At 61.9% G+C, this 115,343-nt stretch carries 103 protein-coding genes and 2 tRNA genes (1 of these 105 running past the window's edge); 38 read left to right on the plus strand and 67 right to left on the minus strand.

Annotated elements, in window-relative coordinates:
• The 3 genes from G394_RS18405 to G394_RS0107705 form a co-directional block, all read right to left on the minus strand.
• The coding region (locus tag G394_RS18405) for a contractile injection system protein, VgrG/Pvc8 family (protein ID WP_043775126.1) at nt 1-399 on the minus strand (399 nt) is incomplete at its 3' end.
• Between the two features lie 320 nt (nt 400-719).
• Complete coding sequence (locus G394_RS0107700; protein ID WP_028577167.1) at nt 720-2,006, minus strand: citrate synthase; 1,287 nt, start codon at nt 2,004-2,006, stop codon at nt 720-722.
• A 304-nt stretch (nt 2,007-2,310) separates the two neighbouring features.
• Nucleotides 2,311-5,001, minus strand: a complete 2,691-nt coding sequence (locus G394_RS0107705; protein WP_028577168.1) for a bifunctional acetate--CoA ligase family protein/GNAT family N-acetyltransferase — start codon at nt 4,999-5,001, stop codon at nt 2,311-2,313.
• A gap of 170 nt (nt 5,002-5,171) precedes the next feature.
• Between G394_RS0107705 and acs the strand changes: the two genes are divergently transcribed.
• The 5 genes from acs to G394_RS0107730 all read left to right on the plus strand — a co-directional run bounded on the left by acs (nt 5,172) and on the right by G394_RS0107730 (nt 12,204).
• Nucleotides 5,172-7,145 (plus strand): acetate--CoA ligase, encoded by a 1,974-nt coding sequence (gene acs / locus G394_RS0107710; protein WP_028577169.1) that lies wholly within the window; start codon nt 5,172-5,174, stop codon nt 7,143-7,145.
• 116 nt (nt 7,146-7,261) lie between these two features.
• Nucleotides 7,262-7,837 carry a TetR/AcrR family transcriptional regulator gene (locus G394_RS0107715; protein ID WP_084435432.1) on the plus strand — a complete coding sequence of 192 codons (576 nt, stop codon included), beginning with the start codon at nt 7,262-7,264 and terminating at the stop codon, nt 7,835-7,837.
• The gene (locus G394_RS18410) at nt 7,834-10,941 is read left to right on the plus strand and encodes an MFS transporter (protein WP_051307038.1); all 3,108 of its coding nucleotides are present in this window, start codon (nt 7,834-7,836) and stop codon (nt 10,939-10,941) included. The genes G394_RS0107715 and G394_RS18410 overlap by 4 nt, the downstream gene beginning before the upstream one ends.
• Nucleotides 10,942-11,092: 151 nt before the next feature.
• Complete coding sequence (locus G394_RS0107725; RefSeq protein ID WP_028577171.1) at nt 11,093-11,290, plus strand: ubiquitin family protein; 198 nt, start codon at nt 11,093-11,095, stop codon at nt 11,288-11,290.
• Between the two features lie 2 nt (nt 11,291-11,292).
• Complete coding sequence (locus G394_RS0107730; protein WP_028577172.1) at nt 11,293-12,204, plus strand: PP-loop family protein; 912 nt, start codon at nt 11,293-11,295, stop codon at nt 12,202-12,204.
• Nucleotides 12,205-12,265: 61 nt separating this feature from the next.
• Here the strand turns inward: G394_RS0107730 and G394_RS18415 are convergent, their stop codons facing one another.
• Entirely contained in the window at nt 12,266-13,273 is a 1,008-nt protein-coding gene (locus tag G394_RS18415; protein ID WP_051307039.1) for a GGDEF domain-containing response regulator, read from the minus strand.
• A gap of 206 nt (nt 13,274-13,479) precedes the next feature.
• Between G394_RS18415 and G394_RS21610 the strand changes: the two genes are divergently transcribed.
• From G394_RS21610 to G394_RS0107755, 3 genes are all read left to right on the plus strand, one after another.
• Nucleotides 13,480-13,785 (plus strand): IscA/HesB family protein, encoded by a 306-nt coding sequence (locus G394_RS21610; RefSeq protein ID WP_084435434.1) that lies wholly within the window; start codon nt 13,480-13,482, stop codon nt 13,783-13,785.
• A 162-nt stretch (nt 13,786-13,947) separates the two neighbouring features.
• Nucleotides 13,948-14,023 (plus strand) — tRNA-Val (locus tag G394_RS0107750).
• A gap of 12 nt (nt 14,024-14,035) precedes the next feature.
• Nucleotides 14,036-14,112, plus strand: a tRNA-Asp gene (locus tag G394_RS0107755).
• 185 nt (nt 14,113-14,297) lie between these two features.
• Here the strand turns inward: G394_RS0107755 and G394_RS0107760 are convergent.
• From G394_RS0107760 to xrtA, 5 genes are all read right to left on the minus strand, one after another.
• A complete protein-coding gene (locus tag G394_RS0107760; RefSeq protein WP_028577174.1) occupies nt 14,298-15,077 on the minus strand; it encodes a PEP-CTERM sorting domain-containing protein in 780 nt (259 codons plus the stop codon).
• 255 nt (nt 15,078-15,332) lie between these two features.
• Nucleotides 15,333-16,709 carry a PEP-CTERM-box response regulator transcription factor gene (gene prsR / locus G394_RS0107765; RefSeq protein ID WP_028577175.1) on the minus strand — a complete coding sequence of 459 codons (1,377 nt, stop codon included), beginning with the start codon at nt 16,707-16,709 and terminating at the stop codon, nt 15,333-15,335.
• A gap of 129 nt (nt 16,710-16,838) precedes the next feature.
• Entirely contained in the window at nt 16,839-18,890 is a 2,052-nt protein-coding gene (gene prsK, locus G394_RS0107770) for an XrtA/PEP-CTERM system histidine kinase PrsK (RefSeq protein WP_051307040.1), read from the minus strand.
• Between the two features lie 4 nt (nt 18,891-18,894).
• Complete coding sequence (locus tag G394_RS0107775) at nt 18,895-19,527, minus strand: exosortase C-terminal domain/associated protein EpsI (protein WP_028577177.1); 633 nt, start codon at nt 19,525-19,527, stop codon at nt 18,895-18,897.
• Nucleotides 19,524-20,357 carry an exosortase A gene (xrtA, locus tag G394_RS0107780; RefSeq protein ID WP_028577178.1) on the minus strand — a complete coding sequence of 278 codons (834 nt, stop codon included), beginning with the start codon at nt 20,355-20,357 and terminating at the stop codon, nt 19,524-19,526. Before xrtA ends, G394_RS0107775 begins: the two co-directional genes overlap by 4 nt.
• A 203-nt stretch (nt 20,358-20,560) precedes the next feature.
• On the opposite strand from xrtA, the gene G394_RS0107785 reads away from it, so the two are divergent.
• Nucleotides 20,561-21,475, plus strand: coding sequence for a hypothetical protein (locus G394_RS0107785; RefSeq protein WP_028577179.1), 915 nt, complete (start codon nt 20,561-20,563; stop codon nt 21,473-21,475).
• Nucleotides 21,476-21,490: 15 nt separating this feature from the next.
• On the opposite strand, the gene G394_RS18425 is transcribed toward G394_RS0107785, so the two are convergent.
• The 25 genes from G394_RS18425 to prsT form a co-directional block, all read right to left on the minus strand.
• Nucleotides 21,491-22,672: a carboxylate--amine ligase gene (locus tag G394_RS18425; RefSeq protein ID WP_043775130.1), complete on the minus strand. Its 1,182-nt coding sequence runs from the start codon at nt 22,670-22,672 to the stop codon at nt 21,491-21,493.
• Entirely contained in the window at nt 22,669-24,030 is a 1,362-nt protein-coding gene (locus G394_RS0107805) for a hypothetical protein (RefSeq protein WP_028577181.1), read from the minus strand. Before G394_RS0107805 ends, G394_RS18425 begins: the two co-directional genes overlap by 4 nt.
• A gap of 32 nt (nt 24,031-24,062) precedes the next feature.
• The gene (locus tag G394_RS18430) at nt 24,063-24,692 is read right to left on the minus strand and encodes a GNAT family N-acetyltransferase (protein ID WP_043775134.1); all 630 of its coding nucleotides are present in this window, start codon (nt 24,690-24,692) and stop codon (nt 24,063-24,065) included.
• 1 nt (nt 24,693) lies between these two features.
• The gene (locus G394_RS0107815) at nt 24,694-26,742 is read right to left on the minus strand and encodes a hypothetical protein (protein WP_028577182.1); all 2,049 of its coding nucleotides are present in this window, start codon (nt 26,740-26,742) and stop codon (nt 24,694-24,696) included.
• Complete coding sequence (locus tag G394_RS20120) at nt 26,730-27,920, minus strand: glycosyltransferase family 4 protein (RefSeq protein WP_051307041.1); 1,191 nt, start codon at nt 27,918-27,920, stop codon at nt 26,730-26,732. The genes G394_RS0107815 and G394_RS20120 overlap by 13 nt, the downstream gene beginning before the upstream one ends.
• 1 nt (nt 27,921) lies before the next feature.
• Nucleotides 27,922-29,091, minus strand: coding sequence for an alkaline phosphatase family protein (locus G394_RS0107825; protein WP_028577183.1), 1,170 nt, complete (start codon nt 29,089-29,091; stop codon nt 27,922-27,924).
• Between the two features lie 4 nt (nt 29,092-29,095).
• Nucleotides 29,096-30,571 (minus strand): lipopolysaccharide biosynthesis protein, encoded by a 1,476-nt coding sequence (locus G394_RS0107830; protein ID WP_084435440.1) that lies wholly within the window; start codon nt 30,569-30,571, stop codon nt 29,096-29,098.
• Nucleotides 30,572-30,580: 9 nt separating this feature from the next.
• Nucleotides 30,581-31,669, minus strand: a complete 1,089-nt coding sequence (locus G394_RS0107835) for a polysaccharide pyruvyl transferase family protein (protein WP_169725543.1) — start codon at nt 31,667-31,669, stop codon at nt 30,581-30,583.
• Nucleotides 31,670-31,676: 7 nt separating this feature from the next.
• Nucleotides 31,677-32,804, minus strand: coding sequence for a glycosyltransferase (locus G394_RS20725; RefSeq protein WP_084435444.1), 1,128 nt, complete (start codon nt 32,802-32,804; stop codon nt 31,677-31,679).
• Nucleotides 32,801-33,952, minus strand: coding sequence for a non-hydrolyzing UDP-N-acetylglucosamine 2-epimerase (gene wecB, locus G394_RS18445; RefSeq protein WP_028577187.1), 1,152 nt, complete (start codon nt 33,950-33,952; stop codon nt 32,801-32,803). The genes G394_RS20725 and wecB overlap by 4 nt, the downstream gene beginning before the upstream one ends.
• Nucleotides 33,953-33,998: 46 nt before the next feature.
• Nucleotides 33,999-34,949, minus strand: a complete 951-nt coding sequence (locus G394_RS0107850; protein ID WP_342663411.1) for a glycosyltransferase family 2 protein — start codon at nt 34,947-34,949, stop codon at nt 33,999-34,001.
• An 8-nt stretch (nt 34,950-34,957) separates the two neighbouring features.
• Nucleotides 34,958-35,992 (minus strand): FemAB family XrtA/PEP-CTERM system-associated protein, encoded by a 1,035-nt coding sequence (locus tag G394_RS18450; RefSeq protein ID WP_156902519.1) that lies wholly within the window; start codon nt 35,990-35,992, stop codon nt 34,958-34,960.
• A gap of 5 nt (nt 35,993-35,997) precedes the next feature.
• On the minus strand, nt 35,998-37,113 hold the full coding sequence (locus G394_RS0107860) for a glycosyltransferase family 2 protein (RefSeq protein ID WP_028577189.1): 1,116 nt from the start codon (nt 37,111-37,113) through the stop codon (nt 35,998-36,000).
• The gene (locus G394_RS0107865) at nt 37,110-38,345 is read right to left on the minus strand and encodes an O-antigen ligase family protein (RefSeq protein ID WP_028577190.1); all 1,236 of its coding nucleotides are present in this window, start codon (nt 38,343-38,345) and stop codon (nt 37,110-37,112) included. Before G394_RS0107865 ends, G394_RS0107860 begins: the two co-directional genes overlap by 4 nt.
• Before the next feature lie 12 nt (nt 38,346-38,357).
• Entirely contained in the window at nt 38,358-39,464 is a 1,107-nt protein-coding gene (locus tag G394_RS0107870) for a hypothetical protein (protein ID WP_156902521.1), read from the minus strand.
• A 75-nt stretch (nt 39,465-39,539) separates the two neighbouring features.
• Complete coding sequence (locus G394_RS0107875) at nt 39,540-40,334, minus strand: class I SAM-dependent methyltransferase (protein ID WP_028577192.1); 795 nt, start codon at nt 40,332-40,334, stop codon at nt 39,540-39,542.
• Nucleotides 40,335-40,363: 29 nt separating this feature from the next.
• A complete protein-coding gene (udk, locus tag G394_RS18455) occupies nt 40,364-40,978 on the minus strand; it encodes a uridine kinase (RefSeq protein ID WP_051307043.1) in 615 nt (204 codons plus the stop codon).
• Between the two features lie 52 nt (nt 40,979-41,030).
• Nucleotides 41,031-41,894: an XrtA system polysaccharide deacetylase gene (locus G394_RS0107885; RefSeq protein WP_028577193.1), complete on the minus strand. Its 864-nt coding sequence runs from the start codon at nt 41,892-41,894 to the stop codon at nt 41,031-41,033.
• 188 nt (nt 41,895-42,082) lie between these two features.
• The gene (locus G394_RS0107890) at nt 42,083-43,342 is read right to left on the minus strand and encodes a TIGR03016 family PEP-CTERM system-associated outer membrane protein (RefSeq protein ID WP_043775138.1); all 1,260 of its coding nucleotides are present in this window, start codon (nt 43,340-43,342) and stop codon (nt 42,083-42,085) included.
• Between the two features lie 43 nt (nt 43,343-43,385).
• Nucleotides 43,386-44,570 carry an XrtA/PEP-CTERM system-associated ATPase gene (locus G394_RS0107895; protein ID WP_028577195.1) on the minus strand — a complete coding sequence of 395 codons (1,185 nt, stop codon included), beginning with the start codon at nt 44,568-44,570 and terminating at the stop codon, nt 43,386-43,388.
• Between the two features lies 1 nt (nt 44,571).
• Entirely contained in the window at nt 44,572-45,378 is an 807-nt protein-coding gene (locus G394_RS0107900) for an XrtA-associated tyrosine autokinase (RefSeq protein ID WP_028577196.1), read from the minus strand.
• Nucleotides 45,379-45,436: 58 nt separating this feature from the next.
• A complete protein-coding gene (locus G394_RS0107905) occupies nt 45,437-46,903 on the minus strand; it encodes an XrtA system polysaccharide chain length determinant (RefSeq protein ID WP_028577197.1) in 1,467 nt (488 codons plus the stop codon).
• A 21-nt stretch (nt 46,904-46,924) separates the two neighbouring features.
• Entirely contained in the window at nt 46,925-47,719 is a 795-nt protein-coding gene (locus G394_RS0107910; protein WP_245578289.1) for a polysaccharide biosynthesis/export family protein, read from the minus strand.
• A 47-nt stretch (nt 47,720-47,766) separates the two neighbouring features.
• Nucleotides 47,767-49,134, minus strand: coding sequence for a TIGR03013 family XrtA/PEP-CTERM system glycosyltransferase (locus G394_RS0107915; RefSeq protein ID WP_028577199.1), 1,368 nt, complete (start codon nt 49,132-49,134; stop codon nt 47,767-47,769).
• A gap of 171 nt (nt 49,135-49,305) precedes the next feature.
• Nucleotides 49,306-51,963, minus strand: a complete 2,658-nt coding sequence (gene prsT, locus G394_RS0107920) for an XrtA/PEP-CTERM system TPR-repeat protein PrsT (RefSeq protein ID WP_028577200.1) — start codon at nt 51,961-51,963, stop codon at nt 49,306-49,308.
• An 844-nt stretch (nt 51,964-52,807) separates the two neighbouring features.
• Between prsT and G394_RS0107925 the strand changes: the two genes are divergently transcribed.
• The 6 genes from G394_RS0107925 (at nt 52,808) to G394_RS0107950 (ending at nt 62,337) form a co-directional block, all read left to right on the plus strand.
• Nucleotides 52,808-53,602, plus strand: a complete 795-nt coding sequence (locus tag G394_RS0107925) for an outer membrane lipoprotein-sorting protein (RefSeq protein WP_051307044.1) — start codon at nt 52,808-52,810, stop codon at nt 53,600-53,602.
• Between the two features lie 236 nt (nt 53,603-53,838).
• Nucleotides 53,839-55,641, plus strand: a complete 1,803-nt coding sequence (locus G394_RS0107930) for an AMIN domain-containing protein (RefSeq protein ID WP_028577202.1) — start codon at nt 53,839-53,841, stop codon at nt 55,639-55,641.
• A gap of 284 nt (nt 55,642-55,925) precedes the next feature.
• Nucleotides 55,926-56,804, plus strand: a complete 879-nt coding sequence (locus G394_RS0107935; RefSeq protein WP_028577203.1) for an N-acyl amino acid synthase FeeM domain-containing protein — start codon at nt 55,926-55,928, stop codon at nt 56,802-56,804.
• 3 nt (nt 56,805-56,807) lie between these two features.
• Complete coding sequence (locus tag G394_RS0107940) at nt 56,808-59,099, plus strand: efflux RND transporter permease subunit (protein WP_245578290.1); 2,292 nt, start codon at nt 56,808-56,810, stop codon at nt 59,097-59,099.
• 229 nt (nt 59,100-59,328) lie between these two features.
• Nucleotides 59,329-60,189 carry a PEP-CTERM sorting domain-containing protein gene (locus G394_RS0107945; protein ID WP_028577205.1) on the plus strand — a complete coding sequence of 287 codons (861 nt, stop codon included), beginning with the start codon at nt 59,329-59,331 and terminating at the stop codon, nt 60,187-60,189.
• A 108-nt stretch (nt 60,190-60,297) separates the two neighbouring features.
• On the plus strand, nt 60,298-62,337 hold the full coding sequence (locus G394_RS0107950; RefSeq protein WP_028577206.1) for a ThiF family adenylyltransferase: 2,040 nt from the start codon (nt 60,298-60,300) through the stop codon (nt 62,335-62,337).
• Nucleotides 62,338-62,476: 139 nt separating this feature from the next.
• Here the strand turns inward: G394_RS0107950 and G394_RS0107955 are convergent, their stop codons facing one another.
• The gene (locus tag G394_RS0107955) at nt 62,477-63,361 is read right to left on the minus strand and encodes a PEP-CTERM sorting domain-containing protein (RefSeq protein ID WP_028577207.1); all 885 of its coding nucleotides are present in this window, start codon (nt 63,359-63,361) and stop codon (nt 62,477-62,479) included.
• A gap of 229 nt (nt 63,362-63,590) precedes the next feature.
• Here G394_RS0107955 and G394_RS0107960 point away from each other — a divergent pair, with 229 nt between their 5' ends.
• The gene (locus G394_RS0107960) at nt 63,591-64,277 is read left to right on the plus strand and encodes a CAAX prenyl protease-related protein (RefSeq protein WP_028577208.1); all 687 of its coding nucleotides are present in this window, start codon (nt 63,591-63,593) and stop codon (nt 64,275-64,277) included.
• Between the two features lie 40 nt (nt 64,278-64,317).
• On the opposite strand, the gene G394_RS0107965 is transcribed toward G394_RS0107960, so the two are convergent.
• From G394_RS0107965 to G394_RS0108035, 16 genes are all read right to left on the minus strand, one after another.
• Complete coding sequence (locus tag G394_RS0107965) at nt 64,318-64,632, minus strand: hypothetical protein (RefSeq protein WP_245578291.1); 315 nt, start codon at nt 64,630-64,632, stop codon at nt 64,318-64,320.
• Nucleotides 64,633-65,047: 415 nt separating this feature from the next.
• On the minus strand, nt 65,048-65,380 hold the full coding sequence (locus tag G394_RS20730) for a PilZ domain-containing protein (protein WP_084435453.1): 333 nt from the start codon (nt 65,378-65,380) through the stop codon (nt 65,048-65,050).
• 397 nt (nt 65,381-65,777) lie between these two features.
• Nucleotides 65,778-66,491, minus strand: a complete 714-nt coding sequence (locus G394_RS0107970; RefSeq protein WP_028577210.1) for an outer membrane protein assembly factor BamD — start codon at nt 66,489-66,491, stop codon at nt 65,778-65,780.
• A 127-nt stretch (nt 66,492-66,618) separates the two neighbouring features.
• A complete protein-coding gene (gene trxA, locus G394_RS0107975) occupies nt 66,619-66,939 on the minus strand; it encodes a thioredoxin (protein WP_028577211.1) in 321 nt (106 codons plus the stop codon).
• Nucleotides 66,940-66,942: 3 nt separating this feature from the next.
• Nucleotides 66,943-68,037 (minus strand): tRNA (adenosine(37)-N6)-threonylcarbamoyltransferase complex transferase subunit TsaD, encoded by a 1,095-nt coding sequence (gene tsaD, locus G394_RS0107980; RefSeq protein ID WP_028577212.1) that lies wholly within the window; start codon nt 68,035-68,037, stop codon nt 66,943-66,945.
• Nucleotides 68,038-68,243: 206 nt separating this feature from the next.
• The gene (fbp, locus tag G394_RS0107985) at nt 68,244-69,266 is read right to left on the minus strand and encodes a class 1 fructose-bisphosphatase (RefSeq protein WP_028577213.1); all 1,023 of its coding nucleotides are present in this window, start codon (nt 69,264-69,266) and stop codon (nt 68,244-68,246) included.
• Between the two features lie 9 nt (nt 69,267-69,275).
• Nucleotides 69,276-69,962 (minus strand): hypothetical protein, encoded by a 687-nt coding sequence (locus tag G394_RS0107990; protein ID WP_028577214.1) that lies wholly within the window; start codon nt 69,960-69,962, stop codon nt 69,276-69,278.
• 113 nt (nt 69,963-70,075) lie between these two features.
• The gene (locus G394_RS0107995; RefSeq protein ID WP_028577215.1) at nt 70,076-70,828 is read right to left on the minus strand and encodes a tetratricopeptide repeat protein; all 753 of its coding nucleotides are present in this window, start codon (nt 70,826-70,828) and stop codon (nt 70,076-70,078) included.
• Between the two features lie 2 nt (nt 70,829-70,830).
• Entirely contained in the window at nt 70,831-71,112 is a 282-nt protein-coding gene (locus G394_RS18460; RefSeq protein ID WP_051307045.1) for an FtsB family cell division protein, read from the minus strand.
• Nucleotides 71,113-71,115: 3 nt separating this feature from the next.
• Nucleotides 71,116-71,700, minus strand: a complete 585-nt coding sequence (locus G394_RS0108005; protein ID WP_028577216.1) for a zinc-ribbon domain-containing protein — start codon at nt 71,698-71,700, stop codon at nt 71,116-71,118.
• A 12-nt stretch (nt 71,701-71,712) separates the two neighbouring features.
• Nucleotides 71,713-72,888: a type IV pilus twitching motility protein PilT gene (locus tag G394_RS0108010; RefSeq protein WP_028577217.1), complete on the minus strand. Its 1,176-nt coding sequence runs from the start codon at nt 72,886-72,888 to the stop codon at nt 71,713-71,715.
• A gap of 1 nt (nt 72,889) precedes the next feature.
• The gene (locus G394_RS0108015) at nt 72,890-73,972 is read right to left on the minus strand and encodes a type IV pilus twitching motility protein PilT (protein WP_028577218.1); all 1,083 of its coding nucleotides are present in this window, start codon (nt 73,970-73,972) and stop codon (nt 72,890-72,892) included.
• 135 nt (nt 73,973-74,107) lie between these two features.
• Nucleotides 74,108-74,647: a CDP-diacylglycerol--glycerol-3-phosphate 3-phosphatidyltransferase gene (gene pgsA / locus G394_RS0108020; RefSeq protein ID WP_028577219.1), complete on the minus strand. Its 540-nt coding sequence runs from the start codon at nt 74,645-74,647 to the stop codon at nt 74,108-74,110.
• Nucleotides 74,648-74,653: 6 nt separating this feature from the next.
• Nucleotides 74,654-75,253 carry a lytic transglycosylase domain-containing protein gene (locus G394_RS0108025; RefSeq protein ID WP_028577220.1) on the minus strand — a complete coding sequence of 200 codons (600 nt, stop codon included), beginning with the start codon at nt 75,251-75,253 and terminating at the stop codon, nt 74,654-74,656.
• A 21-nt stretch (nt 75,254-75,274) separates the two neighbouring features.
• Nucleotides 75,275-76,180 carry an Mrp/NBP35 family ATP-binding protein gene (locus tag G394_RS0108030; RefSeq protein ID WP_028577221.1) on the minus strand — a complete coding sequence of 302 codons (906 nt, stop codon included), beginning with the start codon at nt 76,178-76,180 and terminating at the stop codon, nt 75,275-75,277.
• Nucleotides 76,181-76,278: 98 nt separating this feature from the next.
• Entirely contained in the window at nt 76,279-76,896 is a 618-nt protein-coding gene (locus G394_RS0108035; RefSeq protein WP_051307046.1) for a protein-L-isoaspartate(D-aspartate) O-methyltransferase, read from the minus strand.
• A gap of 213 nt (nt 76,897-77,109) precedes the next feature.
• On the opposite strand from G394_RS0108035, the gene G394_RS0108040 reads away from it, so the two are divergent.
• Nucleotides 77,110-77,541, plus strand: coding sequence for a CBS domain-containing protein (locus G394_RS0108040; RefSeq protein WP_028577223.1), 432 nt, complete (start codon nt 77,110-77,112; stop codon nt 77,539-77,541).
• 284 nt (nt 77,542-77,825) lie between these two features.
• On the opposite strand, the gene mgtE is transcribed toward G394_RS0108040, so the two are convergent.
• Nucleotides 77,826-79,160: a magnesium transporter gene (gene mgtE / locus G394_RS0108045; protein ID WP_028577224.1), complete on the minus strand. Its 1,335-nt coding sequence runs from the start codon at nt 79,158-79,160 to the stop codon at nt 77,826-77,828.
• Between the two features lie 124 nt (nt 79,161-79,284).
• On the opposite strand from mgtE, the gene bioB reads away from it, so the two are divergent.
• The 16 genes from bioB to G394_RS21740 all read left to right on the plus strand — a co-directional run bounded on the left by bioB (nt 79,285) and on the right by G394_RS21740 (nt 92,538).
• Nucleotides 79,285-80,253, plus strand: a complete 969-nt coding sequence (gene bioB, locus G394_RS0108050) for a biotin synthase BioB (RefSeq protein ID WP_028577225.1) — start codon at nt 79,285-79,287, stop codon at nt 80,251-80,253.
• Nucleotides 80,244-80,546, plus strand: a complete 303-nt coding sequence (locus tag G394_RS18465) for an ApeI family dehydratase (protein WP_043775144.1) — start codon at nt 80,244-80,246, stop codon at nt 80,544-80,546. Before bioB ends, G394_RS18465 begins: the two co-directional genes overlap by 10 nt.
• Nucleotides 80,543-81,265: an SDR family NAD(P)-dependent oxidoreductase gene (locus G394_RS0108060; protein WP_028577226.1), complete on the plus strand. Its 723-nt coding sequence runs from the start codon at nt 80,543-80,545 to the stop codon at nt 81,263-81,265. The genes G394_RS18465 and G394_RS0108060 overlap by 4 nt, the downstream gene beginning before the upstream one ends.
• Nucleotides 81,262-81,651 carry an acyl carrier protein gene (locus tag G394_RS0108065; protein WP_051307047.1) on the plus strand — a complete coding sequence of 130 codons (390 nt, stop codon included), beginning with the start codon at nt 81,262-81,264 and terminating at the stop codon, nt 81,649-81,651. Before G394_RS0108060 ends, G394_RS0108065 begins: the two co-directional genes overlap by 4 nt.
• Entirely contained in the window at nt 81,651-82,829 is a 1,179-nt protein-coding gene (locus G394_RS0108070; protein WP_028577228.1) for a beta-ketoacyl-[acyl-carrier-protein] synthase family protein, read from the plus strand. Before G394_RS0108065 ends, G394_RS0108070 begins: the two co-directional genes overlap by 1 nt.
• On the plus strand, nt 82,826-83,269 hold the full coding sequence (locus G394_RS21380; protein ID WP_043775147.1) for a hypothetical protein: 444 nt from the start codon (nt 82,826-82,828) through the stop codon (nt 83,267-83,269). Before G394_RS0108070 ends, G394_RS21380 begins: the two co-directional genes overlap by 4 nt.
• Nucleotides 83,254-84,396: an aminotransferase class I/II-fold pyridoxal phosphate-dependent enzyme gene (locus G394_RS18475; RefSeq protein ID WP_043775149.1), complete on the plus strand. Its 1,143-nt coding sequence runs from the start codon at nt 83,254-83,256 to the stop codon at nt 84,394-84,396. The genes G394_RS21380 and G394_RS18475 overlap by 16 nt, the downstream gene beginning before the upstream one ends.
• The gene (bioD, locus tag G394_RS18480; protein ID WP_043775151.1) at nt 84,393-85,085 is read left to right on the plus strand and encodes a dethiobiotin synthase; all 693 of its coding nucleotides are present in this window, start codon (nt 84,393-84,395) and stop codon (nt 85,083-85,085) included. The genes G394_RS18475 and bioD overlap by 4 nt, the downstream gene beginning before the upstream one ends.
• A gap of 151 nt (nt 85,086-85,236) precedes the next feature.
• A complete protein-coding gene (uraA, locus tag G394_RS0108085) occupies nt 85,237-86,523 on the plus strand; it encodes a uracil permease (RefSeq protein WP_028577229.1) in 1,287 nt (428 codons plus the stop codon).
• Nucleotides 86,524-86,598: 75 nt separating this feature from the next.
• The gene (locus G394_RS21160) at nt 86,599-86,772 is read left to right on the plus strand and encodes a hypothetical protein (RefSeq protein ID WP_156902527.1); all 174 of its coding nucleotides are present in this window, start codon (nt 86,599-86,601) and stop codon (nt 86,770-86,772) included.
• Between the two features lie 8 nt (nt 86,773-86,780).
• On the plus strand, nt 86,781-87,716 hold the full coding sequence (locus G394_RS18485) for a phosphotransferase (protein ID WP_156902529.1): 936 nt from the start codon (nt 86,781-86,783) through the stop codon (nt 87,714-87,716).
• 244 nt (nt 87,717-87,960) lie between these two features.
• Nucleotides 87,961-90,102 carry a type VI secretion system Vgr family protein gene (locus G394_RS18490; protein ID WP_051307049.1) on the plus strand — a complete coding sequence of 714 codons (2,142 nt, stop codon included), beginning with the start codon at nt 87,961-87,963 and terminating at the stop codon, nt 90,100-90,102.
• Between the two features lie 3 nt (nt 90,103-90,105).
• Nucleotides 90,106-90,498 carry a hypothetical protein gene (locus tag G394_RS21165; protein WP_156902531.1) on the plus strand — a complete coding sequence of 131 codons (393 nt, stop codon included), beginning with the start codon at nt 90,106-90,108 and terminating at the stop codon, nt 90,496-90,498.
• The gene (locus tag G394_RS0108105; protein WP_028577231.1) at nt 90,485-91,432 is read left to right on the plus strand and encodes a DUF6402 family protein; all 948 of its coding nucleotides are present in this window, start codon (nt 90,485-90,487) and stop codon (nt 91,430-91,432) included. Before G394_RS21165 ends, G394_RS0108105 begins: the two co-directional genes overlap by 14 nt.
• Nucleotides 91,433-92,198: 766 nt before the next feature.
• The gene (locus G394_RS21735; RefSeq protein WP_281168266.1) at nt 92,199-92,324 is read left to right on the plus strand and encodes a hypothetical protein; all 126 of its coding nucleotides are present in this window, start codon (nt 92,199-92,201) and stop codon (nt 92,322-92,324) included.
• 85 nt (nt 92,325-92,409) lie between these two features.
• Nucleotides 92,410-92,538, plus strand: coding sequence for a hypothetical protein (locus G394_RS21740; RefSeq protein WP_281168267.1), 129 nt, complete (start codon nt 92,410-92,412; stop codon nt 92,536-92,538).
• Between the two features lie 71 nt (nt 92,539-92,609).
• Here the strand turns inward: G394_RS21740 and G394_RS0108120 are convergent, their stop codons facing one another.
• From G394_RS0108120 to G394_RS0108155, 8 genes are all read right to left on the minus strand, one after another.
• Complete coding sequence (locus G394_RS0108120; RefSeq protein WP_028577232.1) at nt 92,610-94,004, minus strand: DEAD/DEAH box helicase; 1,395 nt, start codon at nt 94,002-94,004, stop codon at nt 92,610-92,612.
• Nucleotides 94,004-94,435 carry an acyl-CoA thioesterase gene (locus G394_RS0108125; RefSeq protein ID WP_028577233.1) on the minus strand — a complete coding sequence of 144 codons (432 nt, stop codon included), beginning with the start codon at nt 94,433-94,435 and terminating at the stop codon, nt 94,004-94,006. Before G394_RS0108125 ends, G394_RS0108120 begins: the two co-directional genes overlap by 1 nt.
• A gap of 68 nt (nt 94,436-94,503) precedes the next feature.
• Nucleotides 94,504-95,157 carry a potassium channel family protein gene (locus tag G394_RS0108130; protein WP_028577234.1) on the minus strand — a complete coding sequence of 218 codons (654 nt, stop codon included), beginning with the start codon at nt 95,155-95,157 and terminating at the stop codon, nt 94,504-94,506.
• A gap of 8 nt (nt 95,158-95,165) precedes the next feature.
• Nucleotides 95,166-96,512 carry a TrkH family potassium uptake protein gene (locus G394_RS0108135; RefSeq protein ID WP_245578292.1) on the minus strand — a complete coding sequence of 449 codons (1,347 nt, stop codon included), beginning with the start codon at nt 96,510-96,512 and terminating at the stop codon, nt 95,166-95,168.
• 4 nt (nt 96,513-96,516) lie between these two features.
• Complete coding sequence (locus G394_RS0108140) at nt 96,517-98,154, minus strand: ABC transporter ATP-binding protein (RefSeq protein WP_084435457.1); 1,638 nt, start codon at nt 98,152-98,154, stop codon at nt 96,517-96,519.
• Nucleotides 98,126-99,142, minus strand: a complete 1,017-nt coding sequence (locus tag G394_RS0108145; protein ID WP_028577237.1) for an ABC transporter permease — start codon at nt 99,140-99,142, stop codon at nt 98,126-98,128. Before G394_RS0108145 ends, G394_RS0108140 begins: the two co-directional genes overlap by 29 nt.
• Nucleotides 99,139-100,242: a microcin C ABC transporter permease YejB gene (locus tag G394_RS0108150; protein WP_028577238.1), complete on the minus strand. Its 1,104-nt coding sequence runs from the start codon at nt 100,240-100,242 to the stop codon at nt 99,139-99,141. Before G394_RS0108150 ends, G394_RS0108145 begins: the two co-directional genes overlap by 4 nt.
• A 276-nt stretch (nt 100,243-100,518) precedes the next feature.
• Nucleotides 100,519-102,330 carry an extracellular solute-binding protein gene (locus tag G394_RS0108155; RefSeq protein ID WP_028577239.1) on the minus strand — a complete coding sequence of 604 codons (1,812 nt, stop codon included), beginning with the start codon at nt 102,328-102,330 and terminating at the stop codon, nt 100,519-100,521.
• Here G394_RS0108155 and G394_RS21170 point away from each other — a divergent pair.
• Nucleotides 102,329-102,469 carry a hypothetical protein gene (locus G394_RS21170; protein ID WP_156902533.1) on the plus strand — a complete coding sequence of 47 codons (141 nt, stop codon included), beginning with the start codon at nt 102,329-102,331 and terminating at the stop codon, nt 102,467-102,469. The two genes, G394_RS0108155 and G394_RS21170, sit on opposite strands and share 2 nt — an antisense overlap.
• Before the next feature lie 80 nt (nt 102,470-102,549).
• Nucleotides 102,550-103,956 carry an aspartate kinase gene (locus G394_RS0108160; RefSeq protein WP_028577240.1) on the plus strand — a complete coding sequence of 469 codons (1,407 nt, stop codon included), beginning with the start codon at nt 102,550-102,552 and terminating at the stop codon, nt 103,954-103,956.
• Nucleotides 103,957-104,195: 239 nt separating this feature from the next.
• Here the strand turns inward: G394_RS0108160 and G394_RS0108165 are convergent, their stop codons facing one another.
• From G394_RS0108165 to G394_RS0108185, 5 genes are all read right to left on the minus strand, one after another.
• The gene (locus G394_RS0108165; protein ID WP_028577241.1) at nt 104,196-105,026 is read right to left on the minus strand and encodes a universal stress protein; all 831 of its coding nucleotides are present in this window, start codon (nt 105,024-105,026) and stop codon (nt 104,196-104,198) included.
• Between the two features lie 242 nt (nt 105,027-105,268).
• Complete coding sequence (locus G394_RS0108170) at nt 105,269-105,853, minus strand: flavin reductase family protein (protein ID WP_028577242.1); 585 nt, start codon at nt 105,851-105,853, stop codon at nt 105,269-105,271.
• 52 nt (nt 105,854-105,905) lie between these two features.
• Entirely contained in the window at nt 105,906-108,221 is a 2,316-nt protein-coding gene (locus G394_RS0108175; protein WP_028577243.1) for a cysteine synthase, read from the minus strand.
• A gap of 106 nt (nt 108,222-108,327) precedes the next feature.
• The gene (locus tag G394_RS0108180) at nt 108,328-109,248 is read right to left on the minus strand and encodes a nucleotidyl transferase AbiEii/AbiGii toxin family protein (protein WP_028577244.1); all 921 of its coding nucleotides are present in this window, start codon (nt 109,246-109,248) and stop codon (nt 108,328-108,330) included.
• Complete coding sequence (locus tag G394_RS0108185; protein WP_028577245.1) at nt 109,245-109,982, minus strand: type IV toxin-antitoxin system AbiEi family antitoxin domain-containing protein; 738 nt, start codon at nt 109,980-109,982, stop codon at nt 109,245-109,247. The genes G394_RS0108180 and G394_RS0108185 overlap by 4 nt, the downstream gene beginning before the upstream one ends.
• 222 nt (nt 109,983-110,204) lie before the next feature.
• On the opposite strand from G394_RS0108185, the gene G394_RS0108190 reads away from it, so the two are divergent.
• The 3 genes from G394_RS0108190 (at nt 110,205) to G394_RS0108200 (ending at nt 112,836) form a co-directional block, all read left to right on the plus strand.
• The gene (locus G394_RS0108190; protein ID WP_028577246.1) at nt 110,205-110,783 is read left to right on the plus strand and encodes a TetR/AcrR family transcriptional regulator; all 579 of its coding nucleotides are present in this window, start codon (nt 110,205-110,207) and stop codon (nt 110,781-110,783) included.
• A gap of 67 nt (nt 110,784-110,850) precedes the next feature.
• The gene (locus G394_RS0108195) at nt 110,851-111,363 is read left to right on the plus strand and encodes a carboxymuconolactone decarboxylase family protein (protein ID WP_028577247.1); all 513 of its coding nucleotides are present in this window, start codon (nt 110,851-110,853) and stop codon (nt 111,361-111,363) included.
• Between the two features lie 246 nt (nt 111,364-111,609).
• Nucleotides 111,610-112,836: an HD-GYP domain-containing protein gene (locus G394_RS0108200; RefSeq protein WP_028577248.1), complete on the plus strand. Its 1,227-nt coding sequence runs from the start codon at nt 111,610-111,612 to the stop codon at nt 112,834-112,836.
• Nucleotides 112,837-112,932: 96 nt separating this feature from the next.
• Here G394_RS0108200 and G394_RS0108205 read toward each other — a convergent pair whose 3' ends face one another.
• Together G394_RS0108205 and G394_RS18495 are read right to left on the minus strand one after the other, a co-directional pair.
• The gene (locus G394_RS0108205; RefSeq protein ID WP_028577249.1) at nt 112,933-114,234 is read right to left on the minus strand and encodes a (Fe-S)-binding protein; all 1,302 of its coding nucleotides are present in this window, start codon (nt 114,232-114,234) and stop codon (nt 112,933-112,935) included.
• A 141-nt stretch (nt 114,235-114,375) separates the two neighbouring features.
• On the minus strand, nt 114,376-115,343 hold the 3' portion of the coding sequence (locus G394_RS18495; protein ID WP_051307050.1) for a putative nucleotidyltransferase substrate binding domain-containing protein. It continues 82 nt past the right edge of the window; only the last 968 of its 1,050 coding nucleotides appear in the window; its start codon lies beyond the right edge, outside the window — the gene reads right to left on this strand; it ends in the stop codon at nt 114,376-114,378.

Below are 115,343 nucleotides of genomic sequence, written 5' to 3' on the forward strand. Positions count from 1 at the left end.
ATCGCCGGTGAAGTTCTGCTCCTTCAGAATCTGCTCGATGATCTGCGGCACGCTCATGTTCTGGAAAATGCGGTGGTCCGTGACCAGGCCAAGGAACCACAGGCGCGGGACGAGCAGGCAGCGGTAATGAGTGCGGAGATTGGAGGTGTGCAGCTGAACGAAGTGCCGGATGACGCCATGGACATGGCGTATGCCGCCGCTTTTGTCGGCGATGGACAGGCAGGCGGACTGGCCGAGAAGCCCGGCGAAATCGACGGCCGCGGAATCGAGGACCAGTTCGATGTCGAATTCATAGGGCCGGTGGACTTCCTCGGCCCCCGTAAAAGCGTAGACGCGGAAATCCTGATTGGACGGGGACTCGAAGGTGAACCACGAACTGTCTGCTGTCGGATGGGGCATGGATCCTCCCGCTGCTGTGCCTCGAAGGTTATCGTGGCAGTCTGCCAGCATCGGACGGAGAATTACATGCGGGAAAATGCTGAATTATGCAGCCATGGCTTTGGGAAGGAACCGTAGCCCTGAAATGAGGACGAATAGGGTTTCGGATCATGAACCGCCGTCCCCCGACCGCGATGTCGGCTCGGTCGGTTACGGGAAGAGAATCTGACAGGACCGCAAAAAAAAAGGGAGCCCAGCAGCTCCCTTCCACTCAATCCGCCAGGCGCCCCCCCTGAACGGGGTGCAGGGGATGTGTCCCCTGCCCGCCGGAGGCATTCTTCCTATCTGTCCTTCATCGGCACATACTCCCGCACATTGGGCCCGACGTAGATCTGGCGCGGCCGGTGGATGCGGGTGTTTTCTTCAAGGTGCTGTTCGTGCCAGTGGGCGATCCAGCCGGGCATGCGTCCCATGGCGAACATGACGGGGAACATGTTCACGGGGATGTTCAGAGCGCGCAGGATGAGGCCGGAGTAGAAGTCCACGTTGGGGTAGAGCTTGCGCGAGACGAAGAAGTCGTCCTTCAGGGCGATCTCCTCGAGCTCTTGGGCGATATCGAGAAGCGGGTCCTTGATGTGCAGGGTGGAGAGCAGATTCGTGGCGCACTCCTTCAGCACCTTGGCCCGGGGGTCGAAGTTCTTGTAGACGCGGTGGCCGAAGCCCATGAGTCGAAATTCCTTGCGTTTGACCCGCTCGATGCACTCCTTGACGGAGATGTCGCCCTCGTGGATCTGTTCGAGCATGTGGACCACGGCAGAGTTGGCGCCGCCGTGCAGGCGTCCCCACAGGGCGCAGATGCCGGCCGAGACCGAGGCGAAGAGGTTGGCCTCGGAGGAGCCGACCATGCGCACGGTGGAGCAGGAGCAGTTCTGCTCGTGGTCGGCGTGGACCAACAGGAAGAGCGAGAGGGCCTTCTGGGCCTCGGGCGTTGGCACATGCTCCTTGTAGGGCACGGAGAACATCATGTGCAGGAAGTTCTCGCAGTAGGAGCGGCTCGGGTCAGGGTACATGATGGGCAGGCCGACGGACTTGCGGTAGGAGAAGGCGGCGATGGTGCGCACCTTGCTGATGAGCTTGGCCGCGACCTTGCGGAACTCGCGCTCGGTCTGGATGTCGAGCAGGTCGGGGTTGTAGGCGCCCAGGGAGTTGATCACGGCCGAAAGGATGGCCATGGGGTGCCCGTTGGGCGGGAACCCTTCGAAATGGTGCATGAGGTCTTCGTGCAGCAGGGCTTGGTCGCCGAGCATGGTGCGGAAGGCGGCGCGCTCCTCGCGGGTGGGCAGCTCGCCGAAGACCAGCAGCATGGCCGTCTCCACGAAGGAACTGTAGCGCGCCAGGTCCGCGATGTCGTAGCCGCGGTAGCGCAGGATGCCCTTCTCGCCGTCCACGAAGGTGATGGCGCTGAAGCACGAACCGGTATTGGCGTAGCCCTGGTCCAGGGTGATGGCCCCGGACGTGCCGCGCAGAAGGCTCACATCCACCGCGACTTCGCCCTCGGTGCCGCGCACCACGGGCAGTTCGTAGGTCTTGCCGTCGATGGTCAGGGTGGCCGTATCGTTCATCGTCATATATCCTCCTGAAATCTTTCCCCTCGCCAGGAAAAAGACCAGTGCTGAAGCGACCCGGATCGGCCCCGGGCGCGAGTGAAGAGAATCGTTTAACGGAAATCGATTGGATTATCCAGATGTCCGTAGGGGCGGAAATTTTGGGGGGACGCGGAGGCGCGGGGATTTGTGGACGAAATCGAAGGAGGCCGTCCAGAATTCATTCTGGCAAGGCGCGAGTCGATGTTCAAAGGTGAAGTGTAGCCGACTACATGAACCTTTGAAAATCGGGGAGCAACGCAGTCCAGAATGGATTATGAGCGGCCTCTTAACGGCCGGGCTCCCATTCCCAGAGGGGCAGGCGCATCTCGACCAGCTCTTCCTCGTAGTTGTGGGTCACGGCCAGGCCGAAGCGCTTGGCCAGGCCGATCATGCCCTTGTTGCGGGGCATGGTCTGGCCTTCGAGGTAACGGGTGCCGCGGCTCTTGCAGTAGCGGATCATCTTTTCGAAGAGCATGGAGCCCAGGCCAGTGCCCTTCATGTCCGAACGCACGATGATGGCGAACTCGGCCGAGGAGTTGTCGGGCTTGGTGGAGGTGCGGACCACCCCGAGGGTCTCGGGCTTGCCGTCGACGAGGCGCGTGGCGATGAAGGCCATCTCGCGGTCGTAGTCGATCTGAGTGAACTTGGGCATGTCGCTCAACACGAAGTTCTGGACCAGGCCGAAGAAGCGCAGGCGCAGGTCCTCCTCGGACAGGCCGTGGATGAAATCGAGATGGGCCTGAGCGTCCTCGGGACGGATGGGCCGCAGGAGGATCTGGTCGCCGTTCTTGAGGCGCACGCACTCCTCCAGTTCGCGCGGGTAGGGGCGGATGGCCAGACGTTCGGGGCCCGTGAGCGTGGCCGGCTGAATCCAGATGCGTGCGCCCAGGGCCAGTACTCCCTGGTCGTCGGCGAAGATGGGGTTCATCTCCAGGGTGGTGATCTGGGGCAGGTCGATGACCATCTGGCTGATCTGGATGAGGGCCAGGCAGATGTCGTCGATGTCGGCCGCGGCCTGCCGGCGGGAGCCCTGTAGCAGCTTGGAGATGCGCGTGCGGTAGATGAGCTCCCGGGCCAGCCCCATGTTCAGGGGCGGCAGGGTCATGGCGTGGTCGTTGATGACCGGGGCCGAGACGCCGCCGTGGCCGAAGCGCAGGATGGGCCCGAAGACCTTGTCCGTGAAGACGGAGATGAACAGCTCGTGGGCGCCGGGGCGGCGGCCCATCTTCTGCACGGTGAAGCCCTCGATGTAGGCGTTGGGCACCTGGGAGTGCACGCGGGCGGACATGTTGGCCGCGGCCTCGAAGACGAGGTCCGGGGTGGTCAGGTCCAAGGCGATGCCGCCGATGTCGAAGGGCTGGGCGATCTGCGGCGAGCGGATCTTGAGGGCCACGGGGAAGCCGATCTCCGAGGCGGCGTCCACGGCCTGCATGGCCGACTTGCAGATGCGGGTCTCGACCACGGGCACGCCGTAGGAGGCCAGGACCTGGCGGGACTCCTCCTCGGAGAGCTGGGTGCGGTCCTCGCTCAAGGCCTTTCTGATGATGTCCAGGGCGTGCTCCGTGTCCGGGAAGAAGTCCGCGGGCAGGGAGTCCGGGGTCTGCATGAGGATCTTCTGGGTGCGCTTGTAGCGCAGCATGTGCAGGTAGGCCATGATGGCCTTGCCCGGCCGGTCGAAGACCGGGATGGCCGCGTCCTCGAAGACGTCCTTGGTGTCGCGCACGGTCTCCTCGCCGAGCCAGTTGGCCAGCACCAGGCAGCGGCTGGTCTTGGCCACCTGGGTCACGGCCTGGGCGATCTCGAGGCTCGACGTGCCCTGGAAGGGAACGTGCAGGATAAGCACGCAGCCCACGTCCTTGGCCCGCACCAGAATGCTCAGGACACGGGCGTAGTCTTCGGGCGAGGCGTTGTACGGCAGGGTGACCGGGTTGTCGGAGCAGCGTTCGGGGCCGAGGATCTCCTCCAGCTTGAGCTGGGTCTCCTCGGTGATGGCGGCCAGTTCCCCTCCCCCCTGGATGAGCGTGTCGGCGGCCAGCAGGCCGATGCTCTGCCCGTTGGTCACGATGGCCAGGCCGTTGCCGCGCAGGGGCTTGTAGTTGGCCAGGGTGCGGGCGCCCTCGAACAGGGAGTCGATGTCGTCCACGCGGACCATGCCGGCACGACGGAAGGCGGCGTCGTAGATCTGGTCCTGGTCCATCTCGGTCAGCTCGCTGGCCGCGTCGCGCAGTTCGCAGGGCAGGCGCCGGGGGCGGATGACGAGGATGGGCTTGTTGCGGGCGCTGGCCCGGGCCGCGGACATGAAGCGCCGGGCGTCCTGGATGTTCTCGATGTAGAGCAGAATGGCCTTGGTGGCCGGGTCGGAGCCGAGGTAGTCGAGGACCGAGCTGAAGTCGATGTCCAGCTGGCGGCCCAGGGAGACGCAGTGGGAAAAGCCGACGTTGTTGGTCCGGGCCCAGTCGAGAACGGACTCGAAGAGGCTGTCGGACTGGGTGACGAAGGCGATGCGGCCCTCCTTGGCGCCCACGCGCGACAGGCTCGCGTTGACGCCCGAAGCGGGCACGATCATGCCCAGGCTCCCGGGGCCCAGGACGCGGATGTCCTTGTCGCGGGAGACCTGGCGGATGCGCTCGTCTATCTGGGCCTTCTGCGGGCCGTCCAGGAGGGCGTAGCCCGGGTCCATGATGACGGCCACGTGGGTGCCGTTATCGGCCAGTTCGGACAAACGGTCCGGGGCGTCGAAGACTGAGGAGCAGATGATGGCCATGTCCGGGGTCAGGGGCAGGGACGTGACGCTGACGTAGGACAGCACTCCGAAGATGGCCTCCTGGGCTCCGGACACGGGCAGCACCGGGCCCAGGAATTTTCCGGACATGAGATTGCGCATGAGGATGGCGCTGACCGAGTTGGGGTCGCGCGAAGCGCCGATGATGGCCAGGGAATTGGGCTTGAACAACAGATCCAGGTGTTTGACGCTCATCGTCCGAAAAGCTCCGTTTACCGATGGGGGAAAGTCGCGGCTTCCGTTAACCGCCAATATCAGCCATTTACCAGAAAAGGCGGGAAAACAAAATTCATTTCTTCTAGACGTAATTCCTGATAGTACCCGGTCACGAAGAATCACCAGCTTTATCAAGGAGGAACCACCACATGAGTCCTGAAAATATCCAGAGCCTGCAGCACGAAGAACGCCTTTTCACCCCTCCCGCGGCACCCCGCGCCCACATCCCGGACATGGTCACCTACGAGGCCCACTACCGCCGCGCCGACCAGGACCCGGAAGGCTACTGGGGCGACCGGGCCAAAGAGCTGGTCAGCTGGTTCAAGCCCTGGGACAAGGTCCTGGACTGCGATTTCACCGAGCCGCGCATCAACTGGTTCGTCAACGGCAAGCTCAACGTCAGCTACAACTGCCTCGACCGGCACGTGGAAAACGGCCTGGGCGACAAGACGGCGATCATCTGGCAGGGCGAGCCCGAGGAGGACGTCCGTCACATCACCTTCCGTGAGCTGCTGGCCGACGTCGTCCGTTTCGCCAACATCCTGAAGAAGCTGGGCGTGTCGCGCGGCGACCGCGTGGCCCTGTACATGCCCATGGTGCCCGAGCTGGCCGTGGCCATGCTGGCCTGCACGCGCATCGGCGCCACCCATTCCATCGTCTTCGCCGGTTTTTCGGCTTCGAGCCTCATGAACCGCATCCAGGACTGCGAGGCCAAGATTCTGGTCACGGCCGACGCGGTGCTGCGCGCCGGCAAGAAGATCCCCTTGAAGGGCAACGTGGACGAGGCCCTGAACGGCTGCCCGAGCGTGACGAGCTGCATCGTGCTGAGGCGCGCCGGCAACGACGTGAACATGGTCGTGGGCCGGGACCTCTGGTGGCACGACGTCATGGCCGACCCGAACCTCCCCGCGACCTGCCCCTGCGAGGAGATGGACGCCGAAGACCTGCTCTTCATCCTCTACACCAGCGGCTCCACGGGCAAGCCCAAGGGCGTGGTGCACACCACCGGCGGCTACCTGACGTACGCGGCCCACACAACCCAGTACGTCTTCAACCTCTTCGAGGACGACATCCATTTCTGCACGGCCGACGTGGGCTGGATCACGGGCCACACCTACATCGTCTACGGGCCGCTGACGCTCGGCGTGACGTCCCTCATGTTCGAGGGCGTGCCTTCCTACCCCGACCCGTCGCGCTTCTGGCACATCGTCGAGAAGTTCAAGGTTACGAGCTTCTACACCGCGCCCACGGTCATCCGGGCGCTCATGCGCGACGGCGTTGAGTGGACGCAGAAGAACGACCTGTCCTCCCTGCGCGTCCTGGGCAGCGTCGGCGAGCCCATCAATCCCGAAGCCTGGATGTGGTACCACGCCAACGTCGGCAAGTCGAAGCTGCCCGTGGTCGACACCTGGTGGCAGACCGAGACGGGCGGCATCCTCATCACGGCCCTGCCCTTCGCCACTCCCTTGAAGCCTGGCTCGGCCTCCCTGCCCATGCCCGGCGTGCACGCCCGCATCGTCGACAACGACGGCAACCCCACGGGCGCCAACGAAGGCGGCAACCTCGTCATCGAACGCCCCTGGCCGGGCATGCTGCGCGGCGTCTTCGGGGACCCGGCCCGCTTCCGCCAGCAGTACTTCGAGCGCTTCCCGGGCCGCTACGAGTCCGGCGACGGCGCGCGCCAGGACGGCGACGGCTACTTCTGGATCATGGGCCGCCTGGACGACGTCATCAACGTCTCGGGTCACCGCCTGGGCACGGCCGAGATCGAGTCGGCCCTGGTCTCCCACCCGGCCGTGGCCGAGGCGGCCGTGGTCGGCATGCCCCACGACATCAAGGGCCAAGCCATCTACGCCTACGTAACCCTGCGCGCCGACGTGGACGAGTCCGACGACCTGATCAAGGCCCTTCGCAACCACGTGCGCAAGGAGATCGGGCCCCTGGCCTCGCCCGAGGTCATCCAGTTCACCCTGGGCCTGCCCAAGACGCGCAGCGGCAAGATCATGCGCCGCGTGCTGCGCAAGATCACGGCCGGCTCCACCGCCATGGAGGACTTCGGCGACACCTCCACCCTCGCCGACCCGACCGTCATCCAGGATCTCATCGCCGGTCGCCATATCTGACCCCACGGATTGCCGGCACATCTCCCTCGGGGCGCGTCCGCACGGACGCGCCCCTTTTTCTTGACGCGGGCGCAAAATGAGTAAATAAATACTTACCTACGTAAGGAGGAAGCACCATGTCACGACCCGTCATGAAACGCGAAATCATAGAGGAATCGGCCATCCGCCTTTTCGCCACCAAGGGGCTGGCGCGCACGACCATCAAGGACATCGCCGTAGCCGCGGGGGTGACGGAAGGTGCCCTGTACCGGTGGTACGACGGCAAGGAGGAGATGGCCTGGAAGCTCTTCAACCGCGAGCTGGACCAGTTCACGCACCTCGTGTCCGAGATGCTCTTCGACGACCGCCTGCCCTTCGCCCTGCGCCTGGGCCAGGCCGTGCAGACCATCTACGACTACTATCATTACAATAGCGACCAGTTCGCCTTCATCCTGCTGACCCAGCACGGGTTCCCGGAAGACAAGCTGCTGTCCCGCGAGACCGAGCCCCACGGGCTGGCCGAGCGCTTCGTGGGTCAGGCCGTGGGCCTGGGCGAAATCCCGCCCTGCGACGCGGACCTCTTCGCCGGTCTGATCATGGGCGCCATCATGCAGCCGCTGGTCCTGCACCGCTACGGCAAGATCGAACTGACGCCCGACACGCCCGAACTGGTCACGGCCGCCTGCCTGCGCCTGCTGGGTGTGAGGGCATGAGCGCCGGCCGCCGGCTCCTCGGCATCCGCGGCTTCCTGCCCTACCTGACGGTGGTGCTGGTCAACGCCATGATCGACCTGGGGCACAAGATCGTCATCCAGAACACGGTCTTCAAGGTCTACGACGGCTCGACGCAGATCGGACTGACAGCGCTGGTCAACGCCTGCATCCTGCTGCCCTTCATCATGTTCTTCACGCCGGCCGGCTTCCTGGCCGACCGCTTCTCCAAACACCAGGTCATGCGCTGGACGGCCTTCTTCGCCGTGCCCCTGACCGCCCTCATCTACGGCAGCTACCTGCTGGGCTGGTTCGAGGCGGCCTTCGCCCTGACGCTCATCCTGGCGGCGCAGTCGGCCTTCTACTCGCCGGCCAAGTACGGATACATCAAGGAGATGGCCGGCAAGGACAACCTCGGCATGGCCAACGGCGTGGTCCAGGCCGTGACCATCGTGGCCATCCTTCTGGGCGGCGTGCTCTTTTCCGTGGTCTTCGAGGCCCTCATCGGCGAGGCCTCCACCAAGTCGGACATCCTGCAGGCCATCGCACCCAGCGGCCTGCTCCTCTTCGCCGGCGCCGTGGCCCAGACCCTCGTGGCCTTGCGCATCCCCAAGCACAAGGACGGCGACGCCACCCTGCGCCTGGATCGCACGGCCTATGTCCGCGGCGAATACTTAAAGAAGAACCTGAAGAACATCTGGGACAACCGGACCATCCGTCTCTCGGTCCTGGGCCTGTCGCTTTTCTGGGCCGTGAACCAGGTGCTCTTCGCGGCCTTCGGGGCCCACCTCAAGGAGTCGGCCGGCGTGACCTCCACCGTCATCGCCCAGGGGCTTCTGGCCATCGGCGGCGTGGGCATCATCGTCGGCTCCGTCACGGCCGGGCGGCTCTCGAAGACCTACATCGAGACGGGTGTCATCCCCCTGGCGGCCGTGGGCATGACGGCCTGCCTGGCCCTCATCCCGGCCATACACGACACCGTGGCCCTGGGGCTCCTGCTGACCGTCTACGGCTTCTTCGGCGGGCTCTTCGTCGTGCCGCTGAACGCGCTCATCCAGTTCAACGCCGAGGACTCGGACCTGGGCACCATCCTGGCCGGCAACAACTTCATCCAGAATGTGGCCATGCTGGCCTTCTTGTGCGGGACGGTCCTCGCCTCCCTGACGGGCCTGGCCAGCGTGCCCATCATCCTGACCCTGGCGGGCGTCATGGCCTTCGGGACCTTCCACACCCTGCACCACCTGCCTCAGTCACTGATGCGCTTCCTGCTGCGCGTGGTCTTCGCCCAGCATTACCGCCTGACGGTCAGCGGCCTGCAGAACATCCCGTCAAGGGGCGGCGTGCTGCTCCTGGGCAACCACACCAGTTGGATCGACTGGGCCGTGCTGCATCTGGCCGTGCCCCGGCCCGTGCGCTTCGTCATGACGCGGCGCTACTACGACCGCTGGTACCTGCGCTGGTTCCTGGACCTCTACCGGGTCATCCCCATCACGTCCTCGGCTGCCAGCAAGTCGGCCCTGCGGACCATCACCGAGACCCTCAAGGCCGGGGAGTGCGTGGTCCTCTTTCCCGAAGGCGCCATCAGCCGCAACGGTCAGCTCGGCCCCTTCCGCCGCGGCTACGCCATCCCGGCCACCCAGGCCGACTGCCCCATCGTGCCCTTCTACCTTCGCGGCCTGTGGGGCAGCCGCTGGTCCGCCGTGAGCCGCCATTTCCGGCGCAACACCGACGGCGCCCTGACCCGCGACGTGAATCTCTGCTTCGGACCGGCCCTGCCGCCGTCGGCCTCGCCCATGGAAGTCAAGGACGCCGTGCACCGCATGTCCATTCTGGCCTGGCAGGAGTTCGCCGACTCCCAGCCCTCCATCCCCGTCAAATGGCTGCAGGCCGTGTGCCGCGCCCCGGGACGCCTGGCCGTGGCCGACTCCGCCGGCGTGCGCCTGACGGCCGAGGAAATGGCCCTGTGCGCCCTGCGCCTGGCCCGCGTCCTGGCCACACGCCCCGAGCGCTCGGTGGGCGTCATACTGCCCCCCGGAGCCAGGGGGGCCGTGGCCAACATGGCCGCGCTCATGGCCGGCAAGACCGTGGTCAACCTGGACCCGGGACTGGGCGAGGAAGAACTGCGCGGCTGCCTGCGGCAGGCCGGAGCCGGGCTGGTGCTGGGGGAAGAGGGCGCGCGGGCCGTGGACATGGTGGACTTCATGGACTGCGTGGACTTTGTGGACGCGCGCAAGGGCATGCGGCAGGAGTGGGCGGCTCGTGCGCTGCTGCGGCTGTTGCCGGGGCGGCTGGTGCGGCTGGCCCTGCCCGGGCGGGCGGCCGGCGCGGACACTGCTGCCGTGGTCTTTGTCGAGCGCGGCGGAGAGCGTGTGGGCGTGCGGCTCAGCCATGCCAACATCATCACCAACGGCCGCCAGGTGTCCTCGCTCTTCACGCCGCGCGGTGACGACGTGCTGCTGACGGCCATGCCCCTGCACGAGGCCCTGGGGCTGACCACGACCATGTTCCTGCCGCTGCTGGAGTCCGTACCCGTGGTCTGCCACCGCGACCCCATGGACGCGCGGGCTGTCGGCCGCCTGTGCGCGGAGTTCGAGGCCACGCTGCTCTGCGCCGCACCCGAGGCCCTGGCGGCCTATGCGGCTGCCGACGCCCTGCACCCGCTCATGTTCAGCTCGCTTCGCTTCGTGCTCTCGGGCGGCGAGACGCTGGACTCGGCCACGGTCCGCGACTTCCGCCAGAAGTTCGGCCTCATGATCCACGACGGCTACGGCACCACCGAAACCACGCCCGTGGCCACGGTCAACGCCCCCGACGTGTTGAACCCCGCCGACCTGAGCATCCAGCAGGGCCGCAAGCCCGGCACCGTGGGCCTGCCCCTGCCCGGTTCGGCCCTGCGCATCGTGGATCCGGGCACCCTGGAGGACCTGCCCCACGGCGAAACGGGCCGCATCCTCATCGGCGGCACCCAGGTCATGCAGGGCTACCTGGGCCGGGATGCGGCCGACGGCGTGATCGAACGCGACGGCATCCGCTGGTTTGCGACCCAGGACCTGGGCCGGCTTGACGAGGACGGCTTCCTTATCCTGGCAGGCCGCGGCACGGACTAATTCCGACACCATCAGTCCGAAAAATCTTGATCTCCGCCCCGTGCCGTCTTAGGGCTCGGGGCGAGGGCCGCGAGGCTTACATCCCGTGCGCTGCGCCGGCGGGTACCGGCATCGCCCCTCCCCAGAAACCACCAACCACAATCCGACACGCATGATCACCGTACGCATCGAACCCGAGAACCGGGAATTCACCATGGACCGTCCAGGCACGGTCGCCCAGCTTCTGCTCAAGGTCGGCCGCAAGCCCGGCCGCGCCCTCGTCATCCGCGACGGAGGCCTGCTCACACACGACCTGAACCTCAAGGACGGCGACCACATCACCGTGCGCGACGTCGGGTCCAGGGGGTAGCCATGAAGTGCAAACGCTGCCACGTCCCGGCCGTCGTCGCCCTGCCCAGCCACCACACGGCCTTCTGCAGGGAGTGCTTCCTGGTCTTCGCCCGCCGTCTGGTGGAGCGGGCCATCAAGGAGCACGACATGTTCACCTTCGAGGACCGCATCCTCATCGCCATCTCCGGCGGCAAGGACTCCCTGGCCCTGTCCTGGATGCTGCAGGATCTGGGCTACAACATCGAAGGGCTGCACATCGACCTGGGCATCCCCGAGTCATCGCCCATCGCCCGCGGCTACACCGAACGCTTCTGCGAAAAGCACGGCATCCGGCTGCACGTCATCGAAACGGCCTCCATGGGCCTGGCCATGTGCGACGTGAAGAAGCGCGTGAAGCGCCCCATCTGCTCGGTCTGCGGCCAGACCAAGCGCTACCTTTTCAACCGCTTCGCCATGGACAACGGCTTCACGGCCCTGGCCACGGGCCACAACCTCGACGACGAGACCTCGCGCCTCTTCGCCAATGTCATGCGCTGGGACGTGGAGTACCTGAGTGACCAGGGCCCGGTCATGCCGGCCGAGGGCGGCTTCGCCAAGAAGGTCAAGCCCCTCTTCCGCATGTCCGAGTTCGAGACGGCCAACCTCTGCTTCCTGGCCGGCATCGACTACGGCTACGCCCCCTGCCCCTACAGCTCCAAGGCCAGCTTCCCCATCTACAAGAAGCTCCTCTCGGACCTGGAGGACATCCAGCCAGGCCGCAAGATCCGCTTCTACGACGGCTTCCTCAAGGATGGCCGCCCCGGCTTCGCCCCCCGCGGCGAAACCTCCGTCGCCATCCAGCCCTGCACGACCTGCGGCTACCCCACCTCAGCCGGGGAATGCGGCTTCTGCAGGCTGAAAGCGATGATGAACGAGGGGAAAGAGGAAGGTTAGAGGCGGCGAGATAGGCGGCACTGTCGGTTGTTTGCGGAGAGTCCCAGGCATCGGGACGCACTCACCGGCAGACTGTCGTGTTCCGACCGCATTTCTTGGCGGCGTACATGTTCTGGTCGGCGCGGTCCACGAAGTCCGAAATGGACTCGCCCGGGACGTAGCTGGTCACGCCCAGGCTGATGGTCACGTGGGCCTCGGTCCCGGGACGGGGGAAGAAGGCGTGCTCGTGGAAGGAGCAGCGGATGCGCTCGGCCACGCGCGCCGCCTCTTCGCGGTTGGTGGCCGGCAGGACGATGATGAACTCCTCGCCGCCGTAGCGGTAGGCGGAGTCCGAATCGCGGATGAGCTTCTGGATGACGCGGCCCAGCTCCGAGAGGACCGAGTCGCCGCAGAGGTGCCCGTAGGAGTCGTTGTATTCCTTGAAATGGTCGATATCGAGCACGCACAGGGACAGCGGGCTGTCGTAGCGCATGGCCCGCTCCACCTCGGCCTGGACCTGGCGGAAGAAGTGCCGGGCGTTGTAGAGGCCCGTCAACTCGTCGGTCAGGCTCAGTTCGCGGTAGCGCATCTCGCTGCGCCGCAGGTCATCCTCGATGCGCTTGCGGGTCAGGATCTCCTGCCTGAGCTCCTGGGTGCGGCGCTGGACCTCCTCTTCGAGGTGTTCGCGGTACAGGCGGTTCTCCTGCCGCAGACGCCGCTTCTCCAGGGCCTTTTCCACGGCGTGCATGACCAGTTCGAGGTTGATGAAGGGCTTGACCAGAAAGTCCCACGCGCCGCGCCGCAGGGCCTCGATGACGTCGTCCAGGGAGCCGACGCCGGAGATGACGATCATGGCCGTCTCCTCGTCCCGGGAGGTGATGTGCCTGAGGATGTCGAGACCGGACACGTCCGGGAGCTTCAGGTCGAGGAGGACCAGGTCGGGCAGTTCCGTGTTGTAGAGATCCAGGGCGCCGGCCCCGTTCTCGGCCGTGACGACATCGTGCCCACGGTCGCGGAGATAGTCCCCGAGAAGTTCGAGGAGGGTGAGTTCGTCATCGACGAGCAGGATGCGTGCGGAATGTGACGTCATGCTCTGGCCAGGGTTGAATTCATGTTTACATTGCCTTCATACCCCCGGAACGCGGCCGGGCACAAGCATCTTTTTGATCCGGGTATGTCTTTTCCGTCCCGCGTGTTACGGACACCGGGGCCATGAATCGGCAAAAACCTGCCCAAACGGACATTGACATCGATTTAATCAATAACTACCAACGATCCCACACAAAGGAGGATTCCATGTTTGAACTGACCAAGGCTGCCAAAGAGCAGCTCGACATGCACTTCGCCGGCAAGGAAGTGTCCCCGATCCGGGTCTACATGGCGGCTGGCTGAGGCGGGCCTCGCCTGGCGCTTGCTCTGGATGAGCAAAAAGACAACGACGTGGTTCACGTAATCGACGGATACACCTTTCTGATTGAAACCAACCTGATGAGCGAAGCTCAGCCCATCTCCGTGGAATTCCACCCGCACATGGGCTTCAACATCAAGTCGAACATGAAGGCGAGCTCCTCCGGGTGCTCTTCCTGCACTTCCTGCGGCTAGACTGCAGCAGCTTGAAACGCACGGGGGCCGTCCGCGAGGATGGCCCTTTTGCGTTGGAAGCTCCGGCCGCAGCGGCGCCGCAACTTTTTTGCGGACAGGTGAAAAAAGCCTTTGACAGCGACGGGCTGCGTCTATAGAGACAGTTTCTCGTTGGACGGGACAGGGCGGTTAGCTCAGCTGGGAGAGCGTCGGCCTTACAAGCCGAATGTCATAGGTTCGATCCCTGTACCGCCCACCAAGAAGACCATGCGGGGTCGTAGTTAAGACGGTTATAACGCCGGCCTGTCACGCCGGAGGCCGTGGGTTCGAGTCCCATCGGCCCCGCCATTAGAAAGTAAGGGATTTCAGCTGAACGCTGAAATCCCTTTTTCTTTTGCGGGCAGTGCTACGAGTTAAGCCACAACCACCTGCCGCCTCTTCGCGCCCGACTCCTTTTCCTGCACGTTTTCAATACGAGCGACGACGCGATCTGCCTCGACTGTCAGATTTTTCGACAGCAATTTAGCCAGAATTTACATTCCGAGCTTCGATGCGCTTCGACGTACCAAGCCGATGCCAGCCAGCCCGATCCCCACGAGAAGCATGGTTGTCGGTTCGGGGACGGCGTTGTTCGTACCCAGATCGCCTTCAAGCCGGAACGCCACATCTCCCCCCCTGAACCCTATAACAGACAAGTCCTGCCACCCGGTTCCGTAGCTGAATCCCCCACCGGGATTGATGAAAAGGGCCGCTTCTTCGTTCGTCGTATCAGAGGGTTGACGTCCATATTGGCCATATGAACCAAAATTCATTTCCGGCCAGAACACGAGCCACCAATGGCCCGCAGCCACATTCACGTCGGTGCTCAGGTTCAAGGTAACATTGGACAAATAGCCGTCCGCGCCGGTTGAAAGGGCAATCTGCGCATCGTCAGGTGCGATGGAGAGATTCCACGTTCCGGCAGCCGGGGGAATGCCGGCGGGAAGGCCGGCGGCGTCTGCGTAAATGGCGAAATTGAGCGATGTGGCGAGTTCCAAGGACGAGAATCCGTTCCATCCGCTTCCGGGAATGAATATCGTACTGATATCCCACGGAACGGTGTTGACGAAATCGTCGGCAATGTAGCTACTGAATGTTGTAAAATCTTGGAATTCCTGATCAACGTAAGCATTCGTGTCCGAGGTGCTTAATGGCTGGTCCCAGAGCACGCTCGCCCGCGCCGGACTGGTTCCCAGCATTGAGAAGATCAACACGGCACTGCATATCACTTTGGTTAGGTGCAGAAAAATCTGTGTGATGAGTCGCGACCGCATGGGATGATCCTCCTTTGATTTTTTGCAATGGTGAAGATCGAAACCGATCCACATTCGCCCATGCAATCTTGGTTCCATCCTCTCAGCCCGGACTCTGGTGTATGGAATCCCGATACGTGAACGACAGCACATCGCGGAGACCGGCCAGGTTGCCTGGCCTAGTCGGTCCCTGCGCATTTGGCGGCCCAACCTGTCGAAAAATTTCGAAAGAATCGCCGACATACAGTCTGACAATTTATCAGACACGGACGGTCCTCAACGTTCTCCCAAACCGTGCTTCCTGATCAGGTCGTACATGGTCGGCCGGCTGATGCCCAGGGCCTCGGAGGCTTTGACGATGTTGCCTTCGTGTTTGGCCAGGGCGGCCACGATCATCTTTTTCTCGACCATGGCGCGGGCTTCCTTCAGGGTCCTGTCGCCGAAGCTGAAGCCGTTATGTTGCCCCCCGCCGTTTTCCTCGAAGCCGAGTTCGGCGGAGGTGACGAGGCTGGAATCCGCCAGCAGCACCGCACGGCGGAGCCTGTTCTCCAGTTCGCGGATGTTGCCGGGCCAGGAATAGGTCTCCAGGCCGACCAGGGCGTCGGGGGAGAAGCCGGACACGTTCTTGCCCAGTTCCGCGGCGATGCGGCCCAGGAAGTAGTCGGCCAGGAGGTGTACGTCCCCTTCCCGCTCGCGCAGGGGGGGCAGGTGGATGTTGACCACTCCGATGCGGTAGTAGAGGTCCTCGCGGAAGGTGCCGGCGGCGATGGCCGCGGCGATGTCGATGTTGGTGGCCGCCACGATGCGCACGTTGACTGGGATGTCCTTGCGCCCTCCCACGCGCTGAATGACCATCTCCTGCAGGAAGCGCAGCAGCTTGACCTGCAGGTTCACGGGCAGTTCGCCGATCTCGTCCAGAAACAGGGTCCCGCCCGAGGCGTACTCGACCTTGCCCTGGACCGTGGACACAGCGCCGGTGAAGGCGCCCTTCTCGTGGCCGAACAACTCGGACTCGATGAGGTTCTCGGGGATGGCGCCGCAGTTGATGCAGACCATGGGGCCCTTGCGGCGCAGGCTGCCGGCGTGGATGGCGCGGGCCACCAACTCCTTGCCCGTGCCGGACTCGCCCGAGACGAGAATGGGCACGTCCGAGGCCGCGACCTTGCCGATGAGGTTCAGAACCCCTCGCATGGCCGGACAGGCGCCGACGATGCCGTAATTGTCCATGGCCGCAGCTTCGGCAGCGCCCTTCTGCTCCGTGTTCTCGCGCTCGATGGCGTGCAGGTGGAAGGCGCGGCGGATGATGACGCGGAGTTCGTCCAGGTCGATGGGCTTGCGGAAAAAGTCGAAGGCCCCGAGCTTGATGGCCTGCAGGGCGTTCTCGCGCTCGTCGTTGCCCGTGACCACGATGACCTTGGCCGCGGGGTTGATCTTGAGCATCTCGGCCAGGCAACGGAAGCCCTCCTCGGACGTGTCGGCGTGGGGAGGCAGGCCCAGGTCCAATGTCACCACTCCCGGCGAGACCTTGCCGAAGACCTCCAGGGCCTGGTCCACACGCGTGGCCAGATGCAGCGTGTACAACTCCGACGCCAACCCCCACTTGAGCTGGGTCAGAACATCCTCGTTGTCATCGACGATCAGCAGATTTTCCACGGCATCCCTCGATTCCTGCTAGGAGAACACTCTCACCCAGGTGCGCACGCCCATCGAACGCCGGCTCCCAGCCTGTCCACACCGTCCATATGGTCCATTTCGTCCATCCAGTCCACTCGATACTCCCCCTCACGCCTCCGCCCCCGGCAGCCAGACCGTGAACTCGGCCCCCTCCCCAACCGTGCTCCTGACCTCGATGCGGCCGCCGTGGGCCGAAACGATCTGCTTGCACTGGTAGAGCCCGATGCCCATGCCCTTGGCCTTGGTGGACTTGAAGGGCTCGAAAAGCGCGGTTCTGATGAACTCCGGGTCGATGCCGCCGCCCTGATCCGAGACGCGCACGAAGGGCTCCGGGCCGTCCCCGGTTGTGACCGTGACCGGCCGGCCGTCGGGGGAGGCCTCCAGGGCGTTGAGGCAGAGGTTCAGGATGACCTTGCCCATCTCCTCGGCGTCGACCATGGCCACGGCGTCCTCGCCCCCGAAGTCCAGCCGCTCCTGGTGCAGCAGCCGCGTCGACTCCCTGGCCAACGTCAGCAGGCCGACTGGCGCGCGCTTCAGAGTCTGGCGGTCGGGCAGCCCTTTGAGCTGGGAAATCAGAATCTTCATCTTGCCCACGGTGCTGCCCAGGGAGTCCACCAAATCCCGCTGGAAATCGGGGTTGCCGATGAACTTGCGCGCGTTCTCTGCCATGAGGGACAGCGTGTAGACGTGGTTCTTCAGGTCGTGCAGCACGAAGGCCGAAACCCGCCCCATGATCTCCATCTCCCGCGAGCGCGCCAACTGCTCCGTGAGACGCATGTTCAGGAGGGCCGAGGAGATGTGCCGGGCCATGGTGTCCATGAGCTCGAAGTCCTCCTCGTCGTATTCCTCGCTCTCATTGATGGCCGGCCCCAGAAGCACGAAACCGTCGAGGCCGTCGTCACGGAAGATGGGGATGGCGAACCGCGCGGCCTTCAACCACGGGGAGGGGTCGTTCACGTCCGCGGTGCGGACCACGCTGCGGCGGGTGCGCAACGCCGCCGCCAAGTGCGAACCCTCGTCGAAACCACCCTCCTGCGGGTCCGTTTCCACGAGGCTGACGGGCACGTAGGTGCGGCTGCCGTGGTCCAGCAGGAACAGGGCCGCCCCGACGATGCCGAAGGTCTCGCAGCAGGCCGACAAGGCCGCTTGATGGAGTTCGGTCTGGCTGCGGGCCGAGATGAGCCTGTCCGTGAACTGCACCCACTGGATGCGGTAGTCATACTTCTCCCCGTAGAAGTGCAGCTGGAGAAAAAGTCGGACCCTTCGCCTGACCGTGTCCGAGAGGAAGAGCATGAGCAGGCCGATGCCGGCGGCGAAGCAGACGCCGAGGAGCACGGCACGTCCCAACTCGTCCCCGAAGACCCGAGCCCCCTCGCCCGCGAAACCCAGGACGACCAGGTACAGTCCCGCCGTGACGAGGGCCACGGACTTGAAGGCCATGCGCCGGGAAAAGCTGATCCTGACTTCCGGCCCGCGCCGCGCGTCCGAAAACCACATCATGCCCACACCCGCAAGCACCGCCAGGGAACGCAACCAGGCGAGGCGCATGTCGAGGGAGCGGTACAGCACGCCCTGACTGTAATAGAGGATAAGGGCCACCAACACGCAGACGCCACCCAGCAGCACGAACTTGATCTTCCAGCGCCGGAAGTGCGTCGCGCCGGCCATGGTCCCTTCGATGTTGAAGAGCGCGGCCATGCAGCACAGGACGAAGGCGATGCAGAAATGGAACGTCCCGGGAAGCAGGAAGAGCAGGCGCTCACTCGCGAAATCAGGGGCGTAGTAGGCCCCCCGGAAAGCGAGGAACGCGCTCCAGGGCAACAAAAGGCCAGAGAGCAGAACCAGCAGGCGCTGCATCCGCGGCAGTCGTTCGCCTTCGTACTCCCTGGCGAAAAACGCCGTGAACAGCACCCACGTCGGCCCCAACGCGCCTTCGATCACGAGGCCGGCCGCACGCCACGCCCGCACCCGCTCCGGGTCGAACATGCAGGCCAGGTCCACCGTTTCGAGGCCAGCGAGCAGGATCAGCGCCACGGCCCAAACCGCAGACGCGCGGGTGCGCGTGCCGTCGAACACGCCTGCGGCCAGGCGGGAGGCAAAGGCCAGGGCCGCAATGATGGCGGCCGCGGGGGCCAGGGCGAAAAGAAGATGGCTGTTCATACGGCTACGATGGCAGATACTCCCGTATCAGCGGATAGAACTCTTTCAGGAACGCCTCGACGACCTGCTCTGCCCGCTCCGTGTCCTCTTGGGCCGTCATGGATATGCGCATGAAGCTCTGATCGCGACGACGGTGAAGGACGGACCCCGTGATCTCGGCAAGCTTCAGGGAATATTCGTCGGATATGGTCCGACCGCGCATAAAGAACCAGTAATAGATGACCTCACGGGTCGCCCCCATGGCGTAGACAGCCTTGACCAGGTTCACAGCCTCGCCGCCGAGGTTCATGGTGGTGCGCTCCGAGGAGATTTCCGTCCACCCCCCCCCGGCCACGCAGTGCTTGGGGGAATGGATGCGGCCCGAGGCGGCGCCACCGTCGAAATAGCTCAGGTACATGTCCACCACGGCGCCGTCCGGACGAGCATAACGCCTGGAGAGATATTCCGTGGGCATGAGGACCTTCATGACCTTTTCGCTCAAGGAAGACTGCCCCACCATTTTCCAGCCGGAGTGCGAAGGGGGAAAGTCCCCGAAGGGCCTGGCCAGGGGCACCACCAGGTCGCTGTGCAGGTGCATGTACAGCCCGGCCCCGGCCAGCAGGGCGATGAGCACGGCGATGCGGATGGACGTGTTCATGGCCACCTCCTGAGAACGGCCCCCAGGGCCATGAACATGACGACGGCCCCGGCGAAGACGAAAAGTCCGGCAAACTCATGGAAAAAGCCCTCCGCAGCGGCGGCCCCGAAATATTGCGCCAGAATGCCCGTGGCGATGACCCGCAGGCAGTTGGAAAAGACCGCGATGGGCAGGGTGGACGCGACGAGGATGACCCGGTCCCTGGTCCTGGAGTGCAGCACCATGGCGTACGCCACGCCCAGGGCCAGGAGGGACATGATGGAGCGCAGGCCGCTGCAGGCGTCGGCCACCTCCAGGGTGACGTTTGGGAACATGAGGATGTTGCCCTCCTGCCAGACGACGACACCCAGGAACTTGAGGGCCAGGACGGACACCTTGGTCACGAAGAGCTTCAGGGGAAAGGCGGCCGCGTCGTACAGGATGTACGGCAGGGGAACCATGAGCAGCAGATAGGCGATCGGGACGAGCAGCGCGCGGAAGACCTCCCACCCCAGGAGGTAGAGCGTGGACCCGGCGATGACGACGACCAGGGAGGCCCGCATGGTGTAGTACTCCGTCGCCAGCCAGCCGAGCAGGAGAATGACGAGGCCGGCGACGACCACGGCCAGGCCCGCGGCGCAGGGGCGGACTTTCGCGGCCAGGAGATCCTCCCGGCGCATGTACGCGAGATAGGCCGAGACGAAAGGCACGAGGAATCCGTGGGAATAGTTCTCATCCTTGGCCCATTGCTTGACCATGGGCACGATGACAGGCCAGTACACGGCTCCGAGGGTTCCCAGCAGCAGAGCCGCCCCAAACAACACAAGCCTTCGATCCTGCAATTTTTCCACGCAATTCACCTCATTATCCAATTTCTCGAGAAAATACACCCGAACGTGGACATTGTAAAAAGAGACGTGGAAAACGAAATCTCCGAAAATGCAGTCAGCCAATTTTTCATGTACGCGGAACGAGAAGAGCCGTATGCTCTTTGCATTCTGTCGGTGTTAAAGATGCTTTTTCCCGATTTATTCCTCCGGTGGAGGACAAGCCCATGCATCTTCACTCCGTTGTCCTGGCGCTGCTCATGCTGGCCTCGCCCATGTTTTTCCTTGATCTCGGCGGGGGGGCGGGGGGTCCCTCGCCCTTCGCCAACCTTGCCCATGCGGCGTTCTTCGCGCCCTTGGCGTGGGGACTCGCCAGAACAACCCCTTTCGCGCGCCTGCCTGCACAAGTGCGCTCCGCATGCGTCCTGGGCCTCGTCCTGGCCCTGGGCGGGCTCATCGAGACGATCCAGCCCCATTTCGGCCGCACAGCCTCGTGGCAGGACATGGCCGTCGATGCGCTGGGGGGGCTGGCCGGCCTTCTCTTCCTCCCCCCCGTGGGATCCGGCCTCCCATCCGTCGCGTGCAAGGCGCTCAAGACCGCGGCTGCCGCGGGGCTGGTCTGGTTCGTAGTCTTCGAACCGTTCTTGACGCACCAGGACGAACTCCGGGCTCGCAGACAGTTTCCGCTGCTGTGCGATTTTGAGAGCCGTCTGGAGGCGGACCGCTGGACCAGAGGCGAGATCGTGCGGTCCGTAGCCAGACACGGCGACGCGTCCCTGCGCGTCCGGCTGGATTCCGGCCCGTACCCGGGGACAGCCCTCGTACGCAGCCTCGGCGACTGGCGGGGCTACGCATGCCTCTCCCTCAGCGTCTTCAACCCCGACGCCGAGCCCCTGGTCCTGACCGTGTCCGTTCGCGACAGGGACCACGCCAGACGCGGAGGGAGATACGAAGACCGGTACAACGGCGAGTTCGAAGTCCGGCAGGGCTGGAACGACCTGAACATCCCCGTGGAAGCGGTCAGGACCGCCCCGAGAGACAGGGTCATGGGGCTGGACAGCCTGGAAAGCGTTGTCGTTTTCGCCTCGCATCTTCCGAAACCTCGCGTCATCTACCTCGACTACATCCGTCTGCGCCCGTGATCGGCATGCCGGACGCTATTCCCAAATACCGTCCAGCGACTCCCGCGACACCTTCCCCCCCGCCAGCCTCCTGACCCGCCGCACGATCTGGCTCACGCCCCAACCCACGAACGGCAGGGGGTCCGTGCCGTAAAAATCGTCCATTCCCTCGACACGGCGCGGCAGGCCATCCTGAGCGGCCCCGCCGGACGCGCTGCGGGACGTCAGACCCACTATCCTGCGCATCAGGTCGCCGCCGAGCCACTTCGTCGCCACCACCGGAGGCGAGGATGGCGCCGCAAAGCCCCCAAGGCCCATGGCGCACCTGTAATAATAGTAGGGAAACTCTATGCCCCGGGCGATGCTTTGCTCCACGGAACCCCAGAAGCGCGGGTTGACATCAATGAGAAACGTCTCGTCGCGCGACCTGTCGTACAGGAAATCGGCCTGGCACGGGCCGTTCCATTGCAGGGCATCGAGCATCGTCTTCAGGGCGTCGCGGGCCCGGGGGTACTCCCTGCTCACCCTCAGCGTCGACTGACCGAACGGGTGCGGATGCACCGCCAGAGTCTGATACGTGTCTCCGGCCACCAATTTTCCGCCGTCGTAGAGCATGGCGACATTGGCCATCTCGGCGTCGATCTTCTCTTGGACAAGATAGGCGCCAGCATTGAGACGCGCGGCCCGGACATGGCGGCGCAGGTGCCCGGCGTCGCGGATCTGGACGATGGCCCCCCCGCCGCCGCCCTGCTTCGGCTTGAGGACCGCGGGATAACGGAAGCCGTCGGGCAAGCGGCCATCCAGAGCGTCCGCCAGTTCCGCCGTCCGCGGCGTGGACACGCCGAAACGGGCGGCCACATCCAAAAGGGAGCGCTTGTCGTGCAGGGCAAGGATGCCTCGGTAATCAGGCACGAGAGTCCGGACATGGGGCGCGAAGGCCGAGCGGTTTCGGGACACGAAGTAGGTCTCTTCGAGCACCGGGATGAGGACATCGATCTTCTCCTTTTCGATGATCCGCAGCACATCGGCAATGAAGGCGCCCTCATCCCTGAACGGGGACGCGCAGATGTGCCGCCCGGACACGAACCTGGACCAGAACGACATGGCCAGCGGGTCCGGGTCCGCCGCGACCACATGAAGCCCGTGACGGCGCAAGTTCCTGCAGATGCAGTACGCCACCCTGGAGCACGCCGATGTAACAAGCACCCTGCCCTTCATGATTGCCCCGCCGCATCCGGCCCGTTCCGTTCACCCCTCGTCCGCGTATGTATGCCGGGGTTGCCTTGCGTCCCGCCGATCACGAACCTTTCGCCGAGCACGCCGTGAATCAGCTCGCCGAGTTGCGCGCACGCCCTGGAGACCTGGGCCTCCTCGCCAGCCTCTACGGCCCGGTAGTGCGCGCCCTTGGAATAATTGACGATGAATGGCGCGTCGTCCTCGAGTATGCCCAATGGGATTCTGCGCGGAAGGGGAGCGTCGCTCACGACCCGGTGGCACGAGAGCATGGCCGAGACGTCCGGGCAAACGAGCATGTGTGCGCGGATTATCCGCGCCTTGCCGGCCTGGTCCGTGTCGGGCGGGATGAATTTCTGAAAGACCAACTCATGATGCCCGCCGCACCAGCCCCGCAGGCGTTCAAACAGGCCGAGCCCGAAGATCGAACGCAGCTCTCTGGCAGTAAAGGCGGCGTAGCGATCCCGCAGCTCGGCATCGAATCTGGCGATCCTGACCAGGTTTCCGGACCACCCGCCGCCCAGCTTGATGACCACATTCGGCAACTCGTCGCTGTCGTCCAGATCGATCTCGCGCACGGACCCGAACGACGCCACGCTCCCCAACGCGTCCGTCCGTGACCCGCCGGCGCCTATCCCCCGGTTCAGCCACCGGCTGGTGCAGTGCTGGTTCGTCATGAAGTAATCCAGCGCGCAATGCTGGTAGTGGAAAACAACGGACAGGGTGTCGGCTTCCGGCTCCTGCGCGAGAGCCACCAGGCGGGTGACGCCGGGCAGGCATCGACGTCCGGGGCTCGCCGGGACGAATGCGGGCGGACCGTCTTTGCTCAGGCGCATGAACTCCTGCACGTAATCTGCTGACCAGGACTCGGCGAAGCAAACGACCTTGCGGTAGCCGCGTTTCGTCGCCAGATCCCTCAACGTCAGCAGCATCGGGTCGACCGCCCCGGCATAAAGCGCCCTGCGCTGCTGGCGGATTGCCGCGTTCAGGTTCAGGTCCACAGGATACAGCTTCCCGTCGTGCATGATGAAATCGACTCCGAGATGCATGCCGAAAGCCGCATTCGCACCGTCATCGCGATAATAGGTCCTGTATCTCGGGTGCTGGACAATCTTTACGCCGGCTTCGGGGACATGAGCGACCGGCCGCCCGAATCGGGGGACGACACGCCTGGTGCGCACGCTCTCCGCCAGATCGCAGCCCAATTGCGCGGCGAGTTCAGCCCCTCTGTAGACGACAGGTCGCTCCACCAGTGCGCCGAGGGCCGAATGCAGCCCGTAGCGGAAGCCGGCGGCGAAAAGCAGCCTTCGATTGATGGATTCCCGACAAAGGGATGCGTTCATGCCACTCACCGTCACGGTCGCGTGTTCATGGTTTACGGAATGAGCGCCGTGTGCGTTCTTCGCGACACGCGGACGCCGCACAACTTGACGAACCTCGTCCTGCCGACACGCCGGAAACCGGCTTTCTCCATCGCCCTGATCGACGAGCCGTTTTCCTGCAGGACGCAGGCGAAGAGACGCTTCACGCCGTTTCGCCCCAGATGTTCGAACACGGCGCACAGCACGCGCGGCCAGATCCCCCGGCCCCGTGCATCCGGCACTGTCAGCACGTGCTTGATTTCCGCATCGCCATGATCGAGAAGCAGGATCCTGTTGGTGTGTTCTCTGTAATAAATCCAACTGATATGCTGAATCACCCCGGCTTTTTCCGCGATGAAAAAGTCGTCGACGCCATCATACTCATGGCAGAAGAACTGCCAGGGAAGCCCCTTCGTGCTTGATGTGCCGCAGCGCAGATCGCTCATGACGCCCTTTCTCACTTCGATATCGGTTTCAGGGCACACTGCCCGTGATTCGCGCCCGTCAATATCTTTCTTATAAACGTAGTATGCATCATTGAGATACAAAAATTTCATAAACCAGATCATGAATTGCGCAAAACCCATGTTTCGCAACTGCGTATCTAAAACCCGACATATTCGTGTGCGCAGCATACGCGTCATGTCAGTTGCCGGTTCCAGAGTCGGAGATGATGTAAACGTGGGCCTCAGACGGCGCAAAAACATCCGTGAATGCATTCGCATTTCCGGCAATGGCCCTGTTCTCGCCATATACGGTCACCTCGCCGACGGGGTTCGCACATGTGAAGGACACCTTGCGCGTTTCCCCGGAAACGTTGCTGGCGATGATGTAGCTCGCGCCGCCGGCGCGCTTGACCCGCACGTGTATCGCGTCCGTCGAGTCCCACGCGGCGAGCGCATCCGGCGAGTCCGGCGCGCACAATGCCGGCTCGAGGCCCTTCAGTTCCCTCATCACGGCCGCGAGATCCTCAAAGCGGGCGACACGGACGGGGTTCCAGCCTCCTTCGCCGCCGGTCGTGGCCAGGGCCTTGACGCCCAGTGACCAGTAGAGAAGGCCGTTCGCGCCCTCGGCGATGGCCATGTAGCTCATGTCCCGCAGTTCGTCCCGCGTCGGCCAGGTGCTGACCGAGGTCTGCTGGAAGACCTGCAGGACCGTCATGACGGGCCTGCTGTCCATGACCGCCTCGCGGACCACCCTGGTCCAATCGGCGACCTGCCGCAGAGGAAACCCGCCGGTCGGCCTTTTGCCGACAATCGGGTACGGGTCCATGGCCAGGGTATCGAACACGTTCCGCCAGTAACGCACCTCCCGAGGATACAGCAGCGCGCCGAAAACCAGCCCGTCGGCCTTGGCGGCCTTGAGGCGGCGTGCCTGATCAAACATGACCGGGGCAAGAGTGCCATGCGGTTCGTCCGCAGTATAAAACCCGGCCAGCCCTGGATGTTCGGAGATCGCGGACAGATAATCCGGATCCGTGTCTATCTTGAATTTGTCCGGCTTGTAATGCGATGCGAAAGCATTTCCTGTTTGCAGGTAATATATCCCATTTCTGTGCAAGACGTTCATCAATGTCCGCATCGATTCCAGCGACGCCTCGCCGTACCAGTAATTCACGTAAAGATTCACGGGCAAATCAAACAGACGTCTTTTTTCATTCAATTGCGACGCCCATTGTCTCTCACTCGCCACGTATCCCATCCCGGCGTCGTACGCACCAAGGAAGAACGTCGGGGTGTCATGGACGAGAAAACGATTGTGCTCATCTGCACAGACAACCATGTTTTTCCGCGATGCCCCCGGGACTTTCACAATTTCATAATCCGGATAGTCGTAAACCGATTGCCCGTCAGCAGTCCGCAGCAATCGCACCTTTAACGCGTAACGTTTTCCCGTATCCATTCCTGAGCAATCCATATCATGAACGAAATTCGTTGTTGCGCCGACTTCATGGTCGTAAAACGAAACGCCGGACTCATCCTCCACAATGCTCACGCGAACCCGATATTCCGAGACATCGCCCGAAGGGGGGTCGACAGTGACGGAAAATTTCATCCGCTGGGGTTTGTCGTCGAAAAGCATGCCTCGATAATTCGGGTACATCACGAAAACATCGAGCGGGTACACGTCCCGCCTGACGTAGACCTGCCCGAAGCGGGCCTCGCCGTCGGGCTTGTTGTACGCCTCGATGCGGAAGTCATACTCCTTCGCCTCCTCGACGGTCACGAACTCCCGCCCCGAGTCGGCCCAGGACGTTTCGCCCTTGATGCCCGGCGTGGCTGCCACGCCGGGCATGTAGAACCTGACGCTCTCGATCCCCTTGGGCGGTATCTGCAGGCTCGTCTGGATTTTTCCGCCGATGCGGTACGTGCCGGGCGCCAGGAATAGTCGCTGGATGGCGTTCTGCGCGCCCGCGAACCTCTTGCCGTCGCGGTACACGAGACTGGCGTCGGGAGGGCTGGCGAAGAAGGCCGGCCCCATGCTCCACCCGACCGGCTGGCCGGTGACCGGATCCGTCTCACTGAAGTCGGGATTGCGCAGCAGATTCACTCCGGTCAAAGGCTGCGGGAAAGATGTCAGCCCGCCGCAGCGGAGTTCATCCCCGCCGAACGCACCGCCCGACGTAAGTACGACCAGACACGCCGCCGCGAGGACGAAACATATCCGAAGCCACATCTTCGCTATCGCGCCCATGCCCGTACCTCCTTGGATGACGCCTTCGCCATCAGTTCCAGATAGAGGGCTTCGGTCTCGCGCACCTGCCTGCCGAGCGGGAAACGCCTCTGCACGAACGCACGCCCCTTTACCCCCATGGCCTCCATTTCCTCCCTGTGGGCCAGCGCGTAACCCATGGCGTTTGCGAGCATCCGCGGGTCACGCGGCGCCACGAGCAGGCCCGTCTCGCCGTCGACGACCACCTCGGGGGTTCCGTCGACCCGTGTCGCGATGACCGGACGCGCCATGGCCGACGCCTCGATGAGCCCCAAGGGGAGGCCCTCATAATGTGAAGGCAGGATGTCCACGTCGAGAATGCCGTGATAGCCCCTGATGTCGGACTGGAAGCCCGTGAAAATGACATGACGGTCCAGGCCCAGATGGCGGGCCCTGCTTTCGAGTTCCCCCCGGAGCGCTCCGTCCCCCACCACCAGGACCTTGAAGTCGCCACGCGACTCCAGCAGCATCCGAACGGCCTCAAGAAGATCGCCATGGCCTTTCTGGAAATCGAGCCTGGCCATCACGCCGAAAACGAATTCGTCCTCGCCAAGTCCCCACCGCTGCCTGAGCTCCCGCCTCCGGGCCGCAGGCAGGTCCGTGAATTCCCGCAGATCCCTGCCGTTCAGGATCACGGAGATCTTGTCGCCGGGGATCTTCTTGATGGCTTTGAGGTCGTCACGGCAGGCGCCGGACACGGCGAGCACCCGGGTCTGCAACAGGGTCACCAAGCGATCGACGACAAAGGACTGCCGTTTCCAGAACCCCTTGGAGAGACGCCACTTCTCCACCCCGTGGGAGGTCTCAAGGAGAACGGGTACGCGGGCCAGCCATGCAATGGGCGTGTAATGCAGGCTCGTGATGAACATATGCGTGTTCACGATGTCGATACCGTGCGTCCTTAGAAATCGGAAAAAGGCGATCATACCGCCATAGTCGAAGGCATTGGCGATCATGATCGGCATCGTGACGACGTCAAGATCCGCCAAATCATCGCGTAGAAGATGGAGCAATTTGTCAGAACCAACGATGAACGGTTTGAACACATTCCTATTTATATTCTTCACAAGAGAAAGTACGTGCTCCTCGACACCTCCGTGCTCATCGGAGCGCACGATGTAGGCGATCTTAATTCTTTTCTTGTGTCGATATGCGTTCATATCACATGTACATTTTCAGGGCATCTATTTCATGTTTCATGATGGAAAAGAAGTCGCAAATTGATTTTGGCGAATACTGCTCCACATTGCTGATGAAGGCAGCGTCGGAATGGGAGTCGTCAGGGTGGAATCCGTGCATTCCCGCCGGAGCGTACCTGCCGAACCAGTTGGGGAAGATCAGCGTGCCAGGCTGCATCAGGAAGATCATGTCCCCATAGCGATGGTCGGGAAAGTGCACGCCGAGCTCTCGCAGTTCCTCCTCCGGCAACCAACGGCCGGCCGTACACCGCTCTAGGGCGAGCCGAATCCTGCTTTCAACGCCCATCTGCGTCACCCAGAAACGGGCCATCGTCGAATCGAATGCGGCCATGCAATCACGTTCGAGGTCGATGCCGTGTGTGGTGAGATCCGAAATCAAATCGTAGTGCATTACGATAGGTGTCATTCCGTGGTCGGAGAAAAGGAAAAGACGTACGGACTTTCCATTTTCGATCGCAGCACGATAGATATTCGATATCTTATCGGCGTACCAATCCATTTTATTCGCGACCTCAGACGTCATCCCGCACTTTTGATGCAGAAACGCGTCCATGCCTGAAAGATATTGAAAATAGACATATGCATCATTGGAGGCGACGTCATGGCCCATCCTGTCCAGAAGTTCCTCGTCCGTTCCGTCATGATACGAATACACGCGATACGAAACACCCGCGTCACGCATGTAATCAATGATTGTTTCACAGCCGGGAATTCCTCCAGGCTTGTAGATATTTTTCTTTTCGCAGACATCGAAGCGGTGCAGGTGGCAAAAGGGAACGCCGTAGCTGGAGAAATAGCCTTCCGAACGGGAGATGATCTTGGACACCGTATTGACCACTTTTCTCGCCCCCCTGTTTTCGACGAAACTGCGCGGGAGGCCTCTGAAGGGCTTGACCCAGAAGAATGGGGAGCGACCCTGTGCGAGGGACAGAAGATTCCAGCGGCCGTGCTCGCTGGGGAGTTTCCCGGTCAGGATCGTGGGGATGGCTGCGGAACTGAAACCCAACACGGTGCGGTTGCGACAGCGATGGGGCGCGATGGATTCGAGAAATGGGTGCGCCTGGAGGATGTTCCATCCCAAAGCGTCGATGAGAATGAAGAAGACAACCGTGTCGCCCGGAGAGGCTCCCATCCCGCTACCCCCTTCCGCCGACTTTGGCGGAGTTCCTCAGGTCGCCGAAGATTTCGGCGACGATCTCCCGGATGACGGGAAATGGACAGAACAGATTCCAAAAAACGATTACCGTCGCGCCGGTAAGAATCTCCAACGAGAGGCACGGCAACGGCCTCCCCCCCTGGCAGGCGGCCCGGACCAGCAGCACGGCCGCGGTCATGAACGCGCTGCCGATCAGGCCGGGCGCAAGCATCGCGAAGAAATCCCGCCGAGTGGAGTTGAAATGCGATGCCGCCAGATGGATGTTCACGGCCAGCGAAAGGAAAGCCGACAGGACGACACCGACGGCAATGCCGATCATTCCGAACTTCAACCCGGCCAGGCAAAGACACAGTTTGGCCGCGGCCTGAATCAATTCCACCATCGACTGTTTCTTGTAGTTCTTGCACGATATGTTCAAGTTTCCAAAGAAGCCGGAAAGCATTTTCAACGCCGCATACAGAGACAATATTTGCAGCACTGGAATCATATCAAGCCACTCGTTTCCGAGAAATATGCGGGTAAATTGATCCGAAACGAGAGCTATTCCAGACATGACAGGAAATATTATCGACGCGTACGCAGCCAATGACTTGTTGAATACGCGAACTATCCGTTCTCTGTCGTTTTTTATGCGGCTAAATACGGAAAACATAATGGCACTGAACTGAAGATGCATTATTTTGTACGGAAGATTCGTAAAAGATGACGCCCTGTCGTACAAACCAAGATGCGTCGGGCTTATCCCTCCGGAAACGACGAAGTACGACGCATAATTATTGATGTAGACGACATTGTAGCGCAGCAATTCCCAGACGCCGAACTCCAGCAGTCCTTCGAGCGGTTTCATTTCAAACCGCAGGCGCGGCCTCCAGCCCGAATACACGATCAGGGCCACGGCCGACAGCGCATAGCCAGCCAACTGCGCTATCACCAGGGACCAGATTCCGAATCCGCTCATGGCCATGACCAGGATGACTGCGCTGACCGCGACGTACTGGAAAAAGTCGACGAGCGAATGCCCCTTGAAATCCATGTTTCGACGCATCAGCGCCATCGGCAGATTATAGAAGGTCGATAATGGTATGATGAGGGAAAGGGCCGGGAACACGGCGGCGAGTTCGTTGGAATTGAACAATGCCGCTATCTCTTGGGGAAAAACGAACAAAAGCAGAACAAACAGCGCGGATGCGGACAGGTTCAGGGTGAAGAGCGCATCGATCTGGCGGACGTCGATGTCGTCGCTGTTGATCATCGCCCCGGTCATGCCGAAGCTTGTCAGGCCGTTCAGGTACACGACGATGGCCATGCCGAGCGCCATGACCCCGAAATCCTTCGGACCGAGCAATCTGGCCACATAGAGGGTGACAACAAGCGAAAACAACTGCTGAACGCATTTTGCAGAAAAACTCCAGTACGCCGAGCGTCGTGTTTGCTGTCCGTAGGATTTCATTGCCATGGCCGTGCCCTACCCCATCAGATTCGCGAATCGAACGAACGAATTCGAAGCCCGCTCGCGCGCCTCGTGAAGACTCACGCCGTAACCGGCCATGCCGGTATCCAGCATTGTGCCAAGCTTGCTGCGCATTTCGGATTCCCGGTGCGAGAATACGAGCCCGTCCTCCCCAACCCCCACTTCCTGGGCAAAGCCTTCGCACTTGTCATGATACCTGATCAGCACAAACGGGATGCGGCACATGTACGCGAAGATCGCCGAGTGCAGTCTCATGGCTAGGTAATGGGAACACGTTCGGACGCTGGAAAGCACCTCGCGCGGGTTGTCCGAGTACGCGGGAAAGTCGATATGTTTCGGCCTGTCGATACGGGCGGCCACGTCCTGCATGACGTCCATGTCGATTCTGTTGAACGGTATGAAACGAATTCGCACGCCGCGCCGGTCGATGCACCATCTCAAGGTGCGTGCGACGTTGGCGCTGAGTTCGTCCTGGTCCGCAAAGAGGTGTGACCTCCCGACCGGCATCAAGGAAACCCCCAGCACCCCGTCCCGGGCACCGCCCTGACAGCCTCCCGTCCCCTCCTCCAGCAGGACTGCCAGATCGAATGACTTCACGATGTTTTCCGTGACCGAGAGAGCGCCCGCCGCAAACCGGCGCGACTTTTCGTCGCGGACGGTGACCAGATCCGCAGCGTCGAGAATCCTCCGCGTTAGCACCAGCCCCCGTGGAGTCCGCACGGGGCCTATGCTCACGCCGAGAAAAGCGACCTTTACCCTCAGCAGCCGGGCCAGCAGCACATACCACCACCGCTCACGCAGGTCTGCCAGGCCGCTTGCCGTATAATCCTGAAATATCCCCCCCCCGCCGAAGACAATCGCCTTGGATGACGCCAGCGACCGCATCCGCGCACATGTCCGCGACAAATCGGTATATGTAACGGCTTGGGCGTTCTCATACCGCACAGGCATTGGGCTCATCACCTCAATGCGGCACTCGCGGCCAAGAAGTCGTGACAGCTGCTCTATGCATACGCAACACAACGCTTCGTCCTCGACGTTATGCTTTCCGTAATAGCCATAGAGAAATGTTTTCTTTTTCATAATATGCTCACACGTGTTCAAGCGCTTTCGCAGCAACCGTTTTCCACGACCAGTCTTCCAGAATTTTATTTCTGATCCGCTCATCGACGTTCGCATGTCGAGCGATGACGGTTTCAATTGCGTCGACAAACTCACCGCCTGTGTTCGCCACACAGACAAGACCGTCGTAATCCCGCGCACCGCCATATCTGGTGCTCAACACCGGCTTGCGCATCGCTATGTATTGCAACGCCTTGAGCGGATCGCACGACCTGGTCACGTCGTTGTCGAGAAACGGGATCATGCACAGGTTGGCAAACCGGATGTACGAAGGAACCTCGCGATACCCCACCCTTCCGGGGAAAACGACATTGCCCATGGATCTCAGGCCGGAAACGTTTGTCCTGACCGGACCCAGAAAAACGAACGTATCGTTTGGGTATCTTGCTGCGGCCGCTCGCACGACCCCCTGATCAATCCATGACTCCACTGCCCCAGCATAGAGGAATATCCTTCCGCGGAGGTTCGCGTAGAAAGGCGGCCTGACATATTCCCTGTCCGGGTCGAACGTGTCGAGATCGACCCCATTCGGAACTATATGGATGCTGTCATGCAGCTTTCGCTTAATTCGCAGCAAATTTTCATTTATCGACGCCAAGCACGAGCATATATCTGAGACTTCTCTTTCCAGCGCATCCACGAAAAATCCGCTTTGCATACCCCTTGAGGCTGTAGCCAAAGCAACCCTGTCGTCTGCAAGGTCGTATATTATTTTTCTAACATCGAATTTTTCAGCTATATTTTTTGCTATTTTTGGATCGTATGGAGAATATATCCATAGAACTGATGGCATATATGAATTATCATTCAAATATGTTTTTATTTGATGAAATATAATTTCTGAATTCACTCCTCTCAAAAAACGCAGGCGCCCATATGGCAGTCCAAGTTTCGGCGTGAACACATCGAAATGAGCATCCAATTTCCCGACATGCATCGATGCTGACATCCGTCCGAATGTGAATATCGGGTCGGGAAGATTGACGTACGCGACATCATGCCCGTTCTGCGCAAACGCTTTGGCGAGCTGGAAAGACCTGCCCCATTCAAGGCGGGAATCGGCGCCAAAGAGGACCAGGACTCTTTCGCGTTTCATGGCTGCATCCCCCGCACGCGCACCCCCAGAATTTTCGCGATGCGTCGCGAAGCCATCCCGTCGCCGTAAGGATTGTGCGACCTGGCCATCTTCGAGTATTCATCCTGGTCGGACAGAAGCAACGACGCCTGCTCGACGATCGCACTCCGCGACGTCCCCACGAGCCTGACCGTCCCCGCAAGGACGGCCTCGGGCCTTTCGGTGACATCGCGCAGCACCAGGACTGGCTTACCGAGAGAAGGCGCCTCTTCCTGCACACCGCCCGAATCAGTCATGATCATGAACGACCTGTCCATGAGGTAGGTGAATGGAAGATAGTCGAGGGGTCCGATCAAGTGCACGTTGGAGGGCCTGTCCGAACCGAGAATCCTGTACACGGGCTCCCGCACGTTCGGATTGAGATGAACCGGGTAAACCACCTCGACGTCGTCGAACCGCACGGATATCTCTCGTATGGCGTTGCAGATGTTCTCGAATCCCGCCCCGAAATTCTCCCGCCTGTGCCCGGTCACCAGGATCAGCCGTTTCGAGGTGTCGAGAAATCCGAACCTTTCCTCCAAGCGGCGCTTCATGTCGGCGCATTCAAAGATCATGTCACGAACAAGAAGCAACGCATCGATCACCGTATTTCCGGTCACATGGACACTCGACGGATCAACTCCTTCATGCAGAAGATTATTCTTTGATTCTTCCGTTGGCGCAAAATGCATGTCCGAAATCATGTCGACAAACCTTCTGTTGATTTCTTCAGGAAACGGCGAGTACTTATCGTACGTCCTGAGTCCTGCCTCGACATGCCCAACTTTCGTCTTGTTGTAATATGCAGCGAGAGAAACAGCCATGGATGTCGTCGTATCGCCATGAACGAGAACAATATCCGGGGACATGCTGCACAGCAGATCGCGCACCCCCACCAGAACACGACTGGTGACGTCATACAAGTCCTGCCCTGGCTTCATGATGTCGAGATCGCAGTCCGGCGTGATCTGAAACAATCTCAAGACTTGGTCGAGCATCTCTCTATGCTGAGCAGTCACGCAGACATTGACCACGAAATCATCCACCCTTTTCCGCAACTCATTTACCACGGGGGCCATCTTGATTGCTTCTGGACGCGTACCGAATGCGACAAGTATTTTTGTTTTCATACATACTCGCATATATGAAAAACAGGCGTTTGAATTAATGTGAATTTTACCTGTATTCATCCTTGCAAAAGAGATGATTCACCATCTTCCTCGCCAAGGACGGCTTGAAGGCATGCATTTCGAGCAATTTTTCAAACTCGTTCTTGTCGAGGGGATCTCTCCGTTGCCCCTTGGCCTGAGTCACGCCATGCAAGACGCCCTTCCAGAACGGAATGATATTGCCGTCCCTCATGGCATAGAACAACGCCATCCCAGTATACAGCAATGCATACTTCAATGCGTACCAGCCAGGATAATGTCTGTATGCAAGCCAGATATTGTTGCGCGTATTGTAGTAATATGCCCGCCACCCGGGACGAGCCTCGTGGGAAGCGTGATGAACGACACGCACTGCCGGCGTGTACCATGTCTCAAAGCCCAATTTGATGAGCCGCAGACACAGATCCGGGCCTTCGTGACCGATGAAGAACGGCGCATAGTAACCCCCCGCCTCCGTGAACGCCCGCTTCCGGAACGCGCACGCCCCTTCGGAGATGTGGTCCGTCTGAAACTCCGTGTCCGCCCAGGCGCCGCGATCCCGGGGGTGGCACCAGTCCCGGCGGGAGACGGCGCCTGCCGGGTCAAGGACCGTGAAGCTTACGCAGCCGGCCTTTTCGCGCCGCCGGAAAAAATCCCGTATGGCATCCGCAAACCCGGCTCCCTCGACGTTCACGTCATTGTCGAGAGTCACTACGATATCCCCGGAGCACGCCGAAACACCGATGTTTCTCGCCTCGCACCCGATGTTTCGTCCGGTCTCGAGGCACCGGACGTGCGGGAACTCCCGCGCGATCAGCGCCTTGGTGTCGTCCTCGTGGTTGTTGACGACCAGCACCTCGATCCCGGCCGGAAGGTGCGTCTGAAGGCCTGTCAGCGTGCGCACGAGTTCATCCTGGCGCCTGTATGTCAGCACGACGACGGACATCGACAGGGGGGCAGAGCGCCCTTGCGATTCCATGTCCTCACTCACAGCGATATCCCCCCCCGCAGACGCGGGCCGATGTAGTTGGCCACAGCCAGGGGCAGTCTTTTCCACAGGGAAGCCAGAGCCCGCCTTCTTTCGCCCTTGGTGTCCATGGGCGCGCCGGCCTTCCCTGACGGACGGGGCCGGTGATACCAGTACAGGGGAACGGGTTCCGCTCCCCACTGGCGCTTGTATTCGAAAGTTCCGGAACCGACTGTCGAACGCCCGAAGTCAAACACATGGGCTCCCGTTTGACAGCCCATGCTGATGAGTTCCCAGTAAAGGACGATGTTCGGATTCAGCCGAAAGGTGTCCCGCAGGCTTGACACCCAAGGCAAGGCCAGAAGCCCTTTGAACCTGAAATACAGTCCGGCTCCGATGGGCGCGCGCGATGCGTCGCGGACAATGACAAGACCGGTCCGCTCGGGGAATGCGGACATGATTTCGGCAAAAAACAGCTGGCTGTGGGCCGGTGAGCCGAGATCCCGCATGTTCTGCGCGTAAATCCCGTAAAAATTCGACAGCCCTTCCTGGCCCTCGAATGTCACGCTCAGTCCGTGCCGTAGCCCCTTCTTGATCCTGTTCCGGCGCTCCGGCGAGAATCTCCGCAGCATCTCGCCCGGATCGGGCACGAGCCGCAGATGCATGGTCACCTTGTCCGTTTGCGTCTCCCAGTCCAGCAAGCTTTGGCGGCAACTCCGTACGCACACGCCTGCCCCCAGCTTCTCGGCCTTCTCCGTGCAGGCTTCCATCAGCTCCCGGAATGCGGCCGCGTCGACGAAGACCGGCCCGCCGATGTCGAGATAGGGCATGGAGACGAGATTGTTGCCGAAGAGCAGGCTCTTCAGATGGACCACCGGCAGGATGCCGGCCAGATGGCCGCCCCTACGGCATTCGAGCAACGTGCATGGGTTGCCGTACGCCCTCTCGACGACGCGCTTCCATCCGTCGAGATGCGCATAGGAGGCGTCCGGCAACGTCTCGACCGCCTGGCTCCAGCTTTCACCGGGGGTTCTTGGGGCTGTTCCGTCGCTCATGGCGGTCACGCCCCCCCGCGCGGGTTCCAGGTCACCGCCCTGCGGCCGCGCAGATGGTCTATCGCTCCGAGGAGATAGGCAAAGTGCACGAGCTGAAATCGGTAGAGCACGCCTACTGCGCGAGGCAGGTCGTGGCGCCGGATGCGGGCATGGATCGCCGCGAACATGGCCGGATAGGCCGCTGCGGCGGCGAGAATGGGCCAGGACCCGAAGGCTGCAGCCCAGGCCAGAAAAAGAAGAAGCAGCGGAAAATGCAACCAACGCAGGATCTTGTGGGACACCAGCACCCACGCGGCGAGAAAACGGCCCTGCGCCAGAAGCCGCGGCAGCATGTCCCTGGCGACAAGCAGCGCCTGGTTGACCATCCGCTTCTGCCGCGAGACCTCCCGCTCTAAATCGCCCTCCGTCTCCTCACGGGCCACGGCATCCGGCGCGAAACGGCTGCGAAGGCCCTGCAGCGCCACGGACCAGGGGTGATGAAAGTCGTTGATGGTGAATGGCGGCAGCGGGCGGTAGAGGTTCCGCCGCAGTGCGTAAATTGCCCCGTCCGCTCCGGCGATCACGCCCAGCCTGCTCTCGCGCTCCTTGAGAAAGGACTCGAAGCGCCCGAAACCCGACTCGCGCGTGCCGGGGTCGAGGGGAAGCACGCGCCCACTGACCAGTCCGACGCCGTGATCGAAAAAAGGGGCCGTCAGACGACGCAGAGCGTCGGGACGGAAGAAAGCGTTGGCGTCGGTGAAGACGAGGAGGTCGGACCTCGACGAGGCCGCCGCCCTGTTCAGGGCCGAAGTCTTGCCCTCGCGGGCCTGGACGAGCAGCCGGACGTTTGGCGCGGTGTAGGCTCGGATCAAGTCCTCCGTGCGGTCGGTGGACCCGTCGGACACCACGACGAGTTCGAGCCTGTCGGCGGGGTAATCGAGGGTCATGACGTTCTCCATTTTGGCGTGGATGGTGCTCTCTTCATTGAACACGGAGAGGAGAACGCTCACGGAGGGCAGACTTCCCTCCGCGACCGGCGGCTGCGCCACGGGGAGTGCGCGCGAAGCGACCGCCAGAACCAGCGGATACACCGCATACGGATAGGCCAGCAGGAAGACGATGGTCACGGCAAGGGCTGTCATCCCGGAACCCTCCCTGCGGCGCGGGTCTGCCGGAGTTTTCCTGTCGCCGCGACCTCGCTCCCGTTCGATGCCGTGACGAAGGTGAAGCGTGTGACGGCCGCCGTCACGAAACAGTAGAGCCAGAAAAGTTTCTCGTATTCCGCCGACAGAAACAGGGCTCCGACAAGATACCCGATGAGTCCAATGCGCATGCCCGAGGCGATGAGGGAAACGGGCGCATCGACCGCATCCCCGGCGGACAGGCGTTTCAGGCTGCCAAGGACGCGCAGGGCGATAAGCGCGAACACGATGATTCCGGGCAGCCCCAATTCCGCGGCCAGGGATACGTAGGAATTGTGGGCGATCTGGTTGCGGGCCACCATCTCGTTGTAGAGTGCGGAATTCACCTTGAAATTGCCGGGTCCAACCCCGAAAAGCATGTGGCGTTTCGACATGTTCCATCCGGCCACGATCAGCTCGTACCTAGAGTCCGTAGACCTTCTGACCCCGGTACGCTCCAAGTCGAAACGTGACGAGAGATCGACGGGCATGAAGGCCAGGACCACCCCGATGAGCAGGGACAGGACGGCAATGGTCCTGGGTTGGAATTTCAGAGCGAACATGAGCGGGACAGTCATCACCCCGAAGGCGACGAAAGCGCCCCTGGACTGCGTCAGGCCCAGGGCCGTGAGATACAGAAACAACGAGACATACGAGAAAAACCTGACCTTGCCGTTCTGGCTCTTTCTGCACAGGAGAACGGCCACCGGGATGACTGTCAGCAGATTGAGCGCCGAATAGTTCGGGTCACCGAAGAGGCCGGAAGGCCTGAAATTTTCGTATTTCCACCCATAGAGTATATATTCGCGGATAACATACGCAGACGCAACATTCATGCACGCAAGAAGAACATATATCACATTTATGAATCTTTCCTTGTTATTTACAAGAATGACAGTAGTAACAAAGAAAATAACTATCGAATTAAATCGAAGAACGTCTTGAGGATTATAGTTATTTGAATGATTGGCGATCAATGCGGCATAGTAGGCAATGATGAACGCCATGAACAGCTTGCTGATCGGTGTCCTGAACTGTCCCTGTCCCCAGCCTTTTCCGAAAATTTCGACAAGGGCCACGCATAGGGCGAGTCCACCGAAAAATTTCACTGGAGTTATTCCGTTCATGTTGTACGATAAAATAGGATGATTGTTGAACGGAAGAAGAAAAAGCATGATGTAATAAAAAATCATAACAATCCTTTGTCATGAGTTCCTGAAACAATGCCTCCACGTGTCGATCAACGTATCGATATCGTCAAAATGATTCCGCAACTCGGAGCGGATATCGCCGCCACAGGACTTCATTGCCAACGCAAGTCCTTTGTACATGGACACTGCATCGGCGTAGATCCGTTGGCGAGGGTCACCGCACAGATAGCGCAAAGGGGGGAGAGGCACACCCCCGCCTTTCAGAATGCGGCGAAGATACCGCGCCTGCGATCTGAACATTTCCGCGAGAACCTCGAAACGCCCCGCGCCCGCTGCAGGCACTCCGGAACCCGCGCTGCCGGAGGCGGCAAGCTGTTCCGCCTCCCAGGCCCACACCGACAGCGCCATGCCGGCAAGCTCCCGCCACTCGGCCAACGCCTCTGCATCGTCATCATACCGAAGGTCCTGCAGCGTCGGCGCAAGCTTGACCTCTGTCCATGCGTCGATTTTCCCCACCAGTTCCTCGTGCCTCGGCAACGCCTTGACCCGGTTCCAATCGAGGACGCGTATCGCGTCCCGTCTCTGCTGGTATCCGGGTACGTATTGGCCGACAAAAACAAGGATTGATGTCGCCATGTCGATATAAAATTTGACTATGGCATATCTGAAAATACGCATTGTTCGATCATCATGGAATAACGAAATTTGCTTTAACGACTCAAGCTGCTCTATAACTCTGTTGCAAATCATGTTGAAAGCGTCGATGCGCGGAATCTGTTCTGGAGAATACGTTCTCATGAGACTGATAGGTTCATCCGATCCCGCAACAACCTTACCGCATGATCTCAATTCATGCGAAAATATGCTTGGTTTTGCTTCGGAAAAATATCGATGCAAGGCATATGTGAATTCAACGTGACAGCAGAAACCCTTCTCTCGGACCGCCCTGTTCACTTCGGCCTCGATGTCCGCCAGTTCACCACCGGGCGACAGCGACCGGGGCGGGTTTTTCAGGGTGACCAGGAATTCCATGTCGCTCAGCGATTCGTACCCATCGGCGCACAGGACCACGGACGCTTCCCCCCGGGCAAGGCTCCCCGTGAGAATGACGGTCGCATCGCGGAACGTCGGGGCGCCGCCGAGAATGTCCAGCGCCATCACGAGCACGTCCCGCAGATACGCGTCCCTGCGCGGGTCCCGGCTGCAAAGCGTTGGAAGTGGTTCGTGCCTGTTCATCTATTTGTACGCCGTGACCAGGAGCGCCGACCCCTGTCGGGATGGAAAGTGGACATCCAGGAACGCCAAGCCCATCAGCACAGGAAAAAGCAGCAGGAAGACCACTGGGTTTGGACGATTGTCGCCGGCCGCAAAGAACAGGTCGAAGCACAGCGTCCCCCACAGGCCGAACGTGTACGCGCACGCGACGTCCCTGAAGCCGATCCCCGTGAGGATGCCCCGGATTTGGTCGATCGAATACCCGTCCCTGACATGGCCGTAGTCTTCGTTGCTGAATCCGATGCGTCGCTCCCTCCATTTGACCAGCCCGAGATGCCTTCGCTGCGGGATTGACGGGAACGTCAGCAGCAGCACCCCGCCGCGCTTCAGGCTGCCATGGAACTTTTTCATGACGGAGACGTCATCTTGTATGTGTTCAAGGACATCGCAGCATGTAACCATGTCGTACCGCCCGTCGTGGCTCAGTTCCAACACGGAACCTTCGATATATTCCGCATTTTTCAACCCGATCCTGTCCCGCACCGCCCGGGCGATCGCAATCCGCTCGGGTTCGAGGTCGATGCCCGTCACCTGCCAGGAAGGATTGGCCTTCGAAAAGCTCACAACCAGGTCGCCGCGCCCGCAGCCCGCATCGAGAACGCGCAATCCGTCCTCGGGCGCGAAACCGAGTTCCCGGATCTTCCGCTGCACATGGTAGGCGCGCAGGCGCCCGGGAACGTGAAGCTCTCCCAGTAGGGCATACCCAATCTTCTTCAACAGGTTGCTTTCGGCATGTCGTTTTTCTGAACCGTACACGAGGCGCCCCCTTACACGCGCATATCGCGTCACAAATCAGATATGGTTTTCATTATTTTTTGGACGCATAGCTCCGAATCATCAAACAAAACATCGACATCTGCCCACTTTCTGCTCGGCACTACATAATCATAGTACATTGTTCTTACCGTTGAAAAATATTGGTCAATGACCATATCCAACGATCTACCTCTTTCTTGTACATCACGCATGATCCTTCTCGTGAGCAGTACATCTGGCTCCTGATGGAGATACACTTTCAAGTCCAGCAACCTGCGGACGGGTTCCGCATGAAAAATCAAGTGTCCTTCGAGGATGACGATCCGGGATGCCTGAATTGCTGCCTCGCCGTTTCGTGTGTGCGTGGCGAAGTCGTATGCGGGCGCGCGGACATCCCGACGCGATTTCAGTTCGCACAAATGATCGCGCAGCAGTTCCCACTCCAACGCGTCGGGATGGTCGAAGTTCACGCCCGCTCTTTCCCGTGGCAGGAGATGGGAAAGATCCCGGTAGTAACGATCCTGCGACACAAGGGCGACCTGCTCGGGCAGAAAGGCTCGGGCCAGCATCGTGGCCAGGGTGGTCTTGCCCGCCCCTGACCCGCCGCAGATTCCGATGACATAGCAGTCGTCCTTCATTGCCATGACACATTCCTCTTTCGTCTTTCGTCCGCCCCTGGCCGAATTTTTCAAACCCTCAAGTTCTGTCCGATTCAACACCGCCCAGGCGAAGGACCCCGGCCATGGTATCGAACTCCAACATCTTGAAAAGATGCCGTATCTTTCCTTCTGTCGCGTCAAGGTTGACGTAATGTCTAAACCTTGACTTGAACTTCGCCTTGATGCGCGGTTGATCCGGGTCGATTTCCCAAGGATGGAAATACAAGACCGCGGGCTGGCCTTCGACCTGATTGATACGCCGCATGCCCCAGGAAATGAGGTTGACGGGCAGGAAGCGCAGGTATCCTCCGCCCGCTATGGGCAAGGTGATCCTGCGCCCTGGAAGTTGAAATGCCAGAGTCGACAGGGGGAACTCGCGTATGCTTCCGGCGTCCCTGCGCAGCGTGTGCGGAAAGCGCTCCGCCCCGGGAATGCCGTAATGGTCGTGCAGGATCGGGAAGATGCTCGAATCGTACGAGAAACCTTCCTCGATGAGGATGTCCAGCGCCCACAGGGACTTGCTGGTGATGGAGTAGCTCGGAGCCCTGAACCCCATGACGGGCGTGCCGGACAGATTCTCGAGGAGATCCTTGGACTTGCGGACGTCGGCGCGAAAGCCATCGGGTGCGAGGTTGTAGATGCGTTCATGGCCGTAGCCGTGACAGGCGACCTCGTGCCCCCGCCCGATGATGGCTCTCACGATCTGCGGGTGCCGCTCGGCGATCCAACCTAGTACGAAGAAGGTGCCCTTGAGTCCGTGTTCGTCCAGAAGATCGAGCACCCTGTCGGTGTTGGCTTCGACCCGGGAAGGGTACATGCCCCAATCCCGCCGTTCCACGACGCCCTCGAAAGCCGTCACCTGATAGTAATCTTCCACGTCAATGGTCAGTGCATTTTTCATCCATCCCACCCGCCCATGGCATCACAACGCTGTCTGGATCATTCAACGAGCCTGCTTGCTGCACTGACGCAGATCTTTGCGCAAAACCGTCAACAAGAACACCGTTGGCGCGGAACAGAAAATGAAATCTGCGTGAACATTTCGATCTCAACACGGTTTATGGCGACAACATGTGCAGAAAGCTCCTCTTAAAAAATCATGGTCAACTGCACCCCAACCCTGTTCACCGTAAATTCCTCGTCCGGATCATCCGACGAAGAATCCTTGAACCTGTAGTAGCATCCGATGTTCATCCTTTCAGTCACGGCATACGCCAGAAGCAGGTTCGCGTACCATCTCCTGGTGTCGTCGGAATCGTCCCTGAAGTCGCGGCTGAGTCCGACCGTCCCGGTCAGCCGCGATGTCAACTCCCGGACGACGTTCAGTCCCAAGACCGTGCGGCGCACGGACTCCCCGTCGTCCCCATCCCTTTGATCCCTTTCGTCGTAGTCCTCGTCGTAGTTCTCGTCGTAGTCCTCGATGGTGGTCCAGATGCTCGCGGTGGTGCGGGTCCAGGCCTTGGTCAGGCGGACCGTGCCGAAACGGCGTTCATATGTGTCCGCGGTGTCGGGATCGTCCTCGAAGGAGACGCCCGTCAGAATCTGCAGGGCCACCACCCCGAAATCGTGATTGAGTCCCGCATCCCAGTACAGGCCCGATGTGGACGATCCTTCGTCGCGATAGCGCGTGAAGTGCGGACCGATTTTCGCGAAGACCTCTCCGTTTTCGGAATATGCGTACCGGCCGCCGGCATAGACGATGTGCCTGTCCACGGTTTCATCCTCGGACACCTCCACCGTGTAGGAATACCCGCCGAGCAGCGCCGCGGTGGAAGAAAGCCCGTATTCCCCGTCCACGAAGCCGCGGTGGATGTCCTTGGAATCCATGTCCTCGTCGTCGTACCAGATGTTGCTCAAGGCATACCCGATCCTGGCGCTGCCGCGTTCGCCGAACCGCGGCGCGATATACGGAGAGATGGTGAACATGTTCTGCTGCACGAGCCTTGTCGTACCGTCATCCTCCGACGCGTCCCCCAAGGTGCGGTCCCTGTTGACCAGGCGATAGACGTCCGAGGCTTCCAGGAACAGGAAGCTGTCCATGGCGTCGAGCAGGGCATGGGCCCTCAGGTCGTGGTTGAACTCCTCGTCCCGGGTCTGCCGTGCGTAATATCGGTAGTCCCCCCTGTAGGCGGCGTCGAATTCCAGTCTACCCCCCTCGTTTTTATAGGAGAGCGCGGGTCGCAGGGCGGTAACGTAATCCTCTTCGCCGTGACGTTCCTCTTTCGTGTTGTCGTTGAACTCCTCACTCACGCTCACGGAAGCCTGCCAGGCCGGCTCGGCCCAGACACCTGAGGCGACGGCCACGAAACACACGGTGATCGCCAGCTGAATTCCCGTAATCGCTCTCATCCCCATGCCTCCCGATAGATGAAGATTCAAACCCGCAACGCCCCTAGTTGCCCCACAGGTACCGCCACAAGGCCTTCATGGCTCCGGGCTGCGTCTTCGCGTCCGGTTCGTCCTGGGGAGGCCGGTCCCGCATGGATATGTCGCTGCGCAGCTGCTGGTGCGCCAAGCGGAAGTCCCTGAGGCTCGATTCCACATGCGCCTCCAGCTTCTCCATGCGCTCACGCAGTTCGAGCAACGCGGCGTGGTCCCATACGGGCATGAACTCCAGTGTTTCGATGCGCTTGTTCATGGAGCCGATGACGCTCAGGATCTTGGCCTGCCCCGTAACAAGGGAAACGCCCTGACCACCGTCAGCCGCAAAGCCCTTCTCCCCTGCCCCGTCCTCCGGGACGGGCTGCGGAGCCTTGGCCTCCCAATACTGGGACTCGAAGGACAGATCCGCGGCGAGTTCGTGCACGATCTTTCCGTCGACCGCGTTGTTCCGGGCCGAAAAGGCGTCGATCATGATGTAGTCGCACAGGATGTTGACCAGACGCGGAACTCCCCGCGTGTAGGAGGCGATGGCCGACACGGCGTCGTCGCTCAGGACCAGGGCGTCCCGGTTGCCCGCCTTTTCCAGCCTGAACTGGATGTACTCGCGCACCTCCGCCGCATTCAGGGGCTGCAGATGGCAGTTGATCTGGATGCGCTGACGCAGTTGCAGAAGCTCCCCGCGAGCCAGGATGTCTCGGAGTTCGGGTTGCCCGACGAGGATGATCTGCAGCAGCTTGTCCCGGTCCGTCTCGAGGTTGGAGAGCATGCGCACCTCCTCCAGGATTCCGGCCGAAAGGTTCTGCGCCTCGTCGATGACGAGTACGGCCGGACGACGCCGCGCGTACTGCTCGACCAGAAAATCGTTCAGTTCCCGCAACAGGGTGGATTTGTCCTTTCCATCCGTGACCAGGCCGAAATCCGCGTTGATCTGCGCCAGCAGCTGGAGGGAGTCCACGCGGGTGTTGAAGACCTTGGCCAGGACGCTGTCCCTGAGTTGGCTGCGGATCATGTTGCGGATCAGCGTGGTCTTGCCCGACCCCACCTCGCCCGTCAGCAGGATGAAGCCGGCGCGTTCCCTGATCCCGTGGGTCAGATACGTCAGTGCACGCTTGTGCGCCCTGCTCGGATAGAGAAAGTCCGGGTTGGGCAGCAGGTCGAAGGGTTTTTCCCGCAGTCCGAAGAATTCCGCGTACACGTCAGGCCTGCCCTTGGTAAGAGTACGAGTAATACGACGCGCGCCCTTCGATCTGGGCCCCGTTGTAGACGATCCCCAGAACCTTCCCGTCCAGGGCTTCGATGGTCTCCTGGATCTGGTCCAGGGACGCCTGCCCTTCCCTGACGACCAGCAGCACCCCGTCGGCTATGCCTGCTATGGAGCGCGTCTCGGCAAACGGCAGTACGGGCGGGGTGTCGATGATGATGTAGCGGTCCCCGTAACGGTTCTTCATCTCCCGGAAAAGGCGGCGCATGGTCTCGGAGGTGAAGAGCTCCACCGGGTTTGCGATGGGCGTGCCCGCAGGCAGGACGGACAACCTGCCGATATCGGTCTTGACGAGGAGTTCGCCCACGTCGAGGCCTTCCCGCAGGCAGTCCGAAAGCCCCCGCGACGCCGTCAGTCCGAGGTACTTGTTGACGCAGGGACGGCGCAGATCCGAGTCGATCAGCAGGACGGTATGGTCGTATTCCCCCGCCAGACTGACGGCCAGATTGATGGCCGTCATGCTCTTGCCTTCGCCCACGGTGGCGCTGGTGACGGCGATGAGGTTGTCGAATCGCTCCCGCCTGGTCATCTTGACCAGCGCTTCCTTCAGCTTGCGGTATTCCTCGGCGACGGGCGACAGGGGGGCGTTGACCACGACCATGGTTTCCTCGGGCAGCCGCGCAACACGCAAAGACCCGCTGTCCACCAGAGGTCTGCGCTCGATGCCGGGCAGCCCCCCGCCCCTGCCGCCGGAGTGCTGAAATCCCGCCGCCTTGGCCAATGCGTCTTCGATTCTGCTCATATGGTCTTCCTGTTTTCCTGCACGTGTTTGGAAACCGTCCTTTCGCGCCCCGCGCCGCTCACGACCGCCACCCTGAAATCCGACCGATCACCTGCTCCAGGTACGGGCTGCCCATGGCCTCCAAGATTCCCACCGCCAGAAGCAGGGAAAAATAGACCAGGGCCCCCGCCATGAAGATCCGGTCGGCCTTCCTGCGCCTCCGCTCCTCCTCGGGTTTGGGGATCACGGGCAGCACCGCCAGAACGCGCTGGTTCAGCACGCGCAGGTCGGCCACGCTCCTGACCGCCCCGCCCATCATGTACGGCAGGATGACCAGGGCCAGGCCCGTGCCGATACCGAGCACTAGGCTGCCGAAGATGATCAGGGGACGGTTGGGGAAGACCGGTATTTCGGGAAGTACCGCCGGGTCGACGATGCGGAAGGTCATGGACTTGTTCTCGATCTCCATCTGCTTGGACACTTCGGACTGGCCGTAACGGGTCACAAGCTGGTTGTAGATCTCCGTTTCGTTCTGCTTCTTGCGCAACAGCTCTTCGAGCCCGGTGCGGATGGTCGGCATCTCCCGCAGCAGCAGCCTCTTGTCCTCGATGGTCCGCAATTCCGCCTCTTCCTGCATCCTGATGCCTTCGAGTTCGGCCCTGATCATCGCCCTGGTCTGGGTTGCCGCGCCGCTTCCGCCCCGCTGCGGGTTGGCCCGGGCCACCGCGATCTGATCCTTCAGGCGCACGACCTTGGGATGGCTGTCGGTGTACGCGGTCTTGAGCACCTTCAGCTGGCGCTCCATCTCGGCGACATTCCCGCCATCCCCGCCGCCCGAAGGCAGGAGCTGCTGCTGCGTCTCCAGGGCGAAACGGCGGCCGCGGATGGCCTCCAGCTTCTTCTCCGACTCGGCGATCTCGTAGCGGATGATGGTTTCGTCCACGGCCAGCTGCATGCCGTGTTCCGCCTTGTAGCGGTTGACCTCGTCCTCGACGGCGTCGATGCGCTTCTTGAAGCTTTCGATCTGGGCGCTCAGAAAGCGCGTCGCCTCCAGGGACTCGTTGCGCTTGGCCGCGGTGTTGGACTCGATGTAGACTTGGGTGATGGTGTTGACGAGATCCCGTGCGAAAACCGGGTCCCAATCCGCATAAGTGATGAAGAAAACACCCCGCTTCTCGTCCAGCTTGATGGATATCCTGTCCCGCAGCTTGGCGATGTATTCCTCGCGCTCGGCATCCGTGTTCAGATAGACGTCCTTGTCCAGGATGCGCAGCACCTGGGACAGGGATTCACGGCTGAGCATGGCCAGGGCCAGAACCTTGATCTTCGCCTCCATGGACGGGGTGACTGCGATGCCCTTGACCAGATCGCCGATAACGCTCTGCTCGATGAACACCGTGCTCGTGGCTTCATACTTCCTGGGCAGAAGGAAACTGGCAGCCATCCCCAGGGTCATGACCAGCAGCACCGCCACAACGACCACCCGCTTGCGTGAAAGCAGCAGCCGGGTGTACCGCCGCACTTCCAGATACAGTTCGTGATTCATAGGAACGCGCGCTCCCGTGGGTTAAAAGAAACCTTCGCTGGCGATGATGTAGTCCCCGCGCTGCAGAAGCACGTTCTGCGTCAGGTCCTTGCCTTCCGCCAAATCCTGGGCCCGGACCCTGATACGCTTCTCGCCGCCATTTTCCCTCCGCACGATCACGGTGTCGTTGCGCTTGGCGAACTTGTTGAACCCACCGCTCTCGAGCAGGGCGTCCATGACCGTCATCCCTTCCTTGAAGGCCAGGGCGCGCGGGGCGTTCACTGCGCCGAGCACATAGATGTACGGCTCCGGAAGCGCGGGGAAAAATATGACGTCATTGTTCTCCAAGGCGATGTCCTGGCTCATATCGCCCTGGTGCAGCAGCCGGTCGAAGTCGCGATCGAGTCGCGTCGGACCGCGCATGACATGCGCCCCCTTGAGGTCGGCCCGGGTCAGATCCATCCCCGCAAGCAACTGCAGCAGCGTCGTTTTCTGCCTGAGGTCGAACGTCCCCGAAGGAACTCCGCCGCCGATGATGTAGACTTTGCTGTTGCAGATCTCAGCCATGGAAACGGTGACCAGCGGGTTTTTGACCAGGGAGGCCAGCTTGGCCGTAACCTCCTTCTGCAGGTCCTCCGGCGTCAGCCCCTCGGCCATCAACTCCCCGGCGCCCGGCAGGGAGATGCGCCCGTCAGGCCGCACCAAGGCCAAAACGGAAAGGTCCGGTTCTCCCCAGACGAAAATCTGGAGCTTGTCGCCCCCGCCGATGACGTACTCCTTCGCCAGACCAAAATTCGCTGAAAACGCGACGGCCAAAATCAGGGCCAGGGCAAGCACGGAAAGTTTACGTACACTTATTACAATACGAGAACATAAATACATACCTACCTCCCATTTCCGGCAAAAACGACCTTAAATGTTTTTAAAATTATGTATATATCAAACAAAATCGACATATGTTTTATATAATATAAATCGTATCTTAATTTCTCAAGAGAGTCTTCTATTGAAGATCCATATGGATAGCATACTTGAGCCCATCCAGTAAGCCCTGGCTTAACATAATGTCTTTCGGAATAATACGGTATGCTTTTCTTCAACTCATTGATGAACTCCGGCCGTTCAGGTCGAGGACCGACAACAGACATTTCACCCCATAAGATATTGAATAATTGCGGAATTTCATCGAGGCGTGTCTTGCGAAGAAAATTGCCGACGCATGTGATCCTCGGGTCGTTTTGTTGGGACCATACGGCCCCTGTCCTGGATTCCGCGTCCTGGTACATGGAGCGGAACTTCATGAGACGGAAGCTGCGGTCGCCGCGGCCGACGCGGGTCTGGCGGAACAGGACGGGCCCCGGCGAATCGAGTTTGATGGCGAGACAGATGAACGGCACCAGCGGCATGAAAACCAGCAGACCCGACAGGGACGCCGCGACATCAAGGATGCGCTTCCCCAGACGCAAGAGCCAGGTCACCTTGAACCCCTGGCCGAAGATGAACCAACTGGGGGTGATGTTCTCGATGAGAAGCTTGCGCGTGGCCAGTTCGAAAAATGAAGGGGCGTCAACAACGTCGATCCCGTGCAGCTTGCAGCTCAGCAGATCATCGACGGGGAAGACTCCTCGGCGTTCCCCCAGGGAAACCACGATCTGGTCGGCCATGAAATTCTGCGCCAGACGCAGCAGGCCGGACTTGTCCTCGACAGCGGCGCTCCCGCCGTCCCCGTCCGGGGCGCACTCCCTGGCCGGGCAGGAAACCCAGCCCAGGAGAGTCAGGTCCCGCCTGTGCAGCTTGATGTACTCCTCGACGAGCCGGGCCTGCGCGCCACCCCCGACAATGAGAATGCGCTTGCCCAGGCCCAGGAACGCCCGACGGAACTTGGCGAAAAGGAACTCCGCGACCTTGAAGCCGGAAAAGACGCAGAAGCCGAGCAGGGCGATCTGTTCGTCCCCGGAGGTCATGCGGCTTGGACTGAGGAGAGCGTGAAACAGAGCCATGGAGATCAAGGTGACGCAGATCTGACAGAGGATGGCTGATGGAATGCGGAGCCTGAGATGGCGCAGCCCGCAATAGGTCCAGACGATCACCGACGGCAGGATGGCCAGGACCAGGAAACCGCCCGCCTCCGGCAACAGGGTGTTGTTCAGGATCACCTTCAGCGGCGGAGCCAGCACCGCCAGCGACGTTGCCAGCGCCAGCACGGCCCAGACTATGTCGGAAGCAAGGTTTCTCAATACCAGGTCAGCCATTCGTCCTCCTTCCGGCAGGACTCGGAAGCCGGATTGTGCGGATCGCGGGATGGGGCCTCATTCGTCAGCGTCGTCCGCCCCCGTTCCGCCTTCATGCCGCTTGATGAGCGGCAGCACGAATTCTGAAAACCTCTTTTGCAGCCCCCTCCTTTTCGAGCGCCTGTCCGCGACTCAGGAGCCGGTTTGCAATTTCTTCAGCAAGGCTTCAGCCTCGGGCTTTGCGCCAAAGTCCTCCCCGCGCACCGCCTCCTCCAGTGCCAGTCTGGCCTCTTCCCTGCGCCCCAGCTGTTCCAGGGCCAGCCCCTTGTGGTACATGATCTCCCTGTTGCCGGGCGCCAGAGTGGATGCCCTTTCCAACACGCCGAGAGCCTCCTCCGAACGGTTGTTGCGCAACAGGACGTACCCCAGGGTGTCTGTAACCGACGCGTCCGTTCCGGCGCGGGCAAAGGCGGCCATGGCGAGATGCACCGCCTGCATGCGGGTCTTCTCGCCATCGGCCCAGAGCATGGCCAGGTTGTTCAGAGCGGGAACAAAGTCGTTCCTGGCCTGCACGGCCTGCAGGTACAGCCTGGCGGCCTCGTCTTCGTTTTTCTGCTGCTGCGCGATCATGCCCTTGCCTGTCAGGGCATGCGGGTTTGCGGGATCCAGAGCGAGCGCACTGTCGAAAATGGCTTGGGCCTTATCCGGCTCCTTCATGCGCACATAGAGTTCGCCGAGCATGGTCAGGACAGAAACGTTTCCGGGCTCTTTCTCCAGCCCCTTGCGCAAGGCGGCCTCCGCCCCCACACGGTCCCCGCGGATTTCGAGGATGGCCGCCAGGGGCAGGTACGACCTCGCCTTGTCGGGCCCCAGGCCGACGAGGCGGCGAGCGCTGTCCTCGGCCTTGTCGAACTCGCCCAGGGCCATCCAGGCCCTGGTTCTCTCCATGATTCCGGTCCACGGATCAGCCGCTTCGAGCTGGCCATACAGCGCCATGGCCTTGTCAGTCTCCTTGCGCGCGATGTGCAGCTTCGCCTTGGCCAGGATCAGATCCTGATTCGAAGGCTGCTTCTGCAACCCCCGATCGAGTACGGCCACCGCTTCGTCACTCATTCCGTGACGCTGCAGGAAGACCGAAAGCAGCAGGGTCGACCCGAGGTCGCCGCCGGCCTGCGCCTTCTCCAGCCGCTCCCTGGCCGCCTCGATCTTGCCCTGCCTTTCGAGCACGGCGGCGGAAGCCGTCAGGGCCCGCACGTCGTCGGGGGAAATGCCGAGAGCCAGGTCGAGCTGCGCCATGGCCTCGTCAGGCTTGCCCTGTACGAGCCGGAACACGGCGGCGTTGTAGTAGGTCGGAAGATATGACGGGTTCGCCTCCCGCGCTTTGAGGAGGTAGGCCTCGGCGCCTTCGGCGTCTTTTCGCCCCAGGGAGACCTTGGCCAGCGCATTGTACAGGATTGCGTCGGACCTGCTCCCATCCAGGCCGTCGGCAAGAATCTTCACGGCTTCGTCAACGCGCCCGGCGCGCAGATAATAGTCGTGCAGCGCCAGCCTGCAGTCGGTTCCGTTGGGCGAGACCTGAAGCGCCTTCAAAAGCTCCTGCTCCCCCCCCTTGTCCCCCAGGGCCAGCATCAGAAGGCCGGACTTGAGCAGCAGCCCGTAGTGCGACGGCGCGATGCCCTTGGCCTTGGCGTATTCGGCCAGAGCCTCGCGCGGCTTGCGCTCCAGCATCAGCCCGTCGCCCTTGATGGCGAATCCGCGAAAATCCTCGGGAGAGGTGTCGATCATCCTGTCCGCCACGGTCACGGCTTCCGCGCCCCGCCCCTGACGCAGGAATATCTCGGCGAGGACGATGCGGGCCTGGGCAAAGCCCGGACTGTAATCCAGAACCGTCTGGAACTGGGTTACGGCCAATTCCAGATTGCCGCGGTAATAATGGGCCAGTCCGAGCAGGTAATAGGTTTCCAGATCCGGCTCGATGCGGATGGAGGTGTTCAGCGCCGTCACCGCGTCTTCGTATTTGCCCTCGCGCAACATGCACAGGCCCAGCAGGCGATAGCCCTCGGGCTTTTTGGGGTAGTCCCTGACCATGCTTTCGGCCGACGCCCGGACCTCTTCGGCGCGTCCCTTGCCGATGAGCAGACTTCCCTCCTTGTAGCGCGCAAAAAGGTCTCCGGGGTCAATGGAGGTAATGCGGGCATAGACATCGAGCATACCCTCCGGATCCCGCTCCTGGGCCTCGAGACGCGCCAAGGCGTGCAACGCGGCCTGGTTTTTGGGATCGTCGGCCAGCAACTTGTCGATGGCTTCGCGGGCCTTGGCGCCCTCGCCCAGGGTCATGAAATTGTGAATCAATCCGAGCCGCGCAGAAACCCGCCCGGGTTCGATGGCCAGCGCCTTTTCGAGATATTCCCGCGATTGGACCGCGTCCCCGGAAATGGAGGCCGAAAGGGCGAGCTGTTCATACGCGCCGGCATCATCGGGGTGCTTCTCGAGAAAACTCATCAAAAGCGGCACAGCCACGGCCGGCCTGCTCTGGTAATTGGCGATGCGCGCCAGTTGGAACCGCACGCTGTCGTCGTAGGGGTTCTGTAGCTGGACCTTCTGAAATTCCCGCTCGGCCTGCTCCAGCTTCCCGGATTCGACATAGGCCATCGCAAGGTTGAAACGCGCCTCGACGAAGTTTGCATCCTGCTCCAGGGCATTCTTGAAGTGGATGATCGCCCCGTTGAAGTTCCCTTGTTCAAGCAGGCTTTTCCCGTCCTGGTTCAAGGACTCCTTGGTATGGCTTTTGCAAGAAACCGTGATAACCAGAAGCGAAAGAGCGAACACTGTTGCGACTAACCTGACCATTCTCCCTCCTCAAAACAGTCGTCCGACGACATGACGAAGCGGTCAAAGAATACGACTCCACGTGATTACGGAATGTTCTGATCTCCGTGACCACGAAAATCCAACACGATCTCGGGGCCAGTCTCCCCCACCCGCCGACCCGGAATCGGAGAAGGAGGTGCAACGGACTGAATTCAATCTGAAAAACACTCTCATTACGCCACCAAAATTTGTTTTGTGCCAAAATTTTAATCTTTGCACATGACGAGAAATTCATTCACACAAACCCAATTCATGACCAAAACGGTACACATTCCACCTAGTAGCTTAATATAATTTGCCAATAATTAAACTTCACTGTCGATGGTTGAGTTTATCATCTCAATACATCATTTTTTTTATTGTGAATACACAAAATGATTTTTTTTTATTGTATGACTGAATAATTTTATGATATGAGGATAACTACATGACATAAACAACGACATATGTAGTACAACTATCAGCAATGCTTTCAACATGATATCACCGGATCGATTTACCTCCGTATGGCACGCCTTCCGAGAAGATTTTTTTTGGCCATACGCGATTTCGCAAGACAGTGTAGGACTTCCCGTTTCACCGAGACGCCACGTCGCCACACGGTTTCACGTGCCCTGCGGCGCTCAGGAGGCAAAGTTCGGGCCGTCCGGCCACAAGCGGAGCCCCTGGAGGCGCGGGCGTGTAAGCATTTCCCGAATCCATGTCGCGAATCCTTACAACGCAACCGAACCCGGCGCCGTCAAAACGCCTCCACCCTGCATCCAACCGGCACAATCCCCTGCGCCACCCGACGACAGGCAACCGCAACCAATGAGAGCGAATCATGGACATCCTCCCGAAGAACCCTGTCCGTCTCCTGCCAGTCCTCCTCGGTGCCCTGTGCGTCGCGGCCAACGCAGCCATCTCCTACGCAGCGCCGTCGGGCCAGGAATTGGCCCGCATGGTCCACGACAGGTACGTCGGCGAGGACATGACATCGCGCCAGACCATGGAACTCGTGCCCGCGTCCGGGGAAAAGAGGGTCCGCGAACTTACGGTGACCGCAGCGGACAGGCAGGGCGTGCGCAAGAGCATCATCCGGTTTACGTCACCGGCGGACATCGAAGGCACCGGCTTCCTGGCCCTCGAAACAGACCAGGGCGAAACCGAGCAGTTCCTCTATCTTCCGGCTCTCAAGCGGACGCGGCGCATCGTGGCCGGCCAGAAGGGGCGCAGCTTCGTCAACACCGATTTCACCTATGAGGATATGGAAAGACGGGCCGTCGAGGATTCCGAACATGCCGTGACGGGCGAGGAAACCCTGGGCGGGGTGGCCTGCTGGATTCTGGAAAGCCGACCCAAGGCCGGGACCGATTCCCAGTACTCCATGGTGCGCGCCTGGGTGGCCAAGGACATGCTCTTGTCGTTGCGGGTGGACTTCTTCATCGACGGAAAGGAACCGGTCAAACGCTTCAACGTGAAACAGATGGAACGCATCCAGGACATCTGGACCGAAACCAGCGTCGTCATGGAGGATTTGCACTCAGGGCACAGAACGCTTCTCGAAACGAAGGAGATCACGTACAATTCGGGCATCCCGGACTCCGCCTTCACCCAGCAGGCTCTGGAGAGTTGGTGAGAAAAGGCTTTCGCCGTTAAAGAAACGCGAGAAACCGCCGAAAGAGCGTGAAAGAATCCACGCACGACGCGGGACTGTTCGACCTCCCGGCGGCAGCGCGGATTCCGCAAGGAATCGGGAAGCGGTTTCTGGACCGCCTGAAAAGCGACGGGGAAACGATGCACACAAAAGCTCCAGTCCAAAGACGACAGCCGTTCCCCTCACGTACGCCGAGGGCGACGCGAGCGCGACGGGCGGTGCTCCTGGTCGCCCTGGCCGCGATGTTCCTCGCCGCCACCCCGCTTTTCCCAAGTGCGAGGCACGTGCTCTCGGACCTTTCCCTGACCACGGAAAAGGACGCCCTGACCCTGACCATCGCGGCATCCGGCGCGCCCCGGCAGACGAAGCATTTTTCTCTGACCGACCCGATACGGCTGGTCGTGGATATCGCCCCGGCCGTCCTGCCCGGCGCGCCACGCAGCATTCCTGCCAACCATGCGCTCGTCGAACGCGTCCGGGCCGCGCAATTCGATGCGCAAACGGTACGGGTCGTCTTCGATCTGAAACAACCCGTCAGCCACCGTCTCGATATACGGCAGCCAGTTGACGATTCCGCCGGGCGGTCGCTCGTGTTCACCCTGACCGCGGAAAATGGCGGGACGGCCCAGGCCGAATCGCCAGCGACCGGACAGGCTGGTCCGGCCCCAGCCGCCGACTCGACGGCGCACAACGAAAAAATCGTACTGCTCGGGGAATCCCCGGCCACCGGCTCGACGGTGCACAACGAAAAAATCGTGCTGCTCGGGGAATCCCCGGTCACAGAGCGCACACGGCCGGACGCTTCCGGATGGGGCGAGGCATCCCTCTCGGGCTTCCTCATGGCCAAGGTTGCACAGGAACTCGACGAGGAAAAAAGTCCTGGTCAGCCCAGGATGTTCCGCAACACCGTCAGGGTTGAAGGGAAATGGGTGCCCGCGGGCTTTTCCGGTGGCGAAAACGCGAAAACGAACGCCGAAGCCGCATATCTGCTGGGCTCCGTGCAGTCCGACTACCTCTCCTTCGGCCCTGACCCGGCTTCGGACGAATACGACCTGGACCTTTTCGAGGCCTACCTCTTCCGCTCCACCCCCGACTGGGATCTGCGCCTGGGAAGGCAAATCGTGCGCTGGGGCAAGACTGACCAGATCAGCCCGGTGGACAACGTGAATTCCCAGGACATGCGCGAATACCTCATTCCCGATCTCGAGGACCGCAAGCTTCCCAACTGGATGGCGCGGCTGCGCGCCTTCATCGGGAAAACGACCCTCGAAGCCGTCTTCATTCCCTTCTTTGAACCCAACGAATTCGACTATACCGGCAACACTTGGGCGCTCCTCGGGACGGAGCCCGTCGGCCTGCGCGTGGAGGAAAGCGAACCGGAAGGATTGGACAACGCCGACTGGGGAATGCGCGCATCCCTGTCCCAAGGCGGGTGGGATGTTGCCGCGAGCTACCTGCGCGCAACGGAAAAGACGCCTCACCTGGATCTCGACCCGTTCGACCCCGCCGGTCCGACGCTCCATGCCAACTACAGGCGCCAGAACATCTTCGGCGCCGAGTTCGAGACCACTGCCGGCTCGTTCGGTTTCAGGGGCGAGGCAGCCTATGTCGACCTGCAATCCTTTCCGACGGAAAGCCTCGACTCCGTCTCGAAATCCATGGTCCACACCGTCCTGGGCGTGGACTACCTGGGACAGAATGACTGGTACGCCAACATCCAGCTCTCCCATCAGCACATCTTCGGGTACGAAACAGACATCCTCTTTCTCAGCCGCGACAACGTCTTCCTCAATGGCGAGGTCAACCGGGAGTTCCTGCGCGGCAACGCCAAGCTCAAGCTGCGCTACGCCGTGGACCTGACCAACGGAGGGGCCTTCCTGACCCCCGAAGCCATACTGACCTCCGTCAGGGATCTCGAACTCTCCCTCGGAACCAACCTGTTCTTCGGTCCTGAGGACACCCTTTTCGGACGCTACCGCGACGACAGCCAAGTCTTCCTCAGGGCGACCCGCTTCTTCTGAGCGCCTCCGCGCCCGCGCCTCGCCCTCCGACGGGAACGTCCGGGGTGCCGATCGATGGCGCAGAAAATGCACGGCATCATTCAATCACGCCGCATCGAAACCCGGCACGAAGCACAGCCCCAGGGCAAACCTTGAACGGCAGGGCAGAGCATGTTTGCTGAATCGGGAGCCAGAGCGTTTCGTCGCCAGCAGCGCCACGTCGCGCCGCGTGGCGCTCGGCATTCCCGCACGCGCACCCCGGCGCAGCTCACTCGTGAGCTCAAAACACGAAGCGAGGACCGACCATGAGCGCCGAATCCGATCACGTCATCCTGGAACGGCGCAGATCCGTCCGTCTGCGACGTTCAGCCATGCTCCAGTCCAAGCTGGAGGAGATCGACCGCCCGAACATCAAGATCGCCGAGAACCGCGACGAGTTCGCCCAATCCTTCGCCCTGGTCTACCGCGAGTACCTTGCCTCGGGATACATCAAGAACCCGCACCCCACCGAATTGCACCTGAGTGCCTTCAATTTCCTCCCCACGACGTGCGTCTTCATCTTCCGAAGCTACCTGACCGTCATTTCGACCCTGACCCAGATCTTCGACAGCAGACTGTTCGGGCTGCCCATGGACGCCCTGTATGGTCCGGAGCTGAACCAGTTGCGCGATCAGGGGCGCAAGCTCACGGAACTCTCGGCGCTGGCCACGCCCCGGGAAATCCGCTGGTGCAACCTGATGGTCTTCCTGTCCAAAACCATGTTCGAGTATTCGCGGATCAACAACGTCGACGACATCTGCATCATGGTCAATCCGAAGCATGTCAGTTTCTACAAAACCATGTTCCTCTTCGATGACTTCGGCCCAGAAAGATTCTATGCTGGGGTTGGAGCTCCTGCAGTGGCGCTGCGTATCAACATGGACCACATCGAGCAGAACCTCCTGGAAAAATACCAGACGTTCGATGTGGACGGAAACCTTCACGAATTCTTCTGCAAAATGAGCACGACAATGTCCGAGCTACAGGACGGTTGGACCTTCCACGAAAAGAGACATGCCATGGAGACGGAGGCGGCGAAATTCTTCTTCGGTGCGAGGCCCGACATCTTCAGCAACCTCAGCAAGGAACAGCTCAATTACATGCGCCATCTGTACCCGTTCATCGACACCGGAGCCGGGGTGTAGGCCATGAGCCTCCTGCCATCCTCCGTCAAAATGCTCATCCCGAAACTGGTGACCCGCCGCCCCACCGTCTGCCTCATCCTGTCGGCGCTGCTGGCGCTCCCGTTCCTCATGCAGCTCCCGGCCGTCAGGACCGTGGACAACGTGGACTATTTCACCCTCGAAGGGGACCCGGACGTCGCCTTCTACGACTCCATCAAAAAGACCTTCGGCGATGACGAGTTCTTCCTGATCGCCTTCACGAGCGATTCGCTCTTCACGGCCCAAAGCCTGCGCGCCATCGTCGACATTACCGCCGGCCTCAAGGGCATCCCCGAAGTGCGCAAGGTACAGAGCCTGGCCAATGTGGACTACATCCACGGCTCGACCGACTACTTCGAGGTGCGTCCCTTCCTGGAGCGCATCCCCGACGACGCCGAAAGCCTGGAGAAGCTTAGACGCGACGCCGTCGAGAACCCGCTGTATGTAGGCAACCTCATTTCCGCCGACGGCCGCTCCACGGCCCTGGCAGTCTTTCCCAAAGCCCACGCCTCCGAGGACGGCAGCTTCCGCAAGCGTCTCCTCGACAAGGCCAGGCAAATACTGGCGGAGCACGCCGGCCTGGGCGATTCGTTCCATCTCGCCGGATGGACGGTGACCAACCTGAGTCTCAGCCAGTACATGAAGTCCGACGTGGCGGTCTTCATCCCCGTGACCTACCTCTTCATCGCCCTGACCATCTGGCTGGTCTTCCGCAGCGTACGCCTGACCATCCTGGCCGTGATCAACATCTCCGTCTGCACGGGTACGACCATGGGGTTGTTCCCGCTCATGGGCGTCACGCTGAACAACGTGACGACCATCGTGCCCCCGCTGGTCATGGCCCTGGCTCTGGCAGACTCGGTGCACATCTTCTCCCATCTGGACAGGAGCCTGCTCGAAAGCGGACTCGACCCGGCCGGGGCCATGGAGCACGTGCTGCAGAGGGTCATCGTCCCCTGTTTCCTGACCAGCCTGACCACGGCCGTGGGTTTCATCTCGCTGATCGTGAGCGACATACCGCCCATCAAGGAGTTCGGCTGGCTGGCCTCGGCCGGCATGCTCTTCGAGTTCGCCTTCTCCTTCCTGCTGCTGCCTCCCCTGCTGCTCTTGTGCAGGCCCGAATCCGTCTTCATCCACAGCCTCAAGGCAAAGGGGCTTAATGTCTTCCTGTCCCGGCTCTCGGATTTCATCGAAGCCCGACCCCGGCGCATAGCCCTGTCCGCGGCGTTGCTGGTGACCGTGGCCGTCGGCTTTGCAGCGACAATTCGGGTGGAAACCAACCTGCTGGAGTATTTCAAGGAGTCAAGCCGGTTGCGGCAGGATTTGCGCTACGTCGAAGAGCACCTGAGCGGAGTGGGCACCGTGGACGTCTCCATACGGTCCCCGCGGCGCGACGCGTTCCGTGAACCGGAGAGCCTGGCCGTGATCCAGGACATTCAGGGCTTCGCAAGCGCGTTGCCGGGGGTGGACAAGACCATGTCCATGGTGGACTTCCTCAAGGACATGAACATGTCCTTCCACGACGAGGACAGCCGGTTCCACGCCATTCCGGAAAGCAGGGAACTCGTCTCCCAATACCTGCTGCTGTACGATTCGGACGAACTCGGCGAGTTCGTCACCTCCGACTACGACCACGCCCGCATCCTCCTACGCATCTCCGAGCACAGCTCCGCGGGGCAGGCCAGGATCATCGACGCCCTGCGCGGGTTCCTCGCCCGCTACGCAACAGCAGACTTGAGTATACGCATCACCGGGCGGGCGGTTCAGGACGTCAACACCATCGACGCGCTGGTCTGGGGACAGGTCGAGAGCCTGGCGCTGGCCGCCGCCGTGATCACGCTGATCATGTTCCTGGCCCTGGGTTCGGCGCGCAGCGGTGCGCTGAGCCTCGTGCCCAACATCTTCCCCATCGTGCTGAACTTCGGCCTCATGGGCGCCCTCGGAATCCCCCTGAACACGTCGACGGCCCTCATCTCCGTGGTCGCCCTGGGCATCGCAGTGGACGACACCATCCACTTCCTGACCGAATACAACGCGCAACGCGGCCGGGGTACGCCCATACCCCAGGCGCTGCGCACGGTCACGCTGGAGAAGGGTCTGGGCATCTGCTCCTCGTCCATCATCCTGGTCATCGGCTTCGGCGTCCTCGTCCTGAGTAGCTTCGTACCCACCATCAGCTTCGGCGGTCTAAGCGCCGTGATCATGCTCACCGCCTGGGTCGGCGACATGGTCGTGCTGCCCGCCTTCATCCTCTCCAGGCGTCCCGCATCCTCCTGACTCGTTTCTGCCGATCAACGTGCTTCCGACGCTTCCGGAGCGGTGTAAAATATCGCGACCCCGGCTTGTCGACGGACCTTACAGAAGTCCTGGATCGCCGCATCAAATTCAAAATTTTATTCAATGAATATCGAATATTGAGCAAATGGAACAGAATATGCTGATTCGTGACAAAGGCGCTTGGCTTAAGCCGGATATTAACTTTTTTTTCAGATTTCAGGAGGGTTTTATGCTGAAATTCAAAAAAATAGCATTCCTGGCCCTTATGGCCACCCTGTTCTGCGGAAGTGCGTGGGCGTATTCCTCGGTGATGTGGGATCTGAGCACCATCGGCTATAACGCTTATGTCGGAGGCATCACACCTCTGGACAACATCACCTACGATGAGGTCATCGGCATCACCAACGCCGGGGAGGACTTCCCCTTCAAGTCCCACATCCTGCAGGATCTCGGTGCCGACCATATGCTCTCCAATGGTGACACCTTCACCGAATACGGAGCGTTAGGCATCGTCACCAAGGACGGCACCGCGTCATTTTTCGGAAAATTCGTGACCATCGACGATGTCCTTCAGAATATCCCTGCATACATCTACTATGAATTCGAAGGCCTTGCCGGCTACATCGACAATGTGGTGGGCAACACCTACGACATCATCTTCACTCCTGGGGTCGGCAGCGTTTCCCTGTACGCCTCCACGGACCTTGCAGGCGCCCCGGAATACACCCTGGCCACGTTCGACCTGATCAAGGCCGGCGCCACAGGATTCCTTCTGGACGAAGGCGCTGAACTCAACGGCGCGTTCAGCTTCACCATGGGATTTGCCAGCGTCCTCGACAACTTCTGGTACATCGACGGAAAGGAACTCACGGATCTGAGTTCCATCCTCGGGTATGCCGACATCAACGCCAACCTGCTGACCGCCGTCCCGATCCTTAACGGCGACCAGATTCCGATCGCACTCAACCTGACCGTTGAGAATTCCGGAACGGTCCGCCATGCGCCTGTCCCGGAACCGACGACCGTGATACTCCTCGGTGCCGGACTGCTGGGGCTGGGCTTCATGGCCCGCCGCCGCAAAGCTGAGTAACGTTGCCTCATCGCTCTGCCGAGCCGGGAAGAGACTCTCTTCCCGGCTTTTCGTGCTCACAATTCCCGGCATTTTTCGTACGCCGACAGCAAAACCAGGGGGCCGACCGTGAAGCGAAACGAGCATCTGGAACATCTGAGCGCCCTGGGCTACCTTGACCCCGCCGCCTACCATGACGTCGCATTTTCCCGCAACATAGGCCTGCTCTCGCCCGGAGAACAGGAACGCCTGGCCGGGGCCAGGGTGGCCATACCCGGCATGGGCGGGGTCGGCGGCGTCCACCTGCTCAACCTCGTGCGCACTGGCATCGGAAATTTCAACTTGGCGGACTTCGACGTCTTCGAGGCGGCCAACGTGAACCGGCAGGCCGGGGCCAAGGTGCCGGCCTTCGGCCGCCCCAAGCTCGAGGTCATGATCGGCGAGGCCCTGGCCATCAACCCATTCGTGTCCATCGACCCGTTCTCCGACGGCCTGACCATGGATAACATGGCCAGATTCCTGAGCGGAGTCGACGCGGTCCTCGACGGCCTCGATTTTTTCCAGTTCGAAATCCGGCGCACGCTTTTCAATACGGCCCGTTCCATGGGCATCCCGGTCATCACCGCCGGCCCCCTGGGCTTCAGCTCCGCGTTGCTGGTCTTCACCGCGGACGGCATGTCCTTCGATGAGTACTTCGACGTACGCGATAGCCTGTCCATGGAGGAGAAGTACCTGCATTTCGCCATGGGCCTTGCGCCCAGGCCGACGCAGATCGGCTACATGGACCTCTCCCGCGTGGATCTGCGCGGCGGCAAGGGGCCGTCCTTGAGCATCGCCTGCCAGCTTTGCGCCGCCCTCGCCGCGACCGAGGCCGTACGTGTCATCCTGGGCAGGCCGGGCCTGAAGCCTGCGCCCTCTTTCCTGCAGGTCGACCCGTATCTCCGCACGCTGCGCCAGGGCAGGCTGCCCTGGGGCAACCGCTCGCCCCTACAGCGCCTCAAGATCTGGTACGTGCGCAACGTGCTCCTCGCCGCCGCGGCCAAGGCCCGGCCGGAAGTACCGCCAATGCCGGCCGCGGTCGACACGCCATCCGCCGTTCCGTCGCCCGAGATGGCGGACTACCTGCTCCAGGCCGCCGTGCGCGCCCCCTCGGGCGACAACGTCCAGCCATGGCGCTTTCGGCTGACAGACAACGCCATCCAGGTCTTCATGGATTCCGACGCGGACAGGTCATTCTTCAACATCCGCCAGACCGCATCGGTCATCGCTTCCGGGGCTGCGCTGGAGAACATCTCCCTGGCAGCCGCGTCCGCTGGGTTGCGCGCGACCGTGACGATACGGCCGGACGCCGCGCAGGAGAATCTCATGGCCGAGGTGCGATTTGAACCCGGCGCCCCCGACCCATCACCCCTGGCGCGCTGCATATGGACGCGCTGTACCAACCGCCGTCCGTACTCGCGACGGCCGTTGCCGGCCTGGCTGCAGGAAGATCTCAAAGCTCGCCTGACTGACATGCCCGGTGCGGACCTGCACCTGCTGACGACGCGCAGCCAGCTGCGCAGGCTGGCCAGGGTGGTCTACCTGGCGGACAGAATCCGCACGGAGCACAGGGGACTGCACGAACATTTCGTCTCCATGGTCCGCTTCAGCGCCCACGACGCACAGCGGACGCGGGACGGCCTGCCTTTGCCGAACCTTGAGGCCGGCCGGGCCGGTGACGTCTTCCTGCGTCTGACCAGGCCGTGGCAGGCCATGCGCATCGCCAATGCCCTGCGCCTCGGACGGCTGGCCGCCCTGCACTCGGGCCGCGGCATCCTCGCCAGCGGGGCTGCGGGGCTGGTTGTCGTCGATGGTTTCGAAGAGCGCGACTTTCTGCTCGGCGGGCAGGCGCTGCAGCGGATCTGGCTGGCCCTGGACCATCACGGCCTGCAGATGCAGCCCATGACGGCCGTTACGCTGTTCTGGCTGCGCTGGCTGTGGGAAGGGGAGGATGCCTTTGCCGGCGGCCACAGGTCAATGCTTGAAGTGGTCTGGGACGAGTTGCAGGCGCTCTTCACAGGCGTGAATTTCAACCGTCAGGGTCTGGTCATGCTGTTCCGCACCGGCTATGGCCCAGGGATACGCCACCGTACCCTGCGCAAGGGCGTCGACACCTTTCGCATGCCATGAAATAAAGCCCGCGACGTTCACCCGGGCCGGAGGCTTCCGAATTCTGCAGGGTGTCGGAAAAGTTTACAGCCCCAAAAAAATGAAGGGTCCGAAACGGTAGTTGTTTCGGACCCTCCCTGTAAACGGCGCGCTTGAGCGTCTACCTGCGCAACCTGCGTCCCATGAAGGCCAGGGCCGACATGCCAAGCCCCAGCAGGATCAGGGTCGAAGGCTCAGGTACGATGTTGCGCTGGAACGCACCGGAAAGATAGATTTCTTCCGGTCCGTCATTGAGGTTCGTGAAGTATGGGGTGAAGGAGATGATCCGTCCGGTGGCGTTGTAGAGCGCCAGGTCCAGATCGGGCGCATAGAGCAGGAAGTCTGCGAATCCGCCGCCGATGTTGCTGTTCACGGTCGAACTATTTGTCGCGGATATCGGGAAGGTGATCTCTTCCGGGACTTTGACCAAATCCATCTGGTTGTAGACTCCGTTGGTCGAATTATCGAAAGACCAGGACCTGACCACGTCGCCGTTGGCCTCGGTGATGGTGACGATGCCGCTCACGTACTCGGTGCCCTCGCCTTCCTTCATGTCCTGGTTCAGGTCATAAATGATCACCGGGATGGAGGTCTGGTAGTTTTCCAGCAGGAACGCGAGCAGGTTACTGACAGACGCGGACCACGTCGCGGTCTGGGTTAAAACCTGGTCCGTACTTTTTCGTAAATCGAGTTCCGATGTTGAATTCATGAAGTCGGTTCCGTCGACATCGGGATTGTCGCTAGATGGTCCTGACCACATCACCAAATCCAGCGTTCCGGAACCGGCTTTGTACTTGTACAGGTCCGCGTACTGCTTGCTGACATAATAGTCGGATTTGCTATTCCCGTAGAGTTCCTGCAGCACGGCTGTCGAATACGAATAAAACTGGTCGTACTGCATGGCGAACGGCAACACGGGCTCGGGCAGATAGATGGCCGCCCACGACGGCGCCGCCAGCAGGATCAGGCATGCCGCCCCTAAAATCCTCTTAAGCATGATTCGCATGGATTGTCCCTCCGTTGATATTCGTTCATTACGAGTTTGACAGAAGGGCAGCAATAACAGTGCCGAACGCAATTACCTGATTTTAAAATAAAAAAATATCTTATGGCACATAAAATGTAAGACTTCCCGACATCTGATCGAAATGGTTCACAGGCGCATCCGCACCGACGCGCCCCCCTTCCACGAATCCGAAAGTCCTTTGGCACGCTTCTTACATACGGCCATGGCTATGAGCGAAAAAGCCTGGCCCCGTATTCTGCCCTTCGCACTGTTCATGGCCTTCATCGGCCTCGACGAGGGACTACATTTCCTTAACGAACGGGGCTGGATCGACATCTACGCCGCCGACTTCTTTCTTCTCTACCCATTGCGTCCCATGTCCGCGCTGCTCGCGCTTCTTCTGCTGCGCCGGGCGTACACGGAACTGGACTGGACCGAACTGGGCAGACCCGCGCAAACCTTGGGCAGCATCGGCCTGGGGCTCGCGGTCTTCGCACTCTGGATCAACATGGACTGGGCTCCGCAGGCGCTGGGGCAGCCGGCTGGATTCGACCCGACAACCTTCCCCGACGACGGCACGAGGCTGTCCATGATCGCGGCCAGGATCGCGGGGGCCGTCGTCGTGGTGCCGATCATGGAGGAGCTGTTCTGGCGCTCCTTCCTGCTTCGCTACATCATCACCCCGCATTTCTCGAAAATTCCGGTCGGCACGTTCACCTGGACCTCCTTCCTGGCCTGCGCCGGGCTCTTCGGCCTGGCCCACCATTTCATCGTCGCCGGCATCATGGCGGGCATGGCCTATTCCTGGCTGCTCTACAGGACAAAAAGCATCGCGCAATGCGTGCTGGCCCATGCCGTGACCAACCTGGCACTCGCGGTCTATGTCCTGGAACGGGAGGAATGGAGGCTTTGGTAGGAAAAGCCGGGGCAAACGAAGGGCTCGTTGCGCAACGCCATCAGACGAGCGAAACCCCTCCATAGACTATGCCGCAGAACAAGCCGAAATTGAAGGCAAACACCCAACGTGTGCCGGTGTTGTGCATCCTGTAGAGGGAGACCCCCATGGCTCCCAATCCCACGAGCACAACGGCTGTCCAGCCCAGCGAGCTGCCGCCCCACGCAAGAATAGCCCTGCTCACGAAAATCTGTCCATATCCGAGCAGCATTCCATGGGCCACGGACACAACACCGGCTTGGCTCAGGAGATCATCCACGAGCTGCATGGCCTGGCTGGCGGCAAGGGCGACGATGACCAACGCGAATTCGAGCACGATCTTCCCCGGCGATCAGAGGTGGATGCGGTGGAAGTTCCGTCGGGAATCCCTCCTGTCAAGCTCATCCCGGACATTGGAGACAGTCCGGGAACACGAAAGAACACGGCACATCACCCTTAGCCAGAAGCGGAGAGGTTCGGATTGCAAGTTCTGCTTGCATCGCGATGTCCGCCTCGTGACAGCTCGCGAAGGGATCGCTCGGACTGGTCACGCTTTCCCCCATGGCAAACCCGCTTCAGACTTAAAACAATACTGTAAGATGTCCCAGAATGCGTGTCGAAAAATCTTACAGTTTCTGGTTATTCTGAACTGACGGAGCGCATCGGGCGGCCTCACACTGGGACCTGACGCCTGGATTGCGGCCGGCACCCCGTTTCGCGGCACGGTCGATCCGCCGCTTTTCAATTGTGCATCAGCCCCTGATAGACCAGTATGCGTTCTTGCTGCGAACCGCCAACTCGACACCAATGCCATACAAACCACCGCAACAGCCATCCTGACGAGCGCACCAACGGACCATGCCGATACAATAGTCTTGCTTAGTCGCATCAATATCGAAACTATCTTCATAAACAACAATTTTCAAGGCATCACCAGGAAGAAATTTATAGTCTGATTCAATCCTCAAACCTTGTTGACTTTGATTAATGACTTTCGATTGAACTTTCTTGTCATTATGAAATATCTTTTCTACAGCACATGTCAACAAAGCTGCACTGCGCGGGTATCTCCTCTTCTCGTGCATACGCTACCTCCCGTCCGAATCATATCGGAATTCCATAAAAATTCGTCGCGGTACTGAAGCACGAAATGTTCAATGGCGATCAGTAACCATGCCGCCAATGACGCCGATCTTTGGATGATCTTTGCAATTCGGCAGCCAAAATTCCCCACGTGGCACCAATGATAAAAACGCGGGACGAGGGGTGAAGACGCGGACGTAGCATTCTGAAATTTCGAGAAAAGAGACGAAGAAAGAAGGGCGGTTACGACACAAGGGGGCAGGCGGGGCGCGGCCATGGCAGGAATGCAATGCCGCTTGGATGAAATGAACACGCTGCGGCGATTCGGAAAAGCTTATGCGCCGGGGTGCATTCGCCTTTCAAAATCGCAGCAGCGTCGGAAGTTGCTGGCGTCTTCGCCTAGAGCCAGTCGAAATACGGCTTGATCTTGCTCGGATGCCGCTTGGTGTCGTTCTCCTGCTCCTGGGCGTAGAACCAGGCCGCCTTGGCGCGGGTTTCGGCGGTTTGGGCGATGTCCGTCAGGTCGGGGAAGTTGTCGAGGACGTACTTGTAGCGAGCCCAGGCGGCGCCGTACTGCTCGGTCTTGTAGTAGAAGTCCGCCACGTAGAGTTCGTGCTCGGCGATGAGCCGGCGGCACTTCTCGATGTATTCCTTGGACGGTTCGCGGTAGACACTCTTGGGATACCCGTCCACCACCCGCTTGAAGGACTCGATGGCCTCGGACAGCTGGGTCTGGGGCAGATCGATGGACTTGTGGGAGTTGAACTTGTTCACGCCGATCTGGAAGAGGACGTAATCGATCTGCTCATGCCGCGGGTGCATGGACAAAAACTCCTCGTAGACGTCCACGGCCTCAAGATATTGCCGGTCCAGGGAGTAGGCGTCGCCGAGCATGAGCCGGGCGTCCATGGCGTAGGGGCTGAACGGATAGCGGTCGTTCAGCTTGACCAGGGAGTCGATGGCCTGCGCGTAGTCCTTGTCCTGCATGGACACGCGGGCGTTCTCGAAAAGCTCCTGGGCCGTGTCCTCGGGAGGAGTCAGGAAATAGTAGTCGATGGCCCCGCAGCCGTTCAGAAGAAGGACCAGGGAAAAAAGAAGCAGTTTGGTGCGCATGGCGAAAACCTGGCTAATGGTGAAGGATGCGCCGGCCGCGAACACGCGACGGGACTCGGCAAAGAACGAGGGCGGCAGCGTATCTGCGCGGCCACCCTCGGTTTACGACATTCGGGACACTCCGGAACTAGAGGGCCTTGTCATTGAGCATCTGTTTCAGGCTGGCCTTGGACACGGCCCCGGTGACCTGCTCGACCACCTCGCCGTTCTTGAAAAGGATCAGCGTGGGAATGGCACGGATGCCGAACTTGCTCGGCGTGGCGGGATTCTCGTCGACATTCATCTTCATGATGGCGACCTTGCCCTCGAACTCCTGGGTCAGTTCGTCGATGACAGGAGCGATGGCCCTGCACGGACCGCACCACGGCGCCCAAAAATCCACCAGCACCGGGAGATCAGATTTCAAAACTTCAGCGTCGAATCCGGCATCGTTCACTTGAGCAGCCATTATTCACTCCTTGAACAAAGGGTTTACGATATAATCGTCAGGCACAGCCCGCCCTCGGGGGATGGCCTCGAAATCCAGCGCGCTCGCCAGCCCTGCCCGGGCCAGCTGAACACCTGCGTACGCTATCATAGCAGCATTATCACCACAATACTTTTGCGCAGGGGCCAGAAATTTGAGCCCGTTGGCCTCGGCAAAGGCGGTGAAGACCTCCCGCAGGCGGGAATTGGCGGCCACTCCGCCGGCCAGGCACAAGGTGCGCACGCCGTCCGCGCGCCCCAGGGCCCGGCGCGTCTTTTCCAGCAGGGTCTGAGCGACTGTCTCGCTGACCGTGGCGCAGAGGTCCTTGACCCGCGGTTCGACGACGACCGGGTCGAAAGCGGCGTAATCCAGGGCCGGCAACGCGTGCTGCACGACGTGCAGCGCAACGGCCGTCTTCAGGCCGCTGAAGCTGAAATCGCAGTTGTCGTTGTTCAGGTACGGACGGGTGAAGAGCCCCCGCACGGGCGTGCCGAGCCGGGCCAGCTCGTCGATGTACTTGCCGCCCGGATAGGGAAGATTGAGCAGCTTGGCGATCTTGTCGAAGGCCTCGCCTGCGGCGTCGTCCAGGGTGCGCCCCATGAGCTCGAAAGCGCCCGGCCGCGGCATGGAATAGATGTGCGTGTGCCCGCCCGAGACCAGCAGCCCAAGGGCCGGATATTCGATGAACCCCGTGAACTCGCAGGCCAGGAGATGGGCGTGCAGATGGTTGACGCCGACGACCGGCACGCCACGGGCCAGGGCGAAGGACTTGGCGTAGGCGATGCCGACCAGCAGCGCGCCAAGCAGGCCGGGGCCGCGGGTCACGGCCACCAGTTCGACGCCCTCTCCCCCCGGCCTCCCGGCCTGGGCCAGGAGCGACTCGACCAGAGGATCCAGCAGCCGCAGGTGCTCCCGCGAGGCCAGCTCCGGCACCACGCCCCCGAACACGGAGTGCATGGGAATCTGGGTATGCACCAGCTCCGCCTCGATCCTCCCGCCGGCCCACAAGGCCACGGAGGTCTCGTCGCAGGACGTCTCAATGCCCAGACAGACGGGGCCGGATGCACATGGGGTGGAAATGACGGACAAACCGGAAATGCCTCAATACGTTACATGAAGGAGAAATCTCGAAGATGGATCGACATTGCACGGAGTCCTCGACGAGCCAGAACCCGGACGACCGTCCAGAATTCATTCTGGCAAGGCGCAAAGCCGTTTTGGAGGGCGAAGTGTAGTCGACTACATGAGCCCGCCAAAACGGCTGCAGCAACGCAGTCCAGAATGAATTATGGGCGGTCGTCCCCAGCTTCGCGGTAGTATTGGAGAACGACCTCCACATCCTTCTTCGACCCCACGAAGAGCGGCACGCGCTGGTGCAGTTCCTCGGGCTCGATGTCGAGGATGCGCCGCGTGCCGTCAACGGCCAGGCCGCCGGCCTGTTCGACGATCATGGCCATGGGGTTGGCCTCGCACATGAGCCTGAGCTTGCCTTTGGGCTTGCGCGGATCGCGGTGGTCGGCCGGATACATGAAAATGCCGCCGTAGATCAGGTTGCGGTGGAAATCCGAGACCAGGGAGCCGATGTAGCGCAGGCTGTAGGGCCGGCCCAAGGCGTTCTCGTCGGACTTGAAATGGTTGACGATGCGCCGCGTGGGTTCGTCCCAGTAGGACCAGTAGCCCTCGTTGACGGAGTAGATGCGCCCCTGCTCCGGGATCTGGATGTTCGGGTGGGACAGCAGGAACTCGCCCACGCTCGGGTCCAGGGTGAAGCCGTGCACGCCGTTGCCGGCCGTGTAGACCATCATGGTCGAAGAACCGTAGATGATGTAGCCCGCGGCCACCTGCATGGCGCCTTTCTGCAGAATCTCGTCCAGGGTTACGGCCTGCTGGGTGTAGGACGTGCGGCGGTAGATGCTGAAGATGGTGCCGATGCTGACGTTGGCGTCGATGTTCGCCGAGCCGTCGAGGGGGTCGAAGATGAGGATGTAGTCGCCCACAGGGAACTGCCGGGGGATCTCGATGAAATCGGCGTTCTCCTCGGAGACCATGGCGCAGAGCACCCCCGCCCGCTCCATGCGGCGGATGATGACCTGGTTGGAGAAGTCGTCGAGCTTCTGCACGATCTCGCCCTGGACGTTGACTTCGCCCGTGGCCCCGAGAACGTCGAGCAGGCCGGCCTTTGATACCTCGCGGCCGATGATCTTGGCCGACAGGATGAGTTCCGTGAGGAGCCGGGTGAACCGGCCCGAGGCCATGGGCCTCTCCTTCTGGCTGAGCAGCAGGTGCTCGACAACCGTTACCTGGCGCATAGCTATGCCTCAGTTGGGATAGATGTAGATGAGATTGTCGGAGGTCATGCTCCGAACCCAGTAGACGTCGACATCCCCAGCGTCGCGGCTGCCCGAGTAGCTGGTGGATTTGGTGATGGGCAGCAGGGCTTCGGCGGACACGCCCGCGGCCTGGCCGAAGACCTTGTCGCCGGTGAAGAGCGACGTCTTGCGGTCGCGGATTTCGGCGGTCAGAAGATCCATGTCGATCTCGACCAGGGTCGTGCGCAGGCTGTCGTTGCCGATGGAGCCCACATGCACGAGGATGACCCGGTCGGCGCTTTGGATGAGGTGCCGCTTCGGCTCCTTGCCAAGCTCAACGAGGCTTTCGCGCAGCTGCGGATCGAACCCGAGGGTGTCGTCGCCGGCCAGGAAGAGCTGTTCGCCGTCCAGGACGGCCATATGCCTGATCCAGGGCTGCGCAGCCTTCTGCTGCCCGATCCAGGCGGCGTCGAGCTGAAAATCCATGAGCTCGATCTGGTCGACCAGACGCACTATCTTGCTGTCGATGGTGTAGTAATCGTCCAGAAACTCGGCCGGCAGATCCGTCGTGACCGTGTTCTCGTAATCGATGCTTGCTTTGGGATTGACGTAGTCTTCGTAATATTCCCTCGTCGTCTTCACCGGGGTGCAGGCCACAAGGAACAGAAGACCGCAAAGAAAAAGCTGTTTTTTCATGTATCCTCTCGAAATCGATTGGGATTGAACGGACACGGCCGATGATCGCAGGCCATGACAGGGCCCAGAGAGGACCTATAGCCCGGCCGGAAAAGAATCAAGGGGCAACCTGCTCATGCGTTTCCGGCGGATTCGGGGCCGAACTTCTGCTCCAGCCTGTCCGCCAGGGAGTTGAGTACAAAGTAGAGCTTGTTGTGCTTCTCCGCCTCGGGGTCCGGGGCGCTGCCGAGCTCCGCGTAGGCCTTGTCGCGCAGGCCCCGCAGCTCTTCGCGCTCCGCGTCCGTGACCGCGGCCTCCAGCAGGTCGTCGTAGATCTTGATGGCCTGCTCGTACTCGCCCTGGGCCGAGAGGAGCTTGGCCATGGTCTTGGTCTTGATGCCGGAATTGATGCAGAACTGGGCTACTTCCTCGGCGTCGAGGTCCCGCTCGGGCTCCACCGGGACGTCGCTGGCGGCCAGGTCCTCGGAGTAGTGCCCGATGCCGCAGGTCAGCAGCTTGGCCAGATCCACGCTTTCGCCGTGGGAGTTGCGCTCCAGGACGAACGCGGCCATGGCCAGGTCCGCCTGACCCGACTTGAGGTAATGCTCGCGCAGCCGCAGCCAGAACTTCTCGTAGGCCAGCAGCTTGGCGAGGATGGTCTGGGCCCTGCCTGCGGCGGCACCCTCCTCCCCCTCCTCACTCAGGAGATCGATGAGATAGAGCTGGGCTTCGAGGTAGTCGGGGTGGTTCTCGACGCCCCGCTGCACGATCTCGATGGCCCGCCGGGTGTGACCCTGCTTGCGGTACAGGCGGGCCAGCGGAAAGAAGATCTTGGACCCGGAGTCGTGCTCGAGGAGCTCGTCGAAAAGGGCGAGGGTATCGTTCATATTCATTTCACGATGTACATGATTTCGTTGTCGGCGACATAGCACAGCTCCCGCTTGATGAGGCGCTGCACATACTTCTCGTCACGCTTGAGCACCCGGATCTCGGAGCTCAGCTGGCGGTTCTTGGCGTCGATGTCGTCAAGGGATGCCTGCACGCCCTCGATCTTGAGGCGCAGGTCCTTGTAGGCCTGGATGCCGCTCTCGGCGTCGAAAATCTTGAACACCATGAAGATGTTGACCAAGCACAGGGCGAAAAGGAATATTTTGCTCTTGTCCCGGATCATGCACTACCCTTTCTGGCGGAGCTTCCTGCCCGCTTCGGTCCATGGTTCGATGTAATTGTCGTATTCGCCCAGGGCCAGATCGAGGAAGTTTTCGATCCGCTCGCCGTCGGCCGCGCCGATGACCGTATTCACGCCGCGCAGGAAGGCCTCGTTGGGATGCATGCTCTGGCATTTGGCCTCGACGAGGACGATGTTGACCTCCCGCCGCCTGATGCCGTTCCATTTCCTGACGATGGCCAGGATGGACCTGCTCTCCTCGGACTCTTCGAGAATCAGCATGTTGTAGTAGTTGATGCGGACCTTGTCCACGGCTTCATGGACATACCTGGCCTCGGAGACGAAAATGCCGCGTCCCTTGAGAAACTGGGCGATACGCCCAGCCAGGTCGTGGTTCTTGACGAACATGAAGGCCACCACGGCGTCGTGGGGAAAGTGCTCCGGGGCGACGACCTTCTCGTCCAGGGCGTCCTGGTCCACGAGGATGGGCTCGCGACACTTGGGGCAGTTGAGCTTGAACTTCCGTGTCTCGGGGATGCGGTCGTCGGGAATGACGAACGTCGAATTGCAGGATGTGCAGATGATCTCCATGGTTCCCACCCCCTAGAAAAGGGACGTCTTGCGTTCGTATTCGTGGTCGAGCTCCAGGCCCTCGATGTCCGTGACCTTCTCGCCTCGCGCCGTCTTGATCTTGTCGACCATCTGCGCCAGCCGCGACTTGTCCGAGGCGTAGGTCATGGCCGAGTCCTCGGTGATGACATTCTCGTAAAAAAGATTGGCAAGGTACTTGTCGAAGGTGACCATGCCGTAGGCGTCGCCGGACTCGACGATGCCGTAGAAGGTCTTGTCCTCGCTCTCGCCGTTCAAGATGCACTCCTTGACCCGCAGGTTGGACTTGAGAATCTCGAAGGCCGGCACACGGCCACCGCCGATGCGCGGCAGGAGGCGCTGGGACACGACGTACTTGAGACTCTCCATGAGGCGCGATCGGATGAGGCGTTCCTCGGCCAATTCGAACATGCCGATGATGCGGTTGATGGTCTGGCCCGTGTCCGAGGTATGCAGGGTGCCGAGCACCAGGTGCCCCGTCTCGGCGGCCTCCAGGGCGATGGTGATGGTCTCGCGGTCGCGGATTTCACCGACCAGAATGACCTTGGGCGCCTGACGTAGGGCCGCTCGCAGTCCCGAGGCGAAGGTGTCGAAATCAAGCCCCAGTTCGCGCTGGTTGACGGTGCCCAGCTTGTGCTCATGCACGTACTCGATGGGGTCTTCGAGGGTGACGATGTGCTTGCGGTACATCAGGTTGATGTTGTCGATGAGGGCGGCCAGGGACGTGGTCTTGCCTGTGCCCGTGGCGCCCGTGACCAGGATCAGGCCGAATTTCTCCTTGGACATCTGGTAGAAGACGTCGGGCAGGGCCAGCTCCTTGATGGTCGGGACCACGGAGGTCAGCTTGCGCATGACGATGGCCAGGGACCCTTTCTGCCCCAGCACGTTGACACGGAAACGGCAGCGCCCAGGCAGTTCATAGGACAGGTCGCAGGAGCCGCGGGAGAGCTGATCCTCGTAGAGGCGCAGGTTGCGGCCCATGAGGCACATGGCCACGGCCTCGACCTGGAACGGCAGCAGCGGCCCCGGATTGGGCGTGATTTTCGCGTCCACGAGCTCGCCGTGGACCTCGGCCTGCACCGGCTTGTTGACCGTGAAGATGATGTCGGAGGTGTCGGGCGAGAAGTCCAGGACCTGATGCAAAATGTGGTCAAGATGCGCTCGTTGCATGTTACACCTCGGTGAAGTCCTGGGGCGGCGTGACCAGGAACTCGCGGAACTTGGACTTGGTGGCGGCCTTGTTGTAGGCCTGTTCGGGGTCGATCATGCCGGCCGTCAGGAGCTTCATGATGGCGTCGTCGATGCTCTGCATGCCGAACTTGCGGCCGGTCTCGATGACGGAATTGATCTGGAAGATCTTGTTCTCGCGGATGAGATTGCGCACGGCCGGCGTGGCGATGAGGATCTCGATGCCGGCCACGCGGCCGGGCTGGTCGATGCGCTTGAACAGGTTCTGGGCGATGATGGCCCGCAGTGAGTCGGCCAGGCCCGAGCGGATCTGCCCCTGCAGGTCGCCGGGGAAGACTTCGATGATGCGGTCGATGGTCTTGGAGGCCGAGATGGTGTGCAGGGTGGCGAAGACGAGATGGCCCGTCTCGGCCGCCTCAAGGGCCAGCTGGATGGTTTCCAGGTCGCGCATTTCGCCGACCAGGATGATGTCCGGGTCCTCGCGCAGGGCCCCGCGCAGGGCCGCGCTGAAACTCATGGTGTCGCGCCCGACCTCGCGCTGGTTGATGAGGCAGTTCTGGGGCTCGTGCACGAACTCGATGGGGTCCTCGATGGTCAGGATGTGGTCCTTGCGGATCTTGTTCACGTAATCCACCAGGGCCGCCAGGGTCGTGGACTTGCCCGAGCCCGTGGGGCCCGTGACCAGGACCAAGCCCTTGGGCAGCAGGGCCAGGTTCTTGAGGACCGAAGGCAGGCCCAGTTCGTCCAGGGACAGAATCTTCTGCGGGATCTCGCGGAAGACCGCGCCGATGCCGCGCTTCTGCATGAAGAAGTTGGCGCGGTAACGGGCCAGGTGCGGCACCTCGTACGAGAAGTCCACGTCGCCGGACTCTTCGAAGGTCTTGATCTTGTTCTCGGGGGTGATTTCGTAGAGCATCTTCTTGAGTTCTTCATGCTCCAGAAACTTGTATTTGATGCGCTGCATTTCTCCATGCAGGCGGATGATGGGCTGCGAACCGGAGGAAAGATGGAGATCCGAGGCCCCCAGTTCATGCATCATCTTGAAAAAAGCATCGATTTGAGCCATTTATACCCCCATCACCAGGAGTTGATCACGAAATGCGGCATTCCGGAAAAGTGAATGTGACGTGTCCGCAGCCTTCAAAACTGTCCGATCGAATAGGCTTGTACAGGAAAAATCCACAAAACGGAACGCAAAACTTCAGTCGCCCCAAATCCGGTAAAAGCCGTACAGATAGTTCCAGCCGGAATAGACGGTCAGCAGAAGAGCCACAAAAAGCAGCCCCGAGCCGAGCCACGCGACGTTAATGCCGAACATCGGATAGTGATAGATCAGGGGAACCAGGGCGACGCTCTGCATGATGGTCTTGAGCTTGCCGTACTTGTCCGCGGCGATGACATGCCCCTTGTCCGCGGCGATGGCCCGCAGGCCCGTGACGAGGATCTCGCGCACGATGATGATGATGGCCACCCAGGCCGGAACCCAGTTCAGCTCGACGAGCATGACCAGGACCGAGGCGATGAGGATCTTGTCGGCCATGGGGTCGAGGAATTTCCCGAAATTGGTGACCTGATTGTATTTGCGGGCCAGGAAGCCGTCGGCCAGGTCCGTCAGGATGGCCACGAGGAAAAGCAGCATGGCCAGGGCGCAGGTCGTGGGACCGGGAAAATACAGCAGGGCGACGATGAACGGCACCGCCAGGACGCGAAACAGGGTAAGGGCATTGGGTAGGTTCATCATCGCTGTTTATTCGTAATGCTGGAGCCGCGCCCAGACTTTTTGTACATAGTTTTGTGTTTCGGTATACGGAGGAATCCCCCCGTATTTCTTCACCGCGTTGGGTCCCGCATTGTAGGCGGCCACGGCCAGCCTCCTGTCGGGGAATGTATCGAGCAAATACTTCAGGTACCGGATGCCGGCGTCGATGTTCTCCTTCGGGTCGAAGGGGTTGTCGAGGTCGAGGTCACGGCCCGTTTCGGGCATGATCTGCATCATGCCCTGGGCCCCGGCCGTGGACACGGCTCCGGCGTCGAACCCGGACTCCACGTCGATGACGGCCATGACAAGTTTCTTGTCCACCCCGTGCTTGCGGCACAGGCCCGAAACGATGGCGTCCACCTCCTGCACGGTGCGCTTGTCGCGCTTGAAGCCGACCAGAGCCCTGCGGATGTAGTTGATGGACTTCTGAAACTTGTAGGGCTTGTAACGTTTTGACGTCGGGATGTCCGTGATGCACAGAGACCCGTCTTCCTTGACCATGTAGTAGATGCCCTTGGCCCGCGCGTCAGCGCCGGGCCAGAGGAGCACCCCCACGAGGAAAAGGGAAACCGCCACGACACGTTTCATACGCCCACCGTCACCTCACCTTCAGACGTGGCTGCTCGAAACCGCCTCCAGGCTGTTGCGCGCGGCCTCGACGACGCGGTCGGCCAGGGCCAGCAGCGCCAGCTTGGCCGGGCAGTCCACATCGAGCATGACCACGGGCTTGCCCAGGTCGCCGGCGACCACCGTGGCCGGATCGAGGGGAATGGCGCCCAGGAACTCAAGCGAGTACTTCTTGGCCAGTTCCTCTCCCCCGCCCTTCTTGAACAGGTCGATCTGCTGGGAACAGTGCGGACAGATGAGCCCGCTCATGTTCTCGACCACGCCGAGAATGTTCGCCTTCACGTATTGCAGGAAATTAATCGATTTTCGCACGTCTGCCAAAGAAATTTCTTGGGGCGTGGTGATGACGATGCTCAGGGCGTCGGGCACGGTCTTCAGCACGGCCATGGGCTCGTCACCGGTGCCTGGAGGCGAGTCGATGACCAGGAAGTCGAGCTCGCCCCAATCCACGTCGGACACGAACTGGCGGATGGCCGAGGTCTTCATGGGACCCTTCCACAACACGGCCTGGTCCGGGTCCTTGAGCAGCGACTCCATGGACACCACGGACAGGTTCTCGCTGTAGCGCTTGGGCTGGATGCCCTTCTCGGGGTCGATGTCCAGCAGGCCCTTGAGGCCCAGCAGGTGCGGGACGCTGGGGCCGTGGATGTCGACGTCCAGCAGGCCCACCTTGTAGCCGCGCAGGGCCAGGCCGGCGGCCAGGTTGGTCGACACGGAGCTCTTGCCCACGCCGCCCTTGCCGCTCATGACGAAGAGCTTGTATTTGATCTTGGACAGGGTGCTGGCGATGACCTTGTCCTGGCGCTCCATCTTGGACTCGGGGCTGTCCTGGATGGTGCCCAGGTTCTGCTTGCTCGAACAGCTCGAGCAGGAAGACTTGGAAGACATGTTCCCTCCGGGTGTATCTTCGCCCGCCGTCCCGCCGCGCGGGGCCGGAAAGGGCTTTTCGTTCTCGATAAAAAAGCGGCTTCCGGGGCGGGGCCGCTTCAGACTTTCCAACCGTGTGAGCCGACGAGATCCACGAAGGCCACGGAGCCGTGGTCCTCCTGATGAATGCGGCCCTCCTTCTTGAAGATGCGCAGCAGGCGCTGTTCCCGCTTGGCCCGCCCCACGGGGATGACCATGATGCCCGGATCCGTCAACTGGTCCAGGAGGGGCTGCGGGACTTCGGGCCCTCCCGCCGTGACGATGATGCGGTCGAAGGGGCCGAGCTCCGGCCAGCCCAGGGTGCCGTCGTCCAGTTTGACCCGGACGTTGAAGTACCGCATGTCCAGGAGCCGGGTGCGGGCCGCCATGTAGAGCTGCTTGATGCGCTCCACGGTGAAGACCTCGGCGCCCATGGCCGCCAGGATGGCCGCCTGGTATCCAGAGCCGGTGCCGATCTCGAGGATGCGCATCTGGGGGCGGACCACCAGAAGCGTGGTCATGAGGGCCACGATGTAGGGCTGGGACAGGGTCTGGCCCAAACCGATGGGGACGGGATGATCACCGTAGGCCTGGACCTGCAGGGCCTCGTCGACGAAGAGGTGCCTGGGGACCTGACGCATGACCGAAAGCACGCGTTCGTCCGTGATCCCGCGAGCCTCGATCTGCTCCCGCACCATCCTCTCGCGATTGCGAACTAGACCCTTCAAGTTCCCTCATCCCCCCGGGCGCTTCGATTCATTGGAAATCATTGCCTAAACGCTCGATGCAAACCAGATTTCACCCACCAAGTCAACTCGCACGTCCCCGCAAGGCCCATGGAACCCCGCTGCAAACCTTTTTCTTGCGCCAGCCGTACGAATCGGCGAAGAATGAGAAAAAAGGAGTATGCCATGTTCCAGGTGAAAAATATCATGACCAAGGACGTCTTCACCCTCAACCAGCACGACAGCCTGAGCGCGGCCAAGGACCTCATGAGCCTGGCCCGCATCCGGCACATCCCCATCGTCGACGCCGACGGTCACTTCGCGGGCCTGCTGACCCACCGCGACATCCTGGCCGCGACCATCTCCGAACTAGCCGGCATCGACCGCGAGACCCAGGACGAGATCGAGGCCGGCATCCCCATCACGGAGATCATGCAGACCGACGTGGTCACGGTCAGCCCCGACCTGTCCCTCAAGGAGGCGGCCAGGCTCCTGCTGGAGGAGAAATACGGCTGCCTGCCGGTGGTCTGCGACGCCACCCTGTGCGGCATCATCACCGAGGCGGACTTCCTGCGCCTGACCATCGATCTCATGGACGCCGTCGAGCCCGAAGAGTGAAAGCGCCGAGAATTGATTGTGGACTGCGTTGCTTCACCGCTTTTCAAGGGCTCATGTAGACGGATGCGCTTCACCCTCGAAAAGCGCCTCGCTCCGCCCACAATCGATTCTAGCGCGACAGTTCACGCCGTTCATGTCTTCTTGACAACAATTCTGAAAATGGATCGCTTCGTCGAAGCCCCCTCGCGATAAACCCTCTCAAAGGCCACAATGAACGCGGGTCAAGGGGCGCGCCCCTTGCGGGGTGCGGGGCGGCGCCCCGCATCCTCACCCCTGCCGCAAATTCAGAACAGGAACATGGCCGCAAGGCCCAGAAACGTGAAGAACCCGAGGCTGTCGGTGAGGGTGGTCAGGAAGATGCTCGAGGCCTGGGCCGGGTCGCGGCCGATCTCCTTGAGCACGAGGGGGATGGAGGCGCCGGCCACGGCGCCGATGAGCATGTCCAGGCCCAGGGCCACGGCCATGACCGAGGCCAGCCCGAGGTTGCCGGTCCAGAAGAACAGGCCGGCGAAAACGAGCATGCCGACTATGAGGCCGTTGGCCGTGCCGATCTTGGCCTCGCGCAGCACGGCCACCCAGCTCTTCTTGCGGTTGAACCGCTCCATGGCCAGCTGCCGGATCATGACGGCCAGAGCCTGCTGGCCCGTGTTGCCGGCCTGGTTGGCCACGATGGGCATGAGGGCGGCCAGGAGAGCCATCTGGGCGATGGTCCCTTCGAAGAGGTGCACGACGAAGGCCGAAATGGCCGAGTTGAGGACGTTCATGACCAGCCAGGGCAGACGCATGCGCAGGGAGTAGGTCCAGGGCGAGTCCACGGTCTCGTCCCGACCGGCGCCGACCATGGACTGCATGTCCTCGCTGGCCTCGTCCTGGATGATGTCGATGACGTCGTCGACGGTGACCATGCCCAGCAGCCGCTGCTCGTGGTCGACGACGGGCAGGGCCAGGAAGTTGTAGCGGCTGATGAGGCGGGCCACCTCCTCCTTGTCCGTGTCGAAGGGGACGTAGATGAGGTTCTGGTCGCCCAGGAGATCCTTGAGCAGCGTGCGGCCGGGGCTCAGCAGCAGGTCGCGCAGGGAGACCACGCCCTTGAGGTGCCGGTACTCGTCGACGATGTAGGCGTAATAGGGGATCTCCGTCTCCTCCACGCGCTCGCGGATGAGATTGATGGCCTGCTGGGCGTTCATGGACTGATCCAGGGCCAGGATCTCCGTGTTCATGACGCCGCCGGCCGAATCCGGGTCGAACTGGAGCAGGTCGGAGATCTCCTCGGCGTCCTCGCGCTCGAGCTTCTTGAAGATGCGGACCCGGACGTCGTCGTCGAGGTCTTCGAGGATGTCCGCGGCGTCGTCCGGGGACATGGCCTCCAGGATGGCCGCGGCGAAGGACGGCGAGAGGCGGCTCATGAGCAGGTTGCGCTCGTGGCGCTCCATCTCCGTGATGGACTCGGAGGCGTCCTCCACGTCCATCTCCCGGATATACTCGAGCTGCTCGGCCAGGGACAGGTTTTCCAGCTCGTCGGCCGTGTCGGCCGGATGCTGGCTGTCCAGGGAGGCGGCAACCCACTGTACGGACGAATAGTCCGGCGGGATCGGATCGGAATTTTTCTTTGCATTCATGACTCGTGCTCGGTAGCTTAATCAGCCGGTGAGGTCAAAGCGCCCGTTGCATTCGCGCCGAAACGTCACACGGCATTTGACAAGGCACAAGGCCCCGAATACTGCCGCCTCTCACGGAAACACCATGCTTCACCCACTCGTCAGCACCCTTCTCGACCGCATCCTCCAGGGCGGCGCCCTGACGCAGGATGACGGCCGCGCCCTGGCCGCCCTCGGCCGGGAGCACACCACCGGCCTGCTCTTCGCCGCCAACGCGGTCATGAATGCCAGGGGGCGCGTGTCCTTCACCTGCTCCATCATCAACGCCAAGTCCGGGACCTGCTCCCAGGACTGCGTCTTCTGCGCCCAGAGCGGACACTACCGAACCGGCAGCCCAACGCACCCCCTTCTCCCGCTGGAGGAACTGGTCGAACGCGGTCTGGCAATGCACGCGGCCGGGGCCTCGTGCTACTCCATCGTGACCAGCGGACTGCGCCTGGCCGAGGACGAGATCGAACGCGTCTGCGCCTGTCTGCGGGAACTGAGGCGGCGCACGGACATGACCCTGAGCGCCTCCCTGGGGCTGCTGACGTCGGAGTACGTCCGGCGTCTGGTCGATGCGGGCCTGTCCCGCTACCACCACAATCTGGAGACGGCCCGTTCGCACTTCCCGGCCATCTGCACGACCCACGAGTACGACCAGGACATCGAAACCGTGCTGCTGGCCAAAGAACACTGCCTGCAGGTCTGCTCGGGCGGCATCCTTGGCCTTGGCGAGTCCTGGGACCAGCGCATCGAACTTGCCGGGACCCTGGCGGAACTCGGGGTCGACACGGTGCCGCTCAATTTCCTGAACCCCATACCGGGCACGCCCCTGCAGGACGTGGAGCTACTGACGCCCCACGATGCCCTCAAGTCCGTGGCGCTTTTCCGGCTGATGCTGCCGGAAGCCGACATCACCGTGGCCGGCGGGCGCGAGAAGGTCCTGGGCGACTACCAGTCCTGGCTGCCCCTGGCCGGGGCCAACGGCATGATGATCGGCAACTACCTGACCACCCGCGGCCGGGGCCTGGACGCCGACACGCGCATGCTGGAGCAGGGCTCATGGATCTGACCGCGGCCGGGAGGCTGACCCTGCCCGTGTCCTTCGACCCGGACGACGCCTGCTTCAACGGGCATTTCCCCGGCAACCCGGTGGTGCCGGGCACGCTGATCATGGGCCTGTGCCTGGAAGCCGTGCGTGCGCGTCTGGGCCATGCGGGGCCCTTGAGGGTCCGGCGCTTTTCCTTCGCCCGTTTCGCCGCGCCCGGTGCGTACGAACTGCGCATCGAGGACCGCGGCGGTGAGTTCGCCTGCATCCTGAGCCAGGGCGACACCGTCTTCGCCCGGGGGAGGATCGCGCCGTGAGGCTCTCCTTTCGCGGCCGCACGGCCCTCATCCTCGGCGGGGGGAGCGACATGGGCCTGGCCCTGGCCGCCCTGCTGCGTGACGAAGGGCTGGCCGTGATCCCGACCCACGCATCGGAGACGGGACGCGAGGCCGTAGCCCGGCGCTTCCCGGACTTGGCAAGCCCCCGTCTGGAGCTGGGAGATCATGATTTCGGGGCCCTGCAGCCCGTCCTCGACGCCGGCGTCGACTACCTCGTGGACCTGGCCCAGGGCGACCTCGAAGGCCTGGCCGCAGCCGCGGGCGACGAGGCCGAGGGCTATCTCGAAGCCCATGTTTCCGGCCGTCTGCGCCTGCTGCGTGCCGTGACCAGATCCATGCTCCCCCGCCGCTTCGGGCGGCTCGTCTTCGTCTCTTCCACCGCCGCGGCCTTGCCCGCGCCGGGCCAGGCCTTCTACGGCGCGGCCAAACGCGCGGCCGAGGGGTTGTACCAGAGCCTGGGGCTGGAGCTGGGTTCGCGCGGCGTGACCTCCGTCAGCCTGCGCCTGGGCCTCGTCGACGCCGGCCGGGGGAAGCGCTTCCTGGACGCCGACGACAGACGGCAGACGCTCGGCGGCAAGGTCGTGAGCCTGGAGCAGGCCGCCTCAACCCTTCTTTTTCTCATGTCGGACCAGGCCCTCGCCCTGACCTGCACAACCATCACCATGGACGCCGGACTGACGGCGCAGAAATACCTATGAGCAATATCGAAACCATCACGGCTGCCATCAACGGAATTCTGGCCGACATCCTCGATCTGGACCCGGAGCTGATCACCCCCGAAACGTACGTTGTCCGAGACCTGCGGGCAGAGTCCATCGATCTGCTCGAGATAGGCGTGGCCATCCAGCACCGCCTGGATATGGAGGTCGATGACGACACGCTGTTCCTCAAGAACATGCGCAAGGTCCTGGCCCGCGCGGCCAAGGCTGGAACTGCCCCGGAGGCTGCCTTGGCCGACGAGTACCCGCACCTGGACTCTGCCCGCATCGCCGAAATCGTGACCGACCGCGAGACCGGCCCGGTGATCAAGGTCCGCGACCTGATCGCCTACGCCGCCGACCGCGCCGGGGATCGGGAGGACTGATGGCCCGCCGGGTGGTCATCACGGCCAGCGGCTTCATCCTTCCCCTGGGTTCGACACCCGGAGAGGTCCTGGCCGCCCTGGACTCCCCCCACGGACCTTTCGAGCGATGGGCCGCCGACCGGCACGTGTCCGTCTGTCCCGTCGCCGGGTTCGACCTGCGCTCCTACGTGGGCCGCTGCAAGAACGCGCGCTACCTGACGCGCGGCCAGCAGCTGTGCCTGGCCGCGGCCGTGCGCGCGGTGTCCGAGGCGGACCTCGGGCCGCAGCACCTGGACAGCGCCGGACTCTTCCTGGGCCTGGGACCCAACCTCCAGGCCGTCCCGCGCGAGGACAAGGCCCTGTGGCTGCTGGACTGTCTGCCCAACACCCTGGCCGCGACCCTGGCCGAACAGCTGGGCCTGCACGGCGAGAACCTGACCATCATGACGGCCTGCGCGGGCTCCACCCAGGCCCTGGGCCAGGCGTTTCGGACCGTGGCCGCGGGCCTGGCCGACGTGGCCCTGGCCGGCGGCGGCGACTCGCGCCTGTCGGTCGAAGGGGTGCGCGCCTACCGCCAGGCCGGGGTTCTGGCCACGGATTTCGTCCGGCCCGAGGAGGCCTGCCGTCCCTTCGACCGCAACCGCTCGGGCTTTGCCATCGGCGAGGGTGCGGCCATGTTCGTCCTGGAGAGTCTTGATCACGCCACGGCGCGGGGTGCGAGAATCCTGGCCGAAGTTGTCGGCGCCTCGTCGTCCCTGGACGGAGGCAGCCTTACGGGCCCGGACCCAGCGGGCATGGCGGCCGCCAGGGCCGTACGGCTGTGCCTGGAAAAACTCGGCTCGCGGGACCTCTGCGTCCTGGCCCACGGCACGGGCACGGTCCTCAACGACGAGACCGAGGCCGCCGTCCTGTCCGGGACCGTTCCCAACGCCCGGGCCGTGTGCGCCTTCAAGTCCCGCATGGGGCACCTGGCCTCGGCCTGCGGGGCGGCGGAGTTGGCCGTGGGCCTGGTCTGCGCCGAGACCGGCCAATTTCCGGCCATCGCCAACCTCGAAAATCCGGCCTGGCCGGACCTCCCCCTGTTGCGCAGACCCATGGCCCTGCGGCCGAAAAACCTGCTCCTGCAGAGCTTCGGCTTCGGCGGGCAGAACGCCTGTCTGGGCCTCAAAGAATTCAAGGCCGGGAAGGATGCGGCATGAGTCCGGATGCACGCCATGCAGCGTCGAGGGTTGAGGACGCGCCCGGTGCCGACTTTTCCGCCTTCGACCCTTCCATGGCCCTGGATGCCGTCGTTTCATGCGACGAGAGGGAAATCGTGGCCCGGACCGCGGACGGACTGCCGCCCTATCTGGCCCTGGAAGCCCTGGCCCAGGCCTGCGGGCTGCACCTGCGCCGCCGCCACGACTTCGCGGTCCGCGCATTCCTCGCTTCCGTCTCGGACCTTGTCCATGTTCCGGGGCTGGGCCACAGCTCGCTGACCATCCGCGCCACCCTCATCGCCGAGACCGCGGCCGGCGCCGCCTACGATGTCATCATGGACGGCGCTCCGGCCTGCCGGATACTCATGGGCCATACACCCCTGGCGTCCCCCGACATTTTTTTCCGCCAGCGCTTCGAGGCCCTATGCACCCGCTCCTGAGCAGACTGCGCGCCGACGTGGAAGCCCGCAAGGCAGCCGGCCTGGGCCGGGAACTCCTGGCCGTGTCCGAACACCGCGACGCCTTCGCAGTGGTGGAAGGACGAGAACTCCTGGACTTCTCCTCCAACGACTTCCTGGGACTGGCCCAGGACCGGGCCATGGCAGCGCATCGGGCCGAGCTGTGCCACCTGCAGGGCTGCGGCTCGGGCTCCTCGCGCCTGGTCACTGGCACCTCCTCGGCCACCGTGGAGGCCGAACGCGCCCTGGCCGCGCATTTCGGGTATGAATCCTGCCTGATCCTCGGCAGCGGCTTCCTGGCCAACCTGACGCTGCTGGCCACCATTTTCAACGACAAGGACACACTGGCCCTGGACAAGCGCGCCCACGCCAGCACCATGGCCGGCGTACGCCACAGCCGGGCCGCCTTTCACACCTTCCGGCACAACCGGCTGAGCCACTTGGAGAAGATACTGCAGACGCACCCGGTGCAGGCCGTGCTGACCGAGTCCCTGTTCAGCATGGACGGGGACTCCCCCGACTTCGTGACGCTCAAGCGGCTCAAGGATGAATTCGGATTCCTGTGCGTCGTGGACGAGGCCCATGCCTTCGGCGTCCTGGGCGAGGGCGGCCGCGGACTGGCGCAGGACGTGGCCGACGTGGCCGTGGGCACACTGGGCAAGGCCTTCGGGCTGTTCGGGGCCTTCATCCTCTGCCCGGAGGCGGTCCGCGACCATCTCGTCCATTTCGGCCAGGGATTCATCTACACCACCGCCCTGCCGCCCTGGCACGGGGACATGGTGGCGGCGATGCTGGAGCGCGTCGCGGCTGCCGATGAAGCGCGGACACAACTGAAAGAGCTTGGGGACGAGGCGCGCAGAATCCTGGGGGATCTTCTCCCGGTCCGCGGCGCGGCCCACATCCTGGCCCTGGAGGTCGGCGACGAAGCCCGCAGCGTCCGACTGGCAGAGGGCCTGCGCAGCCGGGGCGTGCTCGTCTTCGCGGCGCGCTACCCCACCGTGCCCCTGGGCCAGGCCATCCTGCGCGTCAACCTGACGAGCCTGCACACGAGGCGGCACGTCGAAACGCTGCGCGACGCCCTGTCCGCGACGCTGAGGGAGGAATCATGACACGGCCCGGAAAAATCATCTTCATAACCGGCACGGACACGGACGTCGGCAAGACCGTACTGAGCCTCCTGATCATGCGCGCCCTGGCGGGCCGCGACGCCGTGTACCTCAAACCCGTGCAGACGGGCTGCACCGACCCGGATGCGGATTCCGACCCGGCCTTCCTGCACCGCCACCTGCCGGAAGGACTGCCCGGCGGCATGAGTCCCGCGGACTGCATCCACAGCCTCCGCCCCCTGCCCAAGGCCCCCCTCTTCGCAGGCGAACCCGTGGATTTCGAGGCGCTGCAGAGATTCATCGAAGGCCGCACTGCCTGCCACGACATCGTGGTGGTCGAGGGCGCGGGCGGCGTGCTCGTGCCGGTCACTGCGCAAAAGAACATGCTCGATCTGGCCATCGCCTGCCGGGCCGCAATCCTCGTCGCGGCCAGGGCGGGCCTCGGCACCATCAACCACACCCTGCTGACCTTCGAAGCCATCGCCGCGCGGGGTGCGGAATGCCTGGGCGCAATCCTCCTTGACCCGACCGACGCAGTGCCCGGACCCGACCGGACCGAAAACATCACGGCCATCGAATCCTTCTCCGGCCGTCGCGTGCACGGAGTGATCGGACGCATCGACGACCTGCGGCATCCGGACCCGCATCACCTCGCCCTTCTCGGGAATGTGCTGGTTCCCTTCGCGAACTGATTCCCCCGCAGCCTCCGGCCGCTCTTGACCGTCCACTGCTCTGCATGTACGAGACTGCAGATTTGGGGTCTGCACGGCAGACCCCGTGCGGCGTGTGCGCGGGACGGGCCCATTTGGCCTTGCAACACATCACCAATCGAGGAAGCAGTTCATGAGCAGAAGAATCATCCAGGTCGAGGAAAAGGTACCGTTACTCCAGGGCATCCCATTAAGTCTGCAGCACCTTTTCGCCATGTTCGGGGCCTCGGTGCTGGTCCCCACCCTATTCAAGATCGATCCTGCCATCGTGCTGCTCATGAATGGCATCGGCACGCTCATTTACCTCTTCCTGTGCAAGGGCAAGGCTCCGGCCTTCCTGGGTTCGAGCTTCGCCTTCCTGTCCCCGGTCTTTGTCGTCCTCGGTGCCGACGCTGCCCTGTGGGGGGGCAACTACCCCTACGCCCTGGGCGGGTTCATCGTTTCCGGTCTGATCTTCTGCACCGTGGCGCTCATTATCGGCAAGTTCGGCTCCGACTGGATCAAGGTCGTGCTGCCGCCGGCCACCATGGGCCCCATCGTGGCCCTCATCGGCCTTGAGCTGGCCGGCGTGGCCACGGGCATGGCCGGCATCATGCCCGACAAGACCGGCGCCTACGACATGAACGCCATCATCGTGTCCATGGTCACCCTGCTCGTCGTGGCCTTCGGCTCCATCGTCTTCAAAGGCTTCATGGCCGTCATCCCGGTCCTGATCGGCATCATCGTCGGCTACGGCGTGTCCATCGCCATGGGCATGGTCAACTTCGACATCATCTCGGCCGCCCCGGTCTTCGCCATGCCGACCATCTACACCCCCGCCTTCGACTGGGACAAGATCCTGATCATCATCCCGGCCTCCCTGGTAGTCATCTCCGAGCACATCGGCCACCTCGTGGTCACGGGCAACATCGTCGGCCGCGAACTGACCAAGGACCCCGGGCTGCACCGCTCGCTCCTGGGTGACGGCATCTCCACCACCCTGTCGGGCTTCATGGGTTCCGTGCCTGTCACGACCTACGGCGAAAACATCGGCGTCATGGCCATCACCCGCGTCTACTCCGTGTGGGTCATCGGCGGGGCGGCCGTCATCTCCATCTGCCTGGCCTTCGTCGGCAAGCTCTCGGCCTTCATCCAGTCCATCCCGACCCCGGTCATGGGCGGCATCTGCATCCTGCTCTTCGGCGTCATCGCCGCCTCGGGCATCCGCATGCTGGTGGAGTCCAAGGTCGACTACTCCAAGCCGGCCAACCTGATCCTTACCGCCATCGTCCTCATCGTCGGCCTGAGCGGAACGGCCGTGAGCATCGGCACGGTCCAGCTCAAGGGCATGGCCCTGGGCACCGTGGTCGGCATGCTCATGTCCATCATCTTCCACCTCCTCGAAACCATGGGCCTGACCAACCAGCCGGCCGACCACTAGTCCCGGAATCGACATCAGCAACCAAGGCGGGACACATTGCTGTCCCGCCTTTTTTTCGTCATGTGGGGGAGAACAATGAAGAGATTTTCACCCTGGCTCTGGATCGGCGGCATCGTCGGAGTTCTGACCATGGGGGCCCTGAGGTTTCTGGGCAAGAGCACCGACATCTTCGGGCTGCTGGCCGGTATGGCCGTGGTCATCGCAGTCCTGGCCTTCCTCGTCATCCGCTACGTGAACCGCAACTGGTGAGCCGAAACGTGCATGACGCGAACCTGCGGGACACGGCAGCCCTGTGGGGACTGACGTTCGAGGCGATCCTGCCGGGCATCCCGATCCAGGGCAGCCCGGAACGCTGTCTGGACCGGATGGTGATCCGCACGGATGCAGGCCCCTTCCTGCTTGAAGAGTTGAGCCCGGAGTCCGTCCCGCGCAAGACCGTCCTGGCAAGTCGCCTGGCCCATCTGGCCGGCGCGGGTCTGGCCGTGGCCGCACCCGTGCCCGGACGGGACGGGCGGCACGTGCAGCCCCGGAACGGTAAATTCTGGCAGCTGTCCCCGTATGTGCCGGGCATCGAACTCGACCGGGACACGTACTGGCGCGACGCCTGGCGCGGCGAAGCCCTGGCCAGCTATCTGGCAGACATGCGTCGCGCCGCCTGCGGAATGAATCTGGATGAACCGCCCTTCGACATGGCCGCCTACGCCCGCCGCATCGAGACCGACACCCGCCGCCTGCACCCGCGGGTCCACGATCGTCTGGCCCGGATCTTCACGGCGCTCCACCTCGGATTGGCCGAATGCGGCCATCTGCCGGCCGTCTTCAGCCACGGCGACCCCCATCCCCTGAACGTCATCTGGGGGGAGAACCGGATCCTGGCGGCCATCGACTGGGAATTCTGCGGTCCCAAGTGCGCCCTCTACGACATGGCCCTGGTCCTGGGCTGCGTAGGCAGCGAGGGCGAAGGGGCGCTCGTAGGCCCATTTGTCCAGGCCTTTCTGGAAACGCTGCGATCAGAAGGCCTGCTCGGCAAAGAGATGGAAGCCCACCTGCCCACGTGGGTTCTTGCCCTGCGGACCGCCTGGCTGGCCGAGTGGCTGCGGCGCGGAGATACGGAGGCGGCGGAGTTCGAGGTCTTCTACATGGAGATTCTGGCACAGCCACTCTTGAGGAAAACGCCTGGATCGTGGCCATGAAATGCGGCGGCCTCGGAGCCTGCAACCACGGGGCTTGAACGCCGCAAACTTCTGGGAAGCATCGGACCAATTCGTCCACCCTCATGATCCGACAACCCCGCGCCTCCTATAGGGTTCCCTGTCCGGGCCAACGACACTGCCCATAACTTTCCCCGCATAATTCATTATTCTCCCGCATGTGCTTCTCCATCCGATGCTGGCAGAGTGTTTCGAAAACCTTCGACGCACAGCACCGGGAGGATCCATGCCGCATCCGACAGCAGACAGTTCGTGGTTCACCTTCGAAGCCCCGGCCGATCACGCGTTCCGGGTGTTCGCCTTCACCGGGATCGAAGAGGCCCACCGGCCCTACGAGTTCGGGATCGAACTGGTGGACGAATCCTCGGGCGTCGACTTTACGGAACTCCTCGGCCAGCCCGCCTGCCTGTCCGTCGCCGACAAAAGCGGCGGGGTCCGCCATGTCCACGGCCTCATCCGCCACTTCGCGCAGCTCCATACCTCCAACCTCCGCACCCACTACCGCTGCCTGCTCGTCCCGCGCCTGTGGTTCCTGAGCCTGATCACGGACCACCGCATATTCCAGAACATGAGCGTGCTCCAGATCATCGAGCAGATTCTGAAGGAGCAGAACTTCACCGGGAATTCCTACGCCTTCAAATGTTTCTTCGACTACGCTCCCCGCGAGTACTGCGTGCAGTACGGCGAAACGAGCCTGCATTTCATCTCCCGACTGTGCGAGGAGGAAGGCATCTACTTCTACTTCGAGCATTCCGCCGATCGGCATGTGCTCTGCTTTTCAGACCGCGAGGGCGGGCCGATGATCGGCGGCGAGAGCCTGCTGCGCTTCCATCCCGGCGCCGGGACCGAGACGGACACGGCCGTGGTCCGGGAAGTCGAACTGAATCAGGCCGTTGTCAGCGACGCCTTCACCTTCCGGGAATGGAACTTCGAGAAGACACGCCTGGACCTTCAGGTCGGCCAGGCGGAGACGGATTCCGTCAAGGCCCCTGTCCCCGCAGGAATGACGCTGGAGCGATACCGCTATCCCCATCTGTACCAGTTGCAGAAAGACGGCAGGCGTTACGCGGACATGGAGCTGCTACGCCATTTCAGTCTGAGCCGCTGGATCGATGTCCACACCGACGCGTCCCGGATGCTCCCCGGACATTCCTTCGAACTGTTCGGTCACCGCCGACCGGAACTCAACGCCCGCTGGTGGGTCGTGCGGGTCGAGCACCGCGGCGAGCAGCCGCAGGTGCTGGAGCACGAGGCTCCGGACCGGGGGATGACGTATGCGGCCAATGTCCGGGCCATCCCGATCACGACGCGCTTCGTGCCCGCGTCCGACCATCCCAAGATACGCATCCCGGAAAAGCAGACGGCCATCGTGACGGGTCCCGATGGCGAGGAGATCTTCCCGGACCGGTACGGCCGGGTGAAGGTGCAGTTCCACTGGGACCGTCTGGACAGGCGCGACGAGAACACGAGCTGCTGGATCCGCGTGTCCCAGGGTTGGGCCGGCGGCCAGTACGGCACCATGGCCATCCCACGGATCGGCCAGGAGGTTATCGTCTCATTCCTGGAGGGCGACCCGGACCGGCCCATCGTCACGGGCCGGGTCTACAACTCCGCCAACCCGGTCCCGTACTTCCTGCCCGAACACAAGACGCGCACGGTCTTCAAATCCCTGTCCTCGCCGAGCGGGGTCGGCTTCAACGAACTGCGCGTGGAGGACAGGAAAGGCCAGGAAGAAATCTTCGTCCATGCCGAGAAGGACGTGAACGTGCACGTGAAAAACGACTGGAAGGAACACGTCCTGCGCGACCAGCACCGCACCATCGACCATTTTTCCTACTCACTCGTGAAGGGCGAAGATCAGCAGACCGTGGAACAGGACCGCAAGGTCGAACTCCTGTCCGACGATCACCTGACGGTCAGGGGGAGCAGCCACAGCCGCTACGACGACTGGCTCCTCCAAGCCGGAACCGAGTCCCACGTGGCGGCCGGCCGCAAGACCGTCATCGAGGCCGGCTCGGAACTGACCATCAAGGCCGGTGGCGGCTTCATCAGGATCGACCCTTCAGGCGTGTACGTTGGCGGGACCAAGGTCAGGATCAACTCGGGCGGGAGTCCGGGGGTGGGAAGCGGAGCGAGGCCCCTGCTTCCTATACCACCCGAATATGTGGGCAAATACACGGAACATTTTGTCCTGCAGGACAATGAAAGTCGGTTTTGGGTCAACATGCCGTATGAGATATTGATGGAAGGCGACGAAATCGTTTCCGGAACGACGGATATGCAGGGAAGAACGCACGTTGAGGTTGACAAGTGTGTCAAGGAAGTTCGTCTCGGCTTGTCATCTGCTTTTAATGCTGATTTGGAGTAATATATGACTGAGCATGTCAAAAATAAATATATGAAAAAATTTATTCTCATTCTTATTGTTATGTTTATGTTTTACTTCACAATTCCAATAATTTTTGAATTTTATAAAAAATTAGGCGCGAGAAAGTTATCTGAAAAATTCAGCCCTGGAGAAAGATATAAAGTCGAATATTACATACCTCTTGATTATAAATATTTATTATTTCCTTTTGATAGTCCATTTTTTGTTAAAATTTATGATTTTAAAGAGAAAAAATATATTTTCGAGAGCGATGTTTATGAAATGGGTCAAGGGACAGGTATATCTTGGCCACAAAGAGGTCTCCCTAACATTATAGTTGGGACAGGCATAATAACTCACGATTTAGAATTGGAGGAATATCATGCCGCTCCGTAGTGAGTCTGTTGATGTATTTTTAGAATCCACTTTTTCAGCGATATCACGCCTCAGCGATGCAAATATTTCTGAGGGCAAGATCGTTGTTATCAACAGACTGAAAATGACAGATCTGCCAAAAGTGATGACCAAGATGGGATGGACTGTCGCGCCACAATTGATGGAGCGATGGTTTGAAAGTGATGCATTCGTATTAGACGAATATTTGAGGAAAAAATATTTTGATGATCCTCTAGATATCCCTGCTATCCATTATAACGATAAAATAGTGACCATGGAGTGGGCACTCACATTCGAACGCGTAAGAAATGAATATGACAATATTTTTCGAAATATAAATACAGTAGCAGCAATAAAGAAATTGAAAGACCACGTAATCAATCACAAATTATTTGATGATGGTTCGCGCTTAGGCAATATCGGCATGAACGCCCGTGAACTCAACGCCCATTGCCAGATCCAAACCCAGATGTTTGGCTCACGCACGGATACCATTGACGATCTGTATGGTGCCATCGGGTTGGGCATGCTGCAGCTTGCCGTCGTCGGCGAAGTGCAGCGCGGCATCAACAAAGATTCATTTCGGGTGGACAATATCGGAGTGTATCTCAAAGACGCCTATGAGTTCAATGGGTTTCAGTTTCTTGGATGTTGGACCAACGAGAAGACATTCGGAAAGGCTGAAATATTGGGTCGTGCAGCGGCTCAAGCATATCGATTGAAGTCTCCGGAAGCTGCACTGGCTGCAAAATTCATCAAGACGGACCAGCCTGTGTTTCATGTTCACAATCATGACTTTCGAAACTACCGGGAAAAGCATGGAAAGGGTGGCGATTTCATCATCTATTCCGATGTGAAATGGACTCCCGGATACGGCTTGACAATCCCGCTTGGAGATGCGCTGCGAAACGTCCCCGCGTTTGCGGGATCATGATCGGCATCCGATGTGTCAACGGAACTCTCAAGGACGATATTTGAAACGCTCAATGGAAGGATAAACCGAATGAACACTCCAAAAATTCGAAAAGCGATATCAATCCTTATAATTTATCTGTTTTCTAGTTACTCTATCTTGTCACTTTTGTACTACTTTCTTGATATATATTATTCATATTTACAAATGCCAGTAGGTGTATTTGGTTTTTTGCCAAGAATGATAATGTATCATTACATATACCCATATCAATATATATTTGTATGCGCGCTATCGTATAGCGCACTTTCAACAGCCTGGTCTTATATTTTCTGGAGGCAAATTGGATTAAAAAGGTTTTTATCTATAAATTTTGTTATTATTTTATCGATAATTCTCAGCTCAATACCTGGAGGTATTCTTTGGGTAATCCACGACATGCACGCTGGATTTTTTCCGACAGGTGTTCGATTTTGGAAAGATATATATAATGGAGCAGTATCAGGACTGAGCATTGGATGGTTATTAACTTTACTTTCAATACCTTACAATATAATAGGCCATGTCATTGGATTATTCGCGACTAGTTTTATAGAAAAATCAACACGGGCATGGAGAACAAGATAGCGCATGGCAATAAGAGCACTGAGCAAACAAAAAATGAGCCATACCTGAAGTTGAAATGCAGCGTCCCGCGTCCGGCAGGTCTTGAAGTTCCGGTCTGGTGCGCTAGATTCTTTCGGTGGCATCCAAACCTTCCGCCGGATTCTTCGCCACGGAGCATGCCATGGGCATCGACGCCATTATCAGCCTCGCCGTGTTCGGCGGCCTCGTCGTCTGTATCAGCGCCAACGTGATACACATGCCCCTGGCCGGACTCGGCGTAGCATCCTCATGGCGATGGGCATCATGACCCCAGAAGTGCGCAGCGCGGGCATCCTGGCCTCGGCCGACCTGGCCGCCGGAGGCGCGGGCGTCCCGGCGAAGCCAAAGGCGTCATGCTGGCCATGCTTTTCGTGGTGACTCCGGGAGGCAACACGACCATGATCGGCGCGGCGCCGAACATCATCGCGGTCACGGCGGCGCGCAAGGCGGGCGAAGCCGTCACCTTCGGCTCCTTCGCCTGACTAGCCGCGCCTGTGATCCTCATTCAGCTGGCCGCGGCCGCGGTGTGGATTTCCTGGAAGATTTGAATGGGTCAGCGGCGGTCGGAGGAAGGCCCGCCCGAATCGAAAATCTCGCCGTAAACCGCCGCCCGCGCCCGGGCAGCGGCGTCCAGCACCCCCACCCGTGAATCGACGAAATCATAAACTTTTGGTTGAGCTTTTCCAATGGACGGCCGCAGCACACGTCCCAGGTACTGGATGAGGCGGCCGCTGAATTTGACGGGCGTGGCCAGAAAAAGGGAGGTCAGGTTGCTTGCGTCGAAGCCCTCGCCGATGAGCTGGCCCGTGGCGAAGACGACCTTTTCGCGGCCGTCCTGAATGCGGCCGACCAGGCTCTTGCGCTCGGGCAGGGGCGTGTCGCCCGTCAGCACGGCGCCTTCAATGCCGTGACGCTGGGCCAACATGGCCTGCAGCGCGCGGCAGTGCCCCTTGCGGTCGGATAGCACCAGGGCTACCCCGCCGCCCGCGCGGATTTCGCGATCCACCTCGTCGACAATGAGAATGTTGCGCTCCCAGTCCTCGGTCAGGTCAGCGATGATGAGGGCGTATTCCTCCGAAGGGTCCCGGCGGGTGAAAAATTCCGTGGGCCTGATGCAAATCTCCGGGCGCAGGATGGCCCCGCTGTCCATGAGGTCTTCGCCGTCGATGCGGGCGTGCATGGCGCCCAGGTGCCAGAAGATGAGCTGCGTCAGACCGTCGCGGCGATACGGCGTGGCCGAGAGGCCCAGGCTGTAGGCGCTGTCGAAGGCCGTCACGGCCGTCGTGAACGTTCGGCTGGGAGCGCGGTGACACTCGTCGACCACCAGATGCCCGACGCGTTTTTTCAGCTCCTTGGCCCTGGCGTAGACCGACTGGACCGTGGCCACGGTGACGCGCTCGCCAACGCGGCTCTTGCCGCTCCCGATCATGCCGACCTCGCGGGCCGGGATGCCCAGGAACTGCTCGATGCGCTCCACCCACTGCATGGCCAGGTCGCGGGTGTGCACGATGATCAGGGCAGGCTGGCGGCGGCTGGCGATGAGGGACAGGCCGCAGACGGTCTTGCCGGCTCCGGTGGGCGCGCAGAGGGTGCCGAAGCGTCGGCGCAGCATGGCCTCGCAGGCCGTGCGCTGGTAGGGGCGCAACTCCCCGGAAAAAGCAAAGTCCACCTCGGGCAGGCTGCGGCGCTCGTCCTCGTACTCGACAGTCTCGCCCTGCTCGGCGCAGATGCGCGCCAGACGCTCGCCGTAGCCGCGCGGCACGATGAGCCCGCCGCACTTGCGGGCCGAGTAGAACTTGAGGTGCCGGGAGACGCGGAAATTGGTGCGGCCCATCTTCAGGTTTTCGAGCCACTTGGGGTTCTCCAGCGTCAGCTCGGCCATGACCGCGTCCTTCACGGACTCAGGCATGTCGGACAGGAAAAGCTTGTGGCTGATCCGGCAGCGCATCACGCCTGCGACCCCAAAAGTGTGGCGAAACTCTCGGGAACCCGCGCGACCTTTCGCGCCGCGTAGTCGAAGCAGACCATGCCCGTCTTGACCACGGCGATCTCGGCCGCGTCGGACACACGGGTCAACCGATAGACCAGCTCAAAACCCGAGCGCCGCACTTCCGTGACACCCAAGTCAACATCCAGTTCGTCGCCCAGGAAAGCCTCGGCCCGGAAAAGCAGGGCCGCGTCGGCCATGATAAGCCCCGCCCCGCCCACGTCCTTCTCGGACAGCCCCAGGGACGACAGCCACATCACCCGCGCCTCGTGCGCCAGCCCCAGCACCCGGTCATTGCCCAAGTGCCCCCCGTAATTCACGTCCGAAACCCGCACCGCCAGCCGCGCCCGGAAGAGCCACGCCTGCGGCGTCTCAATCTGCACTCGCGCCATATTTTACCAGTCCATCCCGTCCATCTCGTCCATTGCGTCCATATAGTCCATCATCCACCGTCTGCCCTTCAGGATACAAGCCCCTCCAAACTCTCCCCCCGCCCGATGACCGCCAGCGTGTCCCCCTGCTGCAGGGCCGCATCAGCCTTGGGCACGAACACGAAATGCTGTTCGTCAGCCGCCCGCACGGCCACGACCTGGATGCCGTAGGCATTGGTCAGGTTCAGCTCGCGCAGGTTCTTGCCGGCCCACTTGTCGACCACCAGTTCCTTCAGAATGACGTTTGTGCCCAGCGGCAGGTAGTCGATGAGGCCCGGCACGGCCAGCTTGGCGGCCAGTTGTTCGGCGGCGTAGCGTTCGGGGAAGATGACCGAATCGGCCCCGACCTTGCGCAACACCTTCTCGTGGTCGTGGCTGATGGCCTTGACCGTGACGCTGCGGCAACCCAGCTCCTTCAGGAACAGGGTGACGAGGATGCTCGCCTCCATGGAATGCCCAGTGCTGACGATGACCTCCGGCAGTTCGCCGAAACCCAGCTGCTGCAGGGCCGTCTTGTCCACGGCCTCGGCCTGGTAGGCGTGAGTCAGGGTCTCGGCCGCGGCCTTGACCTTTTCTGGGTCGCTGTCCAGGCCCACGACCTGCTGCCCATGCGCCATGAGGGACCGGGCCAGACTCAAGCCGAACTTGCCCAGGCCCACCACTCCGAATTCCTTGCGTGCCATATGATCTCCTAGCCTATGAGCATGTTGCGTTCCGCGCGGCGGAAGTGTTCACGGGTCTGCCAGGCCTGCAGCATGGTCAGAAAAACGATGGGCCCCAGACGCCCGACGAACATGAGCATCATGACGACGAGCTTGCCCGGGACCGACAGGTGCGGGGTCAAGCCGGTGCTGAGTCCCACGGTGCCGAAGGCCGACGCGGCCTCGAAAAAGAGCTCGATGAACTTGCCACGCACCATCTGGTGCGGCACGTTGGCCCCCTCGGTCACGGTCAGGACGAAGACCGAGGCCAGTACGAGGACCACGGCCAGGATGGTCAAGGTCATGGCCTTGTTCACCGTGGGGACGTCCACGGCGTAGCCCTCGACCACGACCTGCTCGCGCCCCTTGACCTGGGAGGCGCCGAAGCCGAGCAGCACGCGCAGGGTCGTGGTCTTGATGCCGCCGGCGCAGGATCCTGGCGAGCCGCCGATGACCATGAGCAGGATGAACACGAAAAGGGACGTGTCCGTCATGACGCCGATGTCCATGGTGTTGAACCCGGCTGTGCGGGCCGTCACGGACTGGAAGAGGCTTTGCAGCACGGCCGTAAAAAGGCCGTCCTGGGGCTTTTCGATGCAGAGGAACACGGCCCAGCCCAAGAATACGAGCCACAGGCTGGTACGGATGACCAGGGAACTCTGCCAGCTGAGCCGCCCCGAAAGGCGCTTGAAACCCAGGAGCGACCCGAAGAACCCGGGCAATTCCACCAGGACGTAGAAGCCGATGCCCCCCAGAAAGATGAGGAGCATAAAGACGAGGCTGACGGGCAGATCCCCGCCGAAGCGCATGAGGTTGTCCGGGTAGAGGGCGAAGCCGGCGTTGCAGAAGGCCGACACGGCGTGGAAGAACGCCCCGAACCAGCCCATCTCGCCGCCGGTGAAGGCCTGCAGCGCCATGGCCCCCACGGCCTCGATGCTCAGGCAGACCACGAAGACCCGAACCAGAAAACGCCCCAGCCTGAAAGATGGGTCGCCCAGCAGGGACTCGCCCACGGCCAGGCGGTCCGTGAGGGTCACGCGCCGGCGCCAGAGGTAGAAGACCAGGCTCGTGTAGGTCATGACGCCCAGGCCGCCGACGTGGATCAGCACGGCCAGGACGGTCAGTCCGAACGTCGAGAAGGTCGTGCCCGTGTCCACCACGGTCAGGCCCGTCACGCAGGTCGCGGAGACCGACGTGAACATGGCGTCGAGCCAGGAGATGGCCGTACCGTTCTGGGCGGCCGAGAGGTGCAGCAGGATGCCGCCGAAAAGAATGGTCCCGGCGAAGAAATAAACCGGCAGAAACGCCGGAGAGACGAATTTGCGGATGGTGGTCACGCGGTCACTCCAGGGCGGCGGCCAGCAGGGCGCGGGTGTACTCCTGGCCGGGCCGCTCGAAAATGGCCCCTGTATCCCCCTGCTCCACGATGCGCCCGTCCTTCATGATGACGACGCGGTGGCACAGGGCCCGCACCAGGGAGAGATCGTGGGTGATGAACATGTAGGTCAGGCCGAAACGGGCCCGCAGGTCGCGCAGCAGTTCGACGATCTGGAACTGCACCGTGCGGTCCAGGGCCGAGGTGGGCTCGTCCAGAACCAGGAATTCTGGCCGCAGGATCAGGGCCCGGGCGATGGAGATGCGCTGGCGCTGGCCGCCCGAGAATTCGTGGGGGTAGCGGTGCATGGCGGAGGGGTCCAGGTCCACGGCCTCCAGAATCTCGGCGATGCGCCGCTCCCGTTCGGAGCCGGAGGCCAGTCTGTGCGCGTCGAGGCCCTCGGCCACGATCTGGCCCACGGTCATGCGCGGGCTGAGGCTGCCGTACGGGTCCTGAAAGACGATCTGAAAATTCCGGCGCAGGTCCCGGACCTGTCTCTCGCGCATGGCCGACAGGGTCCGCCCGTCGAAGACGACCTCGCCGCCGCTCGACAGCAGGCGCAGCAGGGCCAGGCCCAGGGTGGTCTTGCCCGAGCCACTCTCCCCGACCACGCCTAGGGACTCGCCCCGGCGGATGGTCAGGTCCGCGTCGGTCACTGCCTTGATGAAGCTCGTGGGGCGCCCGAGAAAGGTCTTCCCCTGCGGGAACCAGACCCGCACGCCCCTGGCCTCCACCAGGTTCCCGGCCGCCTCGCCCAGAGGGTCCGGCCGTCCCGCCGGCGCGCTGGTCAGCAAGGCCCTGGTGTAGGGGTGCGACGGCGCGGAGAAAATCTCATCTCGTGGGCCATGCTCGACGATGCGGCCCTCGCGCATGACGTGCACCTCGTCGGCCATGTGGCGCACCACACCCAGATCGTGGGAGATGAGCAGGATGGCCATGCCCAGCCGCCCTTGCAGGTCCCGCAGCAGTCCCAGGACCTGGGACTGGATGGTCACGTCCAGGGCCGTGGTCGGCTCGTCGGCGATCAGCAGGGCCGGATCGTTGGCCAGGGCCATGGCGATCATGACGCGCTGCCGCTGCCCGCCAGAGAGTTGGTGCGGGAAGGCCCCCAGGCGCGAGGCCGGGTCGGGGATGCCGACCAGGTCCAGCAGTTCCAGGGTGCGGGCCCGGGCGTCGGCGCCGGGCCGGTGCAGTCCGACGGCCTCGCCGATCTGGCGGCCGATGGCGTGCAGGGGGTTCAGGGAAGTCATGGGCTCCTGAAAGATCATGCCGACGCGCCCGCCGCGCACCTCGCGCAGGGACGCCTCGTCCAGCCCGGCCAAGTCGCGCCCCTCGAACCGGATCTCCCCGCCGACGCGCGCCGAGGGCGGCAGCAAGCGCAAGACGGAAAGGGCCGTCACGGACTTGCCCGAACCGCTCTCCCCCACCAGGGCCGTGGTCCGGCCCGGCAGCACGGACAGGGACACGCCCTGCACGGCCGCGACGCTCCGCCCTTCCACCGCGAAATCCACGCGCAGGTCGCGGATGCTCAGGAGCGGCTCCACGCGACCCGCTTCCGGCGTCGCGGGCGGCCGGCTAGGCGTTGTGGCGGGGATCAAAGGCATCACGTACTCCTTCTCCGATGAAAACCAAAAGGCTCAGGATGACGCCCAGGACCGCGAAGGCCGAGAGCCCGAGCCAGGGGGCCTGCAGGTTGTTCTTGCCCTGAGCCAGCAGTTCCCCCAGGGACGGCGAGCCCGGCGGCAGGCCGAAGCCGAGGAAGTCCAGGGAGGTGAGCGTGGTGATGGACCCGCTGACGATAAAGGGCAGGAAAGTCACGGTGGCGATCATGGCGTTGGGCAGTATGTGCCGGAACATGATGGTCCGGTCCGGCAGCCCCAACGCCCTGGCCGCGCGCACGTACTCGAGGTTGCGGCCGCGCAGGAACTCGGCCCTCACCACGTCGACGAGGCTCATCCACGAGAAGAGCATGGTCACGGCCAAAAGCCACCAGAACCCCGGCTCGACCATGGAGGCCAGGATGATGAGGATGAAGAGCCCGGGCATGCCCGACCAGATCTCCATGAAGCGCTGCCCGGCCAGGTCCGTCAGCCCGCCGTAGTAGCCCTGGAAGGCGCCCACGACCACGCCGACGACGGAACTGCCCAGGGTCAGGGTCAGACCGAAGAGCACGGACAGGCGCACGCCGTAGATGATGCGGGCCAGCACGTCGCGGCCCTGGTCGTCAGTGCCGAGCCAGTTCTCGGCCGAGGGCGGGGCCGGGGCGGGCACGGGCAGGCCGTAGTTGATGGTCTTGTAGCTGTAGCGGATGGGCGGCCAGAGCATCCAGCCCTTGGCGTCGATGAGTTCCTGGACGTAGGCGTCGCGGTACACGGCCTCGGTCTCGAAATCGCCGCCGAAAGCGGTCTCGGGGTATTTCTTCAGGACCGGCGCGTACAGGCCCCCATCGTACCAGACCAGCAGCGGCCTGTCGTTGGCGACGAGTTCGGCCCCGAGGCTGGCCAGGAAGACGAACAGGAAGATCCAAAGGGACCAGAAGGCGCGCCTGTTGGCCCGGAAGGCGCGCAGCCGACGTCGGGTGATGGGGTTCATCGGCCCTCCCTGCCTTCGAAGTCGATGCGCGGGTCCACCAGCACGTAGGTCAGGTCCGAGATGATCTTGGTGACCAGACCGATGAGGGTGAAGATGTAGAGAGAGCCGAACATGACGGGGTAGTCGCGGCTGATGGTCGCCTCGAAGCCCAAGAGGCCCAGACCGTCCAGGGAGAAGATGACCTCGATCAAGAGCGAACCGGTGAAGAACATGGAGATGAAGGCCGCCGGGAAGCCGGCGATGACCAGCAGCATGGCGTTGCGGAAGACGTGACCGTAGAGGATGCCGCGCTCCGTCACACCCTTGGCCCGCGCCGTGACCACGTACTGCTTGCCGATCTCGTCCAGGAAGGAGTTCTTGGTCAGCATGGTCAGGGTGGCGAAGCCGCCGATGACCATGGCCGTCACGGGCAGGGCCAGGTGCCAGAAATAGTCCGTGACCTTGTGCCACAGGGAAAACTCGGACCAGCCCGGCGAGGTCAGCCCGCGCAGGGGGAACCAGTCGAGGTAGCTGCCGCCCGCGAACAGAACCACGAGGAGGATGGCGAAGAGAAAGACCGGGATGGCGTTGCCCACGATCATGACGGTGCTGGTCCAGACGTCGAAGCGCGAACCGTGGCGCACGGCCTTCATGATCCCCAGCGGAATGGACAGGGCATAGATGATGAGGGTGCTCCACAGCCCCAGGGACAGGGACACGGGGATCTTCTCGCCGATGAGTTCGAGCACCCCCTTGCTGCGGAAGAAGCTCTCGCCCAGGTCGAAGGTGGCGTAACTGATGAGCATGTGCACGTAGCGTTCCCAGATGGGCTTGTCGAAGCCGTACATGCGCTCGATGCGGGCCACCACGTCGGGATCCAGGCCCTGGGCCCCGCGGTAGGCTGATTTCGAGGACGCCTGGGCCGCCTGGGAACCGCCGGCCGCATCGGCCCCAGGACCGCTGACGCGGGCCGCTGCCGCCACGTCGAGGCCCTGCAGGCGCGCGACCATCTGCTCCACGGGCCCGCCGGGCGCGGCCTGGATGATGAAGAAATTGAGCGTCAGGATGCCCAGCAGTGTCGGGATGATGAGAGCCAGACGGCGCAGGATGTAGGCGAGCATTGTTTCCGGATGTTATCGGTTCACTTTTGTTGTGCGTCAAAAGAAAGGCATGGATCCCCGCCTCCGCGGGGATGACGCCAGCGGGGGCGCAAGTTCAATCCACGCGGCCCATGGATCCCCGCCTCCGCGGGGATGACACCCTGACGATGCGGGCGGCTTCCGTCGGAAGAGAATGCCGAACTGTCACAATAATTACCGAGTCATTCCCGCGCAGGCGGGAATCCATGTCTTTTCTCTCAACTTCCCGCAAATACAGTTTGTTGATGAAGCTGTACCCTACTTCAGCCCCGCGCCCTTCCGCTTCCCCGCCAGGTCCTTCTCCTTCTGCGGGTCTATCCACCACGACTGGAAATCGAGGCCGTAGTCGGCCAGCTTTTCAGGCCGCCCGAACTTGTCCCAATAGGCCACGCGCCAGGACGTGGAATGCCAGTGCGGGATGACGTACCAGCCCCACAGCAGGGCCCGGTCCAGGGCCTTGCAGCGCAGGATGAGGCTCTCGCGGTCCGGGGCGGCGATGACCAGGTCCACCAGCTTGTCGATGGCCGGGTCCTTGATGCCGCAGTAGTTGCGCGACCCGGGCATGTCGGCCGAGGCCGAGTGCCAGAAGGAGCGCTGCTCGTTGCCCGGCGACAGGGACTGAGGGAAGCTGGTCACGATCATGTCGAAGTCGAAGCCGCGCAGGCGCTCCAGATACTGGGAGGTATCGACCATGCGCACGCTCATGGTGATGCCGAGTCGAGCCAGGTTGCGCTGGAACGGCAGGACCACGCGCTCGAAGTCCGGCTGCACGAGGAGCATCTCGAAGACGAAGGGCTTTCCGTCCTTGGTCAGCTTGCCGTCCTGCACGACCCAGCCTGCCTCCTTGAGCAGGTCTGCGGCCGTGCGCAGGTTCTCGCGGATATTGCCGCTGCCGTCGGTGGCGGGCAGGCTGAAGGCCTTGGTGGATACCTCGGCGGGCAGGCCCAGAGGATCAAGGATGGCCTTCTCCACCGGAGTCGGCGCACCCGACGAGGCCATGTCGGAATTGGAGAAGAAACTCGTGGAGCGCGCGTACTGGCCGTAGAAGAGGTTCCTGTTGCTCCACTCGAAATCGAAGGCGTGATTCAGGGCCTTGCGCACCAGGGGGTCGGCGAAGATCTCGCGACGCGTGTTGAAGGCGAAGCACTGCATGCCCTGGGACAGTTTGTGCGGGATGTTCTCGGTGCGGATCAGGCCGCGTTCCACGGCCGGGCCGGTGTAGCCCGTGGCCCACTGCTTGGAGTTGTATTCCTGCCGGAAATCGTACTCCCCGGCCTTGAAGGCCTCCAGGGTGACCGTCAGGTCGCGGTAATAGTCGTAGATGATGGTGTCGAAGTTGTGCCGCCCCCTGTTCACGGGCAGGTCGCGGCCCCAGTAGCCGGGGTCGCGCACGAAGGTCAGGCGCTGGCCGGCCTTGAACTCGCCGATGCGGTACGGCCCGCTGCCCACGGGGACCTCCAGGGATGAGGCGGAAAAATCCTTGGCCTGCCAGAACTTCTCCGGGAGCACCGGCAGCTGGCCGAGGATGAGAGGCAGCTCCTGGCTGGCGCCGGGCTTGAAAAAGAAGGTCACGGTCAAGGGGCCGCCGGTCTCGACCCGCTCCACGTCGGCGTAGTACTGGGCGTAGTGCGGGTTGCCCTTCTCCACCAGGGTCCTGAAGGTGAAGGCCACGTCGGCGGCCGTCACGGGGCTGCCGTCATGGAAGCGGGCCTCCTTGCGCAGATGAAAGGTCAGGGAAGAGCGGTCCGGGGCCAATTCGATGCGCTCGGCCACGAGCCCGTACTCGGTGAAGGGCTCGTCCAGGGACTGCTCGGTCAGGGTGTCGAAAAGCAGGCCCAGGCCGTCGGCCGAGTTGCCCTTGACGATGAAGGGGTTGAAGCTGTCGAAGGTGCCCGTGGCCGCCAGGCGCACGGTTCCGCCCTTGGGTGCGTCGGGGTTTGCGTAGTCGAAGTGGGTGAAGTCCGGGCCGTACTTGGGCTGGCCGTTCATGGCCAAACCGTGCACGGGCCCCTCGGCCGAGGCGGGCAGGACGGAAACGAGAAGGAGAACGAGGGCAAGGAGGCGCTTCATGATGTACCTGCTCGGGTTGCGGATTTGCGCCCTTGTAGCCCCGGCGGTCCTGGGCGTCAAACCTGGCCCTGATCCGCACGGCGCAGGTCGTCGAAAATCGATTTTCTTTTTCACCCGTATTGACGCTTGGCCGCCTTAGGAAATATCCCTCAATGGCTTTCGGGCGCGGCCGGCCCTGTCCGCGGCGCCCCTTCACCCCTCAGCCTTCCAGGACAGCCCATGAAAGCCAAACTTCGCGTCGAAAAGATCGGCGGAACGTCAATGTCCCGCTTTCCGGAGATCGTCGACAACATCATCCTGCGCGACCCATCCGACGTTTACGGCCGCATTTACGTGGTCTCGGCCTACGGCGGCGTAACCAACGAGCTTCTGGAGCACAAGAAAAGCGGCGAGCCGGGCATCTACCAACTCTTCCGCAACCAGGAGAATTACGCCAGGAAGATGCTGGCCCTGCGCGACCATCTTTTCAAGCTGAACGAGACCTTCGTCCACGCGGGCCTCGACCTGGCCGCGGCCAACGAGTTCGTCGACGACCACATCGACCTGGCCATCAACATCCTGCGCAGCATGGACAACGTCCTGGCCTCGGGCTACGTGTCCCGCAAGGCCCTGCTCCTGGCGGCGCGCGAACTGCTGGCCTCCCTGGGCGAGATGCACAGCGCCTTCAACTCGGCCAACATCCTGCAGAACCGAGGCTTCGACGCCACCTTCATCGACCTGAGCGGCTGGGAAGACAGCCGGCAGCTGACCATCGACGAGCGCATCAAGGCCAGCTTCGAAGGCATCGACCCCTTCAGGACCATCTGCTTCGCCACGGGCTACACCAAGGGCACCGAAGGCATCATGCGCGAATTCGACCGCGGCTACTCCGAGGTCACCTTCTCCAAGGTCGCCGTGCTCTTGGGCGCGTCCGAGGCCATCATCCACAAGGAATACCACCTCTGCTCCGGGGACCCGGTGCTCATGGGCGTGGAGAACATCCACCCGGTCTGCAGCACCAACTTCGACGTGGCCGACCAGCTGGCCGACGTGGGCATGGAAGCCATCCACCCCAAGGCGTCGAAGCCCTTGGAAATCAACAACATTCCCATCCGCATCAAGAACGCCTTCGACCCGGGGCACGCCGGCACCCTCATCACCAAGGACTTCATCGCGCCCAAGTCCATGGTCGAGATCGTGACCGGCTCGGACAAAGTCACCTGCATGGAGGTCCACGACACGCGCATGGTCGGCGAGGTCGGTTTCGACCTGCGCATCCTGCAGGTCCTGGCCAAACACGACATCTCCTACATCAGCAAGGCCACCAACGCCAACACCATCGGCATGATCATCGGCGACCGCGACTGCAAGCCGGAAATGATCGCCGAACTGCAGGACAGGTTCGAGCAGATCACCCTGCGCAAGGTGGCCATCGTCTGCGCCATCGGTTCCAACATCGGCCAGCCCGGCATCCTGGCCAAGGCCGCCGGGGCCCTGGCCACAGACGGCATCAACATCCTGGCCGTGTCCCAGACCGCGCGTCAGACCAACATGCAGTTCGTGGTCGAGCGCGACCACTTCGCCAAGGCCCAGATCGCCCTGCACAAGGCCCTGTGCGCGCGCCAGCCCCAGACGTGCGCGGGCTGACTGGCTGTTGAAAAATTCAGAATTCGCAGGCCGCCCCAAAACGGCGGCCTGCGAAACCGATTCTGCCTCGTCTCCCGCATCCCCCGGAAGAAGTCTCCCGGGGGATTTTTCGTTCCGGACGCGCTCCGCTCTCGATGATTCCCGTTCGCGTATTCCGGCCAGATCATGCGCTCCGAACACGGCGAAGGCCGGCACCCCCTGCGCGGGAACACCGGCCCTGCACGCTACAACGCTCCTGACTACGGATGAATCCAGAGCACGGCATCCGTCAGTTCCGTAAACAGATATCTCGTCACGGATCCGTAGAACATGTCCTTGCCCCGGCTGGAGATGCCACCCACCGCGACGACGGCGTACTTGCCCCAATGGGCGTTATCCAGGATGGCCCTGGGAGCGTAATCCGATGGGTAGATCATGTGATGCACGCGATTCGGCCCCAGCCCCTCAAGGCCCATGATCTCCTCGCAGCGCCTGAAGATGGCCAGGCTCTTGTCACGCTCGTCCTCCGTGTCCTTGATGATGTTGCACAGCGTGACCAGATGGGATTCCCCTTGCAGCATGGAGGCCACAAAACGGGCCATGCTCTCGGATGACTGCGAACCGTCGACGCACAGCAGAACGTTTCTGCGGTTCATGTCAGGCTGGCGACAGAGCATCAAGGGGATGTCCGGATGGCTTTCGAAGAGTTTCTGGGAAAGGCTCTTCTGAGTGAAGTCCCGCAGACGGTCCAACCCGCGCCGCCCCATGACCAAGGCATCGTAGGTCTCGCTGCCGAGTTCGTCCTCGATGTCCTCGATACGGCAGATGACGCTCTCGGCGTTCTTGACCCGGATGAGGTCGGGTTTGAAGCCGTTCCATTGCAGCAACCTCATGGCCTCATCGCGCGCCTGGCGCCAATTGGAGTCCGCATCCGCCTTTCCCTTGCCGCTGCACGCGGCGCTGTCCGGAGAGGCCATGCACAGAAGGGTCAGGTCGAAGCGGTCCTTGTTCTCAAAGAAACGACACAGGAACCGCAAGCCATTGAACATGTTCGGATCATCACTCACCGTGAACAACAGTTTCTTCATCATCGGCGTTTCCCTCGCATTGACCACATCAGATTGAAAACAACAGATAACATATCAAAATAATTACTATTGATGCTTGTGACATTTTTCTCAAATACTTCTGTCAACACTGCTACACCGAACGACGAATTTGTCAACAGAAAGTTTGAAGAAAAGAGGAACGCCCAGCGTCCAGACTCGGGAAGGAGACGGACGGCGGGCGTGACGAGGCACACTTGGCGCCGACAAGAACGGGCCGGATGCGGTCAGGGTTGACGGGTTTTGAGAGCCTTGCCGGCGTTCCAGGGCTTGCCGGCGACGGCGCCCAGGGACCAGTACAGGATGCGGGTGAAATCGAAGAGCAGAGGATCCACCTTGCGCAGGTCCACCTTGCCGTCCGTCAGGCAATCCTGACAGACGTAAGTCTGGACCAGTTCGCCGATAAAGAGTTCGTGCTCCCCGACCATGACCGTCTGCCGCACCCGGCATTCCATGGTCAGGGGGCACTCGGCGATCATGGGCGCGAATTCCAGCACCCCCTGAAACACCTCGAAGAGCCCGCTCTTGTCCGTGGACTTGCCGCTGACGATGCCGACGTAGTCAGTGACCTCGAGCATGGACCGCGAAGGCACGTTGATGCTGAACTGGCCGTGCTCGCGGATGCCGACGTTGGTCAGGTGCGAGGGGTGGACGGAAATGCCCAGGTACTGCGGCACGTCGCCCATGGCGTGGTTCATGATGCCGACGTGGGCCACGGTCATCCAGTTGGGACGGCCGTCGACCACGCTGCCGACGATGGTTGTCAGGGACGGGTAAAGGCCGTTGACGGTTCCGATGGCATGATGGGTCATGGCGGCTCCTGTCGGTTGATGGACGGTATGGACGCGATGGACGGTATGGACGTTATGGACGGGCCTCCTGGATGTAGAGGCGCGGGCCCTGGGCGTGGTCTTCCAGGCGCAGATTCATGAGCGCAAGCTCGTCGCGCAGGGCGTCGGCCTGGGCAAAGTCCCTGGCCTTGCGGGCCTCTTCGCGGCGGGCGACCAGGTCGGCGGCGGTGGCGGGCCAGTTCCGGGGCGCCAGGGGCAGGCGCGCGTGGTCCAGGAAACCAAGGACGCGGTCGCAGGCCAGGAGTTGCTCGGCCACGAGCTTGGCCTCCTGGGCGCTCAGCCTGGCGGCGCGGGCGTTGACGGTCTTGGCAAAGACGAAGAGGGCCGGCCAGAAGTGGGCCAGGTCGAGGTTGTCCTCCAGGGCCGTCGTGAAGGCTGTCTTCAGGTCATAGATGGCCTGCTCCATGTCCGGCGAGACGCCCTCGCCCTTCCCGCCCAGGGCGGCGGCCGCGTAGGCGTCCTGCAGCCGGCGCTGGTTCTTGGACCACATGGCAAGGCTCTCGGGCGAAAAGGCCAGGGATTTGAGGTACGAGGCCGAAAGGAACCACAGACGCAGGGCCACGCCGCTTTCAGCCAGGCCGAGGGCATCCGGCAACTGCGGCAGCACAAGATCCGGCTCGCGCGGCGTCACGGGCTGGGCCACCATCCAGGCCAGGGGGCGTACCCCGGCGCCGGCGTTCCAAATGGCGCTGAAATTGTCGAGATGCGGGAAGCGGTGCGCCTCGGCCACGAGCATGACGGAAACGGAGCTGAGGGAGTCCAGGGCCGCGGCGGCGAGTTGCAGGAACCAGCTGGGACGGACCTTGCCCCACTCCGTTTCGAGGACGTCGCCGAGCTTCAAGTCCTGCAGGGTAGCGCGTTTGAGGAGCGTGAAGTCGGCCGGGTTCTCCTTGACGTAGTCGGCCAGGTCCACGGTGTGGCCGACGTTCATGCCGGCCGTGTCCACGCAGGAGGTGCGGCCGTAGGTCTTGTCGCGGGTCACGTCGAAATAGACGGAACGGAGTTTCTCGTAGGCCTGCCCCTTGGCCAGAAGCTTGCGCGCCAGGCCAAGGGCGCGTTCCCGGCTGGCCCCGGACAGGGGGAAAACGACGCTGTCCGAGACGCCCAAGGCGCGGGCCTGCTCAAGCATGACGGCCTGGGCCCTGGCCCCGAACTCCCCGGCAGGCACCTTGGCCTCGCGGGCCGCGGCCAGGGCGCGGTCGTCCATATCGGCCAAACCCACTGCCATGCGCGCGGGCTGTCCCCGCTCCGCCAGGGCCCGGGTCAGGACGTCGAGCCACACGATCCGCCGCCAGACCTCCAGATCCCCCAGTTCGTCGAGGCTGGGCCCCGGCGTGAACAGGGCGTGCCCCCCCGCCGGGCTGACCAGGATCTCCAGGCACTCGGAAGCCACGCTGCGCACCCCGAGCCCGTGCCTGGCAGGCGGCGCGAAGAGCGTGGTCGAAAGATAGCGCTCGCCGGTGTCGGGGCAGATGAAGACGACAAGCCCCTCCTCCCCGGCCGCATCCAGCTCGCCCGCGATGCGCAGGGCCCCGGCCAGGGCCGCGCCCGCGCTCATGCCCGACAGAATCCCCTCCTCACGGGCCAGCCGGCGGGCGCACTCGTAGGCCTCCTCGTCCTCGACGTGGACGATGCGGTCCAGGGCGCGCTTGTCATAGATGCCGGGCGGATAGGACTCCTGCATGTTCTTGAGGCCCTGGATCTTGTGCCCGGCGTAGGGCTCCACCGCCACGACCTTGATGTGCGGAGCCGAGGCCTTCATGCGCTTGGCGATGCCCATGGCCGTGCCGGAAGTGCCGAGGCTGACGACCACGTGCGTGGCCCGTCCCTCAGTCTGGGCGATGATCTCCTGACCCGTGCCGATGAAATGGGCGGCGATACTGGCCGGGTTGTTGAACTGGTCCATGAGCACGTACGTCTGCGGCTCCTCGCGGGCCAGCCGGTAGGCCTCCTCGATGGCACCGTCCGTGCCCAGTCGACCGGGGGTGAGACGCAGTTCCGCACCGAAGGCGCGCATGATGCGCTTCCTTTCCTCGGAGGCCGAGTCGGGCATGAGCAGCGTCAGCTTGTAACCCTTCACGGCGCAGACCATGGCCAGCCCCACGCCGGTGTTGCCGCTGGTGGCCTCGATGACGGTCTTGTCCGGTGTCAGCTCCCCCGAAGCCTCGGCCGCCTCGATCATGGCCAGAGCCACGCGGTCCTTGATGGACCCGCCGACGTTCTGGGCTTCGAGCTTGGTGGCCAGCCGGATGCGGGGGTGCTGAAAGACGCGGTTCAGATAGACCACGGGTGTGGCGCCGATGAGGGAGAGGATGTTCGGGTGGATCATTGACGCAACCTTTCTGATGGATTGGACTTGAGGGCGCAAACCTAGGTCAAAACCAGGTTCCGGGCAAGGGGCGGGGTTCCTCCTGGCCCTTATGACGGGGCTCTGGTCAACTAACCTTGGAGAAGGCTGTCTCCAACGCATTGGCCTGTTCAACAAACTTCTTTGCATTGGACTTCTTGAGTTCCGCAAGGTTATGGAGTTTCCAGCGCATGCCGGGAAGATTCTCAAGATGGGGAATGCCAAGTAACGACCACTGGGGTTTGCCTCTGACCAGCGACAGAAGAAATTGCCGTTCGTTGTCGTCCAGCCTCTGTTGCAGTTCTCGCACGAGGCGCACGCGGGTCGCGAGCAATGCTTCGAGCGACACAGGCGCAGCGGTCATGCCCAGAAAGTTGTTCGTGTAGTCATGTCGGATGTCCCGCAGTGCAGGGAACAACACTTCGTGAATCGGACGGTTACTGCTAGACAAATAGACAACAAAGGCGCGCCGGATATCCTGCGTGATCCCCTCGTGCTCAAAAAGCTGCATCACGTCGAATAGATCGCGGGGGTGCTGGCGGTCCAGGGCGGCCACCAGTTTTCCGCCGTAGACATCCTCCAGCGATGCCACCGGGATGTCCAAATCGGCCAGCAGCACATCGCGAGCCACGGGCGTAAGCGTAGCGCTGCGTACTGGCTGCACCGTGCCACGCAACACAAAATTGGCTTCGACCTTGACCTCGATTCGGTCGCGGCGCACCAGAAGCTTGGTCACTCCCCCCGCCTTTACAGGTGCGTGTATCTGGAACCCTCGCCGTTCAAGTCGTGCCGCTGCCTGCCGCATGGCGTCATCGATCCGTTCCAGGGCCTGCTCGCGCGGCTGCGTGTGATCAGGAAAGACCACATCAAGGTCCACAGACAGACGCGGCATGTCACGCACAAAAAGATTGATCGCCGTGCCGCCCTTCAACGCGAAGGTGTCATCCGCGAACACCAAAGGAGCGACCTGCATCAACATCCGTGCAGTATCGAGGTAGGTTTGGTTCATGGCTTCAGCACCAGCAGGCCCTCGGCTGATTTGTACACCCACGGCCGTTTGCTGCCGGTGGGCAAAGCGTCCGGATCGAGCTTTGCGACCCAGGGGAGCGATCCCTCGCGGCCGAGTTGAAGGCACAGACGTACCGTCTTGACGCTCCTGCAATGCCGGATCAGATCGTGAAGGACTTCGAAGCGCATGCTGTACGAGCTCTCAACAAGTTCACGAGCTTCCTGCAATGGCTGACGCACTCCGACATCGCTCAGCATTTCCAGCAGAGCGCGTTCCGGCTCCGAGACCCGCGGCGCCCCGCTACGCCTCTCAAAGGGTCCGACATGCCGCATGGCGTCTGGACCTTCATCGAACAGGCGTTTGCGGTGATACTCGGCTGGAAAACGCTCGGTGAACCATTCAGGAAGGTGCCCGGCCACCCATCCGTAAAGGTGCAACAGAGGCTGCTGTCGCACGTACTGGCGCAGACCGTACCAGTCGAGGGCCGACTTGCCGCCGACATGCAGGCCCTTGAACCTGCGCTCAAGCAGCAGCAGGCAGGGGTGTAAGGCCAGCGTGTCGTTCGGACGGCAGAACACCCCTCGCGTCAGGCGGGTGAGCCAGCCGGCGCGAACGTAGTGCACGGCCAAGTCGGCAGAAATGCCAAGCGCCGCCAAATCCTCGGAAGTCAGTGGCGCACCTGGCTGTAGCCAGGTGTAGAGCCTGTTTAGTTTACTTGCTTCAATCGTAGCCATGCTCCGATCCATGCATTTTTTTTAAATGGGTGTCAATTTGAGAAGTTTTGAATAATCGTAGCTCAACTACGATAAAAAGAATTTATCCAATGAACACGCTCCATTGCCTTGCTGATCAAGTATGCGCACTTGATCGGCAACCATCCAATCTTATCCACCAAATAGTGGATAATACACTCCGGATATTGACAACTGATAGACGACCAGTCTATTTCAAACACCATGGCACACACCACCCGCGAACATATCCTCGACGTCGGAGGCCGCCTAGTTCACCACAAGGGGTACACTGCCACCGGCCTGCAGGAGATCTTGTCCGAGGCGGGAGTGCCCAAGGGATCGTTTTACTTCTATTTCAAGAGCAAGGAAGACTTCGGGCTCGCCCTTATCGACCATTACCGCACCGTGCTCGCGAATCAGGTCGGTCCCATTCTCAGGGATGAGAGTCTGGCGCCGCTGGAGCGTCTGGACCGGTTTTTCCTTTGGTTTCGGGACAATTTTGAGCGCGAAGGGTTCATCAAGGGCTGCCCTCTGGGCAACTTGACCCAGGAGATGGGCGACGTGAACCCCGCGTTCCGCGAAAAACTGCACGCAAGCCTGGAAAACCTGATCAAGGCCGTTACCCTTGTCCTGAAACAGGCGTCGGAGCGCGGTGAGTTGGCGAACGGACTGGAGCCCGAGGCCACGGCCCGCTTCATCATTTCGGCCTGGCAGGGAGCGCTCCTGCGCATGAAGGCTGCGGCCGGCCCTGAGCCCTTGGACAATTTTCAGACGATGGTGTTTCAAGTCCTGCTGGCTTGAATCGGATGCCGCCCGGCATCATTTTTTCAACCCTTAACTAGACGACCGGTCTATTAGTGAGGTCATCATGTTCATTCTGGATTATCAAAAACCTGGGCAGGCCACGGACGGCGTGGCGAGTATTTACTCCCATTTCCTGGGTCGCTCGGAAGTCCCTGCCCCTTTGCAGCTCTTGAGCGTGAGTCCTGAAATGCTTGGCCTGCAGTTCGAGCAGATCAGATACTTCATGGGCCATGAACGATTGAACTTTCCCATGCTGGCGGCGATCCGCTTTCTGGCCGCAAGCCAGGTCTGCTTCGATCACTGCCTGATCCTGAACCGGACCTGGCTGACCAAAAGCGGCCTCAGCGCGCAGGATATGGACAACCTGTCCAATGGCGAGCCCGTTGAAGCCTTTTCCGACGCCGAAAACGCCTTGCTGCACGTGGTGCGCAAAGTTCTGGCCAAGGAAGACGTGCACGAAAGGGATGTTGCGGCTCTGCGTGGACTGGGCTGGGAGGACAGCGACATCCTCGACGCGTGCGCCCAGGGCACCGCGATCATCGGCATGTCGTACCTGATCAAGGCGTTCGAGAAATAGGACAAAGCCCGGTCAAGCCGGGCTCCACTACCTGCGGCTCCAGACCGAGGCGCAAACCGATTTGCGGCCGGCGTACAAGGCGCTGCTCTCCATGCACTTTCCTTGACTTGCGGCCTTGTCGTGGTAGCCTTCCCCTGCCCCCCCCCGTTCGAGGCGGAGAGGCTCACGGCAATAGATAGCCCGGGACGGGCCGGCAGCAGGCACGTTCAGGGAACGATCCATCCGCAGCAGCAGCAGGAGGCAGCCATGCCGATCCAAACCGATTTCCGCCAGGTGGTCCTGACCCTCTCCGACGCGCTGGACCTAGTCGGCGTCGATGACGTCGGACACGGCAAACGGGTCGGGATCATGGCCGCCGAGTGCGCGGCGTGCATGGGTCTGGACGAGGACGAACGGACGTTTCTCTTCGACCTCGGTCTGCTCCACGACATCGGCGTGTCGTCGACGCGCGTGCACTGGCACCTGGTCACGGAATTCGACTGGCCCGAGGCCTGGCGGCATTGCCGGACCGGTCACGACCTGCTGGCCGATTTCGCCCCCCTTGCGGCCATGGCCGAACCCATTCTCCACCACCACACACCCTGGAGCCGGCTCCACGAAGAGGACGTCCCTTCGGAGCTGGCCCTGCGCGCCAACCTGATCCTGTTGACGGACCGCGTGGACGCCATGGCGGCGACGTTTCACGCCGAAAAGACCGTCCTGCCCCATGCCGAACGGATTCGGGACCAGATCAGGTCCCACAGCGGGACCTATTTCGCACCCGAACTCGTCGGGCACTTCCTCGACGCCTCGCGCACCGAGGCCTTCTGGCTGCGCCTGGAGCCCCGCGCCGCGGACAGCTACCTCAAGGCCGAGCTCTCCAAATCCCGCCACCAACCCCTGGGCCTCGAGGATCTACGCAAACTCTCGGTCATCTTCTCGCGCATCGTCGACGCCAAAAGCCCCTTCACGGCCGAACATTCGCAGGGGGTGAGCCGGGTGGCCCTGCTCCTCGGGCGACTGTCGGGCCTGGATGACGAAACGTGCTCCCTGCTCGAGATCGCCGGGCTGCTGCACGACCTGGGCAAGCTGCGCGTGGCCGACGAGATCCTGGACAAGCCGGACAGGCTCGAACCTTTGGAGCGCTTCGTGATCAACACGCACAGCTTCGAAACCTACCAGATCCTGCACCGCATCCCGGGCTTCGACGACATCTCCGCCTGGGCCTCCTACCACCACGAGGAGCCCGACGGCAGCGGGTACCCCTTCCATCTTCGCGGCGACGAGCTGCCGCTCCCGGCGCGCATCATGCGCGTGGCGGACATCTTTCAGGCCATGGTCCAGAACCGGCCGTACCGAAGGGGATTGAAGCGGGACCAGGTGCGGACCTTTATGCGCGAACTGGCCGAGGACAACCGCATCGACGGCGACATCGCGTCCATCCTGGACGCCAATCTCGACGAAGCCATGACCGCCGCCCTCGGCGAGGCGTAAAAACGCACCGACCTCAGATCTGAAGCCAAACCCGATCACAGCCAAGCCTGAAAGGGGTGCAGGGGGCCGCGCCCCCTGCCCGCCGGAGGCATCTCCCTACTCCACCACCCCCAGCCGCTCCCACTGTTCCCTCTCCTCAACGCGTGCGGCGGCGACGCGCGCCTCGTCCCACGGTTCGATGACCAGGGCCTCGGCCACGAGCTGCCAGAGGTATTTCACCTCGTAGTCGCAGTCGGGGTAGAACTTGGGGATGCGGCGCATGATCTGGTCGCGGCAGTTGGAGCAGCCCACGACCACGACGTCGGCGCCGGAATCCTTGATCTGGCGGTACTTGTAGCGCGCGTGCCAGGCGGACTGCTGCTCGTAGGGCATGGGCCACATGCCGCCGCCGGCGCCGCAGCAGAAGTTCTTGTCGCGGGTCGGGGTCAGTTCGACGAAATCCTCGACGCAGGCGGCCATGATCTCGCGCGGCTCGTCAAAGTAGCCGTGGCCGTAATGGGCGGCCAGTTCGCGGCCGTGCTTGCAGGAGTCGTGGTAGGTGAAGCGCTTGCCGCGGTGCACGGACCTGTCGAGGCGGATGCGGCCCGTGCGGATGAGGTCCAGGAGATAGTCATAGAGATAGACGAAGCCCACGGCGTTGTCTGGGTTCTCGGCCGCGAGGGCGCTCATGCCCTTGCGGCAGCCGTAGGACCCGCCGCCGCAGTCGGGCATGATCATGGTCCCGATGGCGTTGGCGCGCATGTAGGCGACTTTGCGCCTGGCCAGTTCGCGGTTGGCTTCGTAGTTGCCGGTGAAGAGCGCCCAGTCCACGGCCTCCCAGCCTTCGGACGGGACGGTCCAGTTCTCGCGGGCGGCGTAGAAGATCTTCCACCACCAGAACTGGTCCTCGAAGTCGCCGTACACTTCCTTGGAGTTGGGAAAAAAGAGGATGTCCGCGCCCTTGCTGTCCACGGGCACGTAGAAGCCGGGGCACTCTTCGGCCAGTTCGCGGCCGAGGTCGCGCATGCCTTCGAGGTATTCCTCCCGGCTGATGGCCAGGTTGTTGCCCGTGGCCAGATTGTTGGCCATGCCCTTGTGCAGGGATCCGGGTACGGCCTCGCGGGGTCGCAGGCTCTTCATGTGCGCCATGACCGAGGGGATATCGATGCCGGCCGGGCAGACACCGGCGCAGCGGCCGCAGCCCGTGCACAGCCAGGGGAAGTCCGAGGCCACGACCTCGCCGACCAGGCCGTTGGCCAGCAGGCGCATGACCTTGCGTGTGTCCCATCCATCCATGCCGGGCGTTCCTGTGATCGGGCAGCCATTGGCGCAGGAGCCGCAGACCAGACAGGAGGCGAAATCGAAGCGGTCCAGAAAGGTCCGCAGTTCATGACTCATGCAGTTTGGCGAGGTGCTCACGGAAACCCTTGCTCAATGGCGATAAAATATCCGTTAGCCGAGCGGAAAAGAAAACTATTGAGCATCAATATTCGCAAGTCAACATTTTATGTTCGATAACGAACAAAAACGCACAATTTTCCCGCAGGCCGACAAGTCCTCTCAAGAAATGAGGTGCAACCCGTACTTGGCGTGGAGAAAAGATTGGAATTCCGCCACAAACTTAAAGCAGTCTACGAGCTTTTCACGTTCGGCAACGCTCAGTCTGTCCGGGCGGACGAAGTTGTCGGGCGGCATCCCCGCGCGCACGACCGCGGCCTGGGCATGCAGACGCAGATCCTGAAAGAGGCGCAGTGCGTCCTCCATACCCGTGGCCATGCCCTCGGAAAAGACGCCCTCGCCGCGCAGGGCGTGAAGTCGGTCCAGGGTGCCCGTTTCGCGCAGACCGTGTTCCAAGGCCAGGGTCTTGATACCCTGGGTCAGGGGGAAGACTCCGCCCTTCTTGATGTCCAGAGCGCCCTTGGCAGGCCCATTGCGCTCGACGGCCAAGGCGTTGAAGAAACCCAAGGGGGGAGGAAAGCGCAGGGCCTCGCGGGCCATATACATGAGCAGGACGGGCGTGTCCCTGACCTGACGCATCACGAGTTCGCGCAGACTCTCGAACAGGGAGGCCTCGCCGTGGACGTGGCGGGCATCGGCCAGCTGGGTAAGATGCAGGACGGCGTCGGCGTCGACCGTGCGCGTCATGGCGCTCACGCCGTCGCGCCAGGCCGCGGCGCTGCGCCGCCAGACGGGGTTGTCCACCGTGACGCCATGGGGGCATGGCGGGACGCCCGCCTCGATGAGCGTGGCGAGGAACAGCCGGCCGAAGGACTCGAAATAGGCCGCGGCAGGCTCGTCGGGCCCGGCGAAGACCAGGGCGTTGTCCTGGTCCGTGGCCAGGAGTTGCTCCCGGCGGCCCTCGCTGCCCAGCACCATGAGGGAATACCCGCAGGGCGGCGGACCCAGCTCTGCCTCGGCCATGACGGCGGCGCGGGCGATGATCCGGTCGTTGGCGTTAGCCACGAGACGCCCGACGCCGACGCCGTCCATTCCCCGGTCGGCGCAGCTCAGTACCAGGTCCTGCAGCC

It is taken from the genome of Desulfomicrobium escambiense DSM 10707, from assembly GCF_000428825.1.
GTDB classification, from domain to species: domain Bacteria; phylum Desulfobacterota; class Desulfovibrionia; order Desulfovibrionales; family Desulfomicrobiaceae; genus Desulfomicrobium; species Desulfomicrobium escambiense.

Coding starts and splice junctions, on each gene's coding strand:
- G394_RS0107700 (WP_028577167.1), bottom strand. CDS start 2,006: ATGACGATGAACGATACGGCCACCCTGACCATCGACGGCAAGACCTAC.
- G394_RS0107705 (WP_028577168.1), bottom strand. CDS start 5,001: ATGAGCGTCAAACACCTGGATCTGTTGTTCAAGCCCAATTCCCTGGCC.
- acs (WP_028577169.1), top strand. CDS start 5,172: ATGAGTCCTGAAAATATCCAGAGCCTGCAGCACGAAGAACGCCTTTTC.
- G394_RS0107715 (WP_084435432.1), top strand. CDS start 7,262: ATGTCACGACCCGTCATGAAACGCGAAATCATAGAGGAATCGGCCATC.
- G394_RS18410 (WP_051307038.1), top strand. CDS start 7,834: ATGAGCGCCGGCCGCCGGCTCCTCGGCATCCGCGGCTTCCTGCCCTAC.
- G394_RS0107725 (WP_028577171.1), top strand. CDS start 11,093: ATGATCACCGTACGCATCGAACCCGAGAACCGGGAATTCACCATGGAC.
- G394_RS0107730 (WP_028577172.1), top strand. CDS start 11,293: ATGAAGTGCAAACGCTGCCACGTCCCGGCCGTCGTCGCCCTGCCCAGC.
- G394_RS18415 (WP_051307039.1), bottom strand. CDS start 13,273: ATGACGTCACATTCCGCACGCATCCTGCTCGTCGATGACGAACTCACC.
- G394_RS0107760 (WP_028577174.1), bottom strand. CDS start 15,077: ATGCGGTCGCGACTCATCACACAGATTTTTCTGCACCTAACCAAAGTG.
- prsK (WP_051307040.1), bottom strand. CDS start 18,890: ATGAACAGCCATCTTCTTTTCGCCCTGGCCCCCGCGGCCGCCATCATT.
- G394_RS0107775 (WP_028577177.1), bottom strand. CDS start 19,527: ATGAACACGTCCATCCGCATCGCCGTGCTCATCGCCCTGCTGGCCGGG.
- G394_RS0107785 (WP_028577179.1), top strand. CDS start 20,561: ATGCATCTTCACTCCGTTGTCCTGGCGCTGCTCATGCTGGCCTCGCCC.
- G394_RS18425 (WP_043775130.1), bottom strand. CDS start 22,672: ATGAAGGGCAGGGTGCTTGTTACATCGGCGTGCTCCAGGGTGGCGTAC.
- G394_RS0107805 (WP_028577181.1), bottom strand. CDS start 24,030: ATGAACGCATCCCTTTGTCGGGAATCCATCAATCGAAGGCTGCTTTTC.
- G394_RS18430 (WP_043775134.1), bottom strand. CDS start 24,692: ATGACGCGTATGCTGCGCACACGAATATGTCGGGTTTTAGATACGCAG.
- G394_RS0107815 (WP_028577182.1), bottom strand. CDS start 26,742: ATGGGCGCGATAGCGAAGATGTGGCTTCGGATATGTTTCGTCCTCGCG.
- G394_RS20120 (WP_051307041.1), bottom strand. CDS start 27,920: ATGAACGCATATCGACACAAGAAAAGAATTAAGATCGCCTACATCGTG.
- G394_RS0107825 (WP_028577183.1), bottom strand. CDS start 29,091: ATGGGAGCCTCTCCGGGCGACACGGTTGTCTTCTTCATTCTCATCGAC.
- G394_RS0107830 (WP_084435440.1), bottom strand. CDS start 30,571: ATGGCAATGAAATCCTACGGACAGCAAACACGACGCTCGGCGTACTGG.
- G394_RS0107835 (WP_169725543.1), bottom strand. CDS start 31,669: ATGAAAAAGAAAACATTTCTCTATGGCTATTACGGAAAGCATAACGTC.
- G394_RS20725 (WP_084435444.1), bottom strand. CDS start 32,804: ATGAAACGCGAAAGAGTCCTGGTCCTCTTTGGCGCCGATTCCCGCCTT.
- wecB (WP_028577187.1), bottom strand. CDS start 33,952: ATGAAAACAAAAATACTTGTCGCATTCGGTACGCGTCCAGAAGCAATC.
- G394_RS0107850 (WP_342663411.1), bottom strand. CDS start 34,949: ATGGAATCGCAAGGGCGCTCTGCCCCCCTGTCGATGTCCGTCGTCGTG.
- G394_RS18450 (WP_156902519.1), bottom strand. CDS start 35,992: ATGAGCGACGGAACAGCCCCAAGAACCCCCGGTGAAAGCTGGAGCCAG.
- G394_RS0107860 (WP_028577189.1), bottom strand. CDS start 37,113: ATGACAGCCCTTGCCGTGACCATCGTCTTCCTGCTGGCCTATCCGTAT.
- G394_RS0107865 (WP_028577190.1), bottom strand. CDS start 38,345: ATGATTTTTTATTACATCATGCTTTTTCTTCTTCCGTTCAACAATCAT.
- udk (WP_051307043.1), bottom strand. CDS start 40,978: ATGGCAATGAAGGACGACTGCTATGTCATCGGAATCTGCGGCGGGTCA.
- G394_RS0107885 (WP_028577193.1), bottom strand. CDS start 41,894: ATGAAAAATGCACTGACCATTGACGTGGAAGATTACTATCAGGTGACG.
- G394_RS0107890 (WP_043775138.1), bottom strand. CDS start 43,342: ATGAGAGCGATTACGGGAATTCAGCTGGCGATCACCGTGTGTTTCGTG.
- G394_RS0107900 (WP_028577196.1), bottom strand. CDS start 45,378: ATGAGCAGAATCGAAGACGCATTGGCCAAGGCGGCGGGATTTCAGCAC.
- G394_RS0107905 (WP_028577197.1), bottom strand. CDS start 46,903: ATGAATCACGAACTGTATCTGGAAGTGCGGCGGTACACCCGGCTGCTG.
- G394_RS0107915 (WP_028577199.1), bottom strand. CDS start 49,134: ATGGCTGACCTGGTATTGAGAAACCTTGCTTCCGACATAGTCTGGGCC.
- prsT (WP_028577200.1), bottom strand. CDS start 51,963: ATGGTCAGGTTAGTCGCAACAGTGTTCGCTCTTTCGCTTCTGGTTATC.
- G394_RS0107925 (WP_051307044.1), top strand. CDS start 52,808: ATGGACATCCTCCCGAAGAACCCTGTCCGTCTCCTGCCAGTCCTCCTC.
- G394_RS0107935 (WP_028577203.1), top strand. CDS start 55,926: ATGAGCGCCGAATCCGATCACGTCATCCTGGAACGGCGCAGATCCGTC.
- G394_RS0107940 (WP_245578290.1), top strand. CDS start 56,808: ATGAGCCTCCTGCCATCCTCCGTCAAAATGCTCATCCCGAAACTGGTG.
- G394_RS0107945 (WP_028577205.1), top strand. CDS start 59,329: ATGCTGAAATTCAAAAAAATAGCATTCCTGGCCCTTATGGCCACCCTG.
- G394_RS0107955 (WP_028577207.1), bottom strand. CDS start 63,361: ATGCGAATCATGCTTAAGAGGATTTTAGGGGCGGCATGCCTGATCCTG.
- G394_RS0107960 (WP_028577208.1), top strand. CDS start 63,591: ATGAGCGAAAAAGCCTGGCCCCGTATTCTGCCCTTCGCACTGTTCATG.
- G394_RS20730 (WP_084435453.1), bottom strand. CDS start 65,380: ATGCACGAGAAGAGGAGATACCCGCGCAGTGCAGCTTTGTTGACATGT.
- G394_RS0107970 (WP_028577210.1), bottom strand. CDS start 66,491: ATGCGCACCAAACTGCTTCTTTTTTCCCTGGTCCTTCTTCTGAACGGC.
- trxA (WP_028577211.1), bottom strand. CDS start 66,939: ATGGCTGCTCAAGTGAACGATGCCGGATTCGACGCTGAAGTTTTGAAA.
- fbp (WP_028577213.1), bottom strand. CDS start 69,266: ATGCGCCAGGTAACGGTTGTCGAGCACCTGCTGCTCAGCCAGAAGGAG.
- G394_RS0107990 (WP_028577214.1), bottom strand. CDS start 69,962: ATGAAAAAACAGCTTTTTCTTTGCGGTCTTCTGTTCCTTGTGGCCTGC.
- G394_RS0107995 (WP_028577215.1), bottom strand. CDS start 70,828: ATGAACGATACCCTCGCCCTTTTCGACGAGCTCCTCGAGCACGACTCC.
- G394_RS18460 (WP_051307045.1), bottom strand. CDS start 71,112: ATGATCCGGGACAAGAGCAAAATATTCCTTTTCGCCCTGTGCTTGGTC.
- G394_RS0108005 (WP_028577216.1), bottom strand. CDS start 71,700: ATGGAGATCATCTGCACATCCTGCAATTCGACGTTCGTCATTCCCGAC.
- G394_RS0108010 (WP_028577217.1), bottom strand. CDS start 72,888: ATGCAACGAGCGCATCTTGACCACATTTTGCATCAGGTCCTGGACTTC.
- G394_RS0108015 (WP_028577218.1), bottom strand. CDS start 73,972: ATGGCTCAAATCGATGCTTTTTTCAAGATGATGCATGAACTGGGGGCC.
- pgsA (WP_028577219.1), bottom strand. CDS start 74,647: ATGATGAACCTACCCAATGCCCTTACCCTGTTTCGCGTCCTGGCGGTG.
- G394_RS0108025 (WP_028577220.1), bottom strand. CDS start 75,253: ATGAAACGTGTCGTGGCGGTTTCCCTTTTCCTCGTGGGGGTGCTCCTC.
- G394_RS0108030 (WP_028577221.1), bottom strand. CDS start 76,180: ATGTCTTCCAAGTCTTCCTGCTCGAGCTGTTCGAGCAAGCAGAACCTG.
- G394_RS0108035 (WP_051307046.1), bottom strand. CDS start 76,896: ATGGTGCGGGAGCAGATCGAGGCTCGCGGGATCACGGACGAACGCGTG.
- G394_RS0108040 (WP_028577223.1), top strand. CDS start 77,110: ATGTTCCAGGTGAAAAATATCATGACCAAGGACGTCTTCACCCTCAAC.
- mgtE (WP_028577224.1), bottom strand. CDS start 79,160: ATGAATGCAAAGAAAAATTCCGATCCGATCCCGCCGGACTATTCGTCC.
- bioB (WP_028577225.1), top strand. CDS start 79,285: ATGCTTCACCCACTCGTCAGCACCCTTCTCGACCGCATCCTCCAGGGC.
- G394_RS18465 (WP_043775144.1), top strand. CDS start 80,244: ATGGATCTGACCGCGGCCGGGAGGCTGACCCTGCCCGTGTCCTTCGAC.
- G394_RS0108065 (WP_051307047.1), top strand. CDS start 81,262: ATGAGCAATATCGAAACCATCACGGCTGCCATCAACGGAATTCTGGCC.
- G394_RS0108070 (WP_028577228.1), top strand. CDS start 81,651: ATGGCCCGCCGGGTGGTCATCACGGCCAGCGGCTTCATCCTTCCCCTG.
- G394_RS21380 (WP_043775147.1), top strand. CDS start 82,826: ATGAGTCCGGATGCACGCCATGCAGCGTCGAGGGTTGAGGACGCGCCC.
- G394_RS18475 (WP_043775149.1), top strand. CDS start 83,254: ATGCACCCGCTCCTGAGCAGACTGCGCGCCGACGTGGAAGCCCGCAAG.
- bioD (WP_043775151.1), top strand. CDS start 84,393: ATGACACGGCCCGGAAAAATCATCTTCATAACCGGCACGGACACGGAC.
- uraA (WP_028577229.1), top strand. CDS start 85,237: ATGAGCAGAAGAATCATCCAGGTCGAGGAAAAGGTACCGTTACTCCAG.
- G394_RS21160 (WP_156902527.1), top strand. CDS start 86,599: ATGAAGAGATTTTCACCCTGGCTCTGGATCGGCGGCATCGTCGGAGTT.
- G394_RS18490 (WP_051307049.1), top strand. CDS start 87,961: ATGCCGCATCCGACAGCAGACAGTTCGTGGTTCACCTTCGAAGCCCCG.
- G394_RS21165 (WP_156902531.1), top strand. CDS start 90,106: ATGACTGAGCATGTCAAAAATAAATATATGAAAAAATTTATTCTCATT.
- G394_RS0108105 (WP_028577231.1), top strand. CDS start 90,485: ATGCCGCTCCGTAGTGAGTCTGTTGATGTATTTTTAGAATCCACTTTT.
- G394_RS21735 (WP_281168266.1), top strand. CDS start 92,199: ATGGGCATCGACGCCATTATCAGCCTCGCCGTGTTCGGCGGCCTCGTC.
- G394_RS21740 (WP_281168267.1), top strand. CDS start 92,410: ATGCTGGCCATGCTTTTCGTGGTGACTCCGGGAGGCAACACGACCATG.
- G394_RS0108120 (WP_028577232.1), bottom strand. CDS start 94,004: ATGCGCTGCCGGATCAGCCACAAGCTTTTCCTGTCCGACATGCCTGAG.
- G394_RS0108125 (WP_028577233.1), bottom strand. CDS start 94,435: ATGGCGCGAGTGCAGATTGAGACGCCGCAGGCGTGGCTCTTCCGGGCG.
- G394_RS0108130 (WP_028577234.1), bottom strand. CDS start 95,157: ATGGCACGCAAGGAATTCGGAGTGGTGGGCCTGGGCAAGTTCGGCTTG.
- G394_RS0108140 (WP_084435457.1), bottom strand. CDS start 98,154: ATGCCTTTGATCCCCGCCACAACGCCTAGCCGGCCGCCCGCGACGCCG.
- G394_RS0108145 (WP_028577237.1), bottom strand. CDS start 99,142: ATGAACCCCATCACCCGACGTCGGCTGCGCGCCTTCCGGGCCAACAGG.
- G394_RS0108150 (WP_028577238.1), bottom strand. CDS start 100,242: ATGCTCGCCTACATCCTGCGCCGTCTGGCTCTCATCATCCCGACACTG.
- G394_RS21170 (WP_156902533.1), top strand. CDS start 102,329: ATGATGTACCTGCTCGGGTTGCGGATTTGCGCCCTTGTAGCCCCGGCG.
- G394_RS0108155 (WP_028577239.1), bottom strand. CDS start 102,330: ATGAAGCGCCTCCTTGCCCTCGTTCTCCTTCTCGTTTCCGTCCTGCCC.
- G394_RS0108160 (WP_028577240.1), top strand. CDS start 102,550: ATGAAAGCCAAACTTCGCGTCGAAAAGATCGGCGGAACGTCAATGTCC.
- G394_RS0108165 (WP_028577241.1), bottom strand. CDS start 105,026: ATGATGAAGAAACTGTTGTTCACGGTGAGTGATGATCCGAACATGTTC.
- G394_RS0108170 (WP_028577242.1), bottom strand. CDS start 105,853: ATGACCCATCATGCCATCGGAACCGTCAACGGCCTTTACCCGTCCCTG.
- G394_RS0108175 (WP_028577243.1), bottom strand. CDS start 108,221: ATGATCCACCCGAACATCCTCTCCCTCATCGGCGCCACACCCGTGGTC.
- G394_RS0108180 (WP_028577244.1), bottom strand. CDS start 109,248: ATGAACCAAACCTACCTCGATACTGCACGGATGTTGATGCAGGTCGCT.
- G394_RS0108185 (WP_028577245.1), bottom strand. CDS start 109,982: ATGGCTACGATTGAAGCAAGTAAACTAAACAGGCTCTACACCTGGCTA.
- G394_RS0108190 (WP_028577246.1), top strand. CDS start 110,205: ATGGCACACACCACCCGCGAACATATCCTCGACGTCGGAGGCCGCCTA.
- G394_RS0108195 (WP_028577247.1), top strand. CDS start 110,851: ATGTTCATTCTGGATTATCAAAAACCTGGGCAGGCCACGGACGGCGTG.
- G394_RS0108200 (WP_028577248.1), top strand. CDS start 111,610: ATGCCGATCCAAACCGATTTCCGCCAGGTGGTCCTGACCCTCTCCGAC.